Raw genomic sequence first — 110890 nt, 5'->3', positions numbered from 1 at the left:
GCGCACCGCCTACGCCGCCGAGTTGGCGCACTGGGCGCAGCGCCACGCCGGGGAGGCGCTTGCCCCGCTGATCTACGCCACCGCAGCGCCGGAAGCGCTGCAGCAAACGCAACGGCAGTACGGTAGCGCCGCCAGCGAGGCGGTGGAGGCGTTGTTCGCCGAGCTGGCGGTGCAGCTGTGCCAGTTGGGATTCAGCCGCTTTATTGTCGCCGGCGGCGAAACCTCCGGCGTGGTCACGCAGGCGCTGGGCATTCGCGGCTTCCATATCGGCCCCAGCATTTCCCCCGGCGTTCCCTGGGTGCGCGCCAACGACCGGGCCATTTCACTGGCATTGAAGTCAGGCAATTTTGGCGATGAAGCCTTCTTCACGCGCGCGCAAACGGAGTTTCCAGTATGACCATGACCATCGAGCAGCAGGCACGAGAAGAGATGGTGCGCCTGGGCGCTTCGTTTTTCCAACGCGGTTACGCCACCGGCTCTGCCGGCAACCTCTCGCTGCTGCTGCCGGACGGCGCGCTGTTGGCGACACCGACCGGCTCCTGTCTCGGCGAGCTGCAGGCCGATCGCCTGTCTAAAGTGAGCCTGAACGGCGACTGGCTCTCCGGCGACAAGCCGTCGAAAGAGATCAGCTTTCACCGAGCGCTGTATCTGAACAATCCGGAATGCAAAGCGGTGGTGCACTTGCATTGCACCTACCTCACGGCGCTCTCTTGCCTGCAGGGGCTGGACGTCAACAACGCTATCAAACCGTTCACCCCCTATGTGGTGATGCGCGTCGGCAAGGTGCCGGTGGTGCCCTACTACCGCCCCGGCGACGAAAGGCTGGCGCAGGATCTGGCCCGCCTGGCGCCCACCCACCGCGCCTTTTTGCTGGCCAACCACGGGCCGGTGGTGACCGGTAAAGACCTGCGAGCGGCGGCGGACAATGCCGAAGAGATGGAAGATGCGGCGCGGCTGATCTTCACCCTCGGCGATCGTCCTATCCGCTATTTGACCGATGATGAAATTGCCGAATTACGGAGCTGAACCATGCCTAAATTTGCCGCCAATTTATCGATGATGTTTAACGAAGTGCCGTTCCTCGAGCGCTTCGCCGCCGCTGCCGCACAGGGCTTCAGCGCGGTGGAGTTCCTGTTCCCTTACGACTATCCCGCCGAGCTGTTGGCCGAAAAGCTGCGCGAACACGGCCTGCAACAGGTGCTGTTCAACACCGCGCCCGGCGATGCCGTCGCCGGCGAATGGGGGCTGGCGGCGCTGCCGGGCCGCGAGCAGGACGCGCGCGCCGATATCGATCGCGCGCTGGCCTACGCCATCGCCCTTTCCTGCCCCTGCGTGCACCTGATGGCCGGCGTGGTGCCCGCAGGCGCGGATCGACAGCGTTATCTCGACACCTTTATCGCCAATGCGCGCTATGCCGCCGACGCCTTCGCCCCGCACGGCGTCAAGGTGCTGCTCGAAGCGCTCAGCCCGCCGGTCAAGCCCGACTACCTGTTTGCCAGCCAACACCAGGTGGCGGAAGCCGTGGCGGCGATCGGGAGACCGAACGTGTTCATTCAGTTCGACTTTTTCCACGCGCAGTTAGTGGATGGCAATATCAGCGGGCTGCTGGAGACGCTGGCTGGGTGCTACGCGCATATCCAGATAGCCTCCGTGCCGGATCGCCATGAGCCGGACGAGGGCGAACTGAATTATCCGTGGCTGTTCGACAGGCTGGATGCGCTCGGCTATCAGGGTTGGATAGGTTGCGAATACCGGCCGCGCGGCGATACCGCCGCCGGGCTCGGCTGGCTGAAGCCTTACCGCTAACGCCGTCGCCGACACCAGGAAATCGATTTTATAACAATGAAACGCACCCGTATCGCCACGCGGCGATCGCGGTGCCCAACGCTTACCCAACGAAAGGCTTTTTTCATGTCTACCTCTCTGCTGTTGCTGATTGCCGTACTCGGCGTGGTGCTGCTGTTATTGATGGTCATCAAGGCGAAGGTGCAGCCCTTCGTCGCGCTGTTGGTGGTCAGTCTGCTGGTGGCGTTGGCCAGCGGCATTCCGACCGGCGAAGTGATGAAAGTGATGACCGCCGGGATGGGCGGCGTGCTTGGCTCGGTGACCATCATCATCGGCCTGGGGGCGATGCTTGGCCGCATGATCGAACACTCGGGCGGCGCCGAGTCGCTGGCGCAACGCTTCAGCCAGGGGCTGGGGCCGAAACATACCGTCGCCGCACTGACCCTCGCCGCATTCATTCTCGGCATTCCGGTATTCTTCGACGTCGGTTTTATCATTCTGGCGCCGATTATCTATGGCTTCGCCAAGGTCGCCAAAGTGTCGCCGCTGAAGTTCGGCCTGCCGATGGCCGGCGTGATGTTGACGGTACACGTCGCGCTGCCGCCGCACCCCGGCCCGGTCGCCGCCGCCGGTTTGCTCAACGCCGACATCGGTTGGCTGACCATCATCGGCCTCGCGATCTGTATTCCGGTCGGCGCGATCGGCTATTTCGCCGCCAACTACCTCAACCGCAAAACCTATCCGTTATCGATAGAGGTGCTGGAACAACTGCAGCTGGCGGCGCCGGAACCGCGTCCGGAAGGGCAAGCGCCGCTCAGCGATCGCATCAACCCGCCCGGCGCCGGCCTGGTGGCGGCGCTGATCGTCATCCCGATCGCCATCATCATGCTCGGCACCGTCTCCGCTACGCTGTTGCCGGCCGGCTCGGCGCTGCGCGATACGCTGTCGCTGCTGGGCTCACCGGCGGTGGCGCTGATGATCGCCCTGCTGCTGGCCTTCTATTTCCTGGCGCTGCGCCGCGGCTGGAGCCTGCAGCACGCCAGCGACGTGATGGGCGCCGCGCTGCCGACCGCCGCAGTGGTGATCCTGGTGACTGGCGCGGGCGGCGTGTTCGGCAAGGTGCTGGTGGAATCTGGCGTCGGCAAAGCGCTGGCAGAAGTACTGACAGCCATCGGCCTGCCGCTGGTGCCCGCCGCCTTTATCATTTCGCTGGCGCTTCGCGCTTCGCAAGGGTCCGCCACCGTGGCGATCCTGACCACCGGTGGCCTGTTGTCGGAAGCGGTCAGCGGCTTGAATCAGCTACAGCTGGTGCTGGTGACGCTGGCGACCTGTTTCGGCGGACTGGGGCTTTCCCACGTCAACGACTCCGGTTTTTGGATCGTCACGCGCTATCTGGGGCTGTCGGTGGCCGATGGCCTGAAGACCTGGACGGTGCTGACCACCTTGCTCGGCCTGAGCGGCTTTCTGCTCACCTGGCTGTTGTGGCTGGCAGTGTGATTTCTCTGGCATACTGAATGCCATTGTTTTTCATCGCCTTTCACCCTGTGCAGGAGCAGCAACATGACCGTAATCAACACCGCGCCAACGCTTGTCACCGAACGCCTGCGGCTGGACGCGCACACGCTGGACGACTTCGACTCGCTGGCCGCTCTGTGGGCCGATCCGCTGGTGGTACGCTATATCGGCGGCACGCCGCGCAACCGGGAAGACTCCTGGGGGCGCCTGATGCGCTACGTCGGCCACTGGGCGCTGTTGGGGTACGGGTATTGGGCGGTGCGTGACAAACAGAGCGGCGAGTATCTCGGCAGCATCGGCTTCTCCAACTTCCTGCGCGACATCACCCCGGCGCTCGACGCGCCGGAAATGGGCTGGACGCTGGTGAGCTCGGCGCACGGCAAAGGCTACGCCACCGAGGCTTTGCGGGCGGCGCTGGCCTGGGGTAAGACGCACCTGCCGGGCGAGAAAACCGTCTGCATCATCTCGCCGGAAAACCAGGCCTCGCTGGCGCTGGCGAATAAAGTCGGCTTTAGCGAAAGCCACCGCAGCGAGTATCACCAGAGCCCGATCGTCGTGCTGCATTGCCCACTCTAAAACCTAACCGCGTTGCATCGCCAACGCCGTCTGAATGAAGTTGTCCCGCAGCGCGTCGGTGCGTTGCGGGTCCCAGGCGATGCCGACCTGCCACTCCGTTTCCTCGCCGCTCAGCGGCAGAATGTCGATGCCGGCCGGCGCGATATGCGTGATGCTGTGCGGCAACAGCGCGACGCCGACGCCGGCGGCGACCAGCGCCAGCAGCGTCTGGATATCGCCGGCCTGCTGCACCACGGTCGGCGTCAACCGGTGAGCGGCGATAAACCGCAGCGACTGATCGCTCAGCCCACGCCCACGTTTAGGGGTCAACTGCAGCAGCGGCAGCTGATTGAAACGCGCCATCAGATCGTCGGCGCACAGCGCCAGCGCACCCGGCGCAGCCAGCACCAACCGGTCACTCAGCATTGCCACGCCGCACAGCGGCGTATTGACCGGCAAACGCACGAAGCCCGCCTGCAACTCCCCCTGTAACAGCAGCTGATACTGCCGTTCCGACGGGATATCCTCCAGGCCGATCGCCACCTCGGGAAAACGCCGGCGAAAGGCGGCTACCAACTGCGGCGCCAGATGAAAGCTGGAAAGGCCAAACCCCAACGCCAGCCGCCCCGCCTCCCCGAGTGCCACCCGCCGGGCGCGCCGCTGAAACTGCTGGTACTGTTCCACCAGCGCCTGCGCCTCCGGGTAGAGCCGCTGGCCGCCGGCGGTGAGCACCGCCCCCTGTCGGCCACGCTCGAACAGCCGAACGCCGAGCTGGGTTTCCAGCGCCTGAATCTGCTTGCTCAGCGCCGGTTGGCTGATGTACAGCCGGCTCGCCGCCTGCCGATAGTTGCCCTGTTCGGCCAGCGCCACCAGGGCGCGCAGTTGTTTTATATCCATTCCATTAGGTTATCGAATAGGGAATTTAATTGATTATACAGTAATCAATCTACCTGCTGTAATCAACGCAGACCCTAACCGGAGAGATACCATGACCATCTCATTGCGCGCCGCCACGGTGCAATTCCAGCATCGCGCCAACGATAAGAATTACAACCTGTCGACCATTGAGCGCTTTATCGCTCAGGCGGCCGAGCAGCAGGTACAGCTGCTGGCCTTCCCAGAAATGTGCATCACCGGCTACTGGCACGTGCGCCATCTTTCCGACGCCGAAGTGCGGGCGCTGGCGGAACCGATCGCCGCCAGCCCTTCGCTGGCGCGTATTCGCCCACTGGCGGAGCGTTACAACATGGCGATCGGCGTCGGGCTGATCGAGCTGGGCGACGACGGCCGTTGCTACAACGCCTACGCCGTATGCCTGCCGGACGGCGCGCTGCATGTGCACCGTAAACTGCACGCCTTCGAACACCCGGCTATCGCCAGCGGCGATCGCTATACGGTGTTCGACACCCCCTGGGGCGTGCGCGTAGGCGTATTGATCTGCTGGGACAACAATCTGGTGGAGAATGTGCGTGCAACGGCGCTGATGGGCGCGGAAGTGCTGATGGCCCCGCACCAGACCGGCGGCACTCATTCGCGCAGCCCGCACGGCATGAAGCCGATCCCACAGGCGCTGTGGCAGCGGCGGGCGGAAGATCCGCAGGCAATAGAAGCCGCCTTTCGCGGTGAGCACGGCCGCGGCTGGCTGATGCGCTGGCTGCCCTCGCGCGCTCACGACAACGGGCTGTTTTTGCTGTTCAGCAACGGCGTGGGCCGCGATGACGATGAGGTACGCACCGGCAATGCGATGATCCTCGATCCCTACGGCCGCATCGTGGCGGAGACCTGGGCGGCGGAAGATCGGATGGTCAGCGCCGATCTCGACCTGGCGCTGATCCCGCTCAGCACCGGCCGCCGCTGGATTTATGGACGCCGCCCCGAGCTGTACGGTTCACTAACCGAACCGCAAGGCTATGAGCGCGATGCCCGCAGCGCGCGCTTTTCGACGCAGCCGACGGGGCGCGGCGGCTAATGACAGATAAAAAAAATCCGCCCGAAGGCGGATTTTTTATCCGCGCAGCAACCTGTGCCGCGCATTCACGCCCGCAGGCATGAAGAAATCTTAGAAGCGGTAGCCTACGCCAACGTTCCAGCTGCCAACGTCCACGCTGCGGATGCGGCTCTGCTCGTAGCCAACGTCCAGGGCAACGTTTTCGATTGGGTTGAACTGCAGACCGGCACCGTAGGTGAAGCCGTAGTCGCTGTTGCCACCTTTGTTACCGCCAGCCTGGGCGTTGTCGATGTTTTTGCCGTAGCCAACACCGATCACACCGTAGATGCTCGCCCAGTCGTTGAAGCGGTAAGCTGGACCTGCGGTGATGGAATCGTACTGAGATTTCTTGTAGAAACCGTTTTCAGAACGATTTTTTTCCAGGTGGGTGAAAGAGCCGATCACACCCAGTGGGTTGTTGTCGAACTCGTAACGGTATTTCAGGTTGAAACCGTCGGCCTTGTTAGCAACGCCTTGGAGATCACCCTGCGCATAGCCAGCGGATACGGTGCTCTGACCAGCGAATGCGGTACCTGCGCTAACTGCTAATACGCAAGCTGCTACTGCGGAAAGACATGCAATTTTTTTCATAACCACCTCAAACGCGTTTTATTATTAAGTACATCCATTTGTTCATGCTTTGAAAATATAACAAAAATTAGCGTGAAACTCTGCCTTGAAATGAGTGTCTAATGCTTTATATCGTGTAACAGAAGATTTCAAGAACAGTGTATCTGCTTCTTTTCGCTCTATTTTCGGCCGTATTCTACGGCTTTCTGTGACAAAAATCACCAATTTAATATCCAGATAATTCTTAAGAAAAAGCGCACTTTTTGACCAAATTCGCCACATCTCATCCGAGGATCGGCGGATTTCACCGCGATGCGCGCTTTTCTCAGACAGATTTTCGCCATTTCATTTACACTGCTCGCATCCCCGTTTCGACCGTTTTCTCAAGGCTGAGGAACGGCGCAAAAAAGGCCCGTTAAGGATGTCGTTATCTACTTCCGGCAGAGCGCCCTCCGCGCTGCTGCCCATCTGTCTGTTAATCATCGCCATGGTGTCTATCCAAAGCGGTGCCTCGTTGGCCAAAAGCCTGTTCCCGATCGTGGGCGCAGAAGGCATTACGACGTTGCGTCTTTTCATCGGCACCCTGATTCTGTTCATTATCTTCCGCCCGTGGCGTATGCGCATCGTCGCCGGCAGCCGCTTGCCGCTGCTGATTTACGGCCTGTCGCTCGGCGCGATGAACTACCTGTTCTACCTGTCGCTGCGCACCGTGCCGCTCGGCATCGCCGTAGCGCTGGAGTTTACCGGCCCGTTGGCGGTGGCCATGTTCTCTTCGCGGCGGCCGATAGACTTCCTCTGGGTGGCATTGGCGATCGCCGGGCTGTGGTTCCTGTTGCCGCTCGGCCACGGCGTGGGCGGGATCGATCCGTTCGGTGCCGCCTGTGCGCTCGGCGCCGGCGCCTGCTGGGCGGTCTATATCATTTTCGGCCAAAAGGCCGGCGGCGATCACGGCCCCGGCACGGTGGCGCTCGGTTCCTTGATCGCCGCGCTGGTGTTCTGCCCGATCGGCGCCTGGCAAACCGGCAGCGTGCTGTTCAACCTCGATATTCTGCCGGTGGCGCTGGCGGTGGCGATCCTCTCCACCGCGCTGCCTTATTCGCTGGAGATCATCGCGCTGCCCAAAATTCCGGCGCGCACCTTCGGCACCTTAATGAGCCTGGAACCGGCGATGGCGGCGCTGTCCGGCATGCTGTTCCTCGGCGAACACCTGAGCGGCGTGCAATGGTTGGCGCTGGCGGCGATTATCGCCGCCTCCATGGGCTCCGCCCTGACCATTCGCCCCAAGCCGCGCCTCGAAAGCCTTTCCTGATCGCCTGACTCGCCTGCCGACCGCAACGCCGGAATGCAGGCGGGTTAACTGTTTTCCTCGTGACAAATCGGCATACTTCCCCTTAGCCTGTATCGCAGGCTCTTTGGACTTTCGCTCACATGGAGAATAACAGTGATTCACAACAGCCTGTTCAACCCACGCTTCGGCCGCGGACTCGCGCCGGCGCTGGTTTCAACCCTGACCGAGTTGCGCCGATGCGACCTGCCCGAACTGGCGCTGGGCCATCACCCGATCGACGGCGACAACATCTTTATGGACGTGATGACGCTGACCACCGTGCCTACGGCGGAAAAGCGCGCCGAAATGCATCAGGAGTACATCGCGCTGCATCTGCTGATCAGCGGCGAAGAACGCATCGAATACGGCCTGGCGGGCGACTGGCATCGCGAACATCCGCACGCAGAAAATAGCGACCTTCTGCTGCTGGATATCAAACGCCACCCGCAAACGCTGCACATGACGCACGGCATGTTCGCGATCTTTTTCCAGATGGAACCGCACAAGACCGGCTGCCTGTGGCAGCGCCCGCAGCAAATCAAGAAAGCGGTGGTGAGGATCCATCACCGTCTGCTGCTGTGAACCTGCGGCAGCGTCCGTAGAAAATCGGCGGCCTGGCGGGGAGAGCGCAAGCGCTTGAAACGGCGCCCTACATCGGTACGGGCCATCTCCGCCAGGTATTTTCGCCGGTTCTTCGAGTAAGTGCGGATCGTCCACAGCACGATCGACTCGCGGCTAAAGAAAGAACGGCGGAAACTTTCCCGATTGCCGGTGCCCGGCCACAGCTCGCTTTTGCTGGCCGCGCGACGGCACGCACGGCGCACGGCCTGCCACAGCGTGCGGCAGAAACCGTAGTCCAGCCACAGGATATAATCGACCTCGCGCCACTTGAGCGGTTGCGTGCGGCTGTAGTTGCCGTCCAGCACCCAGCCTCCTCCCGCTTCGGCCAGCGCCTGCTCAAGCCGCGCCAGGAACGCGTCATCGGGCGTCCCCTGCCACTCAGGCCGCCAATAGAGTCTGTCCATCTCGATATAGGGAACGTCAAGGCGTTCCGCCAGTTGACGCGCCAGGGTGCTTTTACCGCTGCCGCTGGTGCCGACGACGTTAATTTTCATCACTCGCCAATAAAGACTGGGGATAATTCTCTTACTTTAGCCGTATCTATTACGGCTATCAATCTGAATAGGCTTGGAATTAACACCACGATAACAAAGTGGATATTTATCCGGAGCAGTATGCCTGTAGAAAATAAGATAACAGGGATAAATCGTCACTGATCTAAATAATAACCAAAAAAAAAATCGCAATAAAATTCATCAAATTACACAAAAACAAAAATCAAATAAAAATAGTGCCATTAGGCCACTCCTATTTGTGCAATAGCCATTTTCGTGCGGCAAAAATAAATACCCCTGCTATAATTGATCCCGTAACGAAATAGGACAACGACTAATCAAGAGGATATCTGATATGAGTACCGCTAAACTGGTGAAAACGAAATCTTCTGATCTGCTGTATACCCGTAACGATCTGGACGAAAAAGTTAAACTGGCCGCCATCAAGGCGCTGAACCATCAGGTCGTGCAATTCATCGATCTTTCGTTGATCACCAAACAGGCGCACTGGAACATGCGCGGCGCGAATTTCATCGCGGTCCATGAAATGCTGGACGGCTTCCGCACCGCCATCATCGAGCATCAGGACACCTTCGCCGAACGCGTGGTGCAACTGGGCGGCGTGGCACTGGGCACCGTACAGGTGGTCAACGATCGGACACCGCTGAAAAGCTATCCGACCAATATCCACAGCGTGCAAGAGCATCTGAAGGCGCTGGCCGATCGCTACGGCGCGGTCGCGAATGACATCCGCAAAGCCATTACCGAAGTGGAAGATGAAGACACCGCCGATATGTTCACCGCCGCCTCGCGCGATCTGGACAAGTTCCTGTGGTTCATCGAATCCAACATCGAATAACGCGAAAGCGTTGCAGCGCGCCCGTCGTTCCGGGCAGAACAGGCTGGGCTTTGCCCGGCCTGTTTTCTTTTGCGCGACCGTTGCATTGTACAAAAAACGCCCCATATTAAACGGTGAGGTTCCTTTGTCAGGAGGTAACGATGGCCAGTGGCTGGGCGGCGGACGGCGCCGTACAGGATCAGATTGATTCCACCGTCGACGATGCGGTGCAGCGCGCGCGTGAAGCGCTCGGGCACGGCGAGAGCGAACGCTATTGCCAGGAATGCGGGGAACCGATCCCCGAGGCGCGCCGCCAGGCATTAACGGGCGTGCGTTTTTGCCTCGCCTGCCAGGCCGAACAAGACAAAAAACACGCGGCCGCCAGCCTGTACAACCGGCGCGGCAGCAAAGACAGCCAGTTGCGCTAGCATTATCTGCTCCCCCTTTTCTCCCTTCGCGGCCCCGCGTGCACCGTCAGTGCATCATGAAAGTTAGAGTTAGTTATCAATATTGAAGCAAAAACGTTAAAGAACGGTTGTTTCACAGCCAAAATTTGGTTAATGATAGCCCCGTGCACCAAGATAATTCTTACGCACCATTTCGGTGCCTCATTGTGGTGCACAACCATAACAATTCGCCTTTCCGGCACAACATCACGCAATAACTCTTTGTTTTTATGGTAGTTGAAAACATGGCACGATTTTTTCATGGCACCAACTGCAATATAAAAAATGGGTAATCCGCAACCTGTACAGGAATTCCTCTCATGAAGTCGATTTTTAAAGTCTCCCTGGCCGCACTCTCTCTGGCCTTTGCCGTAAGTTCCCACGCAGCAGACAAACTGGTGGTTGCCACCGACACCGCTTTCGTTCCTTTTGAGTTCAAACAAGGCGACAAATACGTCGGCTTCGACATCGATTTGTGGGCCGCCGTCGCCAAAGAGCTGAAGCTGGACTACACCCTGAAACCGATGGACTTCGGCGGCATCATTCCGGCGCTGCAGACCAAAAACGTCGATCTGGCGCTGGCCGGCATCACCATCACCGATGAGCGCAAGAAAGCCATCGATTTCTCTGACGGCTACTACAAGAGCGGCCTGCTGGTGATGGTCAACGCCGACAACAACAGCGTGAAAAGCATCGACGATCTGAACGGCAAAGTGGTGGCGGTGAAGAGCGGCACCGGCTCGGTGGATTACGCCAAGCAGCACATCAAAACCAAGGATCTGCGCCAGTTCCCTAACATCGACAACGCCTACATGGAGCTGGGCACCAAGCGCGCCGATGCGGTGCTGCACGACACGCCAAACATCCTATACTTCATTAAGACGGCCGGCGCCGGCAAGTTCAAAACCGTAGGCGATTCGCTGGAAGCGCAGCAGTATGGCATCGCCTTCCCTAAAGGCAGCGACGAGCTGCGCGAGAAGGTGAACGGCGCGCTGAAAACCCTGCGCGAGAACGGCACCTATAACGAGATCTACAAGAAGTGGTTCGGCACCGAACCTAAGTAAGCTGTGAATTTGGCAAGTTATTAACTTAAGCACAGGGGGCGCTTACCCCCTGCGCTTCGTTGTATCTGATACCCACGTTTGGGATCACCGGGAGAAATATCATGCAGTTCGACTGGAGCGCCATCTGGCCCGCCATTCCTATCTTGTTAGAGGGCGCCAAAATGACCCTGTGGATTTCGGTCCTCGGTCTGATTGGTGGCCTGATCATCGGCCTCGTCGCCGGCTTTGCCCGCACCTACGGCGGTTGGATCGCCAACCACATCGCGTTGGTGTTTATCGAGGTGATCCGCGGCACGCCGATCGTGGTGCAGGTGATGTTCATCTACTTCGCCCTGCCGATGGCATTTAGCGACTTGCGCATCGATCCGTTCACCGCGGCGGTGGTGACCATCATGATCAACTCCGGCGCCTACATCGCGGAAATCACCCGCGGCGCGGTGCTGTCGATTCATAACGGTTTCCGCGAAGCTGGCTTGGCGCTCGGCCTGTCGCGCCGCGAAACCATCCGCTACGTCATTATGCCGCTGGCGCTGCGCCGCATGCTGCCGCCGTTGGGCAACCAGTGGATCATCAGCATCAAAGACACCTCGCTGTTCATCGTGATCGGCGTGGCGGAGCTGACCCGTCAGGGTCAGGAAATTATTGCCGGTAACTTCCGCGCGCTGGAAATCTGGAGCGCCGTGGCGGTTATCTATCTGATTATTACCCTGGTGCTGAGCTTCGTGCTGCGTCGTCTGGAAAGAAGGATGAAAATCCTGTGATTGAATTTAAAAACGTCTCCAAGCATTTTGGCCAAACCCAGGTGCTGCACAACATCGATTTGAAGATCGACAAAGGCGAAGTGGTGGTGATCATCGGGCCGTCCGGCTCAGGCAAATCCACCCTGCTGCGCTGCATCAACAAGCTGGAAGAGGTCACTAGCGGCGATCTGATCGTCGACGGCCTGAAAGCCAACGATCCGAAAGTGGACGATCGGTTGATCCGCCAGGAAGCCGGCATGGTGTTCCAGCAGTTCTACCTGTTCCCGCACCTGACGGCGCTGGAAAACGTCGCTTTTGGCCCGATCCGCGTACGCGGCGCGAAGAAGTCCGATGCGGAAAAGCTGGCGCGCGAACTGCTGGCCAAGGTCGGTCTGGCGGAGCGTGCCCACCACTACCCGTCCGAACTGTCGGGCGGGCAGCAGCAGCGCGTGGCGATTGCGCGCGCGCTGGCGGTGAAGCCGAAAATGATGCTGTTCGACGAGCCGACCTCCGCGCTCGATCCGGAATTGCGCCACGAAGTGCTGAAGGTGATGCAGGATCTGGCCGAGGAAGGGATGACGATGGTCATCGTCACCCATGAAGTCGGCTTTGCCGAAAAAGTGGCGTCGCGCCTGATCTTTATCGATAAAGGCCGGATTGCCGAAGACGGCAACCCGCACGACCTGATCAACCATCCGCCAAGCCCGCGTCTGCAGGAGTTCCTGCAGCACGTGTCCTGATCCTGGCGGTTTAACGGCGGGCGCGCCACGCGCCCGCCGCTTTCATTCCGCACGCGTTCCCACGCCCCATCGCGTTTCCTTTCCTACTATATTCATTGTTTTCATCGTATTGCTCTGACATCCGCCGATCACAGAACGCCAAAGAGAGGAACAATGCCGCCAAACGCATACTCCCGACGAGGTTCTCATCTGCGAGAACACCTGCTTTCCCTGCTGCTGTTGCTGACCCTAGGCGTCTTCGCACCACCGGCGCTGGCGCAAAACGCGCCGCCGGCGCCCGCCGACAAAAGCGAGCAGCAGAAGGCCGCCTATGCCGCGCTGGCCGATCTGCTGCAAGACGACCAAGCGCGCGCGGAACTCATCAACCACCTGAAACAGGCCGCCGGCGACGCCCCCGCCGCCGCCCCGGCAACGCCGGAGGAATCAACGCCGGCCACGCTGAGCGACAGCCTGAACTCGCTGGCGCAGGAAGGCATCGGCACCTTTAACCAGAAGCTCGGCGCGCTGCAAAAGCTGATCGACTCCGGCCCGAAGCGCGTTTTCAATCCCGCCGGCTTTTTCCGCGCGCTGGGCTACTTTCTGCTGACGGTGGCGGTCACCTTTGCGCTGTTCCACCTGATCCGGCGGCTGATCGCGCCGCTGTACAAACGCATGGGCAGTTGGGGGCACAACGCCCGGCTGCAGCGCGGCCCGTGGTATAAACGCCCCGCCGCCATTCTCGGCGCTTTCGCCGTCGATCTGCTGGTACTGCTGCTGGCGCTGGCGGCTGGCAACCTGTTCGCCCGCCACGTCCACGCCGACAGCGCCACCATTCTGCGGCTGCAGACCCTGTTTCTCAGCGCCTTCGCGGTGATTGAGTTTTTCAAAGCGGTGCTGCGACTGATTTTCGCCCCCAACTTCGACTACCTGCGCCCCTTCCCCTTCAGCGACCAGAGCGCGCGCTACTGGAACACGCGCCTCGCCTGGCTCAGCGGGCTGATCGGCTACGGCCTGATGGTGGTGGTGCCTGTGGTGGCGGTACAAATAAGCTACCCGGCCGCCGCCGCCGTCAACCTGGTGGTGATGCTGGCGCTGACGCTGTACGCCATTTGGCTGATCCTGCACAACCGCAAGCCGATACAGCAACAAATCAATCTGCTGGCCGAGCGGTCGATGGCGTTTTTCAGCGTGATCCTGCGCGGCCTGGGGCATATCTGGCATCTGCTGGCGATCGCCTATTTTCTGGTGTTGTTCGTGCTGTCCCAGTTCGACATCGGCAACAGCCTGCGCTTTATGATGAGCGCCACGGTGAAAAGCCTGCTGGTGGTCGGCGTCGGCGCCCTGCTGTCCGGCATGCTGACCCGCTGGATTTTCCGCCGCATTTCGCTGCCAACCGACGTCAATCTGCGCTATCCGATGCTCGAGCGGCGCATCAACTCCTATATCCCCAACGGGTTGAAGATACTGCGGGTGATGGTGGTGCTGGCGGTGACGCTGTTCCTGCTCGACGCCTGGCACCTGATTAATCTGTACCAGTGGGCGGGCAGCGAAAATGGCCAGCGGACGCTCGGCGGGCTGGTGCATATCCTGCTGATCCTGCTGATCGCCGTCTTCAGTTGGACGCTGATGGCCAGCATCATCGAGCACCGCCTGGCGCTGGAACTGAGCAATGGCGTGCGGCCGAGCGCGCGCGAACGCACGCTGCTGACGCTGTTTCGCAACGTGCTGGCTATCGTTATCAGCACCATTACCGTGATGATCGTGCTGTCGCAGGTGGGGTTGAACATCGCGCCGCTGCTGGCGGGCGCCGGCGCGCTGGGGCTGGCTATCAGCTTCGGCGCCCAGACGCTGGTGAAAGACGTGATCACCGGCGTGTTCATCCAGTTCGAAAACGGCATGAACACCGGCGAATACGTCACCGTCAGCGGCATCACCGGCACCGTGGAACGCATGACCATCCGCTCGATCGGCCTGCGCGACGATTACGGCGTCTACCACATCGTGCCGTACTCCTCGATCACTACGCTGGCCAACTATGCGCGCGAATTCGGGGTATACCGCGCCAACTATACTGTCAGCCGCGACGAGGATATCGATCGGGTCAATGAGGTGCTGCATCAGGCCATCGCGGCGCTGAAGCAAGATGAACAGGTGAAGCATTTCCTGATTGGCGAGCCGGTCTTCAACGGCGTGGTGGCGCTGGGCGACCGCTCGTTCACCACCCGCGTGACGGTGCGCACGCAGGCGCTGAAACAGTGGGTGGTGCAGTACGCCCTCGATCGGCTGGTGAAAATTCATTTCGATCGGGCCGGCATCGGCATGCCTCAGCAGGCGATGCAGATCTCCCGCGCGCCGCAGCTGCACGAAGAACAGGCGCCGCCCGCTGCTCCCGGCGGTTAGCGCCCGCAGGGCTGAGCGGCCAGGAAGGCCGCCACGTCCTGTCGGTAGGCGTCGTATTGCACCGAGCGCGGGGCAAACAGACCCACCACGTTGATCAGCCACGGATGGCGGGCGAACAGCGGTTTGATCATCACATGATCGGCTTCATCGATGCGCGTCACCGTCAGCAGCGAGGCCGGGATCGTCTGCCGATACACGCGCTCGGTTTCGTCCGCGTCCACGTTGACGTCGCGCCCGCCCAGGATCAGGTGCACCGGCGTAGTGAAATACCGCAATCCCGCCGTCGCGTCGCTGGCCATGTTAGCGCGGATAAAGCGCCAGCGGTCGGCGCTCAATGCAGCGGCGGCGCCATACTCGCGGCGGTACTGCGCGTAGCCGTCCGGTTGCTCGAGCAGCGTCTGGATATGGCGCCAATGCGCCTCGCGCGCCTGGATTTGCGCTTCATCGTCCCCCGCCGCCGCCATCGCCGCCCGGGTGTTATAGCGCCCCTGCCGCAGCCAGTTGATCGCCGGCGCCAGCGCCAGCGTGAAGGCGATGTCGGGGCGCAAACGCGCCACCTCCGGCATCACCCATCCCGCCTGGCTGGTGCCCCACAGCCCCACGCAGCGCGCATCAAAGCGCCCGTCCCGCCGTGCCCAGTCGATGATATCAGCGGTTTCCCGCGCGCGATCCGCCATGGTCTGATGCAGCCAGTTGCCGCCGGAGCCGCCAACGCCCGGCTTATCGAAGGATAAAACCGCGTAGCCCTGCTGCGCCATCGCCTCCCAAATGCCGTAATAGCCTTCGTCGCGGCTGGCGTTGGCCGGCCCATCGCCGTGCACGAACACCACGACGCCGGGCTTGATCGGCGCATGCTGCGGCAACACCAGCGTGCCGGTCAGCCGGTTGCCGCCGGCGGTCACCGTGACCGGTTCAGTGACAAAACGAAAGTCGTTGACGTAAATGACCCACCCGAGCGCCAGCAGGAGCAGCGCCACGCAGCACAGTCCTATTTTGCGCACGTCGCCTCCCCGCAGCGTCTCTCCATCAACACCCAGTCGGCCTGACCGAACAGCCATCCCAACGAAGCGTAATGCTCTTCGCGCCGCACCTGAAAACCGCAGCGCCGGTACAGGCGCTGCGCATCCACGTTGCGCCGGCTGACGTGCAGGCTCAGACGCCGGCCCGCGCCTTGTTCAGCAGCATAGTCGTTCATCCACTGCAGCAGCCGCTTGCCCACCCCTTTGCCACGCTGACTCTCGGCCACCGCCAGGTAGGAGAGATACAGCTCATCGGCCGCCGGGGTGTGCTGCAACACCGCCATTTGCAGATACATGCGCCAAACGTTCAGCCAGCCATAGCGGCGGCACAGCCGCCAAATCGGCAAGGTGCACGGACGCCGCCCGGCGTTATTCTCGCCAGCGGCCGCATTGAGGGCAAAGGCCGCCACCACCTGTTCATCCTGCTTCACCACAAAGCTGCGCTCCCGGCTGCCGCTTTGCTTCCAACACCATAGCCGATAGAACAAACGCCACTGAAGGCGGGCGCTCAGACGGCGTGCGCGCTGAAACTTGTCGCAGAACGCGGCGTAGATCAGCGCCGCCGTTTGCCGGCGGTCAGCATCCCGGTACGGCTCAATGTGCAGCATATCCACCTCGACTAGGGATGCCGGTAGAGCAGCTGTTCCAACAGCCGCACCGGCGTGGTCTCCTCCGGCGCAGGCGACGTAAAGATCGCCTGCCGCCAGGCCTGACTTTCGATCACGTCCAGCACCAGCTGCGCGAGCGGCAACGGCGCTATCGCCGGTGCGATCTCACCGGTTTGCTGCGCCTCGGCGATAACCGTCGCCAGCGCCTCAATCAGCTGCCGCTGGTTGGCGCTGAACGGCTCGGCCAACGCCGGGTTGCGTGCCACCTCCGCCACGATCTCCGCCGACAGCTGCACATTGGCCGGTTCGGCGACAAAGGCGTGATAGGCGGTAAAAAAGGCCGACAGCGCCTGTTTCGGCCGCGTTCTGTCGGCCCGCAGCCCGGCGGCAAACTCGGCGAATACGCCGTTTTCCAGCAGCGCAATTTCGCCGATCAACGCCTCCTTGCCGGTAAAGTGGTTATAGAGGTTGCCGACGCTGACGCCCGCCGCCTGCGCGATATCCCGCATACTGGTCTGGTGAAATCCCCTGTGGGTAAAGCTGTGCAGCGCGGCCTCGACAATCTTTTCTCGGTTTCCCATCGGCAACTCCCGAAACGGTGAAGGGGGCGCCTGGCGCCATCGAATAAACATTAATGAATGAACGTTCGTTCATATTTAAGGATAGCATAGGCCGGTAAAATTGAACCGCGGCTCAACGGCGTGTGAATCGGTGGGAAGATAAAAACGCCGCCCTCATTTTCGGCGGGCGGCGCGATGAAAACTCAGTGCAGCGCGTCGCCCTGCTTCACCGACGTAAACGCCTGCATCAGTTTCACGACGTCGTGCATGCCGATGTTGACCTGATTGATCACTTCCCCGGCATCGTGGGTCAGCGCCACGCCGCCGCCGGCCTGCTCTACGCAGGTCGCCATGCCGGCAATCGCCGCCGCCACGCCTTGCTGGATGGACTTGGTCATGCGTTCGATCTCGGTCGCCGCCTTGCGCGACTGTTCCGCCAGCGTGCGCACTTCATTGGCCACCACGGCAAAACCGCGCCCGTGCTCACCGGCGTGGGCGGCTTCGATGGAGGCGTTAATCGCCAGCAGGTTGGTTTGGGAGGCGATTTTACGAATGGCTTCGACGATGGTGCCGATCTGCTGAGAACACTTACCGAGCTCGGTGACCACGTCCGAGGTTTCGCGCGCCGCCGCTTCGACCTGCTGCATGCCTTTCACCGCCTGCTGCACGATGATCGCGCCCTGCGCCGCCTGCCGATCGGTATCGAGCGACAGATGATGCGCGTTACGCACCATCTCTTCTTCGTGCTGCTGCTGTTGCATCAGCCGGGTGATGTCCTGGGCAATCTTCACCACTTTCACCACCTGGCCTTCGTTGTCGAGGATCGGGTTGTAGCTGGCCTCCAGCCATACCCGTTCGCCGCGCCGGTTGAGGCGCTCAAAACGCCCGGTAATGAACTCGCCGCGCGCCAAGCGCTGCCAGTGCCGCCGATAATCGTCGGAATTGGCGAACGCCGGCGGGCACAGCACCGCATGCGACTGCCCGCACGCCTCTTCCAGCCGATAGCCCATCAGCGCCAGCATATTGTCGTTGGCGCTGACAATGGTGCCCTGCGGCGAGAAAGCGATCATCGCCATCGAGCGATTCAGCGCCGCCAGCAGGCTGCGGTGTTCCTGCGCCTGGGTCACACGCTCGGTCACTTCGCTGGCGATCTTGACGATTTCCACCACCTTACCCTGTTTATTCAGCACCGGCGCGTAGGTGCCCTGCAGCCATAGCGCCTCGCCGTTTTTCGCGATGCGTTTTATGGTGTCCGTGATGGGTTGGCCCTTATTCAGCGTCTCCCAATGTTTGCGGTACTGCGGGCTGGCGACATAGTTCGGATCGCAGAAAATACGGTGATGCCGGCCAATCACGTCATCGCGTTGAAATCCCAGCGTGCTGAGGAAAAGATCGTTGGCGCGCAATACCGTGCCGTCCGGCGAGAATACGATCATGGGAACGGCGTGTTCTATCGCGCTCAACTCGGCGCCTTTGTGGGTAGTTAACTGACTGAATCGTAACAGCATAAGGTGTAATCCTTGTGGCAGATGATGGCGCTTTTCTTATTTTTGCCTGGCCACATACCGCGCCCACACGCAGACGTGCCATCGCGGAAGGAACGGGCAGCGCCGTTCCTTCTGGTTATTGCTATTAACCGGATTAAATTTATTTATTCAGTAAAGTAATTATTAGAATTTAAATAAACCAACAGCCTAAGATTTTTATTATTAAACCCGTATTGAGAATAACGTAAGTGATGAAAATTGAAAGGTAAAATGCGGATTTTTGTCGGCGCCGGCAGGATAACCGGCGCCGGGGAGATTAACGCCAGCGTTCGGCTGCCCAGGCGGCTTGTTGCTCGGCGTCGTGGAAGGTCCAGGCGACGAAGCGGCTGATCTTCTGCCCTTGCGCCATCTCGATGGTGCGTACCTCGGCCGCGCCCGCCACGTTCAACGCATGGTAGATGGCCGGCAGCGTGGTGTTTTTCGAAATGAGCGAGGTAAACCACAGGCAGTTGTTGGCCTTGCCGACGCTCTCTTCCACCATCTTGCGCACGAAGGCTCCTTCGCCGCCTTCGCACCACAGCTCGTTGTTCTTGCCGCCGAAGTTTTGCACCGGCTTGTCGGCCACTTCCCCTTTGCCCAGTTTATGCAGCTTGCGGCGGGTGCTGGCGCGCGCTTCCTGCTCGGACGAATGGAACGGCGGATTGCACAGGGTGGCATCGAATTTCTCGGCCGCGCCGATGATGCCGCTAAAAATCAGCTCAGGCTGTTTTTGCAGCCGCAGACGCACGCTGTTGCGCAGCGTCGGGTTCATCTCGACGATCATCTTGGCCGCGTTGAGCGACACAGGATCGATTTCAGACCCGGTGAAACGCCAGCCGTATTCGCGCAGGCCGACAATCGGATAGATGCAGTTGGCGCCGACGCCGACGTCGAGGATCGCCACGCCCTTGCCGCGCGGGATCTCACCGCCGTTGCTGGTCGCCAGCAGATCCGCCAGGTGGTGCAGATAGTCGGCGCGGCCGGGGATCGGCGGGCACAGGTAGTCCGCCGGAATATCCCAGTGTTCGATGCCGTAAAAGTGTTGCAGCAACGCACGGTTGAGCATTTTCACCGCCGCCGGATCGGCGAAGTCCACCGAGACATCGCCCCAGGCGTTCGGTTTCACGAACGGCGCCAGCGCCGGGCAACTGGCGATCAGCGCCGGAAAGTCGTAGCGCGAACGATGACGGTTACGCGGATGCAGGCCGCTTTTCTGCTGCGGGAAGGTTTTCTTTTTTTCCACCGTGACGGGCTCTCTTGAAGGTATTTCCGGCGCGTAAGATAACACATCCGGCCCGGAATGGCGCAGCGGCGGGAAACCCGGCACAATGAAAGCTTCATCGATTGCCACAGGGTCCCCCATGAGCCGTGAATCTCGTTATTATTATGAACCCGCCGCCGGCCACGGCCTGCCGCACGATCCGCTGAACGCCATCGTCGGCCCGCGCCCCATCGGCTGGATTTCTTCCCGCAGCGCCGCCGGCTTGCGCAATCTGGCGCCCTACAGCTTTTTCAACTGCTTCAACTATCGTCCACCCATCATCGGTTTCGCCAGCACCGGCTGGAAAGACAGCGTGGCGAATATCGTGGAAACCGGCGAGTTCGTTTGGAACCTCGCGACGCGCCCGCTGGCGGAAGCGATGAACAACAGTTCCATCAACCTGCCGCGCGGTGAGGACGAGTTTGCCTTCGCCGGCGTCACGCCGCTGCCCGGGCGCCGGGTCAAAGCCGAGCGCGTGGCCGAAAGCCCGGTGAACTTCGAATGCCGGCTGACCCAGTACATTCAGTTGCAAACCGCCGCCGGGGAACAGGTGGAAACCTGGCTGGTATTGGGCGAGGTGGTGGCGGTACACCTCGATCCGGCGCTGCTGGACGAACACGGCGTCTACCAAACCGCCGCCGCCGAACCGATCCTGCGTGCCGGCGGCCCGACCGCCTACTATGGCATTTCCGAACAGCACCGTTTCGATCTGGCGCGCCCGACGCGCTGATCGTCTCCCCCGTTTAGGTAGAAGATGAACGGGGGAATAAATAATCAAAAAATCTGAAAGAAACCATCAACACTCTCCGATTTCATCCCGCCTGTCACTGCGCAATAATCTTCCCATCGAAAGGCAACCCCCTTTCTCCCTAATTCACTTTGACAGGAATAACGAACATGAAAACCATCAAAACTTTTGCTGCTGCTATCGCCCTGGCCACCGTTTCTTTCACCACTTTCGCCGCTGAGCACGTTAGCGCCCAGGATGCCGCCCAATTCGAAAAAGCCGGCGTGATCGTCGCCAGTGGCTCAACCGACCTGAGCAGCCTGACCTCTCAGCTGGCCGCCAAAGCCGACGCGGCAGGCGCCAAGGCCTTCACCATCACCTCCACCAGCGGCAACAACCTGATGCACGCCACCGCGGTTATCTACAAATAATCACCGCCCCAGACGTCAAAAAGCCCGCCGGCTATCACCCCGGCGGGCTTTTTTTATGTTCAAGTGCATTAGCGCCGAATGGGTACGACAGCGAGTTTCTTACCGTCTGCTTTGTCAGCAACCCACGCGTAAACGAACCGGATAATGCTGCCGGAAATAGGTATAAACCCCGTATTTAATGGGGTTTGCAGGGGGGATGAGCACACATTTTTTTACCACCCCATTGCTGGACTAACGGGAGAGGATGATTATCATGTTACGCAGACTACAGATGCAGAGAGCGTTGTATGCAACATATCATTGAAGGTTTCCTCAGTTTCCAGAAAGAGATTTTCCCGCAGCGTAAGGAACTCTTTCGCAGCCTGGCCTCCAGCCAAAATCCTAAAGCGCTGTTTATCTCCTGTTCTGACAGCCGCCTGGTGCCCGAGCTGGTGACTCAGCAAGAGCCTGGGCAACTGTTCGTTATCCGCAACGCCGGTAACATCGTCCCTTCCTTTGGCCCGGAGCCGGGTGGGGTTTCTGCGACGATCGAATACGCGGTGGTGGCACTGGGCGTGACTGATATCGTGATTTGTGGCCACTCGAACTGCGGCGCCATGAAGGCTATCGCGTCCTGCCAATGTCTCGACCCTATGCCTGCGGTAGCCCACTGGCTGCACTACGCGGATGCGGCCAAAGCGGTGGTCGAGAAGAAAACCTGGAATAGCGAAACAGACAAAGTTAACGCTATGGTGGAAGAGAACGTTATCGCCCAGCTAAATAATATCAAAACCCACCCTTCTGTTGCGGTGGGTCTGCGTAACAGCGGGCTGCGCCTGCACGGCTGGGTGTACGACATCGAAAGCGGCGAGATTCGTACGCTGGATAGAAACACCAAGAGCTTCGTGTCCCTGGCCGATAATCCCGACGTCTATTTCGAATAAAATAACGCCCGGTTTTAACCCTTAAATAAAATCCACGCTGCCGCGTGGATTTTATTGTCAGCCTTAAACCAAACGCGCCTCTATCGCCGCGGCGAAGTCGCGGCACATCCGTTCGTCACCGTCGGCGTTGTCCGCCAATACCGTCTCGCCGTCTACCACCCGAATGTGCGCCTCCAAATCGAAATCCGCCGGCGGCTGCGGGCGCGTGGCGGCGGCGGCCATCGTCTGCTGCGCCTCATGCCACGCCTGTGCCACCGTCTGGTTACAGGCCTGCGCCAGAGAGTCCGGGTTGAACCCTTCGCCGGTCAGGCTGCGCAGCGTGTCGTCATGGCTGACGCTGTTGCCCGGCAACCAATAGTGTTGCGCCAGATCCGGGCCGATGGCCGGATTGTCCGTCAGGTAACCGTCGCGCTGCAGGAAGAACTGGCGGGTTTGTTCCACCGCCATCATCGCCAGCAGATAGCCCTGGTAAGAGCAGGCGGACTCCAGCGACAGCAGGTGCGGGATCGCCAGCGTCGGGCGCGGGCTGCCGCTGATGCCGAGGATCTTTTGCTCGACCTCGCGCGCCAGCGCGGTGATGGCTTCCGGCGTGCGCTGCTCGTCATCCCACTGATACAGCGCCCACTCGAAGTACGGCACCAGCAGGATATGGCGTTCGTTGAACGCGCGCATCGGCTGGCGCGCCGCGATGCCGGCTTCGATCAGCGCATCGGGCACCGCTTCACCGGCGGCGTTTTTCGCATAGCGTTTCAGCCAGTCGGCGTCGTCCAGCAGGCTGTCGCAGAACATCGACTGGGTTTCGGCATAGGCCATCGAGGTCGGCGGGAACTCCTGCGAGAAGCACGGCGCATTCTGGCGAATGTTGGCGAAATGCGCCGCGTGGCCGCCTTCGTGGAACAGGGTGTTGAGCCCGTAAGCGCCGCTGCCCACCTGCTCCGGCTGCGCCAGGCTGGTGAAGTTGATGCGCGCCGGCACCCATTCCCCCTGGCGCACAAACGGCGGTATCGGGCCGTGCATAAAGCCGTTCTCATATTTGCCTTTGCGCACCAACAGATCGAGGTTCATCTCGGCGCCGCCAAAGCCAATGTGCAGACGTTTGAAGCTGTCGATCCAGCGTTCCAGCGAACGAGAGAACGGGAAGTAAGGATCCAGTTGGCGGGTGACGTCGCCGGCGCTGGCGAAGCGCACGTTCCACGGCTCCAGCGCCTGGCTACCCTTGTCGGCCGCCAGCTGCTGCAGGCTGCGCGCGTTGGCCTCGCGGGTTTCCCGCTCGAAACGATCCAGAATGGCGAACAGCTGCTCCGGCGTCATGCGCTCGGTTTTGTTCACCTTGTAGTCGAAATAGTTGCGATAGCCCATCTGGCGCGCAAAACGGTTGCGCAAGCCGATCAGCTCCGGCAGGCCGTTATGCAGCAGCCATTGCTCCAGATCGCGCAGCGCCTGCTGCGAGCTGCGGCGGTAGTCTTCGTTCGGGTTGGTCGCCTGGTTGGTCAACAGCTCGCCGAGCGAGGCCGCCACCCGCCGGCCCTCGGCGTTCAGGTGCGTGACCTGGTAGCCCTTGCGGCGCGAGTAGAGATCGGATTCGGCGTGAATGATCTGATCCAACAGCGCCTGCGCCTGCGGATCTTCGATGGCGTTGCAGTCGAAGAAACGCAGCCAACCTTGCAGGCCGTGGATCAGCGCATCGCGCTGCGCCTCCTGCGGCAGCGCTTCCAATCCGGCCAGCAGATTGCGGATCTCCGCCAGACGACGCGGTTCGGCGATAAAGCGCTTATAGGCGCTTTCCGCGGCGGAAAAGCGCGCCGACAGGTCTTCACCGCCGGTGCCCATGTAGTTTTGCCAGAACAGCTCTTCTTTGGCGCGGTGTACGTCGAGGTAATCCTGGTTCAATTGATTGAAGTAATCGAGAGCCTGTTGCATAACCGTCCTTCTCAGCCGATGAGGAAATATCCCAGTATAGTCGCGCTCAGGCCTGATGCAGGCGCTGCAGCCCCTGTTCCAGCGTCTCGCTCTCGCCGGCGGCCACCAGGCAACAGGCGATCTGCCGCTGGATGGCCTGCGGGATCGCCACCTCGCCCGCCAGGCAGCGCTCGGTCCAGCGCGCGGTAGTTTCCGCGTCTTTCGCCGCCGGCAACGTCGGCGTTTCATCCTGCAAGGTGCGCTCCAGCAACACGCGCTGTTCGCCGCCGGCAATATAATGAATCTGCGGGCAGCGCAGCGGGTTGGCGTAGGCTTCGCCTTCGGTGCCGTGCATCAACAGCCCGCGGGCGCCGATCTGGCGGAAAAACGACGCTACCCGGCCGACATACTCCGGGTGTGAGACGCTGGCGAGGCGCAGCGCATCCTGTTCGCCGAACGGCGTCGCCAGCTTGGCCAGCGTATGCGCGCTGTTGCGCACCCCCATGCGCCAACGCAACCCGAGCTGCCGCGCCAGCGGCGCCGACAGCGCAGAAACCGGCATGAATACCGCCTCGCCGTTATCGAGACGCTGCTGGGCGTGAACGGCCTGTTCCGACCACGGCAGCCCCAGGGCGCGGAAAATCTCGGCGCTGGTCACGCGGGTACTGTCGTCCAGCACGCCGTGCACCACCACCGGCAGGCCCACTTTCGCGAGCAGCAGCGCCAGCAGCGGCGTCAGGTTGGCCTGCTTGCGCGCGCCGTTGTAGCTCGGCAGCACCACCGGCAATGGCCGCCCCTGCGGCGCCTGCAGCGGCAACACCTGCTGCTGCATCGCCTGGTAGAAGCCCAGCATCTCCTCTTCGGCCTCACCCTTGATGCGCAGCGCGATCAGAATGCCGCCCAGCTCCAGCTCGGGGACCGCCCCGGCCAGCATCGCCTGATACAGCTCAAAAGCGGTCTGCCGGTCCAGGTCGCGCGCATGATTTTTGCCGCGGCCTATTTCTTTGATAATTTTGGTGTAATCCATCCGAAGGTTCCCCTTGCTCACTCTTCGGTTAGCATACCCTATCCGCGCCGCCGCTCAACCTCCGCCGCCAGCCGCCGCTGCGTTTCATCGCCATCGCGCAGCCCGGCGATCACCCCATCGACATCGTCGGCGCTGCGGTTTTGGCTCATCTTCCATTTGCCTTCGCGCCGGGTGACGGCGATCTCGATACCGACGATGCCGTTAAGCTGCGCGGCGATGTAGTTGGCCGGCGCGTCGTTGAGCCGCCAGGGCGCCGGGCGGCGCCCTTCCTGTTGTACCGTCAGGTCGATCAGCTGGCGGCGCAGCCAGGCCGGGTCGTCCATCACCGTCGGCACGCCATACAGCTGCACCACGCTGTAATTCCAGGTCGGCACCACTTTGCCGGTCTGGCGCTTGCTCGGGTACCAGCCGGGCGACACATAACCTTCCAAACCCTGAAAAATCACCAGGCATTCCGCCGCGTGCTGCAGCCGCCGCCAGTGCTCGTTGGCGCGCGACAGGTGCGCCCGCAGCCGGATCTGCCCCTGTTCGACATCGGCCAGAAACGGCAGCGGATCGGCCGTCAATCCCTGCTCGCCGTGGCTGACCAATAGCCCCAGCGGGTGGGCGCGCACCAGCGCCAGTTGGGCATCCAGATCGTCTTCGCGAAATGCGGCGGGTTGAAACATCAGTGTGGCTCCTTACGCTCTCTCATGATGACGACAGTAAAGCACCCGCCGGCGGCCTACTTAAGATCCGCTTTCTGACTATTTCGCGTGATCCGGTTTAACAAGATCAGGGCAATGCCCATCGCCAACAGATTAAATACCATGGCGCCGGCAAAGGCCTGCGCATAGCGTTCCGCCGCGCCGCCGTTCGCCAGCAGCGGCACGAAGCCGACGCCGCTGACCACGATGCCCAGCGCGCCTCCCACCTGCTGCACGGTGGCGACCAAGCCCGCCGCCATGCCCGCCTGCCGCTCCGGCGCCAAACCGAGCACCAGATTCAGCAGCGGCGTCATGCTCAGCGCCTGGCCGAATCCCAGCACCACTAACCCCGGCAGCAGCCGCAGCGGATGCGCCAGCGCCGCGCCCCACAGCGCCTGGGCCATCAACAGCGCCAACCCGGCGGCGTAAATCGCCACGCCCACGCTCAGTACGCCGTTGCCCCAACGCAGCGCCAGCCGAGGCGCGAGCATCGACGCCAGCATAAAGGCCGCGCTGGCCGGGGCGAACAGGCTGCCCGCTTGAAAAGGCGTCAGCCCCGCCCCCGCCTGCAGCAGCAGCGCGAAGCACAAGAAAAACGAGGAGGCGGTGGCATAAATCGCCAGCACCACCGCCATGCCCGGCGTGAAGCCTGCCTGGCATAACAGCGCCGGATCGAGCACCGCATCACCGCCGCGCCGCGCCAGACGGCGCTCCCAACGCAGGAAGCCCCACAGCGTCACCATCGCCAACGCCAGCATCGGCGCTATCCACCACGGCCAGCCGCGCGCCGGCCCCTCCAGCAGCGGCATCAGCAACAGCGACAGGCCGGTCGCCGCCAGCCACAGGCCAACGCCGTCCAGCCGCTGCGCCTGCGCCACCCGCGATTCGGGAATGCGCCGCGCCGCCCACAGCGCCAATGCACCGATCGGCAAATTGATGAGAAATATCATGCGCCAGCCGCTGCCGAACAGGTTGGCCTCGATGATAAATCCGCCGAGGATCTGGCCGAAGATCGCCGCCAGCCCCAGCGTCATGCCCAGCCAGGCGAAGGCGCGCCGCCGCTGTTGCGGCGCATACAGCACCCGCATCAAGGCGTAAATTTGCGGAAACAGCAACGCCGCCGTCGCCCCCTGCAGGATACGCGCGGCGATCAACAGGTTGAGCGATCCCGCCAACCCGCACAGCAGGGAGCTCAGCGTGAATCCCAGCATGCCTAGGCTGAACAGACGCCGACGCCCGAAGCGATCCCCCAGGCGCCCACCGGCGATCAGCAGCACCCCGAACGCCAGCTCATAGCCGGCGACGATCAGACCGACACCGGCGAAATCGGCAGCGAACTGCCGCTGGATCACCGGCGCCGCCACGTTGACCACAAACAGATCGAACACCGTGACGAAGCCGCCCAACAGCAGTACCGGCAGGCCGGGCAGCGCTCGCCGCTCACGAGATAATGAATATTCCATACCACCTCCAGAGATTATGATGGTCGCAGTATGGAACAGGGTTTAAACTGTTACTATATAGCCATTTATACTATTACTGACAGCAACAGGACGGCCGACATGCCCCCACGCACCCTCGAGCGCACCCGCCACGAACTGGCGGATTTTCTACGTCAAAAGCGAGAACAGCTGTCGCCGGAGGCGGTCGGTTTGCCGAGCGGCAGCCGCCGCCGCACGCCGGGGTTGCGGCGCGAGGAGGTCGCGGCGCTGGCCGGCGTCGGCCTCACCTGGTACACCTGGCTGGAACAAGGCAGGGAAATCAATGCGTCGGTGGCATTTTTGGAAAACCTGGCGCGGGTGCTGCAGCTCGACGCCGCCGGCCGCTACCACCTGTTTTTATTGGCGCATCAGCGGCCGCCGGTGCCGGTCGGCCATCAGTGGTGCCAGGTCTCGCCGCTGGTGCGGCGGCTGCTGGACGACCTTGTGCTGCGGCCGGCCTACGTCATGAACCTGAGTTGGGACATCATCGCCTGGAACCCGGCGGCGCAGCGACTGTTCGCCATCGGCGAACGCCCGGCGGAAGAGCGCAACATGTTGTGGATGCTGTTTGCCGATCCGCAGCTCAATGAACGCCTGTTGGAGTGGGAGGCGCAGGCACCGCAAATCCTGGCCAGCTTCCGCCGCGACTATGCCCGCGCGCCGGAGGATGAGGTAATGCGCCAACGGGTACAGGCGCTGGAGCGGTTATCGCCGCCGTTCCGCCGGCTCTGGCGGCAGCACGATATCCACGGGCGCTGCCAGGGGCGGCGCAGCTTCACCCTCCCGGAAATCGGCCCGGTCACCTTTGACCACGCCTCTTTCATCGTCGACGAAGAGAATCACCTGCGGCTGGTGATGTACAGCGCGCTGCCGGACGAACCGGCCAGCGCGGCGTTTGAAGCGCTGCTGCGCGAGGGTTAGCGGCGGCTGTCGAAAATGAGCTTGCAGGCCAGCCCGGCGAACACCCCGCTCAGCAGGTAGTTCGGCCAGCGGGCGCTGAAGCGGCGGCCGGCGAAGCGGCTTTTCATGCCGCTGACCGCCAGGATCACCCCGCCGTTAATCAGCAACCCCACCAGATTCAGCACCGTCGCCAGCGCCAGCATCTGCACCACCACCGAGCCTGAACGCGGATCGATAAACTGCGGGAACAGCGCCAGCACGAACAGCGCCATTTTCGGGTTGAGGATGTTGGTGAACAGCCCCTGGCGGAAGATGCGCGCCGTCGGCACCGCCTGCAATCCGGCAGAAGCCTGCAAACTGCTGCCGGATCGCAGCGTTTTCCACGCCAGATAGAGCAGATAGGCGGCGCCCAGCATTCTCACCGCGTCGTAGGCCAGCGGCACGGCGACGAACAGTTGCGACAACCCCAGCGCCGCCGCCAACGCGTGGCAATACGTGCCGAGCTGAATGCCCGCCAGCGAAGCGAAACCGGCGCGCCGCCCCTGGCTGACGCTGCGCGAAGCGATCAGCAGCATATCCGGGCCGGGGGTCAGCGCCAGCGCCACGCAGGCACCGGAAAACAACAACAGCGTTGCGGCATCAATCATGAATCACCTGATAAGAAGATGGACGGGAATGGAGCGTCCATCATAGCGACGCCGACGTGGCTTGTCAGCGTCGCTCGCGTCAGATCACCCACAGATCGAGGTATTCGTTGACCGGCATCTGCGCCAGCCGCTGCCGGTCCAGCGACACCTCGAGAATGCGCTGCTGCTGCAGGGCCGGGAACTGGCGCGCCAGGTTGGTTTTGAACTTCTCGATCAGCAGTGGGATGCCCTCTTCGCGCCGCCGCGCATGGCCGATAGGGTACTCCACCGCCACCTCATCCAGGCGGCTGCCATCAGCGAACTCTACCGTCAGCGCATTGGCGATCGATCGTTTTTCCGGATCGTGATAATCGCGGGTGAAGGCGGGATCTTCATGGCAATGGATCTTGCCGCGCAATGCGTCGATGTGCGGATCCTCGGCCACCCGATCCTCGTAGTCCCCCGCCGTCAGCCGGCCGAACAGCAGCGGGATCGCCACCATATACTGAATGCAGTGATCGCGATCCGCCGGGTTATCCAGCGGCCCCTGCTTGTCGATAATGCGCAGGCAGGCCTCGTGGGTGCGGATGCTCACCCTGGCGATGTCGGCGGCGGTTTTGCCGGCGGCCTGCATCTGGCGGTGCAGCGTCATGGCCGCCTCCACGGCGGTCTGGGCATGGAACTCCGCCGGGAACGAAATTTTAAACAGCACGTTCTCCATCACGTACGCGCCGTACGGCCGCTGGAAGCGGAAGGGTTTGCCGTTGAATGAAACGTCGTAAAACCCCCAGGTCGGCGCCGTCAGCGCCGAGGGATAGCCCATTTCGCCGGTGGCGGCCATCAGCGCCAGCCGCACCGCGCGGGCGGTCGCATCCCCCGCCGCCCAGGATTTGCGGGTGCCGGCGTTCGGCGCGTGGCGATAGGTACGCAGCGACTGCCCGTCCACCCACGCCAGCGACACCGCGTTCAGGATCTCCGCCCGGCTCAGGCCGAGCAGCTGCGCCACCACCGCGGTGGACGCCACCTTCACCAGCAGCACGTGATCCAACCCCACCCGGTTGAAGGCATTTTCCAGCGCCAGGCAGCCCTGGATCTCATGCGCCTTGATCATGGCGATCAACACCTGCCGCATGGTCAGCGGCGCCTTGCCCGCCGCCACCGCCTGGCGCGAGAGCCAGTCGGCCACCGCCAGGATCCCGCCCAGGTTGTCCGACGGGTGGCCCCACTCCGCCGCCAGCCAGGTGTCATTGAAGTCGAGCCAGCGAATCATGGCGCCGATATTGAACGCCGCCTGCACCGGATCCAACTGGAAGCGGGTGCCCGGCACCCGGCTGCCGTTCAGCACCTCGGCGCCCGGCACCACCGGCCCCATCAGTTTCTTGCAGGCCGGATAGCTCAGCGCCTCCAGCCCGCAGCCGAGGGTATCGAGCAGGCAATAGTGGGCGGTGCGGTACGCCGCCGGGGTATCGACGGCCTCTTTCATCACATAATCGACGATATCGATCATTTCGCGATCGAACGGCGGACGGCGGGTATTGGCAGACTCAAGCATCATGATTCCCGAAGACTCCATAGTGAATAACAATCGGCGCTCAGCGCTGATCCAGCGGTACGAACGCCCGCGCTTCCGGCCCGGTATAGTTGGCGGACGGGCGAATGATTTTGTTGTCCTGCCGTTGCTCGATGATGTGCGCCGACCAGCCGCTCACCCGCGCCATAACAAACAGCGGCGTGAACATTTCGGTGGGCACCCCCAGTTGGTGATAAGACACCGCCGAGAACCAGTCGAGGTTGGGGAACATGTTTTTGGTGTCGCGCATGACGCTTTCCAGCCGATCGGCGATGTCATACAGCTTCATCGCGCCCGCCTCCTGCGACAGGCGCAACGCGATCTCTTTGATCACCTGATGGCGCGGATCGGAGACGGTGTACACCGGGTGCCCGAAGCCAATCACCACCTCTTTGTTGTCGATGCGGCGGCGAATGTCGGCTTCCGCTTCGTCCGGCGTTTCATAACGTTGCTGGATCTCCAGCGACACCTCGTTGGCGCCGCCGTGTTTCGGCCCGCGCAGCGCGCCAATGGCGCCGACAATCGCCGAATAGACGTCGGATCCGGTGCCGGCGATCACCCGGCCGGCGAAGGTCGAGGCGTTGAACTCATGCTCGGCGTACAGGATCAAGGAAGCGTGCATCGCCTGTTCCCAGCTGGCGGAAGGCGTTTCGCCGTGCAACAGGTGCAGAAAGTGGCCGCCGATGGAATCGTCGTCGGTCTCCGGCTGAATGCGCTCGCCGTTGTGGCTGTAGTGATACCAATACAGCAGCATCGATCCCAGCGACGCCAGCAGCCGGTCGGCGATGTCGCGCGCGCCGGCCGCGCCGTGCTGCTCTTTTTCCGGCAGCGTGCAGCCAAGGGCCGAGACGCCGGTGCGCATCACGTCCATCGGGTGAGACGCCGCAGGCAGCGCCTCCAACACCGTGCGCACGCTGGCCGGCAGGCCGCGCAGCGCTTTGAGACGGTGTTTATAGGCCTGCAGCTCGTCGCGGTTGGGCAACTTGCCGTGGATCAGCAGGTGGGCGACCTCTTCAAACTCGCAGTGGCGCGCAAGATCGAGAATGTCGTAACCGCGGTAGTGCAGATCGTTGCCGCTGCGCCCTACGGAGCACAGCGCGGTATTCCCGGCGGGTACGCCGGATAACGCCACGGATTTTTTCGGCTTAACGCCAGTCGGGCTTTGCGGGGGGATCGCTTGGCTCATACTGTCCTCATTTGGCTTCTGCGTGAATGGCGCCTATTCGTCGCGCTGGCGAGCGAACAGGGCGTCGAGTTTCTCTTCGAACAAATAGTAGTTGATGCTTTCGTACAGCTCGTTGCGGGTCTGCATGGTGTCGATGACGCTTTTCTGCGTGCCCTCCTCGCGCAGGGCGCGGTATACCCGCTCCGCCGCGCGGTTCATCGCCCGGAAGGCCGACAGCGGATACAGCGCCATATCCACCCGAGCGCTGCGCAGCTCGTCGATGGTAAACAGCGGCGTCGCGCCGAATTCGGTGATGTTGGCGAGGATCGGCACCTGCGTCGCTTCGGCGAAACGGCGATACATGCCCAATTCGGTGATCGCTTCCGGGAACAGCATGTCGGCCCCAGCCGCCACATAAGCCTGAGCGCGCTCGATGGCCGCCTCCAGCCCCTCCACCGCCAGCGCATCGGTGCGCGCCATGATCACGAAGTCCGGATCGCTGCGCGCATCCACCGCCGCCTTGATGCGATCCACCATCTCTTCGGTGGAGACGATGGCCTTATTGGGGCGATGGCCGCAGCGCTTGGCGCCGACCTGATCTTCGATATGCAGCGCCGCCGCCCCGGCCTTGCTCACCGAGCGCACCGTGCGGGCGACGTTGAACGCCGAAGCGCCGAAACCGCTGTCGACATCCACCAGCAGCGGCAGCGGGCAAACGTCGGTGATGCGGCGAATGTCGGTCAGCACATCGTCCAGGGTCGAAATGCCCAAATCCGGCAGCCCCAACGAACCGGCCGCCACGCCGCCGCCGGAAAGGTAGATGGCCTGGAACCCGGCCCGCTGGGCCAGCAGCGCATGGTTGGCGTTGATCGCGCCGGCGATTTGCAGAGGTTTTTCTTTACTCAGGGCCTGACGAAAGGCGAGCCCGGGTGAGCGCAGCGTCATGACGTTCTCTCCGATTAGCTAGATGAAACAGACAGAGCAAAGGGCGGGCCAGGTTGTACTTCGGTGAGGAGAAAAATTAAAAACGTTAAAAATAAGTGAGTTAAAAAATCTGCAGCGCCATTGGCCAGGCAAAGGAATAAAAAACGTTTCAGTTAACGTTTCAATTGCTGTTGCACGTAGCGAATTTGAAACATAGCTGAAACCGGGCTACACCTAATGCAGTCTCTTCCATTCGGTAACCCGCCATGAGCGATCACATTACGCCGGACAAACCGGTGATCTGGACCGTCTCCATCACCCGCCTGTTCGATCTGTTCCGGGACATCAGCCTCGAGTTCGACCATCTGGCGACCATCACCCCGATCCGCCTCGGCTTTGAGGAGGCGGTGCAGCACATCCGCGCTCGCCTGGCTACCGAGCCTTGCGACGCCATCATCGCCGCCGGCTCCAACGGCGCCTACCTGAAAAGCCGCCTGTCGGTGCCGGTCATTTTGGTCAAGCCCGGCGGCTTCGACCTGCTGCAGGCGCTGAGCAAGGCGCGCAGAACCGCCGATCGGATCGGCGTCATCACCTATAAAACCCCCCTGCCCGCGCTGCTGGAGTTCCAGCAGACCTTCGATCTGCCGCTGGAGCAGCGCAGTTACGTCACCGAAGAGGACGCCCGCGGCCAGATCGCCGAGCTGAAAGCCGTCGGCATTCAGGCCGTGGTCGGCGCCGGCCTCATCAGCGATCTGGCGGAAGAGGCCGGGCTCACCGCCATTTTTCTCTATTCCGCCGCCACCCTGCGCGCCGCCTTCAGCGATGCGCTGGACGTAACGCGCCTGATGCTGGGCGGCGGCAAACGCGGCGGTGACTACGCCGCGCGCAATACCCTGCAGCCGCGCTACGGGCTGGGCGATTTGCAGGGCGAGTCCCCGCAGATGGAGCAGGCGCGGCGCACCATCATGCTGTACGCCCGCTCGCCGGCCGCGGTATTAATTGAAGGAGAAACCGGCACCGGCAAGGAGCTGGCGGCGCAGGCGATCCACCGGGAATACTTTTCCCGACGCGGCGCACCGTCCAGGGGCGCGACGCCGCCGTTCGTCGCCATCAACTGCGGCGCCATCACCGAATCGCTGCTGGAGGCGGAGCTGTTCGGCTATGAGGAAGGCGCCTTTACCGGCTCACGGCGCGGCGGCCGACGTGGGCTGCTGGAAACCGCCAACGGCGGCACCCTGTTTCTGGATGAGATCGGCGAAATGCCGCTGCACCTGCAAACCCGGTTGTTGCGCGCGCTGGAAGAGAAAACTGTCACCCGGGTGGGTGGGCAACAGCCGGTAACGGTCGACTTTCGCGTCATCAGCGCCACCCACAGCCACCTGGAGCAGGCGATTCAACGGGGCGACTTTCGCGCCGATCTGTTCTACCGCCTGAGCGCCCTGCGGCTGCAGCTGCCGCCGCTGCGGGCGCGCGGCGACGATATCGCGATGTTGGCGGAACACTTTCTGAAACGGTCACTGGCGGCGCTCGACGTGCCGCTGACGGAGCCGCTGCGCGCCGCCCTGGCCGGCTGTTACGCCGCGCTGAGTCATTACGCCTGGCCCGGCAACCTGCGCGAACTGCGCAACATGATGGAGCGGGTGGCGCTGATGCTGAGCACCGGCGCCGCGCCGAGCGGCGAGACGCTGCGCTGGCTGTTGCCGGAGCTGGCGGCGGCCACACCGCCCGAGACGCCGGTAGCGCCCGTCTCCGCTCATGAGGCGCTGGCGCGGTGCGGGGGCGACCACGCCGCCGCCGCCCGGTTGCTCGGGATCAGCCGCACCACGTTATGGCGCCGGCTGAAAAAAACGAACTGAGCATCAGCCGGCGCGCCGGCCGTCTGAGGCCGGCAGCAGCCGCGCTCGCCGCTCGCCCAGCAGGTTCATGCCCGCCGCCGCCAGCAGAATGATCGCCGCGCCCAGCAGCTGCCATGCAGACAGCCGGTGGCCAAACGCCAGGCGATCCACCAGCATGGCGGCGATCGGGTAGATGAACGACAGCGAACCGATCAGGTTAGTCGGCAGCTTCTGCAGGGCGCCGTACATCAACACATACATCAGGCCGGTGTGCAGCACGCCGAGCGTCGCCAGCATTCCCCACTGCCCAGCGCTGGCCGAAACGTGGAAATCCACCAGCGGCAACAGCATCACTGCCCCCACCGCCACCTGGATCAGCGCGATAAGATGCGGCGGCGTGCCCTTCAGCCGCTTGGCCGCCAGCGCCATCAGGGCGTAGAAAAACGCCGCCCCGAGCGCCAGCGCGATGCCCGCCAGATAATGACTCTGTTCCCCCGCCTGCCGCGGCTGCGCCAGCACCACCAGCATCATGCCGCCGAACGCCAGCCCCAGCCACAGCAGTTTGCGGGCGGTCAGCCGCTCCCCCAGAAACAGCGCCCCCAGCCCCACCAGCATAAACGGCTGGGTGTTGTACACCGCCGTGGCGATGGAGATAGACGCATAGGAGTAGGCGGCAAACAGCAGCAGCCAGTTGATCACCAGCGCGACGCCGCCGGCGATCGCCAGCAGCAGCGTGGCGCGCGTCAACGCATCGCGCCGCAGTTGCCCCAGCGCGCCGCACACCGCCAGCAGCACCAGCGCCCCCACCGCGCAGCGCCAAAACACCACGTTGATAACCGGCTGGCCGGACATCAACACAAACCAGCCGATAGAGCCGGAAATCAACATCGCCGCCGCCATCTCCAGCGATCCGCGTTTTATCTCTGCATTCATTTTGCGTTCCTCCAAACTTGCCCAGAGGCATAGCTTGCGGCTTCACGGCACTGCTTTCCATAGCATAAAGAAGGCAGATATGCTTAACTGCCTTTTTCTCGTAGCTATAACAAATAAAATACCTAATGGAGGCGTTATGGATGATATCGATCGCCAAATCCTGACCATTCTGGCGGAAGATGCGCGTGCATCGTTGAAGACGCTGAGCGCGCAGGTGGGGCTGTCGTCGCCGAGCACCTCGGAAAGGCTGCGGCGGCTGGAGGAAAACGGCGTGATCCAGGGCTATACCCTGAACGTCAATCTGCAGGCGGTGGGCTACGCCTTCGAGTCGCTGGTGCGCATCAAGCCGCTGCCGGGCATGCTGAAAAAGGTCGAACAGCTGATTCAGGCGATCCCGGAAGTGGTCGAATGCGATAAGGTGACCGGTGAAGACTGCTTTATCGTACGGCTGGTGGCGCATTCGATGGAGCAGCTCGATCACACCCTCGATCGGCTGGCCGAACACGCACAGAGCAACACCTCGATCGTGAAAACCACGCCGGTTAAACGCCGCCTGCCGCCGCTGCTCTGATTAACGCCGCCGCTTGCGGGCAAACGGGTTGCCGCGCTTCTTCTCTTTTTTGGCCGCGTCGGCGGCGGATTTCAGCGCCGCCAGATGCGCCTTGTCGGCCTCCGGCACCGCGCGCTGTTCGATCGGGAACACCGGCAGCGACGCCAACAGCCGCGAACCGTAGTTTTTGGTCAACAGCCGACGATCGTAGATCACGATCTCGCCGTAGCATTGGTTGCTGCGGATCAGGCGACCGACCTGCTGGATCAGGTTGAACGAGGCGCTCGGCAGGCTCTGCACTTCGAAAGGATAGCGCTTCAGCGATTTCAGCCACTCGCCTTCGGTAATGATCACCGGGCTGTCGATCGGCGGGAACGCAATTTTGTGAATGTGTACCTGGGTCAGCAGCTCGCCTTTCAGATCCAACCCTTCGGCGAACGATTGCAGCCCCACCAGCACGCTGGCGACGCCCTTCTCCACCCGCTTGCGGTGTTCTTCCACCAGCCGGTAGCGCGGCTGGTCGCCCTGCACCAGCAGCATCAGCCGCAGATCGGTCACGTAGCTGAGGAAAGTCTGCATCGCCCGGTGGCTGCTGAACAGGATCAGCATGCCTTTGTGTTTGCCGCTCGCCTGCTCGGCGCGGAAACATCGCGCCATCTCCTCAAGGTGCTCCGCCTCGTTGGCGAGCGCCGGTTCGTAGCGCATCTGCGGAATGACAATCTTGCCCTGTTCGACATGATTGAACGGCGAAGAGAGCGTTTCGAAGCGATCGCCGGCCTTCTCGCTCAACCCGCTCATCTCCTGCAAACGCGCGAAGCTGTTCAGCGAACGCAGCGTGGCCGAGGTGACCACCACGTGCGGCACCTTGCGCCACAGCAGCTTCTCCAGCTGGTCGCTGACGCGGATGCCGACGCAGTGCAGGTAGAGATGGGTAACGTTATCGCGCAGCTCGCGCGTGACCCATTTGGAGATCGGCGCGTTGGACGACTTGTCGAGCGCCGCCAGCCGCCACAGCTTGCTCATCGCTTCCAGATAGCCCAGCGTGCGGCTCATCTGAATGATCGACCGGTGCAGGCGCACGATGTCATGCTTGCCGGTCTGCTCGGTGAGATCGTTAAGCACGAACTCCGCCAGCCCGCGCAGCGCATCGGTCAGTTTGAACAGCCGCGCGCAACTCTCCACCATCTCCGCCGGCAGCTCGCCCATTTCAAAACGGTGCTCGGCCGCCACGCTGTCGCCGGGCAGGTAGGCACTGACCTGATGCTCGAAGATCTGCACCAGCTCACGCAGCTCCTCGCAATGGTTCTTCAGCCGCTCGCTGTTGGCCAGCCCCGGCGGATTCTTCGGCCGGTATTGGGTCATGCACTGCTCGACCTGGCGCACGATCATGTCCAACTGCAGGTTGGTCGAGAGCGCGGTGATTTCCCCGTCGATCTCCAGCGCATCGCGCGCCACCTCCGGCAAATGGTGGCCTTCGTCCAGCACCAGCAGCAGCTCTTTCGGGTTCGGCAGCACCGATTCCGTCTCCAGCGCCGCCATCACCAGGGCGTGGTTGGCCACCACCACGTCGGCGCTCTCGATCTCTTTGCGGGCGATATAGAACGGGCATTCACGGATGTAATGGCAGTTGCGCCCCAGGCAGTTGGCCTTGTCGGTGCTCAGCTTGGCCCACAGCGGATCGTCGATGCTCTGTTGATAGTGATCGCGCAGCCCGTCCCACTCGAAGCGGGCCAACGCCTTGGCCAGTTTCTGGCACAGCGCCTGCTCTTCGCCGCTGGACGGCGCCAGTTCGTCGTCGAGGAACAGCGTCAGATCGCCCTGTTGACTGACGTCGGTGCTCATCGCCGCCAGGTTGCGCGGGCAGACGTAACGCCCGCGGCCAAAGGCGCCGGTAAATTTCAGATCGGGGATAATCTTCTTCAGCAGCGGCAAATCTTTGCTGTAGATCTGGTCCTGCAGCGCCACGTTGGCGGTGCTGACCACCAGCGGCTTGCTCTCCGCCCGCCCGACGGCGATGCCCGGGATCAGGTAAGACAGCGTTTTGCCGACGCCGGTCGGCGCCTCGATCGCCAGATGGCGCGGGTAGTCACCGGCCAGCGTCTTCGCCACCTCGGCGATCATCTGGCGCTGGGGCGCGCGGGAAATAAAATCCGGTATTTGCTGCTGCAGGGCTTTGTACCACTGGCCAATCTGATCTTTAACTGCGGAGGAGAGCGCCATTCAACTCTTATCTAAACGAAATGATGGCGCTATTGTCCCACAGACCGCTCGCGGCGTCAGCCCGAGTTACGTCTGCGGATCGATCATCGAGGCGCGCCCGGCGCTGAACGACCACTCGTCCAACTGGGTGGTGGTGATCACCACCATCACATCCTCGGGGCGCAGCCGCAGGTTTTCCGCCAGCAGCGCCGCCAGCCGCCCGTAGAAGCGCCGCTTGGTGTCGGTGTCGCGCGGCCGCCCGGCGGTGATGTAAAACAACACGAAATCCGCGCTGCGCGGCCCGCCAAGATAGTCGCGATCGTAGACAAGCTCACCGGGGCGGTATTGATCGATCACCTGAAATTTATCCGTCGGCGGCACCTCAAAGGCCTCCACCAGCGCCTGATGCAGGCTGTCGGACAAGGTTTGCAGATAGTCGGCGGACTTGCCCTGATGCAGAGCGATGCGGCTAAACGGCATGATTGGCCTCCTGTTCCAGCTCGCGTAGGCGCGCCACGGCCGATGCCGCCGCGGGCCAGCCGGCGTAGAACGCCAGATGGGTGATAAGCTCGGCCAATTGCTGACGCGTCACGCCGTTGCGCTGCGCCAGCTGCAGGTGAAACGGCAGCTGTTCCACGCGGTTGAGCGCCACCAGCGCGGCGACGGTAATCAGGCTGCGCTCGCGCGGGCTCAGCGCCGGCCGCTGCCAAATATCGTCAAACAAAACGCGGTCGCTGAGCTGCGCCAGCTTGGGGGCAATATCGCCGAACGCCTGTTGTCCGGCCTGGGATTCTGATGGCATCACACTCTCCTGTCAGTTGCGGATAGCCTTACGCTACCCGCCGCCGCAGCGAGTGAAAATCGGGATTTTCGGCAGTCTCGGTTCAGAAAAACGGGAGGGTTCCCCGCCGGGCGGCGGGGAGATTTCAGGACTCCAGCGGGGCAACGCCGTCGAACTGCGCGCTCAGCAGCGCATTCAGCGCCGGCCGCTGCTCCACCCGTTCAGCGATGGCGTACAGCCGCGGACAGTGTTGCCGGAACCACGCGCGGCCCGGCCGCCAGTGGCACATCACCGCCACGTACAGATCCAACGCGCTGAAGCTCTTGCCGAGAAACCACGGGCCCGCTGCGCCGGCGGCGGCGTTCAGCTGCTGCAATAAACGCTCGCGATAATCCATTACCGCGTTTTTCAGCTGTTCCGCCCCCGCCGCCTGCGGCTGCCAGCGCTGCGGATGGTCGGCATAGGTGAAGGTGGGGTAAATCTCCGCGTTGATGAACAGCAGCCAGCGCAGAAAACGCGGCAACAGCGGCGAACCGCCGGGCGGCGCCAGCTCGGCGTGCGGTGCGCGATCGTGCAGCAACAAAATAATCGCCGCACTCTCCGTCATCACTTCATCATTGGGCAACACTAAGGTGGGCACCTGGCCCAGCGGGTTCAGCGCCAGCAGGCGATCGCGCTCCGGGCCGTCCTGCGTGTAGTCCACTTCCTCATAGCCCCAGGGGAAAGCCGTCAACGCCAACGCGGCGGCCACGATCGTCGAACCGCAGCCCTGCGTACCGAACAAAGTATAAGTATCGTGCATGATTCCTCCCGCAGTGGAACAAGGTATCGGTAACTGTAGACCAGCCGCCGACCGTCGGTTGAAGAAAAAATTCACCCTTTGCGCGACTTTTTTAATCGTTCGACATGAAAATGAATTTTTTGTCATAAATAGATCACATTACTACGGTAAAAATTCTCCGCCGCCAACAATCAGGCGGCACAGTGAAACAGCAATGCAACTGATGATAAGCGTCTTTCAATCGAATAAAGCAGGGTAACTCATGAAACGTAATCTTCTGGCCGTTATTATTCCGGCACTTTTACTTGCGCAAGCGGCACAGGCAGCAGAAATCTACAATAAAGACGGCAACAAGCTCGATTTTTACGGCCGTGTAAAAGCCCTGCATTATTTCTCCGATGATGCCGGCAACGACGGTGATAAAACTTACGTGCGTATCGGCTTTAAAGGCGCGACTCAGATTAATGATATGCTGACCGGCTACGGCCAGTGGGAATATCAGATCGCCGCCAACCATACTGAATCCGACGGCACTAAAGACACCAAAACGCGTCTGGGCTTCGCCGGTCTGAAATATAAGGACCTCGGCTCCTTCGACTACGGCCGCAACTACGGCATCATTTACGACGTCGGCGCCTGGACGGATATGATCCCTGAATTCGGCGACGATGCTTATATCAAGACCGACAACTTCATGAACGGCCGCACCAACGGTGTCGCCACCTACCGTAATAACAACTTCTTCGGTCTGGTTGACGGCCTGAAATTTGCCGTGCAGTACCAGGGCAAGAACGAAAACGACGGCCGCTCCGCCAGCAAGGCGAACGGCGACGGTTGGGGCCTATCCTCCAGCTACGAAATCATCGACGGCCTGAGCGTAGGCGCCGCCTATGCCTCTTCCAACCGCACCGCCACGCAAAAGGCGGGCACCTTCGGCAAAGGCGACAAGGCCGATATCTGGGCCGGTGGTCTGAAATACGACAACAACAACGTCTACCTGGCCGCGACTTATTCGCAGAGCCGCAATATTGCGCCTATTTCCGGCACCGCCACCATCAATAACAACTCGACTTCCGTTAGCGGCTTCGCCAATAAAGCGGAAGGGATTGAATTGGTCGCGCAATATCAGTTCGACTTCGGTCTGCGCCCATCGCTGGGTTACGTTCAGCAGAAAGGCAAAGATATTGAAGGCATCGGCGATGTCGATCTGGTGAAATATTTCGACGTGGCGGCGACCTATTACTTCAACAAAAACATGTCCACTTATGTCGAATATAAAATTAACCAACTCGATGACGACAACAAGCTGGGCCTGAAAAACGACGACGTCGTTGTTCTCGCTCTGACCTACCAGTTCTGATGTGATGAATGAATAACCACCACTGCAAACTTTAGCGTCACTTGATACCCAGAGTTTTATTTCGCCGGGCGGCTGCGTCCGGCTTTTTTGTTTTTATTTTCCCGCCAACGAATGCCCCCGCTTGCCTTGCAAAACAAACGGATCTACATGTATAGCTTTCCCCCGAGCGGAATCAGCCATGCATAACGACGGACGCTTCGACTTCCACCACGCCCTGCGCTACAGCAGCGACGAGCTGGCAAACATCCTCAACCACTGTTTTGAAAACTACATGGTGCGCTTCGTGCTCGACGGGCCGACCTTCGCCGCCCGCTTCGGTGCCGAAGATCTCAGCCTGAACGACAGCCTGATCGTCACCCATCGCCAGGAACCAGTGGCGGTGGCGCTGATCGCCCGCCGCGGCCGGCACAGCCGGGTGGCGGCCTTTTCCGTGCGCCCGGAGATGCGCGGCCAGGGGCTGGGCAAGGCGTTGATGCAGCGCCTGGTGGCGGATGCCCGCCAACGCGGCGACCGTCGGCTGTCGCTGGAAGTGATCGAAGGCAACGAAGCCGCGCTGGCACTGTATCATCGCGCCGGGCTGCGCATCGTGCGCACCCTGACCGGCCATCAGGCACCAGCGGAAGTGCCGCCTGGCACGGCGGTGCTGCAGGCGGTCGATCCGCTGACCGTCAGCCATCGCCTGACGGCGGAAGGCGCCACCGACCTGCCCTGGCTGATCGCCCCCGAATCGCTGTTCAAGCTGCCGGGCAAACCGCAAGCCTATACGCTCAATCGTCAAGCCTACGCCGTGGTGATGCCCGGCGCCGAGCACTGCTGGCTACGCCTGATCTACGTGCCGCCGCAGCACCGCGGCCAGGGGCATGCCCGCGCCTTGCTGGCCGCCCTGCAAGCGCAATTCGCCCCTTTGCCGCTGGCCGCCAACGTCTTTGTGCCCGAGGTGGCCGCCCCCTTCTTTACGCATCTTGGCTGGCGGCAGGATCCCCTGCGCCAGTTCGAGATGGATATGTTGCTGGACAGCCCACAAGACTAAAACCAAGAGAGATAACGATGGCAGGAAAACAGGCAAGGAAACTCACCCTCGGCGCGGCGGTTGGCGTCGCGCTGCTGACGTTGGCCGGCTGCGCGCAGCCGCCGCACACCGACGCTCAGGCCCAGCAGCGGCTGGCGGATCAGTCAGTGCTGGCGGTGAACTGGTTCCAACAGTCCGGCGAATACCAAGCGCTGGCGCATCAGGCGTTCAACAGCGCGCAGCGCGCCTTCGATCAGGCTAAGGCCGCGCCGGGCCGTAAAAAGGCGGTGGTGGTCGATCTGGATGAAACCATGCTGGATAACAGCGCCTACTCCGGCTGGCAGGCGCAGCAGGGCCAGCCGTACGACGGCGCCACCTGGGCCCAATGGACGCAGGCCGAACAGGCCGGCGCGGTACCGGGCGCGGTGTCATTCGCCCGCTACGTCAACGCCCATCAGGGCACGATGTTCTACGTGTCGAACCGCAAGCAGAGCGAATACGCCGCCACGGTGGCCAACATGCAGAAGCTCGGTTTCACCGGCATGTCGGAAAAGACCGTGCTGCTCAGCACCGACACCTCCAATAAGCAGGCGCGCTTCGACGCCATCAAACAAGCCGGCTATGACATCGTGGTGTACGCGGGCGACAACCTGAACGATTTCGGCGCCGCGACTTACCACCAGGACAATGCGCAGCGCCGGGCGTTCGTCAGTGAGAACCAGGGTAAGTTCGGCACCGAATTCATCGTGCTGCCCAACCCGCTGTACGGCGATTGGGAAAGCGGCCTGACCCGCGACTACAACAAGCTGACGCCGCAGCAGAAGCTGCAGGTGCGCCAACAGGCGATCAAAGCCTGGCGCGGGCGCTGATTCAGGAATAGGGAGAAATGCCCCATATAACCTAATATTTTATCAAAAAGGGATTAACGGAGCATGCCGCCGAACCAATGGGGATATTGGCTCGGCGGCGAGAAAATGAGAAAATGCAGGCGTTAAAAAATAGACAAAGCAGATTGCAAATCATTAACTCGTCGCGCCGTCGACGTTAGCGTAACTTTTTGGCCAAAAAACAGACAAATCTATGAACGATATAGAAAAAAACTACCGTCCCTATGATATAAGTTAGGCGCTCCGTCGCTGTCTCATAGTGAAAGAAAAAATAGATGCATAAAGCAAACATCACAATAAGCAGCAGCTGAAACAACACGTCGTATAAGAACTTCATGCCTCTCTTGAACACGCCAGTGTCTTTCATTGTGCTTTGAACTCCAGAATGTCCAGTATCTTCATAAACGCCCCCTCGCCATAACGGTTACGGACGCTCAAAGCGTCGATAAAAGGTTTCATATACGGCTTAAGCAGGAAGTAAAGAAAATCCAGGTTTCCCGCCCGCCGTAATTTGTAATACACCGGGGCGTTCTCTCGCTCTAACTCAAAGGTCTTGTAGATACAATGTTCGACCAGCCCCCCACTCGTCAGGAAAAACCCCATCGAACCGGCAGAAAATTTCGACAGGAACGAGGCACCGCCTGCCGCTATGACCTGATTAGCTATAGTCGCAGCGACGACACCACTGGTGAGCAGTCTGCCAGCTACCGATGAACCTATACCTCCATAAACCCTGTCTTGCATATCTTTGGGGATATAATCTGTGAACGCGTTAATAACTATGCGGATTGCTCGTAAGATTTGATGACGATTGAATATTCCAGAGCGGATAGCACTAATGAGACGGATACGTTCCGTCTGCAAACGCCAACGATTGCCCGTATCAAAAACGCTCAGCGCTAAATATCCCAAATCAATCGGTATCGATACCGCCCCTTGAGCCAATCCAACAACGCTTCCCGGTGAAACAAGCACTTTCACTATCCTTTCAGCAATATCAGAGTAGTTCATCCTTTAACCCTCTCGATTTTAACCGCCCGGAAAACGCAGCGGCATCTATTCTTTGATTTAACCTGGCCGTAACATAACCAACAAGACAAGGATCTTCAATGTCAAATGGCTATTAGGGACTTGCAACATTATTACAGAACTTTCTCGAAACAGACCGCCTGCAGGTTACCTTGGTAACGGCCATAGTTTTCGCGTAGCCGATACCCCTGAGCCAGATAAAACTTGATGGCACGCAGGTTCACTCTTCGAGTTTCCAGCCACAGTTGGCGATACCCCAACCATCGAGCCTGTTGTTCCAGAGCATGTAATAATTTACGACCAATACCATTGCCAGGCTCGCGTACATACATACGTTTTAACTCCGCAACGCCAGAAGTTAATCGACGCAGCGCCCCACAAGCTACGGCTTCATCAGCAGCATTGCGTACCAACATAAAACAACCTCCATCCGCTTCTATAGAAGCAGGATCAAACGAGGATGTACCGCTATCGCCGGTGATCTCAGCGAGTTGCACCGACAATTCCGCCATCAGTGCCAACGCGTCTGAGCTATCGACTTCGCTTAATAGTATTCGAAGCCTCACAGCAGTTTGTACATATAGCAGGTGGCCTCCAGCGCCCCGCCGTCGCTGGCGCGGGCGTATTGTGGGATGTCGCCCGCCGCTTCGAACCCCAATTGGCGGTACAACCCCTGCGCCGCGCTGCCGCTCAGGGTATCCAGCACCAGCAGGCTGCGGCGATGACGCGCCGCCAGCGCCTGCACTTCCTGCATCAACAGCCGCGCGACGCCCTGCCGCCGCGCCTGCGGGTGCACCATCAGTTTGACCACTTCCGCCCGGTGGCGGCCATTGTCCGGCATCGCCAACAGCAGCTGCACGGTGCCGACCGGCCGACCGTTCGCGAGGGCCACCAGCATCGCGCGCTCTCCCCGCGCCAGGGCCGGCAGCAGCCCCTGCCAAAACGCCCGCGCCTGATCCACCGTAAAGGGCATGACAAAACCGATGCTGGCGCCGTGCGCCACGCTGGCGTGCAGCATCTCGGCCAAGTCGTCCATGGCGTTTTGCGCCGCGTCGGCGCCCCACTGTTGCAATTCAATCATGGCTATGGCCTGCAGATAACGAGCGTGTAATGGGCCGGCTCATCGCCGGGAACATGGAAACGGGAAGCACCGAACAGGCGGTAGCGCAGACAATCGCCGGGCGACAGCCGGAAAACGCGCCCTTCCAGCGTCAGCTCCAGTTGCCCGGACAGCAGCCAGAGGTGATGCTCCAGCGCCGGAATCGACGGCAGGTCGTAATCGATCTGCGCGCCGGCATCGAGCCGGGCTTCGATAAACTCGGCCTTATACAGCGCGGCAGGCGGGGAAACGGAGCGACGGTGAAAACCGCTGGCGCGATCGATCCACACCGGCTGTTGCGGTGGCCGCAGCAGCTCCGGCGGTTCGTCTTCGATTTCGCTCAGCAGGCGCGACATGGTCAACCCGTAGGCGGCGCACAGCCGGTTCAGCAGCGACGCCGTCGGGCTGGTTTCGGCGCGCTCCACCCGCGAGAGCGTCGCCCGGCTCAGGCCGGTGCGCTGCGCCAGCGCCTCCAGCGACCACCCCTGCTGTTGGCGCAAATCCGCCAACCGCTGCGCCAACTTCTGGTCGGCCGTCTCCAAACCGTTATCCATCGCTCACACTCCGTTATAAATCCCATATAAGAGAAATAATCTCAAAATAGAGATATGGCAAGCGAATTTTAAAAAATGCCGCGCAGCGCGATAAATATCAGCAGGCTCAGCAACACCACCGCCAGCATGTTGCGCAGAAAGAACGCCAATATCACCGCAAACACCGCCCCCCACAGGTAAGGATTATCCGGCGCGGCGCGCAGCTGGTCGCCGCTGAAGGCGACAATCGGCCCGCAAATTGCCGTCAGTACCGCCGGCACGGAAAAGCTCAGCAGGGTTTTGACGCGCGGCGATAACCGCAGCGGCAATCCCGGCGCCAAAAAGCAGTAGCGGTTGAAGAACACCACCAGCCCCATCAAGACTATCGTCAGCCAGATCATCGGCGCCCCCCGCTGCACAGCAGCCCGACCAGCATCGCCGCCACGGTGGCGATCACCAGTGCGCCCGGCGTCTGGAAATGGTGCAACACGATGGAAAGCAGCAGCGCGGTCAGCACGCAGGCCAACACCGGCAGGCTGCGCACCAGCGGCACCACGATGGCGATAAAGGTGGCGACGATGGAAAAATCCAGCCCATAACCGTCCAGATCCCCGGCGCTGCCGGTGGCTACGATGCCGAGCAGCGTGGAGAGAAACCAGCACAGGTAAAAGGTCAGCCCGGCGCCCAGCGCATACCAGCGGTCGAAACGCGCCGGCGCCTGTTCGCCGGTCAGCGCGAACAGCTCATCGGTGAGCAAGAATCCCAGCGCCAGCCGCCAGCGTAACGGCAGCGGCGCAATGCGCTCCCGCAGCCGCAGCGCATAGAGAAAATGCTGGGCGGTGACGAAAAAGGTCGACAGCAGGATCGCCAGCAGCCCGGCGCCGCCCTTGATCATGCCCATCGCCACCAGCTGCGCCGCCCCGGCGAACACGATGGCCGACATGCCCAGCCCCTGCGCCGGCGTCAGGCCGTTTTGCAGGGCCATCGAGCCCGCCAGTATGCCCCACGGCACCACCGCCAGGCACAGCGGCAAGATCGCCACTCCCCCCTGCAGCGCGGGGCGCAGGCGGGCAGACGGCGGCGTGATGAGGGGGATTGAATCAGTCATGGGCTTCTCCTTCGGTTGAAGAAGCCAGCTTACGGCGCAGGCGCACACGGGTATTGCACCCGATTGCCCGACTATTTCAGCGATTTGACGTAGTCGCCCGGCGTGATGCCCATCGACTTGCGAAAATGGCGGTGGAAATGGCTTTGATCGTGAAAACCGCAGCTCAGCGCGCTGTCCAGCACGCTGCTGCCGGCCTTCAGCATGCCGCGCGCCTTGCGCAGCCGCGCCTGAATTTGATAGGCGTGCGGCGGCAAACCGGTGGCCTGCTGAAACTGCCGCAGCAGGTAATAAGGGCTGAGCGCCACCCGCTCCGCCAGCTCCAGCAGCGAAATGTCCGCCTCGGGGAAATCGTCGAGAAAGGCTTTCACCCGCGCTACCTGGCTTTGCGCCCGGCTCTGCGGCGTGGGATCGATGCGGCTTTTACCGTGCCGCAGCATCAGCCAGGTCAGCGCCGAGAACACCATGGTCTCTTTCATCAGCCGGTTCTCATCGCTGCGCAGCAGGCTGAACGCCATCCGCAGCTGGCCGGCCAGGCCGACGTCGTGCACCACCGGGTTGGGGAAATAAGGCGTCGCGCCGGCGCCGGTTTTCAGATCGCGCGACAAAAAGGCCAGCAGCTCCGGCGTCGGGTACATCGCCTGATACGACCATCCCTCTTCGGTGGCGGAACTGCCGGTGTGGATGTCGTCGGCGTTGACCAGAATGATGCTGCCCAGCGGCGCCACGTGTTCGCCGCCGGTGCGGTAGAAGCGCTGGGCACCGTCATCGATGACGCCCACGCAGAAGCCTTCATGGCTGTGGCGCGAGAAGGTTTGGCGGCGGTAGGTGGCCTGCAGCACTTCCAGCCCGCCGAGATCGTCGACGTGCATGAAATGGGCCTGTTCCCGGGATGCTTTGCGCGCTATGCCTTCCGCCTTCATCTTGCCTACCTCCGCTGAATGAGCGCCATTCTAGCACTCGCGCGAGGGCGGGTTTTGTACAAAATTGCCCGTCTCGGCGCCCGGCGGCGCGATCGCCGCGCAGCGCCAGGCGCTGAATACCGCCAGCAGCGGCGCCAGCGCGAACGCCAGGAACAGCCAACGCGCCGCCGACGCTGCGCCCGCCGCGCCGCCCGGATCGTTCAGCCCCGCCAGATTGGCGATCATCCCGGCCAGCGCCGCACCGAATGCGGTGGCGAACAGCTGCACCGTGGTAATCGAAGCGCCGGCGATGTCTTTGTCCGCTTCGGGCGCCACCTGCAAAATGCGCGTCAGCAGGTGCGGCCAGCCGAAGCCGATGCCGAATCCCACCAGCAACAGCGCAATGACGATCGGCGCCAGCGCCTGCCAATGGCCGCCGGACGGCACCGGCATCAGGATCGCCAGCGCCAGCAGCCCCACCAGCACAAACAGCGGCCCGCTGACGATCGCCCGGCGAATGCCTGCCCCACGCCAACCCGAGCTGAGGATCTCGGACAGCGTCCAGCCGGCGGCCATGGCGGCGGCGATATAGCCGGAGATCAGCGGCGACTGGCCGTGCAGCAGTTGCAGGAAATAAGGCACGAAGATCTCGCTGGTCATGCCGATCACCAGCAACGCGGTCGTGATGTAGAGCGCGGCCAGCGATGAGCCGCGCCGCAGCGCGCCGTGCGGCAACAGGCGGGCCCTCGAGTGCGCTTCACGCTTCAGCAACCAGGTCATCAGCAGCAGCGAGAGCGCGATGCCCGCCAGGTTGATCCAGGCGCTGTGCGCCAGGCTGCCGGCGGACACCACCAGCACCGCCACGGTCAGCAACAGCAGCTGCGCGGTCGGCAACGGCGCAGCCGCCTGCTGCGCTTTGCCCTTGGGCAGGATCAGGAAGGTAAACGCGGCGTACAGCGCCATGATCGGCAGCAGAATGCCGAAGGCCCAGCGCCAGGCGTTCAGCTCGGCGAAAATACCGCCTACCGCCGGCCCCACCAGGGTGGCGATGCCCCACATCGCCGAGATGAGCGCCATGGCGCGCGGCCACAATCGCTGCTCGAACACCAGGTTGATCATCGCGTAGGAGAGCGCAAAGATCAGGCCGCCGCCGAAGCCCTGCACCGTGCGGCCGATCAGCATTACCGGCATGCTCGGCGCCAGCGCGCACAGCGCCGCCCCGGCGATGAAAAACAGCGAAGCCACCAGATAGGCGCTGCGCGCGCCGTAGCCGCTGAGCAGCCGGGCCGACAGCGCGGAACCGAGGATCGACGCCACCACGAACAGCGTGGTGTTCCAGGCGTAGAGATCCAGCCCGCCGATATCCTGCACCACCGAGGGCAGAATGGTGGTGGCGACCAGAATATTGATGGCATGCAGCGCTACGCCGAGCGAAAGCGCGATCGCACTGGCCGCATTTTTGCCGGAGAAAAGGTCGCTCCAGCGGCTATCGTCATGGGTTATCACGGTTGTCGTCCTGTTTTCAGAGGAATGGCATTGAGTTGATCATAAGATTGCGTTAAATTTAACAAGAGTTATCTTGGAATAAGTTAGGGCGAGGCGGAGAAATATGTCAAGAATAAACTTGGAAAATAGCGGCAGCACCGCACAATCGGTCAGTGACCGCTTGCTGACGCTATTGAAAACCCGCGGCCCGCAGCAAGCTTCTGACGCAGGAAAGGTGCTCGGCACCACCGGTGAGGCGGCCCGCCAGCAGTTCGTCAAGCTGGCGAAAGAGGGGCTGGTCGAAGCGGTGGCGGAAACGCGCGGCGTGGGCCGCCCGGTGCAGCTGTGGCATTTGACCTCGGCCGGCAACGCACGCTTTCCCGACACCCATGCGGATCTGACGGTGCAGCTGCTGCGCACCGTGCGCGACAAGCTGGGCGAACAGGCGCTCGACGTGCTGATCGAGACCCGCGAGCAGGAAAACCGCATCAACTACAAGCAGGCGATGATCGGCGCCACCGATCTGCGCGAACGCGTGGCGCGGCTCACCGAAATCCGCTGCCGCGAAGGGTATATGGCCGAATGGCGCCAGGAGGAGGACGGCGCCTATCTGCTGGTGGAAAATCACTGCCCGATCTGCGCCGCCGCCACCGTCTGCCAGGGCTTCTGCCGGGCGGAGCTGAGCATCTTTACCGAAGTACTGCAGGCACAGGTGGAGCGCGCCGAACACATTCTGGCCGGCTCGCGCCGCTGCGCCTACCGCATTTCGCTCCTGTAACACCGGTTTTTGCCCACGTTTTCAACCGGTACAGATTATTCTGCTTGTGCACCCCGCACCTTCCCTTCTAAGGTTGAATTAACGAACATTCAGGCAAACGGCGGGCCTCGCGTCCGCTCTGGCAAATCCGTCGGCGCTAAGCGCGCAGCGGCAGAGTAACCCCACGGGAGTTGAACGATGAAGAAGCCGCATGCCGGATTCTGGCTGGCGACGCTGGGACTGGGCGTTTGCTGGCTGCTGGCGCTGCTGACTCGCGATCGGCTCAATGGCATACTGCTGGCCGGCGCGGCGCTGGCGCTGATCTTTACCCCTGCCGCCCGCCGCAAAGGCGCGGCCCTGGCGGCCCTGGGCGGCATCGGCATGGATGGGCTGTGGAGCTACAGCGGCGTGCTGCACTACAGCGGGGAACACGGCCTGCCGCTCTGGGCCCTCGCACTGTGGATCGGCTTCGGCTGTTGGTGGTATTGGCTGCTGGACGTGGTCAGAGCGGCCCCCTGGCCGCTGGCGGTGCTGGGCGCCGCCGTCGGCCCCTTCGCCTACGCCGTGTCCTGGAAGCTGGACGTGTTGCTGCCCGGCGTGCCGCCGGAGTTCATGCTGCTGCTGCTGGCCATCGGCTGGTCGATTTACCTGCCGGCCGTCAGCTGGCTGCAGTGGAAACGACGGGACAGCTGAACGGCGGCCGGGAAAAATAATGCCGAAAGCCATTGCTTATCCGCTGCCCGATCGGGTTTACTGAGCATTCTAATAATAATCATCCCTGCAAAACACAATCCCTATGCTTAGCCAACCAAGCCGTCGCGTCCTGCCGTTGATCGGGGCGTTGTTCACGTTATATATCGTTTGGGGTTCCACCTATTTCGTCATTCGCCTCGGCGTCGCGCAATGGCCGCCGCTGATGATGGCCGGCATTCGCTTTCTGACCGCCGGCATCGCGCTGTTCAGCTTCCTGGCCTGGCGCGGCCATGCGCTGCCGACGCCGAAGCAGTGGCTGGCCGCCGGCGCCATTGGCATTCTGCTGCTGGCGGTAGGCAACGGCCTGGTGACGGTGGCGGAACACCAAGATGTGCCGTCCGGCATCGCCGCGGTGATGGTGGCGACGGTGCCGCTGTTCACCCTCTGCTTCAGCCTGCTGTGGGGCATGCGCAATTCCAAACTGGAATGGGCCGGCATCGCGCTCGGGCTGGTGGGCATCGTGCTGCTCAACACCGGCAACAACCTGGTGGGCAACCCGACCGGCGCGCTGCTCATTTTGCTGGCGTCGGCCAGCTGGGCCTTCGGGTCGGTATTGGGATCGCGCATCTCGCTGCCGGCCGGGCCGATGGCCGGCGCGGCGGAGATGCTGGTCGCCGGCGTGGTGTTATTGGTCGCCAGCCAACTGAGCGGCGAGCACCTGACGCAGATGCCGAGCACCAGCGGCTTTCTGGCGCTGGGGTATCTGATCGTCTTCGGCTCGATGCTGGCGATCAGCGCCTATATGTTTTTGTTGAAGAACGTGCGCCCAGCGGTCGCCACCAGCTACGCCTACGTCAACCCGGTGGTGGCGGTGCTGCTCGGCATCGGCTTTGCCGGCGAATCGCTGGCGCCGCGCGAGTGGCTGGCGCTGGCGATCATCGTGGCGGCGGTGGTACTGGTGACGCTGGGGAAATACCTGTTCGCCCGCCCGGCCCGCGTGCAGGCCATCGACAGTGAACGGTAGCGATCGCAAAGGGCGGTCTGCGGGTCGCCGTTAAAAACGATTCTTGTTTCACCCGGCGAAGGGGCTATAATTCCCGCTGTTCCAAGCAACCTGCGAAATTATTCCTATGCTGAAAAAAGCGTTCGTCATCGTCATCGCCCTGTGCGCCTTTGGTTCTCTGGGCGGCGTATTCCTCGCCGGGCTGAACATCTACACCCGTTCCACCACCCCGCACGAAGAAAGCGCGCCTGCCGGGGATGCCGCCGCCACGCCGGCGCAAACCGAAACCCTTCAGGCCAAGTGATCGTCCATCCAACGCTGGCAGCGCTGCTGTAAAAAGCGCTGCAGCTGCCTGACGCGTTCCGACACCTGCGAGCGATGCGGGCAGACCAGATTGATCGGCACCGCGTCGCTGCGCCATTCCGGCAACAGTTGCACCAGCCGCCCGGCGCGAATATCCGCCGCCACGTCGATCGCCGACTTGCGCACCACGCCGTGGCCGGCCAGCGCCCAGCGCCGCGCCACCTCACCGTCATCGGTAAAATAGCTGCCGTTCAGCGGCACTTCGACCAGCTCCTCACCGCGCCATAGCCGCCATTCCACCTGCCGTTTGCCGCTGGGCTGATACACCAGAATGCTGTGCCGGGCCAGATCGGCCGGCGTTTGCGGCACGCCATGCCGCCGCAGGTAATCCGGGCTGGCGCAAATCAGCCGCCGGTGCTGCGGCAAGATCGGCAGCGCCACCAGCGAAGAGTCGGCCAACGGCCCGAAACGCAACGCCACGTCCACCGGTTCGCGGAACAGATCGGCCTGCCGATCGTTGATCAGGAGCTGCAGCTGAATATGCGGATGCTGTTGCCGGAATTCGTCCAGCCAGCCCAAGAGCAGATTACGGCCGAAATCCGACGGCGCGGAAATCTGCAGCACCCCAGACAGCCCCTGATGCTTTTCGCGGATCGCCTGCTCCCCTTCGGCCAACGCACCCAGCGCCAGGCGCGCGCTGTCGAGATAGCGGGCGCCCTCCTCCGTCAACCGCAGGCTGCGGGTGGAACGCACCAGCAGCCGCGCGCCCAGCTGCTGCTCCAGCCTTTTTACCGCAATGCTGGCCGCCGCCGGCGTCATATCCAGCGCGCGCGCCGCGGCGGAAAAACTGCCGCCGTCCACCGTGCGGACAAACACCTCGAGATCGGCAAATGAGGTCATGTATTTCCCTTCTTGGAGAGCCGGATTCACGGCGTATTGGATTGACGATAAAACGCCCAATTGTTATGATTAGATCATAACAAATGGAGCTTTGATCAATGGATGAACACAACGGACTGGACTACATCCTTAGCCTGCATGGCACGCGGATCAATCGTGAAGATGGCTATTGGTGGAAAATCGAGGCCTGGACGGTGACCCAAACCGCCTTTATCCCTCACGGCATCCGTTACAATTTGACCCTGCACGATAACCACAATACCCGGGTTTTTGGCATAGACAACGCGCATGCCATTAAAACCCCTCGTAAAGGAAAATTTTCAGGCCGCGTCGTTTACGATCATCAACATGATTCCCCGACGGACAAAGGCTCACCCTACGAGTTTTATTCCGCCTATCAGTTGGTGGAGGATTTTTTTACCCGGATAGATGAAGTCATACGCAAGAGAGAAAATCGAGGTTGATGATGAAAGCACTGATTGGCGTGATGCCTGAAGAACTGATTCGCAAGCGCATACTGGCGATCGCGAAAGGGGAATACCAGCCTCAGGAACGTGAACCCAAAGTCTGGTTCACGTCGATGATTGCGCTGGCCCAGGTGCTCAGCAACGAGAATATCGCCCTGCTGCGTCTTATCGACACCGCTCGCCCCGAGACCATCAGCCAACTGGCCGAACTGTCTGGCCGCCAGGTCAGCAACCTGTCGACCACGCTGAAAACACTGAACGGGCACGGCCTGGTGGCACTGGAAAAACAGGGGCGTTCGGTAAAACCCCGGGCGCTGTTTACCGACTTCGAAATTATCGTGGATCAGAAGTTAAATGCCCGCTTTAGCGCCGCGTGATCTTTAAAATTCATTAACAAGTGTTTGTCAGTAAGGCCGATTGTTAGGTCATTTTCAATCAGGAAAGATAGATCCCGTTGAAACTTACCCTAAAAGAGGCCTTAACATGACGATTCCCGATTCCCCACTGAAACGACAAAAACTGGTGATCCTGGGCGGCACCAGCGGCATTGGCGCCGCGGTGGCCTACGCAGCGGCGGCACGCGGCGCTGAAGTGGTGCTGGCTTCGCGCCGCCTGCCCCACGCCGGGGAGAAAAACGACGCGCTGCGCCTGATGCAGGCCGACCTGACCGATGAAGCGTCGCTGCGCGCGCTGTTTGCCGCCGTCGGCGATTTCGATCATCTGGTGGTCACCGCCGGGCCGCTGGTGGAGGCCAAGCCGCTGGCGGAGACCGCCTTTGAACAGGCGCAGACCGACTTCAACGTCAAATTCTGGGGAAGCTTGCGCGCGGTGCAGGCTGCGCTGCCGACGCTGTCGCCGCAGGGCTCCATCACCCTGACTTCCGGCCAGCTGTCGCGTAAATACCTCGGCGGTCAGCTGGTCAAAACCGCCATCAACGCCGCACTGGAAGCGGCCGGCAAGCAGCTGGCGAAGGAGCTGGCACCGCGGCGGGTGAACGTGGTCAGCCCCGGCATCACCGCCACCGAAGCCTACGACGGCATGAGCGCCGCGCAGCGTCAGGCGCTGTTCAAACGGGTTGGCGGCAGCCTGCCGGTCGGCAGGGTCGGCCAGGCGGCCGACGTCGCGGCGGGTTACCTGCTGGCGATGGAGAACGGCTTCGTGACCGGCAGCGTGATCGACATCGACGGCGGTGGCCTGTTGTAACGGCAGCTAGAGCGCCGTTACACCCTGCGCGGCGGCCTGCTGTTCCAGCACGGTGATAATCTGGTAGGCCGAACGCGGCACCAGGCTGAAATCGCCGATCAGCAGGCGGTCGCTGACCGCCTCATCCAGCATCGCCCGGGCGCCGGCGCGCAGGATTTCCACCTGTTCCGGCGGCGTGCCTGCCGCTGTGATCAGCGGCAGTCCGGGCACCGCCGCCGTGCGGCCGATGATTTTCAGCCCCTCCAGCGCCTGCGGCTGCGCGCGGCGCAGCAGTTCCATGCTGATCGAATCGATGGCGGCGATATCCGCCTGCCCGCTGCGGATCAGCTTCAGCGACTGATAATGCGCGCCGGAAGCGATAGCCGTACCAAAGAATTTCCCGTCCTGCGCCAGCGGCGCGATCAGCGCGCGCAGGCCATTGTAGCCGGACTGGGAATCGGTGCTGTTATAGGCCACCGTCCGACCGCGAAAATCCGCCAGCCGTTCGCCGGGATCGCCCGCGCGCACCACCAGCCAGCTGCGGTAATTCGGCCCGTCGCACCCTTCAACCCGGTAATGGTAGGTGCCGATCAGCTGCACCTGCGACAGGGTGCTGACCAACGGATAACCGCAGGTTTGGCTGAGCAACAGATCGTCGCGCCGCCAGTGCTGCGCCAGATCGTCCGGCCAGCTGAGCCGTTCCGGCGCCGCCGGCAACCCCAGCCGCAGCAGCTTGCCACGCAATACCTGCCAGAAGGATTCGGCCTGCTCCCGGCCAACGCCGTACATCGGTAGAGACACCTGCATCATTTCCCCCTTACCCCGCCGGAGTGGTCGCCAGCGTCTGCTGGCGCCAGGCGGTGAGATAACGCACCCAACGTTCGAACAGCATATCGGTGATAATAGCCAACAACGCCACCACCGCCGCGCCCTGGATCACATAGGCGGTGTTAAACCCGCTCAGGCCGATGATGATCGGCGAGCCGAGGGTCTTGGTGCCGACGGTGGAAGCGATGGCCGCCGTGCCGATGTTGATGATCACCGACGTGCGGATCCCGGCGACGATCACCGGCGCCGCCAGCGGCAATTCGACCCGCCACAGAATTTGCCAGGCGCTCATCCCCACGCCGCGGGCAATCTCGCGCGTGGCGGGCGGCACCGATTCGATGCCCGCCAGCGTGCCCTGCAGGATCGGCAGCAGGCCGTACAGCACGAGCGCAATGATCGCCGGCTGTTCGCTGAAGCCCATCACCGGCACCGCTACCGCCAGCACCGCCACCGGCGGGAAGGTCTGCCCCACCGCCACCACCGTTTCCACCAGCGAACGAAACTCCCGGCCGCTGCGCCGGGTGACGGCCACGCCGGCCGCCACGCCGAGAGCCACCGCGATCAGGCTGGAGATCGCCACCAGCGACAGGTGCGCCCCCACCAGCGCGATAAAGCTGTCCTGCTGATAAATGGGCCGCTCCAGATCGGGGAACCAGGCGGCGAACAGGCCGCGCAGATGATCCATGCCGAACACCAGCGCCAACAGCAGCGCCAGCGTCCAGGGCAGCGGATCGCGCAGCAGGCGCCAGACGCGCCCGCTCATGACAGCGCCTGCCCGGCGATCAGATCGTTGAAGTGCAACACCCCCAACGCTTCACCCCGTTCATCCACCACCGGCAGGCAGTCGCTGCCGCGCGCCACAAACACCGACAGCGCCTCGCGCAGGCTCATGGCGGCGGCGATCGGCTCGCCCTCGGCGGCGCCGGGTCGCACCCGCTCCGCCACCGTCCCCAGCGACAGCAGCTTGATGCCGCGATCGCTGCGCCCGAAGAAATCCCGCACGAAGTCGTTGGCCGGCGCGGTCAGCAGCGCCAGCGGCGTGCCCTGTTGCACCACCCGCCCCTGATCGAGCAGCACCAGGCGGTCCGCCAAGCCCAGCGCTTCATCGATGTCGTGCGTCACCAGCACGATGGTGCGGCCGGAGAGCTGATGAATGCGCGCGATCTCCGCCTGTAGCGCCGCACGGGTGACCGGATCCAGCGCGCCGAACGGTTCGTCCATCAGCAACACCTCGGGATCGGCGGCCAATGCACGCGCTACCCCGACCCGCTGCTGCTGCCCGCCGGACAGCTGGTGCGGATAACGGCGACGAAACAGATCCGGCTCCAGATGCAACAGCTCCAACAGTTCGGTCACCCGATCGCGAATGCGCGCGCGCGGCCATTTCAGCAGCTGCGGCACGGTGGCGATGTTCTCCTCCACCGTCCAGTGCGGGAACAGGCCGATCGACTGGATCGCATAGCCCATGCGCCGCCGCAGATCCTGCGGTTTGAACGACTGGATCTCTTCGCCGGCAAAGAGAATCTTGCCCCGATCGTGTTCGATCAGGCGATTGATCATTTTTAACGTCGTGGACTTGCCGGAACCCGAGGTGCCGATCAACACGGTGAATTCGCCCTCGGCGATGTGCAGCGTGAGATCGTCGACCGCCGGCTTGCCCTGAAAAATTTTACTGACTTGCTCAAAGTGAATCATCGGCGCGATACGTCCAGGATTGAAACCCAAAATTTAAACAGCGAATCGACGATGACCGCCATCATGACCACCGGGATCACCCCCAGCAGAACCAGATCCAGCGCGCTGCTGAGCAGCCCCTGGAACACGATGGCGCCAAAGCCGCCAGCGCCGATCAGCGCCGCCACCACCGCCATGCCGACGGTTTGCACCGCCAGGATACGCACGCCGGTCAGGAACAGCGGCAGCGCCAACGGCAGCTGCACGCGCAGGAAGATCTGCCCGCGCGTCAGCCCCATGCCGGTGGCGGATTCGATCACCCCGGCCGGCACGCTTTGCAGCCCCGCCACCACGCTGCGCACCAGCGGCAACAGCGCGTACAGCACCAGCGCCACGATCGCCGGCGCCATGCCGATGCCGCTGACGCCGTGCTCCGCCAGCCAGGGCACCGCCGTCGCTAACCCCGCCAATGGCGCGATCAGCAGGCCGAACAGCGCGATGGACGGCACGGTCTGGATAATGTTCAGCGCGGAGAAAATCGGCCGTTGCCAGCGCTCGGAGCGAAAACACAGCACCCCGAGCGGCACGCCGATCGCCAGCGCCGGCGCCATCGTCGCCAGCAGAATCGTCAGGTGCTGCAGCAGCGCGGCGTCAAACACCTCCTGGCGATTGTGGTACTCCTTCAGCAGCGACAGCTGATCGAGCTGATGCCCGAACAGCAGCAGCGCCGGCGGCACCAGCACCAGCGCGTTGCCCAGCATGCGCCACAGGTGCGACGCGGTGATGCGCGCCATGGCGTCGGCGGCGATCAGCAGGCTCAGCGCCATCGTCAGCCAGCATCCGCTGCCCCAGGAGGTGCGCGCCAGGCGCGATCCCTCTTGCGCCAGGCGTTCGGCGGCCTGCCCGCTGATCCAGAAAGCCAGCGTCAGCACCCCACAGGCGGCCAGCGCCGCCAGCAGCGCCCGCCACCGCGTCGGCGGCAACAGGCTGAGGATCGCCAACGCCGCCAGCGGCAACAGCAGCCACAGCGCCGGGCCGTGCAGCAGGGAGAACAAGGAGAGACTTTTGCCCGACAACAGGCGATTGGGGGCATAACTGAGGAACGGCAGGCCGAAAGCGGCCAGCAGCAACAGCATGAACAGCGTCAACAAGACGCGATGTTTTACGACGATAGTCAAAGAAACGCTCCGGCTCCCTCGGTTTACCCCCTCTCCCGACGGCAGAGGGGGCACCTCGGCATTATCCCTTAACAAACCCTTTCTCTTTCAGGTAAGCGGCCGCCACCTGTTTGGCGTCCTGGCCTTCCACGGCGATCTGCGCATTGAGTTTTTGCAGCGTCGGCCCGTCCAGCGAGGCGAACACCGGCTTGAGCAGCTCAGGCAGATTGGCGTGCGCCTTCAGCGCCGCTTCACGCACGATCGGCGCTGGCGCGTAGATCGGCTGTACGCCTTTCGGGTCCGCCAGCGTCTGCAACCCCAGCGCCGCCACCGGGCCATCGGTGCCGTAGGCCATCGCCGCGTTGACGCCGGAGGTCTGCTCCGCCGCCGCCTTGATGGTCACCGCCGTGTCACCGCCGGCCAACGACAGCAGTTGGTCCTGATTCAGTTTGAAGCCATAGGCATTCTGGAACGCCGGCAGCGCATCCGGCCGCTCGATAAATTCCGCCGAGGCCGCCAGCTTGAACTTGCCGCCGCCGTTGATCCACTTGCCGAGATCCGACAGCGTCTTCAGATGGTTGGCCTCCGCCACGTCCTGACGAATGGCGATGGTCCAGGTGTTGTTGGCCGGCGCCGCATCCAGCCAGACGATTTTGTTTTTGTCGTAGTCGAGCTTTTTCACCTTCTCGAAGCCGGCCTGGGCGTTCTTCCACGCCGGATCTTTCTCATCGGAGAAGAAAAACGCGCCGTTGCCGGTGTATTCCGGGTAGATGTCGATCTCGCCGGAGGTGATGGCGCCGCGCAGCACTTTGGTGGTGCCGAGCTGCAGCTTGTTGGTGGTCTTGATGCCGTTGGCTTCCAGCACCTGCACGATGAGGTTGCCGAGCAGCGAACCTTCGGTATCGATCTTGGAGCCGACGCGCACCGAGTCGGCCGCCTGCGCCAGACCGCCGGTGGCCAGCAGGGCCAGTGCGACGGCAAAGGAACGTCCGCGTGATAAGGTGATTGCCATACTTTTCCTCTGGTTATATGTTTTCCGGCTCATGGGCCGGTTAGGTTGGAAAATCCTGAGAAACGCGCTTCCAGCGCGCAATAAATTTTTCCGTCGGCAGAGCATCGCCTTCCCCCTGCGGTTCATCGGCGCGCAATGGATGCACGCCAACGTCGATCGGCGTCAGGGCGTAATCGCGCAGCCACTCGCCATAGCCTTGCGCGACAAATCCCTGACTGCGCCGCTGATACGCCTCACGCTCCGCCAGATAGACTTCGCGCAAACCATACCAGGGCAGGCCGGGCAGATCGTGATGCACTAAATGGTAGTTCAGATTGAGAAACAGTAGCCGCCACGGCCAGCCCGCCTCATTAATAATAGAACGTGCCTGCGGTGCGTCCACGGCGCGATGCTCAAAAAACGATCTTACCTTGGTCAGCGCCAGCGCCGGGTAGCTGATGACCAGCAGGTAAAACGCCGTGCCGATACCCTGCGCCTGCAGCCAGTTCAGCAACATCGCCAACAGCGACAGGTGTACCAACCACCTCGCCCAGGCGCGCCACTCCCCGGCGGCAAGCGCTTTCACCGCCCCGGCCAGGGTCGCGGCGATATCCAGCGCCGGGCCGAGAAGCACCCGGCCGATCAGCGTATTGCGCACGGCAGCCAGCAGCGGCAACAGGCGGGGATAGCGCCGCCACTGCGCGGCGCTGAAGTAATAGCTTTCGGGATCTTCGTACGGATCGGTCAGGTGGTCGTTGCGGTGGTGGCGCAGATGCGAATCGCGATACAGCCCGTAGGGATACCACACCGCCAGCGGCAACAGGCCGAACAGCTGATTGACGCGCGGCCAGCGCGTCGGATGGCCGTGGATCAGCTCGTGTTGCAACGACAGGTACCAGGTGGTCAGGAGGATCAACAGCGGCGCGCCAAGCCACGGGCCCAGCGTTTGCCATCCCATCGCCACGCCGAACCAGCCGCCGTACACCGCCGCCATGATCCCCCAGGTGGGCAATTCCATTCGCCAATACCGGCGCCGATAAAGCTGCCTGATTCGTTCGCGCTGTTCGGGGTGCAAATAGTGGGCGTGGGACATGCTGCGGCTCGCGGTAAGAGATTTTCTCCCAGTATCCGTGAGCCGTAGCGGCGTTCAAAATAACGAAAATGGCAAAGCTAAGTGAAAATTCAGCGGGTTGCGTACTCGTAAAAGCGAAAAAACGGGCCGCGGAGGCGGTAATATCAGTCAGTTAAACCTGACTGGCATTTTTTATCCCATCTTTGTGTGTTTCGTGTAGCCTGAATTGCCGTAAATGTTCCGCATTTCTCTGTTACTACAATGAACGGCAATTGGAGGGGCCGAAGGCGCGGCCCCTCCACCCGCGCCTTCGCTTAACACCGTCTGTCCGCTGTGCGGATACCCTCGCCGCGTCTGCATTGTCGGGCGGGTCGGCTGCGACAAACGTCCCTGTTAGTCTCGCCTCAACCGGCTTTCCCTGGCCGGTTGCCCCTGACAACGCCGTCTTGCTCGGCAGCCGGTGATGCACACTAAAGGTCAACACCCAAGCAGGCAGCTACCGCGCTATCTGTCCGTTATGAGTTTATGGCAGAGAAGAGGAATTGGAGATGAGCACGGTATTGGACGCCCTTGAAGACGCCGAACGCAGGCATAGCGCATTAGGAGAAACCGCCATGGACGGCGGTTTCAGGTGAGACAGGCAGGGACGCCTGTCGCAACCGGCCTCAATGCGCTATGGCGGAGGGAGGGGAGTTGGCAAAGCCAACCGTCTGATAGGGCAAAGGCGCGGGTTGCCAGGGGCCGCGCCTTCGGCCCCTGGCTCGGTCGAGGTGCAGGAGCCTCATGATGCACCTCTCATTTATCGACCGAAAACGTCACGAGTACTTCAAAAAAAACGCTAACAGACAAGCATTAACCGCGCAGGCGGCCCGTCCTTTACCTCCCTTCAGGGAACGAAATCGAGCACCACGGCGTTGAACAGCGCGTACTCAGTGGCGGTGGCCATCGGCGGAAACTGCGCGTGCTGCACCGCCGCGCTGGCCGCTGCGCACAGTGGCGCGTCGCCTCTTACGATCTTGCTGCTCGCCAGCTTGCCGTCCGGCCGCAGACGAATGCTGATGGTGCAGCGTTGGCCGCGCGCGCGTTCAGGCAAACGCAGCTCGCGGCTCACCGCGTTATGCACCCGCACCGGATAGCTGAGCGGTGCCGTGGCCTGCGTCTCGGCCTGCGGCTCCGGCAACGGGATGCCGGCCTGACGCCCGGTGCTGCAGCCGCTCAGCAACAACAACGCCAACAGGCCTAGTGTTTTTTTCATTCCCGATGTCCTTATTGGGGGATTTATCCTTATCGAGCGGCCCTCACTGCGCCGCCGGGTAAGCCTCGCCGTCATCCGCGAAACGCTGCAGCCGCTCACGCCACCACTTGGCCGCCAGACCGCTGGCGCTTTCCCGCCAGCCGAAATAGGCAACGTCGCTGCAGCGTTCAGATTCCACGCGTTTCGCCACCAGTTCCCCGCTGTTCAGGTAAGGTTCCGCCAGAGAACGCGGCAGATAGCCGCAGCCCAGCCCGGCCAATTGCGCCTGCAGCTTGGCGTCGAAGCCGAAGACCGTCAGCGTATCCTGTTCTTCCAGCAGGTTCAGGCTCTGCGGCGCGTTGACCCGCGAGGTGTCGCGCACCACCACCGCCCGGTGCTGACGGATTTCGTCCTTCGGCAACGGTTCCTGCAGCGCCGCCAGCGGATGCTTCGGCGCGACGGCGAACACGTAATCCAGCTGCCCCAGCCGGCTGAACGCATAGCCCACCCGCGACGGCGGCTCGCAGATGGCGCCGATGATAATGTCGGCGCAGCCATAAACCAGCGATTCCCAGGAACCGGCCAGCACCTCGTGGCTGAAACGCAGCCGGGTATGATGATGCTGCCGATAGAACTCGTCGATCAGCGGCAATAGGCGGGCGAACGGGAAGGAAGCGTCGATCCCGAGCGTGATCTCGCTTTCCCAGCCGTTCTCCACGTAGCGCGCCTGCTGCTCCAGATCCTGCGCCGCTCGCAGCAGCACCCGGCCTTTTTCCAGCATCAGCTTGCCGGTATCGGTGAACTTCGCCCGGTGGCCGGAGCGGTCCAGCAGGGTGATGTCGAGATCGTTCTCCAGCTTCTGCACCATATAGCTCAGCGCCGAAGGGGTTTTAAACAGTGCGGCGGCCGCGGCGGCGAAAGATCCGTGCCGGTCCAGCGCGTCCAAAATCAGCAACGCTTCCAGGTTTAATCTCATGCTTTCTCCCGTGTATAAAAAAACTCAACAAGTCGGCAAAAATTCTGCGGTATCTTTGAAATCGCCCTCTGCCTACCATGGGTTTTATCGGCGTTACACTCATCAGATGTTCAACCGAGATATCACTGGGAAGGTAAATTATGTCCAAGTTTCAACTGCTTGATAAAGACAACTCCGCACTGATTTTTATCGACCATCAACCGCAAATGGCCTTCGGCGTGGCTAATATTGATCGTCAGCAACTGAAAAACAACGTTGTTGGCTTGGCGAAGGCAGGCAAGATTTTCAACGTCCCTACCCTTTTCACCTCAGTCGAAACCGAAAGCTTCAGCGGCTATATCTGGCCGGAACTGCTGGCGGTACACCCTGAAATCACCCCGATTGAACGCACCTCGATGAACTCCTGGGAAGACGCGGCCTTCGTTAAAGCCGTGGAAGCCACCGGCCGCAAAAAGCTGGTGATCTCCGCGCTGTGGACCGAAGTGTGCCTGACCTTCCCTGCGCTGATGGCGCTGGAAGCCGGCTATGAAGTGTATGTGGTGACCGACACCTCTGGCGGCACCTCCGTCGATGCGCACGAGCGTTCGATCGAGCGCATGGTGCAGGCCGGCGCCGTGCCGGTGACCTGGCAGCAGGTGCTGCTGGAGTACCAGCGCGACTGGGCGCGCAAAGACACCTACGACGCGGTGATGGCGCTGGTGCGCGAACACAGCGGCGCGTACGGCATGGGCGTCGACTACGCTTACACCATGGTGCACCACGCACCGGCTCGCACGGTGAAATAATCCCTTGCCCCGGCCCTGCGCCGGGGTATTTTCAGGAGTCGGTTTTATGGCCCATCCGCAGCATGTCACGCTGGTGATCACCCACCGTTTGGCGCCGGGGAACGAGCAGGCCTATGAGGCCTGGCTGAACCGCATCATGCCCGACGCCGCGGGCTTCACCGGCCATTTGGGCGTCAACGTCATCCGCCCTTCCGGCGACGAACAGGCCTATACGGTGTTGGTCCGCTTCGACAACCTCGACAACCTGTACCGCTGGATCCACTCGCCGCTGCGCAAGCAATACATCGAAGAAGTCACCCCGCTGCTGCTGGAGAGCGACCATATCGAGATCCGCCCAGGCGCGGAGTTCTGGTTTACCCCACCCAACCCCGGCGTGCGCCAGCCGCCCCAGTGGAAGCAGTTCATCATCACCCTGCTGGTGATTTTCCCTTCCACCAATCTGGTGCCCTGGTTTTGGGGGTTGGTGCTGCCGCAGTTGGACGGCACGCTGCTCGGCCATTTTCTCAATGACGCCACCGTGGTCGCCCTGGTGGTGTACCTGTGGATGCCTATCGTGACTCGCGTTTTTCATCAATGGCTGACCCGCCGCTAGGCGGTTCGCCGGGAGAATGTTATGAACCACCACGCTTCATTGATCATCACCAACGGCAAGTTTCACACCGTCGATCGCCAAAATCCCACCGCACAGGCGGTCGCCATCCGCGACGGCAAGTTTCTGGCGGTCGGCAGCGAAAGCGAAGTCATGCAGCACGCCGGGCCGGAAACCCAGGTGATCGATCTGCACGGCCACACCGCCATTCCGGGCCTGAACGACTCGCACCTGCACCTGATCCGCGGCGGCCTGAACTATAACCTGGAGCTGCGCTGGGAAGGCGTACCTTCGCTGGCCGACGCCCTGCGCATGTTGAAAGAACAGGCGCTGCGCACGCCGAACCCGCAGTGGGTACGGGTAGTCGGCGGCTGGACCGAATTCCAGTTCGCCGAGCGCCGCATGCCGACGCTGGACGAGATCAACCAGGCGGCGCCGGACACGCCGGTGTTCATTCTGCACCTCTACGATCGCGCGCTGCTCAACCGCGCGGCGCTGAAGGTGGTCGGCTACACCAAAGACACGCCGAACCCGCCCGGCGGCGAGATCCAGCGCGACGCCAACGGCAACCCGACCGGCATGCTGATCGCCAAGCCCAACGCCATGATCCTCTACGCCACGCTGGCGAAAGGGCCGAAGCTGCCGCTGGAGCAGCAGGTCAACTCCACCCGCCAGTTTATGCGCGAGCTGAACCGTCTGGGCCTCACCAGCGCCATCGACGCCGGCGGCGGCTTCCAGAACTACCCGGAGGATTATCAGGTGATCGCCGAGCTGCACGAGAAAAAGCAGCTGACCCTCCGCATCGCCTATAACCTGTTCACCCAGCGGCCGAAGCAGGAGCTGGAAGACTTCGAGCTGTGGACCGACATGCTCAAGCCGGGCCAGGGCACCGACTTCTATCGCCACAACGGCGCCGGCGAGATGCTGGTGTTCTCCGCCGCCGATTTCGAAGACTTCCTGCAGCCGCGCCCGGATCTGCCGCCGGGCACCGAAGACGAGCTGGAACGGGTGGTGCGCCATCTGGTCGAGCACCGCTGGCCGTTCCGCCTGCACGCCACCTATGACGAATCCATCAGCCGCATGTTGGACGTGTTCGAGAAGGTGAACCGCGACATTCCGTTCAACGGGCTGCACTGGCTGTTCGATCACGCCGAAACCATTACCGAGCGCAATATCGAGCGGGTCAAGGCATTGGGCGGCGGCATTGCGGTGCAGCACCGCATGGCGTTCCAGGGCGAATATTTCGCCGACCGCTACGGCATCGGAGCCACCAAACATACGCCGCCGGTGGCGAAAATGCTGGCGGCCGAACTGCCGGTCGGACTGGGCACCGACGCCACCCGCGTCGCCAGCTACAACCCGTGGACGGCGCTGTACTGGCTGGTTTCCGGCCGCACCGTCGGCGGCATGGCGATGTACGACGACAGCGCCCGCCTGGATCGCGAAACGGCGCTGATGCTGTGGACGCAAGGCAGCGCCTGGTTCTCCACCGAACAGGGCAAGAAAGGCCAGATCAAGGTCGGCCAGTTGGCGGATGTGGCGGTGCTGTCGCAGGACTATTTCAGCGTGCCAGAAGAGCAGATCAAAGGCATCGAGTCGGTGATGACGGTGGTGGACGGCAAGGTGGTCTACGCCGCCGGCAGCTTCTCGCCGCTGGCGCCGCCGCCGCTGCCGGTGCTGCCGGAGTGGTCGCCGGTCACCCAGGTGCCGGGCCACTACCGCTCCGCGCCGCCGTCGGCGGCGGCCAAAGTCGGCGTACTGAGCCAGGCGCACCAATGCTGCGGCCCGTGCGGTGTACACGCGCATCAGCATGACATTGCGCGCCGCTCCAGCATCCCGGTGTCGGACGAGAATGCCTTCTGGGGCGCGTTCGGCTGTTCGTGCTTCTCATTCTAAGTTGCCAGGTCAGCAACTTATTATGTAACTAGCTTAATAAGATATTAAGTTAGCAACATAGCAAACTAATGGCGCTGTCCACGGGAGAGCGCCATTTCATTTTCAATCGCGGTTGATCTCCAGCCAGCGCCGCTGCTCGGCGGAGGCGGCTATCGCATCCAGCACGCAAGACACCTTCCAGCCTTCTTCAAAGTCCGGCCACATGCGATCGCCCGCGGCGATGCCATTGACCAGATCGCGGATCTCCACCGTCTTCTGATCGTTAAAGCCGATGCCGTGCCCGGCGCTGATGCAGAACGCCGCGTAGTCCGGGTGCTTCGGCCCTACCAACAGCGTTTTGAACCCTTGCCGCTCCGCCGGCTCATCGTGCCGATACAGCTTCAGCTCCGCCATCCGTTCCTGGGTATAGCTCAGCGTGCCCTTGGTGCCGGTGACCACATAGGTCAGCCCCATCTTGCGCCCGCAGGCAATGCGCGAGGTTTCGATAGTGCCCATCGCCCCGCCAGCGAAACGCAGCAGCGCGCTGGCCTGATCTTCGTTTTCCACCGGCAGCAGGCGCGCCGGGTCTTGCGGATCCGGACGCTGTTTGATCACGGTCTGCATATCGCCGGAAACCGCCACGATATCGCCCACCAGGTAGTGGGCCATATTGACGATGTGCGCCGCCAGATCCCCCAGCGCACCCAGCCCGGCGCTGGCGCGACGGCAATGCCAGTCAATCGGCGTGCGCGGGTCAGCCAGATAATCCTCATTGTGGGTGCCGTAAAAATGCACCACTTCGCCGATTTCGCCGTTGGCGATGATCTCGCGCGCCAGCTGGCTGGTCGGGTTCTTCATGTAGTTGAAACCGACCAGCGTTTTTACGCCCTTGGCGCGGGCGGCCTGCACCATCTCCGCCGCGTCGGCGGCGTCCAGCGCCAGCGGCTTTTCCGAATACACGTGCTTGCCGTGGCGTATCGCCTCCAGCGCCATCTCTTTGTGCAAGAAGTTGGGCGCGCAGATGTCCACCACGTCGATCGCCGGATCGGCCACCAGCTGCCGCCAATCGCCGGTCGAACGCGCAAAACCGAACTCGGTGGCGCGCTGCGCCGCCAGCTCGGGCGTCACTTCCGCCAGCATCTCCAGCACCAGCTCCCCTTTCAGAGGAAAGACCGTGGCGGCCTGCGCATAGGCGATAGCGTGACAACGCCCGATATAACCGGTGCCGATTAACCCAACGCGTACCTGTTTCATCATTTTCTCCCGTGATCGACATCCTGCATAGAACAAGGCGCTGCTTAATGAAACGCGCCGGTTGATAACGGGTTTATATGGAATATAAATTTCAATAACAAGCGCACGGAAAAATAAAGTTCATATTCGTGATGCCGTTCATGAAACGTTGACGGGATGATGCAACGGGGAAAGTCCGGACACGGGGGTCGTATCCGGACGAGATAAAATGAATCGTTTATTTCATATCAAGGTAAACCGTTGGCGCCGTGCTGCACGTAGCCGGGGCGTTGCAGCAGGCGCTGCTGATAGGCCGCCAGCGCCGCATAATTCGGCCGCTCGAACGGCGTCATCAGCCAGCGGTTTAGTGACAGCCCCAGCACCACGTCCGCCAGCGTAAAGGCGGCGCCGGCGGCATAAGGGCCGTGCTGCGCCAGATGCCTGTCCAGCAACCCCATCAGCCGGTTCCACTCGCACTCGGCGGCGGCCAGGCTGGCAGCATCCTGATAATCCGCATGCCCACGCACCCGAGACATGAACACATAGCGCCACGCGCCGTTCAGATCGGTGGCCTGCCAGTCCATCCACATCTCCACCGCCGCGCGCGCGCCGGGTTCCTGCGGCAGCAGATCGCGGCGCCCTTCTCGCCCCACCAGATAGCGGCAGATGGTGTTCGACTCCCACAGCACCCGCTCGCCGTCGATCAGCACCGGCACCAGGCCGTTGGGATTCAGCGCCAGAAACGCCGGCTCCTGCGTGGAGCGAAAGCCGCTGCCCCAGTCCTCCCGCGCCAACGGCAGCCCCAGTTCCTGGCAGGTCCACAACACCTTGCGCACGTTGATCGATGAAGCCTTGCCCAAGACTCTCAGCATCGGTTTTCCTTATTCTTTCCAGAACGGTTTATAGCCTTCACGCAGCGCTTCCGCACGCGACAAACCAATATCGATCAGCCGTGCATCGTCCAGCAATAATAATTCTTTTCGCGTCCTATAACGTTGCAGATACAGACGCCAGCGTGGCCAACCTACCGAACGCCGCGACGGCGTACCAGAAAACAGAGCCATGTTGTTATTCTCCCTGATGTTTTCGCGTTGCACTCATCATGCTCGCCGGGAGAAAAACAATACAGATTCACGCTGGCGCTATTTTTTTCATACAGCTGCGCCAAAAAACCCGCTGAATGGTTTACTTTGAAAGCATCTGTACCGGTTTTTGAATCCTTTATCACGATGAGAGGCTTCTGTATGACACGCTACGCGACGCTGGCCGCCATTCTCAGCCAACGCATTCAGCAAGGGCTGTATCCGGCCGGCCATCGCCTACCTTCGGTGCGCGCACTCAGCCAAGAGCACGGCGTCAGCATCAGCACGGTGCAGCAAGCCTACCGGCTGCTCGAGGAACAGCGCCTGGTGGAAGCGCGGCCGAAGTCGGGCTACTTCGTGCATACGCGGCGCGCGCAGGCCGAGCTACCCGCCATGACGGCGCCGGTGCAGCGGCCGGTGGACATTTCACAATGGGAGCAGGTGCTGGAGCTGGTGCGCAGCCGGCCGCGCGAAGGCCTGATCCAGCTGGGGCGCGGCATGCCGGATATCGCCGAGCCGACGATGAAACCGCTGATCGTCGCCCTGCGCAACGCCGCCCGCCACGGCGACCTGCGCAGCCTGTATTACGACAGCATTCAGGGCGTGGCCGCGCTGCGCGAGCAGGTTGCCCGCCTGCTGCTGGATTCCGGCTGCCAAATCGGCCCCGATCAGTTGCTGATCACCACCGGCTGCCAGGAAGCGATCTCCGCCGGGCTGCGCGCCGTTTGCCAACCCGGCGACATCGTGGCGGTCGATTCGCCCTGCTTCCACGGCACCATGCAGACACTGAAAGGGCTGGGTATCAAGGCGCTGGAAATCCCCACCGATCCGCTCACCGGCGTCAGCCTGGCGGCGCTGGAGATGGCGCTGGAACAGTGGCCGGTCAAAGCCATTTTGCTGACGCCCAACTGCAATAATCCGCTGGGCTACATCATGCCAGACGCCCACAAACAGCGGCTGCTGACGCTGGCGCAGCGCCACGACGCGGCGATCATCGAAGACGACGTTTACGGCGACATCGCCTATCACTACCCGCGGCCGCGCACCATCAAGTCGTTCGACGACGACGGCCGCGTGCTGCTGTGCAGCTCGTTTTCCAAAACGCTGGCGCCGGGGCTGCGCGTGGGCTGGATCGCGCCCGGTCGCTACCTGGAGCGGGTGCTGCACATGAAATTCATCGGCTCCGGCGCCACCGCCACCCAGCCGCAGCTGGCGATCGCCGAATTTATCCGCGGCGGGCACTATCTGCAGCACCTGCGGCGCATGCGCGCCCGCTACCAGCAGAACCGCGATCGCATGACCGACCTTATCCTGAAGCACTTCCCGGCCGGCACCCGCGTCAGCCGGCCGCGCGGCGGCTTTATGCTGTGGATCGAACTGGACGAAGCGTTCGACACCCTGCGGCTGAACCGCCACCTTGAGCCGCAAGGCGTACAAATCGCCGTCGGCAGCATTTTTTCCGCCGCCGGTAAATACCGTAACTGCCTGCGCATCAACTATGCGCCGACGCTGACGGCGGAGATCGAACAGGCGGTGCAGCGGGTCGGCGCCACCATCCAGCGGCTGATGCCAAGCGGCGTGCTGCAACCTCAGCCGGACTGAAGCAAAAACTCCGCCACCCGGCGGCGCAGATGTTCGATGCCCTGCGGATGGTGAATAAACTGCGCCACTGGCATCATTTGCCAGCGCTGGCCTTCATCGCCGAAGCGAATGGCGGCGATCTGCGCCGGGGCGATCTCGCCGGCCATAAACCAGGTCGGCGGGGAGCCGGGCAAAATGCCGTCGTAACGCCGCCGCCAGATAACCTGGCATTCGGCGATCGCCACGCCGAATTCTTCCTGCGTCTCCCGCTGCACGCACTGCAGCGGCGTTTCGCCGTTTTCCCGCCCGCCGCCGGGCAGATCCCACAGGCCGGGCCACGGAATGCCCGGCTTGTCGTCCCGTTGGTAAACCAGCAAGCGATCGTCGCACAGCAGCGCGATCTTGGCCCCGCCAAACGCCTCGTCCGTCATGTTTTCTCCGCCCCTTGCCCATCCTCTTTGACTGAACATCATACTTCATCCCCGCGCGGCCTGGTGTATAGTGAAAATCCGTTTTCACAACAGGCGAACAATAACGATGAACTCTCCGTTTCTGGTGACCCCTCAATGGCTTGCGCAACATATCAACGATGAAAATCTGGTGGTGATCGACGTCCGGATGTCGCCGGTCGGGCTGACGCCGAAGAAAGACATGCTTGCCGAGTTCGAACGCGGCCATATTCCCGGCGCGGTCTATTTCGATATCGACGAGGTGGCGGACAAAAACACCGCGCTGCCGCACATGCTGCCGACGGCGGCGGAGTTTGGCGCGGCGGTGGGCAAGTTGGGCATCAGCGAACGCGACACCCTGGTGATTTACGATGAGGGCAACCAGTTCTCCGCGCCGCGCGGCTGGTGGACCTTCCGCAATTTCGGCGCCCGGCATGTTTACGTGCTGGACGAAGGGCTGAACGGCTGGACCGCGCTGGGCCAGGCGCTGGCAACCGGCCCGGCGCAGCCTGAGCCGCAGACGTTCAACGCCCGGTTCAATGCCGACGCGGTGGTGGATATGCAGCAAGTGGAACAGGCGTTAGGCACGCCGGTGCAAATTCTCGACGCGCGCGCCGCGCCGCGCTTTTATGCCGAAGCGCCTGAGCCGCGCCCCGGCCTGCACCGCGGCCATATTCCCGGCAGCATCAACATTCCGTACGGCGAGCTGCTGGAAAACGGCCGCTTCAAATCGCTGGAGGCGCTGCGCCAAACCTTCAGCGACAAGGGTGTGGACATCAACGGGCCGATCATCACCAGCTGCGGCTCCGGCGTGACGGCGGCGGTGCTGGCGTTCGGCCTGCTGTCGCTCGGCGCGCCGCAGGTCAAGCTGTATGACGGCGCCTGGAGCGAATGGGGCCAGCTGAGCGGCAAGCAGCCTATCGCCAAAGATTAGGTTTCGATCCGCTCGACCACGATCTGCGCCAGCCGCTGCACGGCGGCGGAAGGCTGATCCTCGGCGCGGTGCAGCACCACGCCAAGCTGGCCGAGAGCGGGCAGCAGATCGGGCGCCAGCGGCGCCAGGCCGGGCGGTAAACCCGCCGCCGTGCGCACCGTAACGCCCAATCCGGCGTTCACCGCCGCCCACACGCCGTTCAGGCTGCGGCTGGTAAAGGCGATGCGCCAGGGAATGCCGGCGCGATCCAGCGCCTGCGTCGCCGCGCTGCGCATCAGGCAAGGCGCGTCGAACATCACCAGCGAAAGCGGCTCATCCCCTTCTCGCCACGGCGCCAGCGCGAAGCCGGGCGACGCTATCCAGTGCAGCTGTCGCTGCCCCAGCGCCTGATGAAACGGCGTGCTCAAGCCGCCATCCCACGCCAGCGACAGATCCAACTGGCCTTTCAGCACCCAGTCGATCAGCTCGGCATTGCGGGCAATGCGCGCCTCAATGCGCACCTTCGGATTGGCGCGCGCGAAGCTGCCCAATACCTGCGGCAGAAACGTCTCGCCGAAGTCCTCCTGCAGCCCCAGCCGCACCGTGCCCTGCAGATCCAACCCGCGCACCGCGGCGGCGGCTTCGTCATTGAGCTCCAGCAGGCGGCGCGCGTAGCCGAGCAGGGTTTCCCCCGCCTCGGTCATCACCATGCCGCGCCCGGCCTTGCGCAGGATCGGCGCGCCGACCTGCTGTTCCAGCTTTTTCAAATGGGCGCTGACCGCCGACGTCGAGCGCCCTAACCGTTCAGCGGCCTTGGCGAAGCTGCCCAGTTCGACGCCGGTAACGAAGCTGCGTAAATCCTCGAGATCGAACGTGATTCGCCCCATGCTGACCATCCTGATTTTCTGAACCATCAATCAAAATAATACCGATTTTACTGATAAAGATGGCGTGTCACGCTCTCCAGGTCAATGTCTTTCCGGAGAATCCTTATGCTCGCGATGCAATACCGTTTCACCCTGCCCGCCGATTACGACATGGCGATCGTCCGCCGCCGCATCGCCGATTTCGGCCATCGGCTCGACGCCTGCCCACAGCTGATCGTCAAAGCCTATCTGTACGCGCAGCGCAGCGAAGGGAGCGCCGAGAATCTCTATGCTCCCTTCTACCTGTGGAACAGCAGCGCCGGCATGAGCGACTTCCTGACCGGCGAAGGTTTCAGGGGCCTCAGCCAGGCATTCGGCTGGCCGCGCGTCAATCATTGGCTGCCGTGGCTGGCGCATTTCGATCGTCCTCATCTGACCGAGGCCGCCTGGGCGACCTGCCAGGAACGGGCCATCATCCCCTACAGCGATCTGCCTGCGCTGCGTCGGCAACAGCAGGCGGCGCCCGGCGCGCTGGCCTCCATCGTGGCATTCGATCCCGCCGAGTGGCGGTTAGTGCGGCTGGATTTATGGCGTGAACCGCCGCAGTCCCCCGCACAAAACGGCCAGCTGTTCCGCGTCGGCCATCTGTCCGTCCCCTTTGACCACACTGCGCCGCGGGTTGACAGTCAAACTTGATATTGATAATCATTATCAACACTAAACATTCATTTGCGGTTCGCGGGATGCGGGCCGCTCTCCGGGGTCAACCGCCATGCCGTCATCACCGATCACACCTTACGCCACCACCTGCTGCATCGTGGGGGGCGGCCCCGCCGGGCTGATGCTCGGCTATCTGCTGGCGCGGGCGGGGATCGACGTGACGGTGCTGGAGAAGCACGCCGACTTCCTGCGCGATTTTCGCGGTGACACCATTCACCCGTCGACGCTGGAAGTCATGCACCAGCTGGGGCTGCTCGATGAACTGCTGACGCTGCCGCACCAGCGCGCCGAATCCCTGCACGCCGAAGTCGCCGGGCGCGACATCAAGCTCGCGGATTTCACCCGCCTGCCGACGCGCTGCAAATTTATCGCCTTTATGCCGCAGTGGGAGTTCCTCAACTTTTTGGCGCAGCAGGCCGCCGCATTCCCCCATTTCAGGCTGCTCACCTCGACGCAGGTTCATGAGCTGCTCTACGACCGCGGCCAGGTATGCGGCGTGCTGGCCGACACGCCGGAAGGGCCGATCCGCGTGCGTAGCCAGCTGGTGATCGGCACCGACGGCCGCAACTCGGTGGTGCGTGAGCAGGCGGCGCTCAGCAGCCGCTCCTTCGGCGCCCCGCGCGACGTATTGTGGATGAAGCTCAGCAAGCAGCCGGGCGATCCGGCCTGGTCGATGGGCCATACCGGGCCGAAGCAGAACTTCATCATGATCGATCGCGGCGACTACTGGCAGTGCGGCTACTCGATCGATAAAGGCAGCTTCGACGCGATCCGCCGCAGCGGCCTGGAGAAATTTTTGCTGCACCTCGCCGAGGTGGCGCCATTCCAGGACGATCGCCTGCAGGAGATCGTCGAGTGGGATCAGGTGAAGCTGCTGAGCATCCGCATCGATCGTCTGGATCGCTGGGCCAAACCGGGGGTGCTGTGCATCGGCGACGCCGCGCACGCCATGTCGCCGATCGGCGGCGTGGGCGTCAACCTGGCGATTCAGGACGCGGTGGCCGCCGCCAACGCCCTGATCCCGCCGCTGCGCCAGCATCGGCTGCAGCTGAAGCATCTGCTGAGCGTGCAGCGCCGGCGCGAATTCCCCACCCGGGCCATCCAGTTTTTGCAGATCAAAATGAGCCAGCGCAAGCCGGGCGAACGCCGCGCAGCGGGCGGTTCGCGCCTGATCGCCCGCGTCGGCAACAGCCGCTGGCTGCCGCGCCTGTTCGGCCGCATCATCGGCCTGGGTTTTCGCCGTGAAACGCCGCGACATCTTGAAAATTAACCCGCTATACTCATCGGTTCCCGCTTCGATGAGGTTCATTCATGTTCACCGTCCGTCAGGCATTGCTGGAAGATTTAACCCAGGTGCGCGATATCGGCATCCGCACCTATCGCGCGCACTTCGGTGAGCTGTGGCGCTACCCGCACGAGCTGGAGGCCTTTCTGGCCGAGGATTTTTCCGTCTCCGCGCTGGAACGGACGCTGCGCGATCCCGACGTGTGCTGGCTGTTGGCCTATGAGAATGACGCCCTGGTCGGCTATGCGCGGCTCAACGTCGACAGCCTGCTGGCGCCAACACAAACCCGCGGCGCAGAGCTGCAGAAAATCTATTTCCTGCCGGGCCATGCCGGCAACGGCTATGGCCAGCGCCTGTTCGAACAGGTGCAGCAGCGGGCCATCGAGCGCCGGCAGAAGACGCTGTGGCTGGAGGTGCTGCAACGCAACACCGGCGCCCAACGCTTTTATCAGCGCCAGGGATTGAGCATTTGTGGCGAGACCTGCTACACCAGCGCCCAGGGCTCGATAGGCATCTGGTATATGAGCAAGGCACTGTAACCGCGCCCCGCTCCGCCGTCGTTTAGCGCGGCTCCCGCTGCAGCATCAGGAACAGCAAGGCAAACGCATTGGGCGCCAGGTAGATCAGCGCCCCCAGCTGCACCGCCAGCGGATCCTTCTTGGCCTGCCAGGCCATAAACCAGTCGCCGGCGACCACCATAAAGCCGACGCCCCACACCGCGATCGCGCAAAGCGCCCCCAGCATCGCCCAGGCCTTGCCTTTGGCGAAGGCGGCGTAAGGACCTTTCAATCGCCCAAGCATCAGCGCCACGCCTACGGCCGCGAATAGGCCGGCCAGCGTTTCCAGCGTGGTGATGACAGCCAACCCCAACATGCAGGCCCAGTCGGCGCTGATCGCGCGCCACATCAGCCCCGGCGTTTGATAGGTATCCTGCATGGCGAGCAGCGGCCCCACCGCATTGCGCGCAGTGCCGGCGAAATCCGCCGTATTGTTCAACAGGCTGAACAGCCCCCACAGGGCCGGAAACAGGGACAGGACGATGCAACCGAGGCGTGACACAGTGATTTCGTTCATGATTATCCTTAATGAATAAACGGGTAACTCCCGCCCTCATGACGGGACCGCTATTGAGATCCTGATAGTTTGACGTGCACAATGTAAGAACTAATCTTACAATGACGCAGCATAACCGAAAGTGAGGAGGAACAATGGGCAGAACATTAACGGTAGATCTGGGTGACGAACTGCGTAGTTTCGTCGAAGACCTGGTGGCCAGCGGTGATTACCGCACGCCCAGTGAAGTCATCCGCGAATCGGTGCGCACCTTGCGCGAACGTACCGCCACCTCAAAGCTGGAAGAGCTTAGGCGCCTGATCGCCGAAGGAGAGAACAGCGGCGAAGCTGTCGAATGGGATCGTGATGTGTTCATGGAAAGAATACGGGGCAAAGCAAAAGGATGCGCAGAAAAGTAACCGTTCGTCCAAAAGCGTTGGACGATATGGAAGAGATCTATTTTTACGGGTTGGCGCGCTTTGGCTTATAGGTGGCCGAAGATTATCTGCGCCGCCTGCATCAGGCTTTCGATAACCTTAGCCACCACCAACTCGGCAGAAACATCGATGCTATCGGCCCCGGCCTATGGGTATTGCCCGTCGCCAACCACCTGATTTATTTTCGTCAGCACAGGCGGGAGGTGAATATCATCAGAGTGCTGCATCATTCCCGCGATCCGCTCAGTCAATCCTTTTTCAGCTGATCCAACGTCAAATCGCCACCAGCCCGCGTACGCCGTCCTGTTCCATGGCGCTGCCGGCGCCGCGCTGCACGATGCTGCCACGCGACATCACCAGATAGCTGTCCGCCAGATCGGCGGCAAAGTCATAGAACTGTTCCACCAGCAGGATCGCCATATCGCCCTTCGCCGCCAGCTGCTTGATCACCGCGCCGATCTCCTTGATCACCGAAGGCTGGATCCCTTCCGTCGGCTCGTCGAGGATCAGCAGTTGCGGCCGGCAGGCCAGCGCCCGGCCGATCGCCAACTGCTGCTGTTGCCCGCCGGAGAGATCGCCGCCGCGCCGATCCTTCATTTGCCGCAGCACCGGAAACAAGTCATAGATCGGATCCGGCACCGTGCGCGCAGCGGCGCCGGAAAAGCGCGCCAGCCCCATCAGCAGATTTTCCTCCACCGTCAGGCGCGGGAAAATCTCCCGACCCTGCGGCACATAGGCGATGCCCGCCTGCACCCGCTGATGCGGTTTTTTACCGGTGATGGTTTCGCCCTGCCAACGGACGCTGCCGCTGCGCGCCGGGACCAGCCCCATCAGGCATTTCAGCAGCGTGGTCTTGCCCACGCCGTTGCGCCCCAGCAGGCAGGTCACCTCGCCGATGCGCGCCTCGAACGACAGGCCGCGCAGAATGTGGCTGCCGCCGTAATACTGATTCAATTCCTCTACCTGCAGCATCGTTACGCCTCCTCAGCGCCCCAGATATACCTCAATCACCCGTTCATCGGCCTGCACCTGCGCCAGCGATCCTTCCGCCAGCACCTGCCCCTGGTGCAGCACCGTCACGCGATCGGCGATGGTTTCCACAAACCCCATATCGTGCTCCACCACCATCAGCGAATGCTTACCCGCCAGCTCGCGGAACAGTTCGGCGGTGTAGTCGGTTTCGGCGTCGGTCATGCCGGCCGCCGGCTCGTCGAGCAGCAGCAGGTGCGGCTCCTGCACCAGCAGCATGCCGATCTCGAGAAACTGTTTCTGCCCGTGGGACAGTAACCCGGCGGGCCGGTGGCGCTCATGCCCCAGCCGCAGGGTCTTCAGCATCTCGTCGATGCGGTCGCGCTGCTCGCTGCTTAACCGAGCGCGCAAGCAGGCCCACACCGACTTGCGGGTTTTCTGCGCGATCTCCAGATTCTCGAATACCGTTAGCGCCTCGAACACCGTCGGTTTTTGAAACTTGCGGCCGATGCCGGCGTGGGCGATCTGCATCGGCGCCAGCCGGGTCAGATCGACGGTCTGATCGTAAAACACCCTGCCGCTGTCCGGCCGGGTCTTGCCGGTGATCACATCCATCAGCGTGGTCTTGCCGGCGCCGTTGGGGCCGATCACGCAGCGCAGTTCGCCGACGCCAATGCGCAGCGACAGATCGGTCAGCGCGCGAAAACCGTCGAAGCTGACGTTGACGCTATCGAGCTGCAGCACCGGATCGGTTTGCTGCCGGTATTTATCCGCCGGCAGCGGGTGGGTAAACAGCTCGTCGGTCACTTGCATCGCTTTCATGAGGTTTTCCTCCGGCGCAGCAGGCCGATCACCCCTTTGGGCAGAAACAGCGTGACGACAATAAACATCAGACCGAGGAAGAACTGCCAGTATTCGGGAATGGCCATGGTGAACCAGCTCTTGGCGCCGTTGACGATGCCGGCGCCGAGCAGCGGCCCCACCAGCGTGCCGCGCCCGCCGAGCGCCACCCAGATGGCGGCCTCGATCGAGTTGGTCGGCGACATTTCGCCGGGGTTGATGATGCCGACCTGCGGCACATAGAGCGCGCCGGCCAGCCCGCACAGCACCGCCGACAGCGTCCAGACGAACAGCTTGAAGCCCTTCGGATCGTAGCCGCAGAAGGTCAGTCGGTTTTCCGCATCGCGCACCGCGGTCAGCACCCGGCCGAACTTGCTGCGCGCCAGCGCAAAGCCGATGACCAGGCTGGCGGCCAGCAGCAGTACCGTCGCCAGAAACAGCGCCACCCGCGTGCCGGGGGCGGTGATGGGAAAGCCGAGCAGCGTGGTGAAACCGGTAAAACCGTTATTGCCGCCGAAGCCGGTCTCGTTGCGAAAGAACAGCAGCATGCCGGCATAGGTCAGCGCCTGGGTCATGATCGAGAAATACACCCCTTTAATTTTCGAGCGAAAGGCGAAGTAGCCGAACAGGAAGGCCAGCAGGCCCGGCACCAGCACGATCAGGCACAGCGCCCAGGCGAAATGCTGGGTGCCGCTCCAGAACCACGGCAGCTCATTCCAGGAGAGGAACGCCATAAACGCCGGCAGCCCGTCGCCTGCCGCCTGCCGCATCAGGTACATGCCCATGGCGTAGCCGCCGAGCGCGAAGAACAGCCCGTGGCCGAGCGACAGCAGCCCGGCATAGCCCCACACCAGATCGAGCGCCACCGCCACCACCGCGTAGCACAGGATCTTGCCCGCCAGCGTCAGGGTATAGGTGGACACCGCCAGCGGATGATCCGCCGGCAACAGCGTCAAGAACGGCATCACCAGCAGCGCCAGCAACGCCAGCGCGCCGATGCTTAACGCCAGCCGGGGCGCTTTCTGCACGCCGGTTACGGTCAATGGTTGGCTCATCAGTCAATCACCCTGCCCTTGAGGGCGAACAGCCCCTGCGGGCGCTTTTGAATAAACAGAACGATCAGCACCAGGATCAGGATCTTGCCCAATACGGCGCCGATCTGCGGCTCGAGGATCTTGTTGACGATGCCGAGGCCGAAGGCCGCCGCCACCGTCCCCGCCAGCTGGCCGACGCCGCCGAGCACCACCACCAGGAACGAATCGATGATGTAACCTTGCCCCAGCTCCGGCCCGACGTTGCCCAACTGCGACAGCGCCACCCCGCCGAGTCCGGCGATGCCGGATCCCAGCCCGAAGGCCAGCATGTCCACCCGCCCGGTGGGCACGCCGCAGCAGGCCGCCATCGCGCGGTTTTGCGTCACCGCACGCACGTTCATACCGAGCCGGGTCTTGTTCAGCAGCAGCCAGGTCATCGCCAGCACCAAGAGCACGAACGCGATCACCGCGATGCGGTTCCACGGCAGCACCAGGTTCGGCAACAGCTGCACGCCACCCGACAGCCACGCCGGGTTGGCGACCTCGACGTTCTGCGCGCCGAACAGCACCCGCACCAGTTGGATCAACACCAGGCTGATGCCCCAGGTGGCCAGCAGGGTTTCCAGCGGCCGGCCATACAGGTGGCGGATCACCGTGCGCTCAAGCAGCATGCCGATCCCGGCGGTGATGGCGAACGCTACCGGCAGCGCCGCCAGCGGATAGAGCGCCAGCCAGTGCGGCGCAAACTGCTGAAACAGCCCCTGCACCAGGTAGGCGGAATAGGCGCCGAGCATCAGCATTTCGCCGTGCGCCATATTGATGACGCCGAGCAGGCCGTAAGTGATCGCCAGCCCGAGCGCCGCCAGCAGCAGGATCGAACCGAGCGACAGGCCGCTGAACGCCTGGCCGAGCAGATCGCCGATCATCAGGCGATGCTGCACCTGCTGCAGGCTGCGTTGCGCCTCGGCGCGCACCGCGGCGTCCGGTTCATTGGCCACGTCGGTCAACGCTTGCAGCCGCGCGCGGGTGTCCGGCTCGCCCGATTCGCCCAACAGCCGCACCGCATTGAAACGCACCTGCGGATTGCCGTCGGCCAACTGCAGGTTAGCCAGCGCCAGGCTCAGCGCGTCGCGAACCTGTGGGTCTGTTTCCCGCGCCAGCTGCCGGGCCAACAGCGGCAGCTGCTCGCCGTTCGCTTCGCGCTGCAGCGCGCTCGCCGCCTGCAGCCGCACCGCCGCGTCCGCGCTGACCAGCCGCTGCGCCGACAATGCGTTGGCGATCAGAATACGTAGCCGGTTGTTCAGCCACACCTTCTTCGGTTCGCCAACCGGGGCCGCCTCGCCCTCGAGCGGCAGATAGCGATCGCCCTGGCGGATAAAGGCGCGCTTCGCCCCGTCGATCGCCACGGTTTCCTGCTGCAGCCCCTGCAGCAGCGGCAGGCGCGCGGCGTCCGGCTCGGCCGCCCAGGCCTGCAGCAGTTTGGCCTGCTGCGCACGATTGGCCGCCGCGAACTCATCGGCCGGCCCGGCCTGCGCCAGCAGGGGCCAGGCACACAGCAGCCACAGCCCGACGCGCAAAGAAGATAAAAACGGAGATTGCATCAGCTGCCTCTTCTGTTGGGCCGGCGGGCGTTGGGCCGCGCCGGCGCTGAGTGACGTTACTTGCCGCCTTTCACCGGGTAATCCGGCTTCTTGTCGTTGCCGGCGATATACGGGCTCCACGGCTGCGCGCGCACCGGCGCTTCGGTCTGCCACACCACGTTGAACTGGCCGTTGCCCTCGATCTCGCCGATCATCACCGGCTTGTGCAGGTGGTGGTTGGTCTGGTCCATGGTCAGCGTGAAGCCCGACGGCGCGGCGAAGGTTTGCCCGGCCATCGCCGCGCGCACCTTATCGACGTCGGTAGTACCGGCCTTTTCCACCGCCTGCGCCCACATGTGGAGGCCGACGTAGGTGGCCTCCATCGGATCGTTGGTGACCGCGGTGGCGTAATTCGGCAGGTTGTGCGCCTTGGCGTAGGCTTTCCACTGGCTGACAAACTGTTTGTTGGTCGGGTTATCCAGCGATTCGAAGTAGTTCCAGGCCGCCAGGTTGCCCACCAGCGGTTGGGTGTCGATGCCGCGCAGCTCTTCCTCGCCGACCGAGAAGGCGATCACCGGCACGTCGGTGGCCTTGACGCCCTGGTTGGCGAGTTCTTTGTAGAACGGCACGTTGGAGTCGCCGTTGATGGTGGAGATCACCGCGGTGTTGCCGCCGGCGGCAAACTTCTTGATGTTGGCGACGATGGTCTGGTAATCGCTGTAGCCGAACGGCGTGTAGACCTCTTCGATATCCTTGTCCTGCACGCCTTTGCTGTGCAGGAAGGCGCGCAGGATCTTGTTGGTGGTGCGCGGATAGACGTAATCGGTGCCCAGCAGGAAGAAACGTTTGGCGCCGCCGCCGTCCTCGCTCAGCAGGTATTCCACCGCCGGGATCGCCTGCTGGTTCGGCGCCGCGCCGGTATAGAACACGTTCGGCGACATCTCTTCGCCTTCGTATTGCACCGGGTAGAACAGCAGCCCATTCAGCTCCTCAAACACCGGTAACACCGACTTGCGCGACACCGAGGTCCAGCAGCCGAACACCGCCGCCACCTTGTCCTGGCTCAGCAGCTGGCGCGCCTTCTCGGCGAACAGCGGCCAGTTGGAGGCCGGATCCACCACCACCGGCTCCAGCTTTTTACCGAGCACCCCGCCTTTGGCGTTGATCTCGTCGATGGTCATCAGCGCCACATCCTTCAGCGGCGTTTCGGAAATCGCCATGGTGCCGGAGAGCGAACTCAGAATGCCGACCTTGATGGTATCGGCGGCCTGCGCGCTCCAGGCCAGGCCCAGGCCGACAGCGGCGGCGGACAGCGCAAAAGCTTTGATAAAACGACGACGTTGCATAGTTCAAACTCCTGATGTGTGTGAAATCAAAATCGTTGCGCCGAGCGCGCAGGCTGCTGGGCCCGCGCCTGGTGCAACATGTGCAGCGTTATTTTTCGTACCTCTGCCTTGCTGACGGCGATATGCTCGCCGAGCAGCGCTTGCGCCGCCCCGCTTTGCCGCTGCAGGATCGCCTGCAAAATGGCGGCGTGTTCGCGGTAGGTGGCGTCCACCCGCGCCTGCTGGGTGAAGTCCAGCCGGCGAATGATGCGGATCTTTTCGGTCAGCTCGCGGTGAATGCGCGCCATTTCGCCGTTGCCCGCCGCGGCCACCAACGCCTGATGAAACTGCTCATCGTGCTGCGACACCGCCTGGCCGTCCGCCAGGCGCGGCGCTTCGGTCCAAAAACGGTTCAGCGCCGCCAGCGCGGCCGGCGTTTCCCCGGCCGGCCATTCGCACAGCCGTTTCACCGCCTCTTGTTCCAGCACGATGCGCAGGTCGTACAGCTCTTCGAAGTAGGCGAAGTCGAACGGCCGAACCTGCCAGCCGCTGCGAAACAGCACCTCGACATAGCCTTCGCGCTCGAGCCGAAACAGCGCCTGACGCACCGGCGTGCGGCTGGCCGCCATGCGCTGCGCCACGTCGCTTTCGCTGAAGCGATCGCCCGGCAGCAGGCGAAATTCGAAGATGTCGGCCTTGAGCTGCAGATAAATGCGCTCCGCCAGTCCCTCCGGCCGCGCCTTGTGCTCCCCGTTGGTGATTTGCATCATCGCCTCTCCGTTCAGACCGCTTTTTCCAGCCACAGCAGGGCGTCGCCCGGCCCGACCGGCCGCCCCTGCCGGCAGCTGATACGTTTGACGATCCCGGCGCGCGGCGCGGTGACCGCCAATTCCATCTTCATCGCCTCGACCACGATCAGCGGCTGCCCGGCCGCCACCGCCTGCCCCGGCTCCACCAGGATCTTCCACACGCTGCCGTTCAGATCGGCGCTGACCAAATCGCCGTCGATCGCGTCTTCTTCAACCGGCGGCAACAGCTGCGCCTCGGCCTCGTCGTCATCGCTGCGCCAGCGCGCCACTTCGGCGCTGAACGCCTGCTGCTGGCGATGCTGGAAGTCGGCGATCGCCTCGGCGTTGTCGGCCAGGAAATCGGTGTAGGCAGCGAAGTCGAATTCGCTCTCTTCGATACGCACCTGCATGCGCCCTTCGCGGAACGCTTCGCGCTGCTCGTCCAGTTCTTGCTCGCTGACCGGGTAGAAGCGCACCTGATCGAAGAAGCGCAGCAGCCAGGGCTCACCGGCGGTGAACTGCGGGTTTTTGAGGAATTTGTTCCAGATCGGCAGCGTGCGCCCCACCAGCTGGTAACCGCCCGGCGAATCCATGCCGTAAATGCACATGTACATGCCGCCGATGCCGACCGTTCCTTCGGCGGTGTGGGTGCGCGCCGGGTTGTATTTGGAGCTCAGCAGGCGATGGCGCGGATCGAGCGGCACCGCGCAGGGTGCACCGAGGTAGACGTCCCCCAGCCCGAGGATCAGGTAGCTGGCGTCGAACAGAATGTCGCGCACCTGCTCGCGTTGGCTCAGACCGTTGATGCGCTGAATGAAATCGACGTTGTTCGGCAGCCAGGGCGCCGAGGCACGCACCGTCTGCTGATAGCGATCCACCGCGCCCAGCGTGGCCGAATCCTCGAACGCCATCGGCAGCCAAACGGTGCGCGTCGGCACCTTCAGGCGGCTGACGTCCCCCAGCGCCCGTTCGCGCGCCAGCAGGCGCTGCAGCAGATCGGCCTGGCTAATCTGCCGGCTGTCGTAGCGGATTTGCAGCGAACGCACGCCCGGCGCCAGCTCCGCCACGCCCGGTATCGCCTCCTGCCGCAGCGACTGCATCAGCAGATGAATGCGCAGCCGCAGCGCCAGATCGAGCACGTTTTCGCCGTACTCCATCAGGAGGTAACCGTCCCCCGCCTGGCGATACGCCACCGCCGGGCGCCCTTCCGCCGCCGGCAGCGCCGCCAGCACCGCAGCGGAAACGGTCTCCGCCGGAGCCAGATCCGGCGGCGGCAGGGTGATGGCCTTCACCGCCGCCAGCGCTTCGATGCTGCCCAACTGCGCCTGCTCCAGCGACTGCGCCTGGCGAAAGCCGATCGGATGGAACCGGATGCGGTCGCCCGGCTTCACCTGCCCCACTTTCCACAGCTCGGCCTTGGCGATGGTCACCGGGCAGACGAAGCCGCCGAGGCTGGGCCCGTCGCGGGTCAGGATCACCGGGAAGTCGCCGGTGAAATTGATCGCGCCGATGGCGTACTCGCAGTCGTGCACGTTGGAAGGATGCAAACCGGCTTCGCCGCCGTCCTCTCTCGCCCATTCGGGCTTCGGCCCCGCCAGGCGCACGCCGAGGCGGTTGGAGTTGTAATGCACCTGCCAGTCGGTAGCGAAGAAGGCCTCTATTGATTCAGCGGTGAAAAAGTCCGGCGCGCCGTGCGGACCGTACAGCACGCCGATGTGCCACTGATCGCCGTAGTGCGGGATCAGGCTGTCGTCCATCGCCTGTGGCGCGGCGATCGGCGCCGGCGTGGTGCAAGCAGCCAGCGTCGGTTGAGCGATCGCCAGCATGTCCGCCACGCGCAGGGTGCGCCCGGCGTGGCCGCCGAACTGGCCCAGCGCAAAGGTGGAGCGGCTGCCGAGATACACCGGCACATCAAAGCCGTTGCGTACCGCCAGATAGGTGCGGCAGCCGTGCGTGGCGCGCCCCAGCGTCAGCACCTGCCCGGTCCGCACCGCGATCGGCCGCCAGTAAGCGACCGCTTCGCCGTCCAGGTCGGCCGGGCAGCTGGCACCCGTCAGCGCGATGATGGCGTCGCAATGAAAGCGCAGCGTCGGCCCCTGCAGGGTAAACTCCAGCCCGGCGGCCGCCGGGTGGTTGCCGACGATGCGGTTGGCCAGCCGGAACGCGAAGTCGTCCATCGGGCCGGACGGCGGTACGCCGATGTCCCAATAGCCGAGGCGGCCGGGATAATCCTGCACGCTGCTGTAGGTGCCGGGTTGCAGCACTTCGAGGCAGTGCGGCTGGAAACGCACATCGTCCAGCAGGCGCGTCCAAACGTCGCCGCGCTGAAATTGCGGCGTGGCGATCACCTGTCGCAGATAATCGAGGTTGGTGGCGATACCGTGCAAACGGGTCGCCGCCAGCGCGACGCGCAGTTTTTCCAGCGCCTGCGCGCGGTCAGCGCCGTGCACGATCAGCTTGGCGATCATCGGATCGTAAAACGCCGAGACTTCGCTGCCGGTCGCCACCCACCCGTCGAGGCGCACGTCGGCGGGGAAATGCACTTCAGTCAGCACGCCGGGGCTGGGCTGGAAGTTTTTCAACGGATCTTCGGCGTAGAGGCGCACTTCGATCGCCGCGCCCTGCGGCGCGCGTTGCAGCGCCGCCCAATCCAGCGCGTCGCCCGCCGCCACCTGCAGCATGCCTTCGATCAGATCCAGGCCGGTGACCATCTCGGTGATCGGGTGCTCTACCTGTAAGCGGGTGTTCACTTCCAAGAAGTAAAACTCGTCGCGCGCGGCGTCGTAAATGAATTCCACGGTGCCGGCGCTGCGGTAATTCACCGATTCGCCCAGCGCCACCGCCGCCCGATGCAGCGCCTGGCGGGTTGCCGCCGGCAGGTGCGGCGCCGGGGTTTCTTCCACCACTTTTTGGTTGCGGCGCTGCAGCGAGCAATCGCGCTCGCCGAGCGCTACCACCCGCCCCTGGCCGTTACCGAAAATCTGCACCTCGACGTGGCGCGCGCGATCGACGAAGCGTTCGATAAAGGCGCCGGCGTCGCGGAAGAACTGTTCTCCCAGCCGTTTGACGCTGTCGTAGGCGTCGCGCAGCGCCGCCTCGTCGTCACAGCGCGTCAGGCCGATGCCGCCACCGCCGGCGGTGCTTTTCAGCATCACCGGGTAGCCGATGCGCGCGGCGGCGGTAACCGCCTGCTCAACGCTCTCCAGCAAGCCAGTGCCCGGCGTCATCGGCACTCCGGCCAACGCCGCCAGCTCGCGCGCTCGGTGCTTGAGGCCGAACTCGCGGATCTGCGCCGCCGTCGGGCCGATAAAGGCGATGCCCGCCGCCTCGCAGGCGTCGGCAAACTCGGCGCTCTCGGACAAAAAGCCGTAGCCGGGGTAGATCGCCTGCGCGCCGGTGGCCGCCGCCGCCGCGAGGATTTTGTCGATGCGCAGGTAGCTGTCGGCGGCCTTGTCGCCGCCGAGCGCCACTGCCCTGTCGGCCTCGGTGACGTGCGGCGCATTGCGGTCGGCGTCGGAATAGACCGCTACGCTGGTGACGCCCAGGCGTTTCAGGGTGCGAATGGCGCGGCAGGCGATCTCTCCGCGGTTAGCGATCAGTACGGTAGTAAACATGTTCATGCCCCCTTAACGCCGGCGAGATAGTCACGCCAGCCGCCAAACTCGGTAATATCCGTGGCGCCTTCCAGCGCCCAGGCTTCGCAGATAAACCCCTTCACCCGCCGGCCGTCCGCCAGCAGCAGCGTGCCGATGCCCAAGGGCGACGGGATCTCCGCCACAAACTCGCCGAAACGGGCCAGCGGGATGTCCCACAGCTCAACGCGGATCGCCGCCCCCTGCGCCACGCGCGCCAGACCCGGCTTCGGCGGCTCGGTATCGGCCAGCGCATACAGGCGATAGCAGGGGGCGGTGACGGTTTGCTCCACCCGCACCGCGTCGCGCTGCGTCAGCTGGGCGTTGAGCGGCATGCCGCTGAGGTGAGCGCCCACTACCGCCAGACGCACATGTCCCGCCGACGGCGCCGGCGCGGGCTGCGGCGGCAATGCTCGGCCGATAGCGCCGAGCGGCAAGGCGCATTGCCGTTGCCAGCGCAGGCCAAATGCCGCCAGCGCCCGGTCATGCCAGGCGGGCGCAATCAGGGTAATGCCCGCCGGCAACCCGTCTTCGCGCAGCGGTCCCGGCAGCGCCAGCGCGCTCAGATCGGCCAGGTTGGTGAAATTGGTGTAAGTGCCGAACTGCGAATTGAACAGCACCGGCTCCTGCGCCATCTCCGCCAGGGTGCGAATAGTGGGCGCGGTCGGCACCACCAGCGCGTCGAACGGCGCCAGCCGCTGGGCGATCTGCCGCGCTAATTCGGCACGCAGGTATTCCGCCTTGTAGGCGTCGCAGGCGCTGTAGCTCAGGCCGTTGCCGACGATGCCGCGCACCACCGGATCGATAGCCTGCGGGCTCGCTTCCAGCACCTGCTCAATCGCCACGGTGCGCTCCGCCACCCAGGGGCCGTAATACAGCTGCTCCGCCAGGGTGCGAAACGGCGCGAAATCGAGGGGTTCCAGCGTGGCGCCGCCCGCCTGCAGCTGCGCCAGCGCACGGTGAAACGCCCGCTCAGCCTGAGCGTCACCGAAAAACTCCAGCTGGGCGGGGATGGCGAAACGCGGCGCGGCGGGAATATCCGCCGGCGCGGTATGCGGATCGGGGCGGGAATACGGATCTGCCGCGTCAAAGCCGCTCGCCAGCTCCGCCACCTGCGCGGCATCGGCCACCGTCAGCGCGAAGACCGACACCGTATCGTTCAACCGGCAGGCCGGCACCACGCCGCGGTTGGACAGCCGCCCTTTGGTCGGCTTCAGCCCGACGATGTTGTTGAACCCAGCGGGCACGCGCCCCGAACCGGCGGTGTCGGTGCCCAGCGCGAACGGCACCAGGCCGCGCGCCACCACCGAGGCGGAGCCGGAGCTGGAACCGCCGCTGACGTAGCGGCTGTCGAAGCTGTTGACCACCGCGCCGTAAGGTGAGCGGGTGCCCACCAACCCGGTAGCGAACTGGTCGAGGTTGGTTTTACCGAGTGCGATCGCCCCGGCGGCGCGCAGATGGGCGACCACGGTGGCGTCCGCCGCGGCTTGATAGGTGAACGCCGGGCAGGCGGCGCTGGTCGGCCAGCCGCCGACGTCGATATTGTCTTTGATGGCAAAGGGCACGCCGAACAGCGGCAGGCGGCTGAGATCGCCGGCGACCGCTTCCAGCCGTTGCGCCAGCTGCCGATACTGCTGCTCGCGCTGCGCCGGCGTGGCGAGATACAGCCAGGCGTTATCGTCCGGGTTCAGCCCGGCGATCAGCGTTTCGATCGTCGCGCTGACGCAGGCGAGACGCTCGCCCGCCGGACGGGTTTGATAATGGTGCTGCCATTCACTGAGGGTAAAACCGCACGCTTCAACAGGGTCGCTCATCGGCTGAATTCCATCTGGTACACAAGATGGGATTCAACAGAGCAACCGGCGTGCCAATTTTTAATCTCATGATTTCAATAAATTATAATTAAAACTTATGACGACGAGGGTGAACGGCCTGCACCAGCGGCGCGCAGCGGGAGAACAAAAAGAGTGCAATGGCGGGATGACGAAGCGGAAAAACCGGGGCGACGACACTCGCCGCCCCGGGAGGCCGATGGAGATCAATACGCAATATGTTGCAGGCCAGGTTGCTACCAGTTTTCTAACGTGACCCTTCTCCAGGTATTGGCCGCCGTACAAACATAAAAGAATGCGGCGTCTGCCGACCATTGGCCGACTTTACCGGGGGCGGCGGCCGAAGCGGGGACGGCGACTCTGACACCTATGGGGTCTCCGTTCACGTTTGCTGAATCATAAATATTCAACACTTTTATGTGGCCAGAGGAGAATTGGTTATTCGGCCCACCAATAGGGTAAGCGCCGTTGCCGGCCGGGTAAATGCCATTATCCGCAACCGTTAACTGCTTAGTGTACAACCCGCTCCATTTGAATGAAGGTTGTCCTAAGGCGGTCGCGATATCCTTCTGCGGCGAAAAATCCGCGGGGGAGATGGATACGCCACTGCTGGTCGTATTGTTATTAGCGCCAAGCGTAAACTTAGGTGCAAAACTAATGAAAGAAGCCCCGTCCTGAGCCAGTCTTACGCCTGGTTCAAACCCCTGAAGGCTATTGCCTGGAGAAATGCCGCCAAAGTAATGGTAGTTGGTATTCCCCCCTCTGGCGGCATAGAACAGGTTATCGGATTCACCCTTGATGCCATGAAAAATGGCTGGATAAGCGCCATTGCTGGCCCTGTCCGCCAAGGACCACGGAAGCTGCCTCGGAGCCATATCGGCGATTGCCGCGTTGGCGAATCTTGCCGTATTGCTCATCATGTTATCAAACACAAATGCCGCCGCGATGCCGTTTACCGGCTCTGCCGCCACATTGTAAGTGGTATTACTCACGTTATAGAAACCGCCTCGACATTCAAAGGTGCTTCCATCACTCTGAAGAATGGTTTCACCTTCGCAAGTAAACTGCCCCAGGATGTTATTGGTGTTGGTTCGGGTGAGTTTAATCGCCGTAGCGCCGACGCCGCCGAACAGGTGGATATAACAGAAACCATTGTACCACCGCACCGTGTTGGCGTTTCCTCTCAGCTCCAGCCCCACGCCGGCATCCGTATTTGTGCCACCATCGCCCGGATTGCCGGAGACTTTGATCTGACATTGAATTTCGTGGAACCCCACGCCGTGGAAGGAGCTATCCCCGCCATTGCTCTCCATCAATATGTTGGACAGGCCGCGGTGGAACCGGCAAGAGTGAAAACTTACGAACTCGGTAAACGCACCGGCATAGCCATTCAACAGATGTAGGTTCACAAAAAATTTCATAATCAGCAGTCTTTCATGCCGCATGAAGCAGGAACCATTGATCCGATAGCCGGTGCCCGTATATAACGCACCCTTGGACGGCGTAATCGTCACGTCGCTGATATATCTGTTGGTATGGATCCCGGAACCGCCTTTCGACTCAAAACACGCATGATTATTAGACGTCGGTTTAAAGAAGAATGTCGTACTAATCCAATTTTCACCCTCTATCGCAATGCCTTTATCTCCGGTGTAGTTTTCCCCCCCTAAATTTAACGTATCCGTAATGTAATAGTTGCCAGCAGGAACATAGAGCTTCTTGTAGCCTTGATTAATCGCATAGGCGATAGCCTGTTTAAACGCCTGCGTATCATCCGTTCCAACGCCGGCTGTATCATTCCAATCGCCCTTCGCACCGAACATCTGAGGGGTAATGTGGTCCACGCCTTCATTCGGGAAGGAATATTGAATAAGTCGATTGCCCGTTACCCCAGCAATCGTAGAGAGAATCGGTTTAAAAGCGCAATCCCAGACGTTCTTGCCAATGAGGGTCGTTTCGTCAAATGCCCCGCCTAACTCCAGTGCCCGGGCAGGCGCAGCAAGCTTAATCACATTCCCTTCAATAATAGCGTTTTTCCCATTCAAAAAGCGGATATAACCAAAATCAGAGTCCGTTACCCGATTGCCGGAAAACACCGTGCGGTCGCCATAGAGCTTGATCCACACCTGGCTGCTGGTCCATCCGGAGTTGGTTATTTTGTTGCCGGTCATCACGCAGCTATTGGCGAACAGGGCGACCTTACAGTTATTGATAATATTGCCTGAAAGGGTCGCCTCCGTTGCGGCAATGCCATTGAAGGCCGACGCCGTGGAGGTACCACAGAAATTTAAAAAGTTATCTGCGATAACAGACTCCGCGACAGAAATATCGTTATTTCCGTGATAGTCGATGCCATTCTCAACGGTATCTTCAACGTGATTCCCAATAATTCGTGAATTATTCGTAGGAATTTTGGTGGGGTTATTTACTAAGGAATAGTCTATCTGAATGCCGAACCTTTCGATCGTTTTGATATAGTTATTAGAGATATTAATGTCACTGATTCCACCCAGTGCGATGCCATAGCTGGTATTAACAATATGGTTATTGGCAACGGTCAGGTTAGTGAATGAATGAGGCGTTCCGGTCACCTCGTTATTGAGCGTCACCCCGCCCCCTCTTTGCGTGTGCCCTGCCCCTGCCGGTTTCGCAGGCTTGTGCCCATCGTGAATATGATTGTTCACGATTAAGATGTCATAAGCCTCTCTGTTCACGCCCGTTTTCAGCAGGATCCCGTCGCCCTGGTGATTCGTCAGCTCGTTATTCTGGATCGTGATATGGCGGCCGCCACGAACCGCGATAGGTTCCTCTCCCAGATCTTTAAGTAAATTGTTCTCAAGAGTAACGGACGTACAGTCAGAAAGGCCTAAAGCATCAGTATGCATACTGATGACGCAATTCCTCACCGTGAAGTTTTCACAACGGGTGAAAGCCATGCCGGTACACGCGCGAGTGGCATACCACCAAATAGGATCTGCATCTTTCTGGGTCGCCTTTCTCGTGATCCTCAGATCTTCTACGATAAAATTCGACTGCTCAACGGTATTAAAAATGTTGATTTGAGGCGTATCGTCATCCAGGTGAATTTCACCACCGCCATAAACATGACAGTTGCTGGGGATCTGCAAAGGCTGCCAAGCCGTACCCAGCGTCAATCTATAAACATTCGCCATTCTGACCTGGCGTTTTTTTATCGATTTAGCGGCGTCGATAGCCACTTTAGCGAACATGGCGCTGACAGCCTCTCGATCATCGGCTAGGCCATCGCCTACGGCGCCGAACTGTTCAGGGGTATATTCAACGAATTCGCCGCCGTCATTGACCTGAGCGGCGGCTTTTCCTGCGTTGAACTGCGGATCTTCTTTTGACATTTGAGCCATTGAATTACTCCTCTGGATTTTACGTTTCAATCGACATTGAACGAACCCTGGAAAAGTAACCGGAGGGGCGGCCCGCCCACCATCGATGGCGGATGGCTGAGGGCCTGTACAACAACGGCGGGCGGGAGAGCGGCAATAAAAAAGGCGCAACCTTGCGATTGCGCCCGATGTTCGGTGAACGTTGCGTATTACTCGCCGCGAACGCGCTGCGCCAGCCCTTTGAGGAAGTAGCGCAGCATCTGATCGCCGCATGGGCGGTAGTTCTTGGTGCCTTCTTTGCGGAACAGCGCGCTCAGCTCCGGCTTGGAGATGCGGAAGTCCACCGCGGTGAAGATCTGGTGCATGTCGGTGTCTTTCAGCTCGAACGCCACGCGCAGCTTTTTCAGCACCAGGTTATTGGTGATCGGCAGTTCAACCGCCGGCGCCGGGAACTTATCGTCCTTACCGCGCTTGAAGAACACCAGGCCGTTGAGGAAGTGTGCCATCACTTCGTCCGGGCACTTCTCGTAGCCCGGCTCGCCTTCTTTGATCACGTAAGCGTCCATCGCCGACACCGCCACCTCGAAATCGTCCAGTTTGATAATCTCGACCATTTTGGCGTTGTTAATGCTCAGCATATAGCGCACGCTGCGCAGCACGTCGTTGTTCATCATGGGATTGCATTGCCTTTACTTGTCTAACGGGGACGTGCGCATTGTAAAAAAATGCCCCATACCCAAAATAATTGGAGTTGCATCGCGGCGGCAAATTTGTAAGCCCCCGGAGCATAGTTAACTATGTGACCGGAGCGCGCAAATGCAGCCAACAAAGAGGCAGCTCCAAGTATGACGGGTATGGCCGCACACCTTGAATGTGCGGCAGTATAGGGATCGGCAAGGGGTTTCTCAATCGATTTGGCTTTTTTGCTGATACAGCGGGATGTCTTCGCCGATGATGTACTTGTTGCGCAGCATCGATGAGACCTTGTCCATGATCATCACCACTACCACCAGGATCAGGGTGATGAACATCACCACGTCCCAGTTCCACAGCCGCATGTTCTCCGCGTACACCAGGCCGATGCCGCCGGCGCCGACGAAGCCCAGCACCGCCGCAGAACGGGTGTTGGATTCGATCTGGTACAGGCTGAGCGCCAGGAAGGTGGGGAACGATTGGGTGAAGATGCCGTAGCGGTGCTTCTGCAACCCGTTGGCGCCTACCGCCGTCAGGCCGCGGCTGGGGGACTTGTCCACCGCCTCGTGCCCTTCGGCGTACAGTTTGCCCAACAGACCGACGTCCTGCATCACGATAGCCAACACCCCGGCCAGCGGCCCCATGCCGACGGCGCGCACGAAGATCAGCCCCCAGATCGCCATGTCGATGCCGCGCAGCACGTCCAGCAAGCGGCGCACCAGCACGGAGATCGGCCGCAGCAACGGCGTCGACATCACGTTGCGCGCGGCGAAAAACGACAGCGGCAGCGCGATCAGCGACGCGGTGATGGTGCCGGCGAACACGATGGCGATGGTGATGCCAATCTGCTGGAAATAGTACATGAACGGCCAGTTGGCGAAGTCGTGCCAGACGAACATGCGCAGGAAATAACGCCCCAGCTGCTGGCAACCGTTGATAAACTGCGGCCAGGTAATGCCGAAGACCAGGAAGAAGAACACGTAGTACAGCACGATCGCCAGCGCGATCAGGCCGACGGTGCGCAGGTAGCGCCCCTGCTGCGCGAAGATCGCCGGATGCTGCTGTTTCAACTGGTGCAGCGTTTCCGCCGACGCCGGAGTGCCCGCTATCATTTTGTCCCCTCCACCACGCGCTTGCGCAGCTCGCCCGACACGTAGTCGAGCACGGAAACCACCACGATGATCAACAGCAGCGTCATGCTGACCTGATCGTAGCGGTCGAGTTTAATGTTGGTCATCAGCTCCTGGCCGATGCCGCCCGCCCCCACCAGCCCCAAAATGGTCGACTGACGGAAGTTGATCTCCAGCCGCATGAAGCTGTAGGAGAGAAACACCGGCTTCACCTGCGGCCACAGGCCGAAGCGCATGCGCTGCAGCGGTGTGGCACCACAGGCCGCCAGCCCGCGCACCGGTTTGTTGGAGGCGGTTTCGATCGATTCATAGAACAGCTTGGTCAGGCTGCCGATGGTGTGCAGCGCCAGCGCCAGGAAGCCGGGAATGGCGCCGATGCCGAACGCCATCACGAACATCACCGCCCACGCCAGCTCCGGCATGGTGCGCAAAAACGCCACCAGCGTGCGGATCGCCAGCCGCACCGAGGCCGGGGTATAGGTGTTGCCGGCCGCCAGAAACGCCAGCACGGTCGCCACCAATACCGAGAAAATGGTCGCCGCCAGCGCCAGCTGCAGGGTCTCCCAGATCAGCGGCAGCTGGATGTTCAGGCGGTAACCCCAGTAGGCCAGCGAGCCTTCGGTGCGCCCGTCGGCGAACAGCAGAGGCCAATGCAGCGTCGGAACGGTTTCGGCCAGGTAGTCGAAGAAGTGCGGAATAGACACCCAGACGGTGTGCAGGTTGAACTCGGCGAGGTTGCCGGCGCCCAGGTACAGCACCACCAACCCGAGCGACCACAGCAGCGCTTCGCGCTTTTGCTTGCTGCGGATCCGTTGGTAATAGTGTGCGAAATCGGTATTCAAAAGAGGTCTTCCATCTTTATGGAACAAGGGGTTCAGCATGCTGAACCCCTTCATTCGGACGGCCGAGGCAGCCGGGAATTAACGGTCGCCTTTGGTCAGCTCGCGCTTCATATCGATGATGGTCTGGTATTCCGCCAGGGTGGTGTCGCCGATGTGTTGTTTGCCGCCCATCGCTTTGATAAAGCACTGGTGATCGTCTTTATCCAGCTTCTTGATGGCGGTGACCACTTTGGCCTTGAAGTCGGCCGGCAGCGAGTTGCTCACCAGGATCGGACCGTTCGGGATCAGCGGCGACTGCCAGATGATACGGATCTGCTTCATCAGGTCCGGGTGATCCATGCGGATCATGCGAGTGAACGCGCCGCTGGTGTAGCCGGTGTTGTAGTCGCCGATCATCGACGCCCAGGTCACCGCGCCTTCGAACTGGCCGTTCAGCACGCCGAGGATGTCCTGCTCGTGGCCGCCGGAGAAGGTGACGCTGGAGAAGGTGTTGTTGTATTTGTTGTCGACCGTGCCGCCGAACAGCTTTTTAAACGCCTGGTTCGGGATCAGGAAGCCCGAGGTGGAGTCCGGATCGGCGAAGCCGATGGCCTTGCCCTTCAGGTCTTCCAGTTTCTGGTACGGGCTGCCGGCCTTCACCACCACCACCGAGTGGTAGCCGCGCGACTGGTCGACGTCATCGACCGCGATGCCGACGATGTCCACCGCTTTCGGATCCTTGATGTAGACCGAGGCGAACGACGACGGCGACATGCTCAGCACCAGGTCAATCTTGCCGCCCAGCAGGCCCTGGATCACGCCGGAATAGTCGGACGAGTTGCGCAGCTTGGTATCGACGTTCAGCTCCTTGTCCAGGAACTGCTTCACGCACTGGTTATCGCCGATCTGCTGGGTGGCGTTCTGGCCGCCGAGAATGCCCAGGTTCAGCTCTTTCGGCGCATCCGCTGCGGCAGCATTAAATACCATCATCGCGCCGGCCATCAGGGTGGTCAGACTCAATACTTTTTTCATCAGGTGTGCCTTGTGTGTAAAGGGTAAAGGTCAAAAGTGCTTCAATGGATCTGATTGGCTTCTTCGCCATACAGCTGGTGCAGGATCCGTTCGTTCAGTTGCGAAGGATGCCCGTCAAACACGATCTTCCCGTGGGCGATGCCGATCACCCGCGAGCAATACTCTTTCACCAGTTCGACCGAGTGCAGATTCACCATCACCGCGATGCCGTCTTCGCTGATTTTCTGCAGCGCGTCCATGATGCGGCGGGTGTTTTTCGGATCGAGCGACGCGACCGGCTCATCGGCCAGCAGGATTTGCGGGTTTTGCATCAGCGCGCGGCAGATGGCGACGCGCTGCATCTGGCCGCCGGAGAGGTTCTCGGCGCGCTGCAGCGCATGCGGCAGCATGTTGAGCCACTGCAACAGCTCGATGGCGCGAGCGCGGTCGGCGTCATCGAACAGTTTGAAGAAGGATTTCAGGGTTGAAGTGTGGCTCAGACGGCCCAGCAGCACGTTGGTCATCACGTCCAGCCGCGGCACCAGGCAAAAGTCCTGGAAGATCATGCCGCAGCGCGCGCGCCACTGGCGCATCTGGCGGCCGGCCAGTTGCGCGATATCCTGCGCGATGCCGTCGTCTTCGAAGTGCAGCATCTCGCCGCAGCTGGAAGGAATGGTGCCGTTCAGAGTGTGCAGCAGCGTGGACTTGCCGGCGCCGGAACGGCCGATCACCGCCACGAATTCGCCGGCGTGCAGATCGAAATTGATGTCATCCAGCACGCGCTGCTGCGCTTTGTAGGCCTTGCCGAGTCCCTTTACCGATAATACTTTGCGGGATGCGGCGGCGTGCTGCCCTGGAAAGTCGTGCTGTGCCAATTTTAACAGTGCCTGAGCCATATGATTTCTCTGGTTTCAGTGGCTAATCATTATGGGCACCTATTAACGGATAAGTTTATGACAGTGGGATGATCGTTTTATGGCCGGGGCGTGACGCGTGCCGCCCCGGCGTTCGCCTCACGCCAGGGTGAAGAAGTCCAGCCCCAGCACCGTCTTGACCTGCTGCAGCGTCTGCTGGCTGACCTGATGCGCGCGGCGGGTGCCGTGCTGCAGGATGCGCGTCAGCTCGCCTTTATCGGCGATGAATTCGGTGCGGCGGGTGCGGATCGGCTCAAGCAGGCTCTGCAGGCAATCCTCCAGCAGCCGTTTGATTTTCACGTCCCCCAACCCGCCGCGACGGTAATGCGCCTTCAGCTCCGCTACCAGCGCGGCGTCTTCGCAGAAGGCGTCCAGGTAGGTGAACACCATGTTGCCCTCCACCCGGCCGGGATCGCTGACGTTGAGATGCCCGGGATCGGTGAACATGCTCATCACCGCCTTGTGCACCTCGTCGGCGCCGGCGCCAAGCTGGATGGCGTTGCCGCGCGATTTCGACATCTTGCCCTGCCCGTCCAGCCCCGGCAGACGCCCGACGTTGCTCAACAACGGCTGGCACTCCGTTAATATCGGTTGGCCGACGATGTGGTTGAAACGCCGCACGATCTCATTGGTTTGCTCCAGCATCGGCAGCTGATCCTCGCCGACCGGCACGTGGGTGGCGCCAAAGGCGGTGATGTCCGCCGCCTGGCTGACCGGATAAATCAAAAAACCGGCCGGCAGGCTGCGAGCGAAATCCTTCTCGGCGATTTCGTTTTTCACCGTCGGGTTGCGTTCCAGCCGCGCCACGCTGACCAAGTTGAGGTAGTACATCGTCAGCTCGGCCAACGCCGGCAGCGCCGACTGCAGGCAGATCGTGGTCTTGTGCGGATCGATGCCCACCGCCAGATAATCGGCCACGACGTTAAGCACGTTGGCGCTGATTTTTTGCGGGTTGTTGCCGTTGTCGGTCAGGCCCTGCAGATCCGCCACCATCACCGTTTGGTTATGCTGGTGCTGCAGTTCGACGCGCTGGCGCAGCGAGCCGACGAAGTGGCCTAAATGCAGTGGGCCGGTGGCGCGATCGCCGGTAAGAATGGTGTAACTCATGACAGTGCTCCTGAAGGTCTGTAGACCGCCGGATCAACGCCACAAAAAATAATGCCGCCAAACCGGCGGCATTAAAAAGAGATGTGAATACTCGTGCCGCCTCAGAAGAGGCGCCACCATGACTGATTGTGGGTGGAGTGCATCGATATATTCATGCCATCAAGGTATACCCGCAGCGGCAGCGCGTCAATAGCCCGCCGCCGGCGCGTAAGACGGCGTTACACTCCGACATTTGCGTTCCTGGCCTGGCGCGCTAGGGTAAAACCTTCAACCTGAAAAAGGAGCGCATGATGAAGATCGGATTTGCCGGACTGGGTGGGATGGGCAGCGCCATGGCGGCCAACCTGTTGCAGGCGGGCTTCGCCTTAACGGTATGGAACCGTTCGCCGCAGGCGGCGCAGCCGCTGGTGAGCGCCGGCGCGCGGCAGGCCGAACGGCCGGAACAGCTGGCCGATGCCGACGTGCTGATCACCATGCTGGCCGACGATGCCGCCACGCAACAGGTGGTGGTGGGCAGCGGGTTGCTGCAGCGGATGAAACCGGGCGCGCTGCATATCAATATGGCGACCATCTCGGTCGAACTCGCCAGGCGTTTGACGGCGCTGCATGAGGAACACGGCATCGGCTATCTCGCCGCGCCGGTGCTGGGGCGGGTCGACGTGGCGGCCGCCGGCAAGCTGAATATTCTGGCGGCCGGCGATAGCGGGCTCCTGAAGAAAGCGCAGCCGCTGTTCGATGCCCTCGGCCAGAAAACCTGGCACTTCGGTGCCGATCCGGCGCAGGCCAACGTCGTCAAGATCGCCACCAACTTTACGCTGGCCAGCGCCATTGAAGCGATGGCGGAAGGCAGCGCGCTGGTGCGCAACTACGGCGTGTCCGGCGCCGACTACCTGCAGATGCTGAGCGGCACTGTCTTCGCCGCCCCGGCCTATCAAGGCTATGGCGCGCTGATCGCCGCCGAGAAGTATTCCCCCGCCGGATTCCGGCTGGCGCTGGGGCTGAAGGACGTCGGGCTGGCGCTGGCTGCCGGGGCCGACAGCCATACGCCGATGCCGTTCGCCGGGGTGCTGAAAGACAATTTCCTCGACGCGATGGCGCAAGGGGATGCGGATCTGGACTGGGCCGCGCTGGCCAAAGTGGCGGCGCGGCGGGCGGGCCTGAAATAACGAACGGGGGCGTTAGCCCCCGTTTTTCCGTTCTCAGAACACGATGTCCGCCGCGGGCACGGCGCGGATCGGCACGCCGAAGCTTTCGATATTCGACAACGTCTCGTTATGGTGGGTGCGGATCAGCAGACCGTCGGCATAGGGTTTGTCGTGGCAGGTGTGGGCATCCGCCGCCAGCGTCACCGGATAACCGTGCGCCGCCGCGCTGCGCACCGTGGTGTCGATGCAAAACGGCGTGGAGTAGCCGCAAACCACCAGCTGCGATACGCCGTGGGCGATCAGTAACGCGCCCAGCGAGGTGCGCAGGAACGAGTCCGGCGTGGTTTTATCCACCCGGTGATCGCCGGGCGCCACCTTTAGCGCCGCGAGCACTTGCCAGGCGGCGCTGCCGTGCCGCAGCTCATCGTCCGGCGTGTGGTGCTGAATCACGACAACCGGCACGCCCGCCAAGCGGGCGCGCTCGCTCAGCTGATTGATGCGCGCAACGGTGCCCGCGGCATCCGCCGGCGGCGGCGTAAACAATCCTTCCTGCACATCGATAATCAACAGCGCGGTGGTCATGGCGGCTCCCGAAGAGAAGATAAATAGCGTCAGCACACCGGCTGGCGCGGGCGGAAAATATGGTCGACGCCCTGCTCACGTAGCCGGTTCACCAGATCGTGCCCGCCGTTCGGCGTGGCGTGCGCCAGCTGCCGCTCGGCGGTAAACACCGGGCTGGCCCAGAACAGGTTCACCGGATCGCCGTACTGCTGCGGCAGAGCCAGGTGCGCGCTGTGCGGGTAGAAGGACGACGATAAAATATAACCCTCGTAGCCCAGCGGCGCCACGTCCGACTCCAGCGTATGCCCTTCGCCGATCCAGGTCAGCCGCGCCCACGGCGCGTGCGCGAAACCGGCCAGTGCGCTGGCCATCTGCACCGCGTTGTCTTCGGTCATGTATTGGCTGTCGATGGCGATCGCCATCTCCATGCGGCGATAGCGCGAAGCCTCGTCGTTGAACAGGATCTCCACCCACGGCATCGGCCGGATGCTGACCCCCATGGTGAGGAAGTAATAGATGCCGTCGCGCTCGTGCTGGGTGATGGCCATCGGCGGCCACTTGCCCTGATCGATGGCGTAGTACTTCACCGAAGGGCCAAAATGCGGCTCATAGCGCGCCTGAAAATCGCGCTGCATCTTCGGCCACGGGTTGCCCTCTTCACGCTGCCAGCTGCGCCAGAACTGGCGGGTGCTCTCCGCCTGCGCATACTGGGTGTTGGTCGAGGCCGAGCCGAGCGGATAAGCCAGTGGGCTCTCCTTGATGCAGCTGGCGGAATAGCACACCGAATGGTCGATATACAGACTCCAGCCGGGGATCACCGCCAGCAGTTGGCCGTAATACCACAGGGCCGCGCCGTCGTCGCTTTCGCTCCACACCACCATCAGCCCTTCCGGGTTCAGCGGCGCTTCGCCTTCCAGGTTGCGGCAATACTCCGCCGCCAGCATCGGCGGCTGCCCTTGTTCCAGCGCGGCGCGATCTTCCTGCAGCGGCGCGGCGGCCAGGTTGCGCAGCCAGCAGGCGCGCACCTGATAGCGATCGCTGTAGGCTTCGGCGGGATAGATATAAAAATAGGCTGCCCGGTGATCTTGCTGAACCACCGCAACCAGCGTCTGGTTCTCATTGCTGACTTCAGCAAGTACGTATGACTCGTTCATATCACCTCAATAGGGTCAGGGCGCGGCAGAATCGGCTGCGCGCCAAAAATGGAATGTGGCTTTGCCCCCAAGTGTAAAACGCATTACTGGCCGGATCACCCGTAAAAGTCTCAAAAGCGTCCGTAAACGAAGATAAACAAAGGTTAATTATAGCGGCTGTGACTCATGACGGCTGAGTGATGCGCCGCACCGCGCGCTGATAGGAGCCGTTGCGCATCGACGCGCCCAGCACCTTGCCAAGGCCTGCGGCGCCCATCCGCACCAGCCGCCGCCGCAGCGCACCCGGATGAAAACCGAACTGCCGCTGCGCCCAATCGGGTAACAGATCGATGCCCGCCTGCATCACCACCCCACCGAGCGGGCGCGCCAATACGCTCGGCGCCGGCGCTTTCAGCAGAATGCGCGCCACCTCTTGCGTGCGTTCATCGCAAACCAGCTGGGGCCGCATTGCCTGCAGGTATTCTTCTATCTCCGCGCAGGACTGAGGAATTGCGGTCGCCCCCAGCGCGGCGGCCACGCGCGCCGCTTCGCGGTAGTATTGATCCTGCAAATCGCGGGAAAGATGGGGGTTGCGGTAGCGCAGGTGACTGGCCAGAAAACGGCTGCTCTCCGCGACGTGCACCCAGGTGAGCAGCGCCGGATCGCTGGCGGCATAAGGCGTGCCGTCGCTGCCGACGCCGGTCACCCGCAGATGGATAGCTTTGACTTTGGCGATCAGCCGCTCCGCCTCGGCGGTCGGGCCGAAGGTGGTGACCGACACGAACTGGCTGGTGCGGCGCAGGCGGCCAATCATATCGTCGCGGAAGTTGGAGTGATCCCACACCCCGGCCAGCGCCAGCGGGTGCAGCATCTGCAGCAGCAAGGCACTGACGCCGCCGCACAGCATCGGGGTGAAATCGCGGTGTACCTGCCAGATGACCGACTGCGGGCCAAACAAGCCCGGATCGCCCGGCGGGTTCTCAAAATCGACGCCGCCGAGCGCCAGCCCGGTCAGGCTGAGCACCTGTTTTTCTATCGCTGCGCGTACCGCTTCCATCCTGCTGCCCTCTCGCTCATTCAGCGGCCAGTGTATCACGCGGCGGGCGCCCCATTACGCCCTGCGGCGGTTGAAAGCATTAACTTACTGAATTACAGTTGTTATACCGCTGGCAGAAAGGCGGGCCTATTCGATCCACTGCAGAGGCGCTTTGCAGGGCGTTAACCCACGTTAATTCGGCACTAACCCCACAAAACCTCTATCTAGTTTTTTTCCTCCAACTTAGATAGCAGAGAGTTCGATGATTACCATCAGAGCACGCGCGGCGGAAGACAACGCGCAATTGGCAGATATCTGGCTGCGTTCGGTGCGCGCCACTCACCATTTTTTAACCGAAGACAACATCGCGCAGCTGTTCCCGCTGGTGCTGAACGACTACCTGCCGGCGGTTAACGTCTGGGTGGCCGAAGAGCGGCCGGGGCACCCCTGCGGCTTTATCGGCCTGAACGGCAACAAGGTGGAGATGCTGTTTATCGACGCCGATCAGCGCGGCAAAGGGGTGGGCAAAGCGCTGCTGACCCACGCGGAAACGCTGCACGATGAACTGCAGCTGGACGTGAACGAGCAAAACCCGCAGGCCAGCGGTTTCTATCGCCACTACGGGTTTGTCATCACCGGCCGCTCGCCGCTCGACGGCCAGGGCAACCCGTTCCCGCTGCTGCACATGAAGCTGGATAAACGCTAGCCCTCCCGCCGGCCGCCCTGCGGCCGGTTTTCTCCCCCCTGTTTCACCCGCCGTTTTATATATCAAATCAGAATAAGTAATAGAATTTACATTCTTCCTGTCACTATAAACCCTCGGTAGGATTGCCCGGTATTCACCCGCAACAGAGGTTCCGTCCGCCACTCCCCGCCGGGTTGTGCCCGCCGAAAAGCCGAACGATCCCTGTCCGGCGCACCGAGCTCTGGACGGAATGCTGTGAAGTATCGATAAGGATCCGCTTCGCTATGATCGTTCTTTCGAACGTTTGCAAAACTTTTGACAGCACACAGGGCCGCGTCGTGGCGGTAGACAACGTCAGTCTGGCGGTAGAGGCCGGGCAAATTTACGGCATCATCGGCTACAGCGGCGCCGGCAAAAGCACGCTCATCCGCCTGCTTAACGGCCTGGAAACGCCCACCAGCGGCCGCATTGACGTAGGCGGCTTCGATATCGCCCGCGCCAAAGGCAGCCACCTGCGCCAGGCGCGCCTGAAAATCAGCATGGTATTTCAGCACTTCAACCTGCTGTGGTCGCGCACCGTCAGCCAAAACATCGCTTTTTCCATGCAGATCGCCGGCGTGCCCAAGGCGCAGATTGCGCCGCGCGTGGCGGAACTGATCGCGCTGGTCGGCCTGCAGGGGCGCGAAGACGCCTATCCGTCTCAGCTCAGCGGCGGCCAGAAACAGCGCGTCGGCATCGCCCGCGCGCTGGCCAATAACCCGAGCGTGCTGCTGTGCGACGAGGCCACCTCGGCGCTCGATCCGCAGACCACCGACGCCATTCTCGACCTGCTGCTGGACATCAACCGCCAGCTGAAATTGACCATCGTGCTGATCACCCACGAGATGCACGTGGTGCGCAAAATCTGCCACCGCGTGGCGGTGATGGAAAACGGCCGCATCGTCGAAGAAGGCCCGGTGCTCGACGTGTTCACCCGGCCGCAGCAGCCGATCACCCGGCAGTTCGTCAAACAGGTGTCACAGTATGCGGACACCGAAGAGAGCTTCAACCCGCTGCTCACCGCCCACCTGCCGGGGGCGATTTTCAAGCTGACCTTCGTCGGCGTGCAAACCCATCAGGCGGTGATCTCTGAAGTGATCCGGCGCTATGCCCTGACCGTCAACATTCTGCACGGCAAGATCAGCCACACCCTCAACGGTTCGTTCGGCGAACTGTATATCCACGCCGAAGGCAACGAACAACAAGTCGCCGACATGCTCAACCTGCTGCACGAAAGAGACATCGCCGTCGAGGTTATCCAACATGATTGAATCCCTGTTCCCCCACCTGCGTCTGGATCAACTGTGGGACGCCACCTGGGAAACGCTTTACATGACCGGCATCGCCGGTTTGGCCACGCTGGTGCTGGGCATCGTGCTCGGCGTGCTGCTGTTTTTAACCTCGAAGGGCCAGCTGTGGCAGAACCGGGCGGTCTACTCGCTGATCTCCGTGTTGGTCAACGTCTTCCGCTCCATTCCGTTCATCATTCTTATCGTGCTGCTGATTCCGTTCACCAAGTCGCTGATCGGCACCATTCTCGGCGCGGACGCGGCCCTGCCGGCGCTGATCGTCGGCGCGGCGCCGTTCTACGCCCGGCTGGTGGAGATCGCGTTGCGCGAGGTCGACAAAGGGGTGATCGAAGCGGCGCGCTCGATGGGCGCCAAAAACCGCACCCTGATTTTCCGCGTATTGCTGCCGGAGAGCTCGCCGGCGCTGGTTTCCGGCATCACCGTCACCCTGATCGCGCTGGTGAGCTACACCGCGATGGCCGGGGTGATCGGCGCCGGTGGCCTGGGCAACCTGGCCTATCTGGAGGGGTTCCAACGCAACCACAGTGACGTGACGCTGGTGGCGACGCTGACGATTCTGCTGATCGTTTTCGTCATTCAGTTCATTGGCGACACCCTGACAAGAACGCTCGATAAACGTTAATTAACCAAGGAAAACGATGATGAAAAAGCACCTACTGATGTTGGCTTTCGCCTCTGTCGCCACCCTCGCCTCTTACGGCGCCGCCGCCGCGACCAAGCTGGTGGTCGGCGCCTCCAACGTGCCGCACGCCGAGATCCTCGAACAGGCCAAACCGATACTGGCGAAGGAAGGCATCGATCTGCAGATCAAGCGCTTTCAGGACTACATCCTGCCGAACACCGCGCTGGCCAGCCACGACATCGACGCCAACTACTTCCAGCACGTGCCTTACCTGAACTCGGTGCTGAAAGACCACGCCGACGACAAGAGCTACGACTTCGTCAGCGCCGGCGCGATCCATATTGAGCCCATCGGCATCTACTCGAAGAAGTACAAGAGCCTGAAAGATCTGCCGGAAAACGGCAAAATCATCATGCGCGACGCGGTGGCGGAAGAAGGCCGCATCCTGTCTATTTTTGAACGGGAAGGGGTGATCAAGCTGAAACCGGGGGTGAGCAAGGTGGACGCGCGCATCACCGACGTGGTGGAAAACCCGAAACACCTGAAGTTCCAGGCCAACGTTGAGGGCGCGCTGCTGCCGCAAATGTACAACAACGACGAAGGCGACGCGGTAGTGATCAACGCCAACTACGCCATCGACGCCGGGCTGAATCCGACCAAAGATCCGATCGCGGTCGAAAGCGGCGAAAACAACCCATACGCCAACATCATCACCGTGCACAAGGCCGACGTGAACAAGCCGGAGATTGTGGCGCTGGTGAAGGTGCTGCACTCCAAGCCGATTCAGGACTTTATCCGCGAGAAATACCAGGGCGCGGTGATCCCGGTCAATCAGTAATCGGTTACACGGCCCGGTAAAAGCCGCAATGCCGCTCACTTAAGCCTGAGTGGCATTTTTTTATCCAGCCTCTGGGCGTTCTGTGCAGGGGAATTGCCGTAAATGTCCGCATTTCTCTGTGGCCAATATGAACGGCAATTGGAGGGGCCGCGCCTTCGGCCCCTGGCTCGGTCGAGGAGCGTGAGCCACATGGGGCATCTCACTTTTATCGACCGAAAATGTCACGAACGCCTGCAGAAAAACGCTAACTGATCAGCATTGCGGTAAAAGCCGGGCCGGTTGTTACACCTTATTGCCAATCTGGCTGAGCCGCGGCCACACCAGCATCAACGCCTCCAGCAACCGCAGCAGATCGCTCCGGCTTGCCCCTTCGCGCGCCTGCACCGACATGCCTTCAATGGTGCAAATCACGTATTTCGCCAGCAGTACGGTGTCGGTTTTCGCCAGCAGTTCGCCCTGCTGCACCTTGCGATCGAAGCAGGCTTTCAGCGCCGCTTCCTGCGCATGATGCTTCCTGCGCAGCATCTGGGCGACGTCATCGGACGCCGACGACAGCGCGGCCGAGGCGCACACCATGAAACAGCCTGACGGCGTATCGGGATCGGTAAACACTTCGACGGAAGAGCGCACGTAGGCTTCGACGATCTCGGCCACCGGCAGATCCTGCTCCAACAGTTGGTTGGTGCAGGTGGTGTATTTTTGCAGATAGCGTTCCACCGCCGCGCGGAACATCCCTTCCTTGTTGCCGAACTCCGCATACAGCGTCGGCGCCTTGGCGCCGGTCACTTCCACCAGATCGGCCAGCGAGGTGGCTTCATAGCCGTGCCGCCAGAACAGATCGAGCGCGCTTTCCAACGCCCGATCGCGATCAAATTGTTTCGGTCTGCCGCGGCTTTTTTTGCCGCAGACCGCTTCATTGATGCCCATCGTTCCTCTCCTATCCCGCTCCACGGCAGGGTTAGCACAAATAACTTAACGATCATTATAAAAAAATATTGCGCCCTCGTCGAGAACCGATTAGCATTTAGTTATCGATCGTTAAGATAATTTAGCGAAGCAGATTAACCCCCTCTATTTACCGTTATCGGAAAGGAAATAACATCATGAAAAACTTAAAATTAACCTTAGCAGCTCTCACTCTGGCCAGCGTTTCCTTCGGCAGCTTCGCCGCTGATTTGGTCCAGAACCAACCGGCAGACCAGCAGAAAGTGGGCGTCATCACCGTCAGCGGCGCATCCGATCTGACCTCGCTGGAAAGCAGCCTGGCCGCCAAAGCCGATCAGGCCGGTGCCAAATCCTTCCGCATCATCGGCGCCGGCGGTAACAACCAACTGCATGGCACCGCAGAAATCTATCAATAACAAGGTATTAAACCAGCGGATCGCGAGAAATTCTGCTCCCGACGCCAGGGCGTTAAAAAAAATTAATTAACGAGCATTAAAAAAATACTTGCAATCCGTCAAACCGGCATCTAACATTAAATTATCGATCGTTAATTAATTTAACGACCTTACAAAACTAACATCGTAAAGAACAAAGATAGGAAATAAGACCATGAAAAACCTGAAAATGACCATCGCCGCCATCGCACTGGCTTCCGTCTCCTTCGGCAGCTTCGCCGCCGAACTGGTCAACGCTCAACCGGCCGATCTGCAAAAAGCCGGCGTCGTCACCGTCAGCGGTGCTTCCGACCTGAGCAGCCTGGAAAACAAACTGGCGGCCAAAGCCGACGCAGCCGGCGCCAAATCCTTCCAGATCATCGCAACCACCGGCGACAACAAATTGCACGGTACCGCGATCATCTACAATTAATTGCCACACCGGCAATCGCGCAAAAGGGCGGCTCAGGCCGCCTTTTGTTTGTTTTGATGCCAACGTTCTGTTGTAAGCTGTAGCAACCTTTTCTTGCTGAGCCGAGCAACGCCATGACTCCCCTGCTGTTTCACAAATATCACGGCCTGGGTAACGACTACCTGGTTTGCCACCGTTCGGTCGCCGATCGTCTGAGCCAGGAACAGATCCGCCTGCTGTGCCACCCGCATTACGGCATCGGTTCCGACGGCCTGCTGATCGACAGCGGCGACGCCGTCAATCCCACCCTGCGCATCATCAACCCGGACGGCTCCGAAGCGGAGAAAAGCGGCAACGGCCTGCGTATCTACGCGCGGTATCTGTTCGACAGCGAGCGCGTGGGGCATCAGCCGTTTCTGGTGCATACCGCCGGCGGCGACGTGCGTTGCCAGGTGGCGGAAGACGCGCATCAGATAACCGTGGAGATGGGGCGCGCCAATTTCAGCCCGGCGGCGCTGCCGGCCTTGATCGATCTGCCGGAGGCACTGAACTATCCGCTGCCCCTGATGGAGGAGACGTTAAGCGTTTCGCTGGTGTCGATGGGCAACCCGCACTGCGTGGTGCCGGTGGAAAAACTGGATCTGGCGCAGGTGCATCGGCTCGGACCGCAGATTGAACGCCATCCGCTGTTCCCGAAACGCACCAATGTACAACTGGTGGAAGTGGTCGATCGCCAGACGCTGCGCATCGGCATCTGGGAGCGCGGCGCCGGTTTTACCCTCGCCTCCGGCAGCAGCAGCTGCGCCGCCGCCAGCGTGATGCGCAAGTTGGGACAAGTCGACGATCGGGTTAGCGTGCGGATGCCGGGCGGCGAACTGCAAATCGCCTTCAGCGGCGATTTTCAGGTCAGCATGCGCGGACCGGTGCATAAAATCGCCACCCTGACGCTGGACGAAGATTGTTTTGCCGGCGGCGCGGGGCTGTTTACGGGATCCACCCCAGCAGCCTGAACCACAGATAATCCAACGGCACCAGCAGCGCAAAACTGAGCGCGGCCAACAGCAGGCACAGCTTTAGCCCTTCGCGCGCCGGCACTTTGCCCATCCCCATCGCCACCACGATCGGCGAGGCCTGATACGGCAGCAGCGGCGTGGCGTAACCGATCACCTGGGTCATCAACACCGTCAGCAGCGGCAGACCGCTGCCCGCGGACAGCGCCTGCGCCAGCGGGGTAAACAGCGCCGGCACGCCGTTGGCGGTCACCACGAAATTCAGCAACGCGGTGATCCCCACCAGCGAACCGAATGCGGTGAACGGTTTGCCGTGCAGATCCGGCATCATCGCCAGCAGCGCACCGCCCAGCCGATCGCCAAGCCCCGAGTGGCTGACCAGCGCGGTCAGCCCCAGGATCCCCGCCACGTAGATGCAGGTGCGCACGTTAACCCCGGCGGCGAACTGCTCGCCGTTGAGAAACCCGATACGTGGCAACAGGCAGAAGCAGGCCGCCGCCAACCCGATCCAGGCGGGGGCGATGCCGTGCCAGCTGTCGGTCATCCACAGCAACACCGTGGCACCCAACAGTGCGATCAGCCGCCATTCGGCGGCGCTGAGCGGGGTTTGCGCCGCCTCGGCCGCCACCGGCTGCGGCCGCGCACGGAACAGGCCGCAGATGCACAGCGTCAGCAGCGCGCCTTTGGCGATCCCGAGCACCGGGGCGTGCAACAGCAGGTAGGAAAGATAAGCGAAGTGGCTGCCGTAGGCGCTTTCCGCCGCGCCGCTCATCACCAGATTGGGCACGTTGGCCGGCAGGATGCTGGCGGAGAGCTGGAAGGTGCCGAACCCCACCGCCAGCGCCAAACCGATGCGGCCGCGCGAGCCCTCCACCAAACCGGCGCGATCGGCCAACGCCATGACGATCGGCATCAGCAGCGTAATGCGCCCCATGTTGGAAGGCATGACAAACGCCAGCGCGTAGCTTATCGCCACCACCCCGCCCACCAGGCGGAGCCAGGAGCCGGCCAGGTGCGGCAAGAGCCGGTTGGCCAGGCGATCCGCCAAACCGGTGCTGCGGATGGCGGTGCCCAGCACAAAACCGCTGAGCACCAGCCAGAATGCGGAAGACGCGAAACCGGAAAAGGTCACCGCGGCAGGCGCCAGCTGCAACACCATCACCGCCGCGAAGAACAGCAGCGCGACCAAATACTCCGGCAAGCGGGCGCTGGCCCATAGCGCGATGACCACCAGCGTGACCAGCGCGGACAGCGCCATCGGATCCCCTAGCATAGTTTCCTCCCTGATAAAACGTTGTGATTGTTATCAAACGGTTAACAGGGTGGCACAAGGCGCGGGCGCTAACCTTGAAACCGCTCACATATCGCCGTTCTTCAGATTTTTCAGCATGCACACGTTGCAACCGTGATGGCCGGTGTTGCCGCGCCGTTCCGTCAGCAGCGTGAATCCCAGCGCGTAGTACAACCCGATCGCCTCTTTCAACTGTTCGGTGGTTTCCAGGTAGCAGTAGCGATACCCCGCCGCCCGCGCCGCCTTCAGCGCCTGCACCACCATATAGCGCGCCATACCCAGCCCACGCGCGCCGGGTTTGAAGAACAGCTTCTGCAGCTCGCAATAGCCGGGCTCTTCGCCCGCCAACGGCGCCATGCCGACGCCCCCCACCACCTGCCCGTCCCGCTCCAGCACCCAGTAGTGGCCGCCGTTGTCGCGATACAGGCCGGTCAGCCGATCGAGATCCGGATCGTGCAGGCTGACGCCTTCCATCTTGTCCATGCCGTACTCACGAAACACGTCGCGAATGATCGCCGCCATCGCCGCATCGTCGCGCGCGGCGATCGGCCGCACCCGCAGGTTGGCGTCGCGCTGTTTGCGTGCGCTGCGCAGCGCCGCGGTCATCTTTTTCATCGCCGCGGTGGTGCTCGCCAGCTCATCGTCGTCCAACTGCGCCAGCGCCGCCTGCATAAAACCGTCGGCGTCGCTCTCGATGCCGGCCAGCGCCTTGCCGCCGTTTTTACTCAGCCGATGCAGGTTGTGCCGCTTGTCATCCGGATGATCCACCGTTTCTATCACGCCGGCGGCGACCAGGCTGCGCAGCGCCCGGCTGGCGCTGGCCTTGTCGATGCAAAGCCGGGCCGCCAGCTCGGTGACGCCCAGCGGCTGCTCGCTGACTTCGATCATCAGATGGATCTGCAGCGGCGAAAAGCGCGAGCCGTTGCTCTGCTTGTTCAACATGCCGAATTCTCTGACCAAACTGCGCGCCAATGCTCTGAAATCCCTGATGTTCACGACGTTATGCTCCCCTGTTCTTCCACCTTCACGCTAGGTTGGATGGATTATTGGTTGATAGTGTTACCTAATTTCGAACATAACGATAACGCATAAACAATTGCGAATGAATAACCAACGGGGCACCTGAATATGTCAAAATATTTCACACACAAGAACTTAAAACCAAAAAAACAATCATTTTAAAAATTAAAACCCAAATTAAAATTTAAAATTAAAATAAAAAACCAATTAAAATGAGCGCAAAAACAGCAAACCTTGAAATAGCAAAAAATAAAATAAATATCTATTTGAAAAATAAAATATAAAAATTAAAACGTGAAAACTTGATAGCAACAACTTAACCGCTATCTGGTCAACGTCGGTTACATATTTACGCCTGCCTTCGCACGCCTCCCTGCACCATTGTCCCTTTTGCCAAAAGTAGCCCATGCTTTAACTGCTCCTCTCCTTCTGGCTAACCGGGACGCTGGCTCATGACGAAAAAAACCACCCTGCTGCAATTCTTTCACTGGTACTACCCCGACGGCGGCAAACTGTGGCAGGAGGCCGCCGAGCGCGCCCCGCACCTGGCCGAACTGGGCATCACCGACCTGTGGCTGCCGCCCGCCTGCAAGGGCGCTTCCGGCGGCTACTCCGTCGGCTACGATACATACGATCTGTTCGATCTCGGCGAATTTGACCAGAAAGGCAGCGTGGCCACCAAATACGGCGACAAGGCGGCGCTCGAACACGCCGCCAATACGCTGCGCGAACACGGCGTGGGGGTGCTCTACGACGTGGTGTTCAACCACAAGCTCGGCGCGGACGAGAAAGAACAGGTACACGTGTTCAAGGTGGACGCCAACAACCGCAACGACATCGACGACCAGGGCTTCGACGCGCTGGCCTACACCCGCTTCACCTTTCCCGGCCGCCAGGGCGTGCATTCCGAGTTTATCTGGGATTACACATGCTTCAGCGGCGTCGATTACGTTGAGCAGCCGGACGACAAAGGGGTGTTCAAAATCGCCAACGACTATGGCGACGACGGCTGGAACGATCAGGTCGACGACGAAAAAGGCAACTACGACTATCTGATGGGGGCCGACGTGGAGTTCCGCAATGCCGCCGTGACGGAGGAGCTCAAATACTGGGCGCGCTGGCTGTTGGAAAGCCTGCCGTGCGACGGCTTCCGCCTGGACGCCGCCAAACACATTCCCGCCTGGTTCTTCAAAGAGTGGGCGGATCACGTGCGCGGCAGCGCACAGCGCGACCTGTTTATCGTCGCCGAATACTGGTCGCACGATCTCGGTGCGCTGCAACAATACATCGAGTTGGTGGACGGCAAGGTGATGCTGTTCGACGTGGCGCTGCACCTGAAGTTTCATCAGGCGTCGAAACAGGGAGACGGCTTCGACATGGCGCAGATCTTCACCGATACCCTGACCGCCGCCGATCCGGCCCACGCGGTAACGCTGGTCGCCAACCACGACACCCAGCCGTTGCAGTCGCTGGAAGCGCCGGTGGAACCCTGGTTCAAACCGCTGGCCTACGCGCTGATCCTGCTGCGCGAACAGGGCGTGCCCTGCGTGTTTTACCCCGACCTGTATGGCGCCAGCTACCGCGACAAGGGGCGCGACGGCGGCGAGTACCAGATTGATATGCCGGCGATCCCGGAGCTGGAGAAGCTGATTGCCGCCCGCCAGCGTTTCGCCAACGGCCCGCAAACCGACTACTTCGACGACAGCCACTGCGTTGCCTTCAGCCGCGCCGGCACCGCCGAGGCCCCCGGCTGCGTGGTGGTGCTGACCAACGGCGGCGAGAGCGGCAAGACCGTCGCACTGGGCGCCGATTTGGCGCACACCGCCTGGCGCGATTTCCTCGGCAACCGTCAGGAGGAAATCACCACCGACGACCAGGGCAGTGCCCATTTCCCGGTCAACGCCGGCAGCGTCAGCGTTTGGGTGCCGGCCGCCAGCCTGTGAGCGCCCGCCGCCGCGTAATGATGACGCGGCGGCAAAACTAATGTTTGCCTTTCGGGTCTAACTTACGCTATCAACTGCGCAAGCCATTCACACCGGAGCCTAAATAGGGTACAAGGCTGCATGAAAATTCCAAAACGACTCCAGCCGCTGGTTGATGACGGGTTAATCGACGACGTCATCCGCCGGTTGAAAAGCGGCAAAGAAGCCGACGTGTTTATCGTGCGCTGCGGCGATGAGATCCGCTGCGCCAAAGTGTACAAAGAGGCCGAGAAGCGCAACTTCAAGCAGGCCGTTCACTATCAGGAAGGGCGCAAGGTGCGCAACAGCCGCGACGCGCGCGCCATGAGCAAAGGCTCCAAATTCGGCCGCCAGCAGCAGGAAGAAGCCTGGCAAAACACCGAAGTGGACGCACTGTATCTGCTGGCCAAGGCCGGGGTGCGGGTG

At 61.9% G+C, this 110890-nt stretch carries 115 protein-coding genes (2 of these 115 cut by a window edge); 50 read left to right on the top strand and 65 right to left on the bottom strand.

The genetic code is table 11. The annotated features are described in order from the left end of the window. The 5 genes from otnK to QDT79_RS11560 all read left to right on the top strand — a co-directional run. A protein-coding gene (gene otnK, locus QDT79_RS11580; RefSeq protein WP_149558794.1) for a 3-oxo-tetronate kinase crosses the window boundary here: on the top strand, positions 1–397 show its 3' portion. It extends 863 nt beyond the left edge of the window; the window shows 397 of its 1260 coding nt (coding positions 864–1260); its start codon lies off the left edge, out of view; its stop codon occupies positions 395–397. After that, entirely contained in the window at positions 394–1026 is a 633-nt protein-coding gene (gene otnC / locus QDT79_RS11575) for a 3-oxo-tetronate 4-phosphate decarboxylase (RefSeq protein ID WP_369919460.1), read from the top strand. The genes otnK and otnC overlap by 4 nt, the downstream gene beginning before the upstream one ends. Positions 1027–1029: 3 nt before the next feature. Continuing rightward, positions 1030–1806 (top strand): 2-oxo-tetronate isomerase, encoded by a 777-nt coding sequence (gene otnI, locus QDT79_RS11570; protein ID WP_063988822.1) that lies wholly within the window; start codon positions 1030–1032, stop codon positions 1804–1806. Between the two features lie 105 nt (positions 1807–1911). Continuing rightward, entirely contained in the window at positions 1912–3282 is a 1371-nt protein-coding gene (locus QDT79_RS11565) for a GntP family transporter (protein ID WP_063988821.1), read from the top strand. A 63-nt stretch (positions 3283–3345) separates the two neighbouring features. Beyond that, a complete protein-coding gene (locus QDT79_RS11560) occupies positions 3346–3876 on the top strand; it encodes a GNAT family N-acetyltransferase (protein WP_308316520.1) in 531 nt (176 codons plus the stop codon). 3 nt (positions 3877–3879) lie between these two features. Here the strand turns inward: QDT79_RS11560 and QDT79_RS11555 are convergent, their stop codons facing one another. Continuing rightward, positions 3880–4752, bottom strand: a complete 873-nt coding sequence (locus QDT79_RS11555) for a LysR family transcriptional regulator (protein ID WP_063988819.1) — start codon at positions 4750–4752, stop codon at positions 3880–3882. Positions 4753–4843: 91 nt separating this feature from the next. Here QDT79_RS11555 and QDT79_RS11550 point away from each other — a divergent pair, with 91 nt between their 5' ends. After that, on the top strand, positions 4844–5824 hold the full coding sequence (locus QDT79_RS11550) for a nitrilase family protein (protein WP_063988818.1): 981 nt from the start codon (positions 4844–4846) through the stop codon (positions 5822–5824). Between the two features lie 90 nt (positions 5825–5914). Here QDT79_RS11550 and ompX read toward each other — a convergent pair whose 3' ends face one another. Then, on the bottom strand, positions 5915–6433 hold the full coding sequence (gene ompX / locus QDT79_RS11545) for an outer membrane protein OmpX (protein WP_033637662.1): 519 nt from the start codon (positions 6431–6433) through the stop codon (positions 5915–5917). A gap of 400 nt (positions 6434–6833) precedes the next feature. On the opposite strand from ompX, the gene rhtA reads away from it, so the two are divergent. Together rhtA and nanQ are read left to right on the top strand one after the other, a co-directional pair. After that, positions 6834–7721, top strand: a complete 888-nt coding sequence (rhtA, locus tag QDT79_RS11540) for a threonine/homoserine exporter RhtA (protein ID WP_004939202.1) — start codon at positions 6834–6836, stop codon at positions 7719–7721. 132 nt (positions 7722–7853) lie between these two features. Further along, positions 7854–8321, top strand: a complete 468-nt coding sequence (gene nanQ / locus QDT79_RS11535; RefSeq protein ID WP_063988817.1) for an N-acetylneuraminate anomerase — start codon at positions 7854–7856, stop codon at positions 8319–8321. On the opposite strand, the gene QDT79_RS11530 is transcribed toward nanQ, so the two are convergent. Next, positions 8303–8854 carry an AAA family ATPase gene (locus QDT79_RS11530; protein WP_063988816.1) on the bottom strand — a complete coding sequence of 184 codons (552 nt, stop codon included), beginning with the start codon at positions 8852–8854 and terminating at the stop codon, positions 8303–8305. The two genes, nanQ and QDT79_RS11530, sit on opposite strands and share 19 nt — an antisense overlap. A gap of 355 nt (positions 8855–9209) precedes the next feature. Between QDT79_RS11530 and dps the strand changes: the two genes are divergently transcribed. The 6 genes from dps to ybiO all read left to right on the top strand — a co-directional run bounded on the left by dps (position 9210) and on the right by ybiO (position 15061). After that, positions 9210–9713 (top strand): DNA starvation/stationary phase protection protein Dps, encoded by a 504-nt coding sequence (gene dps, locus QDT79_RS11525; protein WP_004939215.1) that lies wholly within the window; start codon positions 9210–9212, stop codon positions 9711–9713. A gap of 140 nt (positions 9714–9853) precedes the next feature. Further along, complete coding sequence (locus tag QDT79_RS11520; RefSeq protein WP_063988815.1) at positions 9854–10120, top strand: DksA/TraR family C4-type zinc finger protein; 267 nt, start codon at positions 9854–9856, stop codon at positions 10118–10120. Between the two features lie 338 nt (positions 10121–10458). Continuing rightward, on the top strand, positions 10459–11202 hold the full coding sequence (glnH, locus tag QDT79_RS11515; protein ID WP_004939223.1) for a glutamine ABC transporter substrate-binding protein GlnH: 744 nt from the start codon (positions 10459–10461) through the stop codon (positions 11200–11202). 101 nt (positions 11203–11303) lie between these two features. After that, on the top strand, positions 11304–11963 hold the full coding sequence (glnP, locus tag QDT79_RS11510) for a glutamine ABC transporter permease GlnP (RefSeq protein WP_019454487.1): 660 nt from the start codon (positions 11304–11306) through the stop codon (positions 11961–11963). Then, complete coding sequence (gene glnQ, locus QDT79_RS11505) at positions 11960–12682, top strand: glutamine ABC transporter ATP-binding protein GlnQ (protein WP_004939230.1); 723 nt, start codon at positions 11960–11962, stop codon at positions 12680–12682. The genes glnP and glnQ overlap by 4 nt, the downstream gene beginning before the upstream one ends. Positions 12683–12835: 153 nt before the next feature. After that, the gene (gene ybiO / locus QDT79_RS11500; RefSeq protein ID WP_063988814.1) at positions 12836–15061 is read left to right on the top strand and encodes a mechanosensitive channel protein; all 2226 of its coding nucleotides are present in this window, start codon (positions 12836–12838) and stop codon (positions 15059–15061) included. Here ybiO and QDT79_RS11495 read toward each other — a convergent pair. The 5 genes from QDT79_RS11495 to rlmF form a co-directional block, all read right to left on the bottom strand. After that, the gene (locus QDT79_RS11495; RefSeq protein ID WP_107227409.1) at positions 15058–16062 is read right to left on the bottom strand and encodes an alpha/beta hydrolase family protein; all 1005 of its coding nucleotides are present in this window, start codon (positions 16060–16062) and stop codon (positions 15058–15060) included. The two genes, ybiO and QDT79_RS11495, sit on opposite strands and share 4 nt — an antisense overlap. Next, complete coding sequence (locus tag QDT79_RS11490; RefSeq protein WP_107227408.1) at positions 16050–16688, bottom strand: GNAT family N-acetyltransferase; 639 nt, start codon at positions 16686–16688, stop codon at positions 16050–16052. Before QDT79_RS11490 ends, QDT79_RS11495 begins: the two co-directional genes overlap by 13 nt. Before the next feature lie 11 nt (positions 16689–16699). After that, the gene (locus QDT79_RS11485) at positions 16700–17269 is read right to left on the bottom strand and encodes a TetR/AcrR family transcriptional regulator (RefSeq protein ID WP_063988811.1); all 570 of its coding nucleotides are present in this window, start codon (positions 17267–17269) and stop codon (positions 16700–16702) included. A gap of 182 nt (positions 17270–17451) precedes the next feature. Further along, complete coding sequence (locus tag QDT79_RS11480) at positions 17452–18756, bottom strand: methyl-accepting chemotaxis protein (protein WP_063988810.1); 1305 nt, start codon at positions 18754–18756, stop codon at positions 17452–17454. 295 nt (positions 18757–19051) lie between these two features. Continuing rightward, positions 19052–20017 carry a 23S rRNA (adenine(1618)-N(6))-methyltransferase RlmF gene (gene rlmF / locus QDT79_RS11475; RefSeq protein ID WP_308316518.1) on the bottom strand — a complete coding sequence of 322 codons (966 nt, stop codon included), beginning with the start codon at positions 20015–20017 and terminating at the stop codon, positions 19052–19054. Positions 20018–20135: 118 nt separating this feature from the next. Here rlmF and QDT79_RS11470 point away from each other — a divergent pair, with 118 nt between their 5' ends. The 3 genes from QDT79_RS11470 (at position 20136) to QDT79_RS11460 (ending at position 22116) form a co-directional block, all read left to right on the top strand. After that, positions 20136–20765 carry a flavin reductase family protein gene (locus QDT79_RS11470; protein WP_197816393.1) on the top strand — a complete coding sequence of 210 codons (630 nt, stop codon included), beginning with the start codon at positions 20136–20138 and terminating at the stop codon, positions 20763–20765. 167 nt (positions 20766–20932) lie between these two features. After that, positions 20933–21193, top strand: a complete 261-nt coding sequence (bhsA, locus tag QDT79_RS11465; protein ID WP_063988808.1) for a multiple stress resistance protein BhsA — start codon at positions 20933–20935, stop codon at positions 21191–21193. 287 nt (positions 21194–21480) lie between these two features. Further along, the gene (locus tag QDT79_RS11460) at positions 21481–22116 is read left to right on the top strand and encodes a carbonic anhydrase (RefSeq protein WP_004939270.1); all 636 of its coding nucleotides are present in this window, start codon (positions 21481–21483) and stop codon (positions 22114–22116) included. A gap of 63 nt (positions 22117–22179) precedes the next feature. On the opposite strand, the gene QDT79_RS11455 is transcribed toward QDT79_RS11460, so the two are convergent. The 4 genes from QDT79_RS11455 to QDT79_RS11440 are packed head-to-tail and all read right to left on the bottom strand — an operon-like array spanning position 22180 to position 27191. Beyond that, positions 22180–24036 (bottom strand): M3 family metallopeptidase, encoded by a 1857-nt coding sequence (locus tag QDT79_RS11455; protein ID WP_308316517.1) that lies wholly within the window; start codon positions 24034–24036, stop codon positions 22180–22182. 46 nt (positions 24037–24082) lie between these two features. Further along, entirely contained in the window at positions 24083–25042 is a 960-nt protein-coding gene (ybiB, locus tag QDT79_RS11450; RefSeq protein WP_149558805.1) for a DNA-binding protein YbiB, read from the bottom strand. 38 nt (positions 25043–25080) lie between these two features. After that, positions 25081–25710 (bottom strand): FMN-binding negative transcriptional regulator, encoded by a 630-nt coding sequence (locus QDT79_RS11445; RefSeq protein ID WP_308316515.1) that lies wholly within the window; start codon positions 25708–25710, stop codon positions 25081–25083. Between the two features lie 56 nt (positions 25711–25766). Then, on the bottom strand, positions 25767–27191 hold the full coding sequence (locus QDT79_RS11440; RefSeq protein WP_308316514.1) for an MFS transporter: 1425 nt from the start codon (positions 27189–27191) through the stop codon (positions 25767–25769). A 99-nt stretch (positions 27192–27290) separates the two neighbouring features. Between QDT79_RS11440 and QDT79_RS11435 the strand changes: the two genes are divergently transcribed. Then, positions 27291–28130: a helix-turn-helix transcriptional regulator gene (locus QDT79_RS11435; RefSeq protein WP_308316513.1), complete on the top strand. Its 840-nt coding sequence runs from the start codon at positions 27291–27293 to the stop codon at positions 28128–28130. On the opposite strand, the gene QDT79_RS11430 is transcribed toward QDT79_RS11435, so the two are convergent. The 4 genes from QDT79_RS11430 to prpB all read right to left on the bottom strand — a co-directional run bounded on the left by QDT79_RS11430 (position 28127) and on the right by prpB (position 32415). Continuing rightward, positions 28127–28756 carry a LysE family translocator gene (locus QDT79_RS11430; RefSeq protein ID WP_048321374.1) on the bottom strand — a complete coding sequence of 210 codons (630 nt, stop codon included), beginning with the start codon at positions 28754–28756 and terminating at the stop codon, positions 28127–28129. The genes QDT79_RS11435 and QDT79_RS11430 overlap by 4 nt on opposite strands. Before the next feature lie 79 nt (positions 28757–28835). Next, complete coding sequence (locus tag QDT79_RS11425) at positions 28836–30287, bottom strand: bifunctional 2-methylcitrate dehydratase/aconitate hydratase (RefSeq protein ID WP_063988876.1); 1452 nt, start codon at positions 30285–30287, stop codon at positions 28836–28838. A 40-nt stretch (positions 30288–30327) separates the two neighbouring features. After that, a complete protein-coding gene (prpC, locus tag QDT79_RS11420; RefSeq protein WP_063988802.1) occupies positions 30328–31491 on the bottom strand; it encodes a bifunctional 2-methylcitrate synthase/citrate synthase in 1164 nt (387 codons plus the stop codon). 33 nt (positions 31492–31524) lie between these two features. Continuing rightward, complete coding sequence (prpB, locus tag QDT79_RS11415) at positions 31525–32415, bottom strand: methylisocitrate lyase (protein WP_063988801.1); 891 nt, start codon at positions 32413–32415, stop codon at positions 31525–31527. A gap of 245 nt (positions 32416–32660) precedes the next feature. On the opposite strand from prpB, the gene prpR reads away from it, so the two are divergent. Then, positions 32661–34250 (top strand): propionate catabolism operon regulatory protein PrpR, encoded by a 1590-nt coding sequence (gene prpR, locus QDT79_RS11410; protein WP_308316512.1) that lies wholly within the window; start codon positions 32661–32663, stop codon positions 34248–34250. A 3-nt stretch (positions 34251–34253) separates the two neighbouring features. Here the strand turns inward: prpR and QDT79_RS11405 are convergent, their stop codons facing one another. Then, entirely contained in the window at positions 34254–35162 is a 909-nt protein-coding gene (locus tag QDT79_RS11405; RefSeq protein WP_107227397.1) for a DMT family transporter, read from the bottom strand. Positions 35163–35298: 136 nt separating this feature from the next. Between QDT79_RS11405 and QDT79_RS11400 the strand changes: the two genes are divergently transcribed. Then, entirely contained in the window at positions 35299–35733 is a 435-nt protein-coding gene (locus QDT79_RS11400) for an Lrp/AsnC family transcriptional regulator (protein ID WP_063988798.1), read from the top strand. Here QDT79_RS11400 and dinG read toward each other — a convergent pair whose 3' ends face one another. The 4 genes from dinG to QDT79_RS11380 all read right to left on the bottom strand — a co-directional run bounded on the left by dinG (position 35734) and on the right by QDT79_RS11380 (position 39494). Next, positions 35734–37932 carry an ATP-dependent DNA helicase DinG gene (gene dinG / locus QDT79_RS11395; protein WP_308316511.1) on the bottom strand — a complete coding sequence of 733 codons (2199 nt, stop codon included), beginning with the start codon at positions 37930–37932 and terminating at the stop codon, positions 35734–35736. It lies immediately after the preceding gene. 66 nt (positions 37933–37998) lie between these two features. After that, entirely contained in the window at positions 37999–38391 is a 393-nt protein-coding gene (locus tag QDT79_RS11390) for a tautomerase family protein (RefSeq protein ID WP_107227395.1), read from the bottom strand. After that, positions 38381–38713 (bottom strand): carboxymuconolactone decarboxylase family protein, encoded by a 333-nt coding sequence (locus QDT79_RS11385; RefSeq protein WP_049200944.1) that lies wholly within the window; start codon positions 38711–38713, stop codon positions 38381–38383. Before QDT79_RS11385 ends, QDT79_RS11390 begins: the two co-directional genes overlap by 11 nt. A 124-nt stretch (positions 38714–38837) precedes the next feature. Next, complete coding sequence (locus tag QDT79_RS11380) at positions 38838–39494, bottom strand: glutathione S-transferase family protein (protein ID WP_063988796.1); 657 nt, start codon at positions 39492–39494, stop codon at positions 38838–38840. Between the two features lie 241 nt (positions 39495–39735). Here QDT79_RS11380 and ompC point away from each other — a divergent pair, with 241 nt between their 5' ends. The 3 genes from ompC (at position 39736) to QDT79_RS11365 (ending at position 42711) form a co-directional block, all read left to right on the top strand. Continuing rightward, on the top strand, positions 39736–40833 hold the full coding sequence (gene ompC / locus QDT79_RS11375; RefSeq protein ID WP_025302059.1) for a porin OmpC: 1098 nt from the start codon (positions 39736–39738) through the stop codon (positions 40831–40833). Positions 40834–41011: 178 nt separating this feature from the next. Continuing rightward, a complete protein-coding gene (locus tag QDT79_RS11370; RefSeq protein WP_107227393.1) occupies positions 41012–41863 on the top strand; it encodes a GNAT family N-acetyltransferase in 852 nt (283 codons plus the stop codon). Positions 41864–41880: 17 nt separating this feature from the next. Further along, positions 41881–42711, top strand: a complete 831-nt coding sequence (locus QDT79_RS11365) for a 5'-nucleotidase, lipoprotein e(P4) family (RefSeq protein WP_130018421.1) — start codon at positions 41881–41883, stop codon at positions 42709–42711. A gap of 381 nt (positions 42712–43092) precedes the next feature. Here the strand turns inward: QDT79_RS11365 and QDT79_RS11360 are convergent, their stop codons facing one another. The 8 genes from QDT79_RS11360 to QDT79_RS11325 form a co-directional block, all read right to left on the bottom strand. Continuing rightward, positions 43093–43740, bottom strand: a complete 648-nt coding sequence (locus QDT79_RS11360; protein WP_107227391.1) for an Ssp6 family T6SS pore-forming effector — start codon at positions 43738–43740, stop codon at positions 43093–43095. Between the two features lie 131 nt (positions 43741–43871). Then, positions 43872–44270, bottom strand: coding sequence for a GNAT family N-acetyltransferase (locus tag QDT79_RS11355; RefSeq protein ID WP_308316510.1), 399 nt, complete (start codon positions 44268–44270; stop codon positions 43872–43874). 50 nt (positions 44271–44320) lie between these two features. Further along, complete coding sequence (locus tag QDT79_RS11350; RefSeq protein WP_107227390.1) at positions 44321–44839, bottom strand: GNAT family N-acetyltransferase; 519 nt, start codon at positions 44837–44839, stop codon at positions 44321–44323. 2 nt (positions 44840–44841) lie between these two features. Continuing rightward, positions 44842–45411, bottom strand: coding sequence for a helix-turn-helix domain-containing protein (locus QDT79_RS11345; protein ID WP_063988792.1), 570 nt, complete (start codon positions 45409–45411; stop codon positions 44842–44844). 68 nt (positions 45412–45479) lie between these two features. After that, positions 45480–45791: an AzlD domain-containing protein gene (locus QDT79_RS11340; protein WP_038880577.1), complete on the bottom strand. Its 312-nt coding sequence runs from the start codon at positions 45789–45791 to the stop codon at positions 45480–45482. After that, the gene (locus QDT79_RS11335) at positions 45788–46498 is read right to left on the bottom strand and encodes an AzlC family ABC transporter permease (protein ID WP_063988791.1); all 711 of its coding nucleotides are present in this window, start codon (positions 46496–46498) and stop codon (positions 45788–45790) included. Before QDT79_RS11335 ends, QDT79_RS11340 begins: the two co-directional genes overlap by 4 nt. 71 nt (positions 46499–46569) lie before the next feature. After that, positions 46570–47418 carry an AraC family transcriptional regulator gene (locus QDT79_RS11330; protein ID WP_107227389.1) on the bottom strand — a complete coding sequence of 283 codons (849 nt, stop codon included), beginning with the start codon at positions 47416–47418 and terminating at the stop codon, positions 46570–46572. 30 nt (positions 47419–47448) lie between these two features. Next, positions 47449–48903: an MFS transporter gene (locus QDT79_RS11325; RefSeq protein ID WP_308316509.1), complete on the bottom strand. Its 1455-nt coding sequence runs from the start codon at positions 48901–48903 to the stop codon at positions 47449–47451. Positions 48904–49006: 103 nt separating this feature from the next. On the opposite strand from QDT79_RS11325, the gene QDT79_RS11320 reads away from it, so the two are divergent. The 4 genes from QDT79_RS11320 to QDT79_RS11305 all read left to right on the top strand — a co-directional run bounded on the left by QDT79_RS11320 (position 49007) and on the right by QDT79_RS11305 (position 51639). Continuing rightward, the gene (locus tag QDT79_RS11320) at positions 49007–49660 is read left to right on the top strand and encodes a helix-turn-helix transcriptional regulator (RefSeq protein WP_308316508.1); all 654 of its coding nucleotides are present in this window, start codon (positions 49007–49009) and stop codon (positions 49658–49660) included. Positions 49661–49837: 177 nt separating this feature from the next. Further along, positions 49838–50332, top strand: a complete 495-nt coding sequence (locus QDT79_RS11315) for a DUF2878 domain-containing protein (RefSeq protein ID WP_063988788.1) — start codon at positions 49838–49840, stop codon at positions 50330–50332. A 103-nt stretch (positions 50333–50435) separates the two neighbouring features. Further along, complete coding sequence (yedA, locus tag QDT79_RS11310) at positions 50436–51356, top strand: drug/metabolite exporter YedA (protein ID WP_308316507.1); 921 nt, start codon at positions 50436–50438, stop codon at positions 51354–51356. 106 nt (positions 51357–51462) lie between these two features. Continuing rightward, the gene (locus QDT79_RS11305) at positions 51463–51639 is read left to right on the top strand and encodes a YohO family small membrane protein (RefSeq protein WP_016928550.1); all 177 of its coding nucleotides are present in this window, start codon (positions 51463–51465) and stop codon (positions 51637–51639) included. On the opposite strand, the gene QDT79_RS11300 is transcribed toward QDT79_RS11305, so the two are convergent. After that, the gene (locus QDT79_RS11300) at positions 51627–52538 is read right to left on the bottom strand and encodes a LysR family transcriptional regulator (protein WP_063988786.1); all 912 of its coding nucleotides are present in this window, start codon (positions 52536–52538) and stop codon (positions 51627–51629) included. The genes QDT79_RS11305 and QDT79_RS11300 overlap by 13 nt on opposite strands. Before the next feature lie 98 nt (positions 52539–52636). Here QDT79_RS11300 and QDT79_RS11295 point away from each other — a divergent pair, with 98 nt between their 5' ends. From QDT79_RS11295 to QDT79_RS11285, 3 genes are all read left to right on the top strand, one after another. Continuing rightward, complete coding sequence (locus QDT79_RS11295; protein WP_063988785.1) at positions 52637–53002, top strand: toxin-antitoxin system TumE family protein; 366 nt, start codon at positions 52637–52639, stop codon at positions 53000–53002. Further along, positions 53002–53382: an HVO_A0114 family putative DNA-binding protein gene (locus QDT79_RS11290; protein WP_077267519.1), complete on the top strand. Its 381-nt coding sequence runs from the start codon at positions 53002–53004 to the stop codon at positions 53380–53382. Before QDT79_RS11295 ends, QDT79_RS11290 begins: the two co-directional genes overlap by 1 nt. A 106-nt stretch (positions 53383–53488) precedes the next feature. After that, on the top strand, positions 53489–54208 hold the full coding sequence (locus QDT79_RS11285) for an SDR family oxidoreductase (protein WP_063988784.1): 720 nt from the start codon (positions 53489–53491) through the stop codon (positions 54206–54208). A gap of 6 nt (positions 54209–54214) precedes the next feature. Here the strand turns inward: QDT79_RS11285 and QDT79_RS11280 are convergent, their stop codons facing one another. From QDT79_RS11280 to QDT79_RS11245, 8 genes are all read right to left on the bottom strand, one after another. Further along, entirely contained in the window at positions 54215–54976 is a 762-nt protein-coding gene (locus QDT79_RS11280) for a phosphate/phosphite/phosphonate ABC transporter substrate-binding protein (RefSeq protein ID WP_080473363.1), read from the bottom strand. A gap of 28 nt (positions 54977–55004) precedes the next feature. Then, the gene (locus QDT79_RS11275) at positions 55005–55778 is read right to left on the bottom strand and encodes an ABC transporter permease (protein WP_048233049.1); all 774 of its coding nucleotides are present in this window, start codon (positions 55776–55778) and stop codon (positions 55005–55007) included. Then, positions 55775–56710 carry an ABC transporter ATP-binding protein gene (locus tag QDT79_RS11270; RefSeq protein WP_033637623.1) on the bottom strand — a complete coding sequence of 312 codons (936 nt, stop codon included), beginning with the start codon at positions 56708–56710 and terminating at the stop codon, positions 55775–55777. The genes QDT79_RS11275 and QDT79_RS11270 overlap by 4 nt, the downstream gene beginning before the upstream one ends. Further along, the gene (locus tag QDT79_RS11265) at positions 56707–57861 is read right to left on the bottom strand and encodes an ABC transporter permease (RefSeq protein WP_304574453.1); all 1155 of its coding nucleotides are present in this window, start codon (positions 57859–57861) and stop codon (positions 56707–56709) included. The genes QDT79_RS11270 and QDT79_RS11265 overlap by 4 nt, the downstream gene beginning before the upstream one ends. Positions 57862–57928: 67 nt before the next feature. Next, positions 57929–58858, bottom strand: a complete 930-nt coding sequence (gene osmF / locus QDT79_RS11260; protein ID WP_060442279.1) for a glycine betaine ABC transporter substrate-binding protein OsmF — start codon at positions 58856–58858, stop codon at positions 57929–57931. 40 nt (positions 58859–58898) lie between these two features. Then, complete coding sequence (locus tag QDT79_RS11255; protein WP_308316506.1) at positions 58899–59930, bottom strand: fatty acid desaturase; 1032 nt, start codon at positions 59928–59930, stop codon at positions 58899–58901. An 865-nt stretch (positions 59931–60795) separates the two neighbouring features. After that, a complete protein-coding gene (locus tag QDT79_RS11250; RefSeq protein WP_308316505.1) occupies positions 60796–61164 on the bottom strand; it encodes a cell envelope integrity TolA C-terminal domain-containing protein in 369 nt (122 codons plus the stop codon). Between the two features lie 43 nt (positions 61165–61207). Next, entirely contained in the window at positions 61208–62119 is a 912-nt protein-coding gene (locus QDT79_RS11245; protein WP_308316504.1) for a LysR substrate-binding domain-containing protein, read from the bottom strand. A 140-nt stretch (positions 62120–62259) separates the two neighbouring features. Here QDT79_RS11245 and QDT79_RS11240 point away from each other — a divergent pair, with 140 nt between their 5' ends. Genes QDT79_RS11240 through QDT79_RS11230 form a run of 3 tightly spaced genes read left to right on the top strand, consistent with a single transcriptional unit; the run spans position 62260 to position 65389 of the window. Then, positions 62260–62904, top strand: a complete 645-nt coding sequence (locus tag QDT79_RS11240) for a hydrolase (protein ID WP_046686653.1) — start codon at positions 62260–62262, stop codon at positions 62902–62904. A 46-nt stretch (positions 62905–62950) separates the two neighbouring features. Continuing rightward, the gene (locus QDT79_RS11235) at positions 62951–63496 is read left to right on the top strand and encodes an antibiotic biosynthesis monooxygenase (RefSeq protein WP_038880135.1); all 546 of its coding nucleotides are present in this window, start codon (positions 62951–62953) and stop codon (positions 63494–63496) included. A 21-nt stretch (positions 63497–63517) separates the two neighbouring features. Then, positions 63518–65389: an amidohydrolase gene (locus QDT79_RS11230; protein ID WP_308316503.1), complete on the top strand. Its 1872-nt coding sequence runs from the start codon at positions 63518–63520 to the stop codon at positions 65387–65389. Positions 65390–65491: 102 nt separating this feature from the next. Here the strand turns inward: QDT79_RS11230 and QDT79_RS11225 are convergent, their stop codons facing one another. The 3 genes from QDT79_RS11225 to QDT79_RS11215 all read right to left on the bottom strand — a co-directional run bounded on the left by QDT79_RS11225 (position 65492) and on the right by QDT79_RS11215 (position 67665). Then, entirely contained in the window at positions 65492–66622 is a 1131-nt protein-coding gene (locus QDT79_RS11225) for a Gfo/Idh/MocA family protein (RefSeq protein ID WP_063991271.1), read from the bottom strand. 227 nt (positions 66623–66849) lie between these two features. Then, a complete protein-coding gene (locus tag QDT79_RS11220; RefSeq protein ID WP_308316502.1) occupies positions 66850–67473 on the bottom strand; it encodes a glutathione S-transferase family protein in 624 nt (207 codons plus the stop codon). 9 nt (positions 67474–67482) lie between these two features. Next, a complete protein-coding gene (locus tag QDT79_RS11215; RefSeq protein ID WP_308316501.1) occupies positions 67483–67665 on the bottom strand; it encodes a DUF1127 domain-containing protein in 183 nt (60 codons plus the stop codon). Between the two features lie 180 nt (positions 67666–67845). Between QDT79_RS11215 and QDT79_RS11210 the strand changes: the two genes are divergently transcribed. After that, complete coding sequence (locus QDT79_RS11210) at positions 67846–69285, top strand: aminotransferase-like domain-containing protein (RefSeq protein WP_107227377.1); 1440 nt, start codon at positions 67846–67848, stop codon at positions 69283–69285. Here QDT79_RS11210 and QDT79_RS11205 read toward each other — a convergent pair. Further along, entirely contained in the window at positions 69273–69695 is a 423-nt protein-coding gene (locus QDT79_RS11205) for an NUDIX hydrolase (RefSeq protein WP_197816371.1), read from the bottom strand. The two genes, QDT79_RS11210 and QDT79_RS11205, sit on opposite strands and share 13 nt — an antisense overlap. 106 nt (positions 69696–69801) lie before the next feature. On the opposite strand from QDT79_RS11205, the gene sseA reads away from it, so the two are divergent. Continuing rightward, complete coding sequence (sseA, locus tag QDT79_RS11200) at positions 69802–70647, top strand: 3-mercaptopyruvate sulfurtransferase (RefSeq protein ID WP_149558818.1); 846 nt, start codon at positions 69802–69804, stop codon at positions 70645–70647. Here sseA and QDT79_RS11195 read toward each other — a convergent pair. Next, positions 70644–71513 (bottom strand): LysR substrate-binding domain-containing protein, encoded by an 870-nt coding sequence (locus QDT79_RS11195; RefSeq protein WP_107227471.1) that lies wholly within the window; start codon positions 71511–71513, stop codon positions 70644–70646. The genes sseA and QDT79_RS11195 overlap by 4 nt on opposite strands. Positions 71514–71618: 105 nt before the next feature. Between QDT79_RS11195 and QDT79_RS11190 the strand changes: the two genes are divergently transcribed. The 3 genes from QDT79_RS11190 (at position 71619) to QDT79_RS11180 (ending at position 74036) form a co-directional block, all read left to right on the top strand. After that, positions 71619–72188: a DUF4865 family protein gene (locus QDT79_RS11190; RefSeq protein WP_063991264.1), complete on the top strand. Its 570-nt coding sequence runs from the start codon at positions 71619–71621 to the stop codon at positions 72186–72188. 76 nt (positions 72189–72264) lie between these two features. Further along, positions 72265–73482 carry an FAD-dependent oxidoreductase gene (locus QDT79_RS11185; RefSeq protein ID WP_063991263.1) on the top strand — a complete coding sequence of 406 codons (1218 nt, stop codon included), beginning with the start codon at positions 72265–72267 and terminating at the stop codon, positions 73480–73482. A 41-nt stretch (positions 73483–73523) separates the two neighbouring features. Further along, positions 73524–74036 (top strand): GNAT family N-acetyltransferase, encoded by a 513-nt coding sequence (locus QDT79_RS11180; RefSeq protein WP_063991262.1) that lies wholly within the window; start codon positions 73524–73526, stop codon positions 74034–74036. A gap of 22 nt (positions 74037–74058) precedes the next feature. Here the strand turns inward: QDT79_RS11180 and QDT79_RS11175 are convergent, their stop codons facing one another. Beyond that, a complete protein-coding gene (locus QDT79_RS11175) occupies positions 74059–74571 on the bottom strand; it encodes a DUF2165 family protein (protein ID WP_063991261.1) in 513 nt (170 codons plus the stop codon). A gap of 134 nt (positions 74572–74705) precedes the next feature. On the opposite strand from QDT79_RS11175, the gene QDT79_RS11170 reads away from it, so the two are divergent. Continuing rightward, positions 74706–74969 (top strand): type II toxin-antitoxin system ParD family antitoxin, encoded by a 264-nt coding sequence (locus tag QDT79_RS11170; protein WP_033637602.1) that lies wholly within the window; start codon positions 74706–74708, stop codon positions 74967–74969. A 71-nt stretch (positions 74970–75040) separates the two neighbouring features. Further along, positions 75041–75253 carry a type II toxin-antitoxin system RelE/ParE family toxin gene (locus tag QDT79_RS11165; protein WP_233221914.1) on the top strand — a complete coding sequence of 71 codons (213 nt, stop codon included), beginning with the start codon at positions 75041–75043 and terminating at the stop codon, positions 75251–75253. Between the two features lie 7 nt (positions 75254–75260). On the opposite strand, the gene urtE is transcribed toward QDT79_RS11165, so the two are convergent. From urtE to trpS, 15 genes are all read right to left on the bottom strand, one after another. Continuing rightward, entirely contained in the window at positions 75261–75959 is a 699-nt protein-coding gene (gene urtE, locus QDT79_RS11160; RefSeq protein ID WP_063991260.1) for an urea ABC transporter ATP-binding subunit UrtE, read from the bottom strand. A gap of 12 nt (positions 75960–75971) precedes the next feature. Beyond that, a complete protein-coding gene (gene urtD, locus QDT79_RS11155; protein WP_049195077.1) occupies positions 75972–76778 on the bottom strand; it encodes an urea ABC transporter ATP-binding protein UrtD in 807 nt (268 codons plus the stop codon). Then, positions 76775–77851, bottom strand: coding sequence for an urea ABC transporter permease subunit UrtC (gene urtC / locus QDT79_RS11150; RefSeq protein WP_197816363.1), 1077 nt, complete (start codon positions 77849–77851; stop codon positions 76775–76777). The genes urtD and urtC overlap by 4 nt, the downstream gene beginning before the upstream one ends. After that, the gene (gene urtB / locus QDT79_RS11145; protein WP_308316499.1) at positions 77851–79431 is read right to left on the bottom strand and encodes an urea ABC transporter permease subunit UrtB; all 1581 of its coding nucleotides are present in this window, start codon (positions 79429–79431) and stop codon (positions 77851–77853) included. Before urtB ends, urtC begins: the two co-directional genes overlap by 1 nt. Before the next feature lie 56 nt (positions 79432–79487). Beyond that, positions 79488–80756, bottom strand: a complete 1269-nt coding sequence (urtA, locus tag QDT79_RS11140; protein WP_063991257.1) for an urea ABC transporter substrate-binding protein — start codon at positions 80754–80756, stop codon at positions 79488–79490. 26 nt (positions 80757–80782) lie between these two features. Then, the gene (locus QDT79_RS11135) at positions 80783–81502 is read right to left on the bottom strand and encodes a GntR family transcriptional regulator (RefSeq protein ID WP_038880441.1); all 720 of its coding nucleotides are present in this window, start codon (positions 81500–81502) and stop codon (positions 80783–80785) included. 14 nt (positions 81503–81516) lie between these two features. Next, entirely contained in the window at positions 81517–85137 is a 3621-nt protein-coding gene (uca, locus tag QDT79_RS11130; RefSeq protein WP_308316498.1) for an urea carboxylase, read from the bottom strand. A 2-nt stretch (positions 85138–85139) separates the two neighbouring features. Then, positions 85140–86969: an allophanate hydrolase gene (gene atzF / locus QDT79_RS11125; protein ID WP_308316497.1), complete on the bottom strand. Its 1830-nt coding sequence runs from the start codon at positions 86967–86969 to the stop codon at positions 85140–85142. Positions 86970–87223: 254 nt separating this feature from the next. Then, the gene (locus QDT79_RS11120; RefSeq protein WP_308316496.1) at positions 87224–90367 is read right to left on the bottom strand and encodes a right-handed parallel beta-helix repeat-containing protein; all 3144 of its coding nucleotides are present in this window, start codon (positions 90365–90367) and stop codon (positions 87224–87226) included. A 188-nt stretch (positions 90368–90555) separates the two neighbouring features. After that, entirely contained in the window at positions 90556–91020 is a 465-nt protein-coding gene (locus tag QDT79_RS11115) for a YehS family protein (RefSeq protein ID WP_004939471.1), read from the bottom strand. Positions 91021–91251: 231 nt separating this feature from the next. Next, positions 91252–92151 carry a phosphonate ABC transporter, permease protein PhnE gene (phnE, locus tag QDT79_RS11110; protein WP_107227369.1) on the bottom strand — a complete coding sequence of 300 codons (900 nt, stop codon included), beginning with the start codon at positions 92149–92151 and terminating at the stop codon, positions 91252–91254. Next, complete coding sequence (phnE, locus tag QDT79_RS11105) at positions 92148–93011, bottom strand: phosphonate ABC transporter, permease protein PhnE (RefSeq protein ID WP_107227368.1); 864 nt, start codon at positions 93009–93011, stop codon at positions 92148–92150. The genes phnE (QDT79_RS11110) and phnE (QDT79_RS11105) overlap by 4 nt, the downstream gene beginning before the upstream one ends. A gap of 78 nt (positions 93012–93089) precedes the next feature. After that, positions 93090–94022 (bottom strand): phosphonate ABC transporter substrate-binding protein, encoded by a 933-nt coding sequence (gene phnD, locus QDT79_RS11100; RefSeq protein ID WP_025302014.1) that lies wholly within the window; start codon positions 94020–94022, stop codon positions 93090–93092. Positions 94023–94063: 41 nt separating this feature from the next. Next, the gene (phnC, locus tag QDT79_RS11095; RefSeq protein WP_130018399.1) at positions 94064–94897 is read right to left on the bottom strand and encodes a phosphonate ABC transporter ATP-binding protein; all 834 of its coding nucleotides are present in this window, start codon (positions 94895–94897) and stop codon (positions 94064–94066) included. A gap of 117 nt (positions 94898–95014) precedes the next feature. Further along, positions 95015–96022, bottom strand: a complete 1008-nt coding sequence (gene trpS / locus QDT79_RS11090; protein ID WP_308316495.1) for a tryptophan--tRNA ligase — start codon at positions 96020–96022, stop codon at positions 95015–95017. Between the two features lie 290 nt (positions 96023–96312). Here trpS and QDT79_RS11085 point away from each other — a divergent pair, with 290 nt between their 5' ends. Further along, positions 96313–97188: an NAD(P)-dependent oxidoreductase gene (locus QDT79_RS11085; RefSeq protein WP_107227366.1), complete on the top strand. Its 876-nt coding sequence runs from the start codon at positions 96313–96315 to the stop codon at positions 97186–97188. 33 nt (positions 97189–97221) lie between these two features. On the opposite strand, the gene QDT79_RS11080 is transcribed toward QDT79_RS11085, so the two are convergent. The 3 genes from QDT79_RS11080 to QDT79_RS11070 all read right to left on the bottom strand — a co-directional run bounded on the left by QDT79_RS11080 (position 97222) and on the right by QDT79_RS11070 (position 99918). After that, positions 97222–97749, bottom strand: coding sequence for a cysteine hydrolase family protein (locus tag QDT79_RS11080; protein WP_107227365.1), 528 nt, complete (start codon positions 97747–97749; stop codon positions 97222–97224). A gap of 29 nt (positions 97750–97778) precedes the next feature. Further along, positions 97779–98882 (bottom strand): suppressor of fused domain protein, encoded by a 1104-nt coding sequence (locus QDT79_RS11075; protein ID WP_038880072.1) that lies wholly within the window; start codon positions 98880–98882, stop codon positions 97779–97781. Between the two features lie 163 nt (positions 98883–99045). Continuing rightward, entirely contained in the window at positions 99046–99918 is an 873-nt protein-coding gene (locus QDT79_RS11070; RefSeq protein WP_063991250.1) for an oxygenase MpaB family protein, read from the bottom strand. 241 nt (positions 99919–100159) lie between these two features. On the opposite strand from QDT79_RS11070, the gene QDT79_RS11065 reads away from it, so the two are divergent. The 4 genes from QDT79_RS11065 to QDT79_RS11050 all read left to right on the top strand — a co-directional run bounded on the left by QDT79_RS11065 (position 100160) and on the right by QDT79_RS11050 (position 103391). Next, on the top strand, positions 100160–100603 hold the full coding sequence (locus tag QDT79_RS11065; protein ID WP_015377088.1) for an acetyltransferase: 444 nt from the start codon (positions 100160–100162) through the stop codon (positions 100601–100603). Between the two features lie 263 nt (positions 100604–100866). Then, positions 100867–101892, top strand: a complete 1026-nt coding sequence (locus QDT79_RS11060; RefSeq protein WP_063991249.1) for a methionine ABC transporter ATP-binding protein — start codon at positions 100867–100869, stop codon at positions 101890–101892. Then, the gene (locus QDT79_RS11055; RefSeq protein WP_033637581.1) at positions 101885–102553 is read left to right on the top strand and encodes a methionine ABC transporter permease; all 669 of its coding nucleotides are present in this window, start codon (positions 101885–101887) and stop codon (positions 102551–102553) included. The genes QDT79_RS11060 and QDT79_RS11055 overlap by 8 nt, the downstream gene beginning before the upstream one ends. A gap of 19 nt (positions 102554–102572) precedes the next feature. Further along, entirely contained in the window at positions 102573–103391 is an 819-nt protein-coding gene (locus tag QDT79_RS11050; RefSeq protein WP_063991248.1) for a MetQ/NlpA family ABC transporter substrate-binding protein, read from the top strand. 282 nt (positions 103392–103673) lie between these two features. Here QDT79_RS11050 and QDT79_RS11045 read toward each other — a convergent pair whose 3' ends face one another. Continuing rightward, positions 103674–104318: a TetR/AcrR family transcriptional regulator gene (locus tag QDT79_RS11045; RefSeq protein WP_063991247.1), complete on the bottom strand. Its 645-nt coding sequence runs from the start codon at positions 104316–104318 to the stop codon at positions 103674–103676. Between the two features lie 176 nt (positions 104319–104494). Here QDT79_RS11045 and bhsA (QDT79_RS11040) point away from each other — a divergent pair, with 176 nt between their 5' ends. From bhsA (QDT79_RS11040) to dapF, 3 genes are all read left to right on the top strand, one after another. Continuing rightward, positions 104495–104752 (top strand): multiple stress resistance protein BhsA, encoded by a 258-nt coding sequence (gene bhsA, locus QDT79_RS11040; protein ID WP_033637578.1) that lies wholly within the window; start codon positions 104495–104497, stop codon positions 104750–104752. A 193-nt stretch (positions 104753–104945) separates the two neighbouring features. Next, positions 104946–105203: a multiple stress resistance protein BhsA gene (bhsA, locus tag QDT79_RS11035; protein ID WP_004939517.1), complete on the top strand. Its 258-nt coding sequence runs from the start codon at positions 104946–104948 to the stop codon at positions 105201–105203. 113 nt (positions 105204–105316) lie between these two features. Then, positions 105317–106192, top strand: a complete 876-nt coding sequence (gene dapF / locus QDT79_RS11030; protein ID WP_107227364.1) for a diaminopimelate epimerase — start codon at positions 105317–105319, stop codon at positions 106190–106192. On the opposite strand, the gene QDT79_RS11025 is transcribed toward dapF, so the two are convergent. Both QDT79_RS11025 and QDT79_RS11020 read right to left on the bottom strand, forming a co-directional pair. Then, a complete protein-coding gene (locus QDT79_RS11025; RefSeq protein WP_063991244.1) occupies positions 106167–107465 on the bottom strand; it encodes an SLC13 family permease in 1299 nt (432 codons plus the stop codon). The genes dapF and QDT79_RS11025 overlap by 26 nt on opposite strands. A gap of 84 nt (positions 107466–107549) precedes the next feature. Further along, entirely contained in the window at positions 107550–108455 is a 906-nt protein-coding gene (locus tag QDT79_RS11020; protein WP_107227363.1) for a bifunctional helix-turn-helix transcriptional regulator/GNAT family N-acetyltransferase, read from the bottom strand. A 500-nt stretch (positions 108456–108955) separates the two neighbouring features. On the opposite strand from QDT79_RS11020, the gene amyA reads away from it, so the two are divergent. Both amyA and QDT79_RS11010 read left to right on the top strand, forming a co-directional pair. Beyond that, a complete protein-coding gene (gene amyA / locus QDT79_RS11015; protein ID WP_308316494.1) occupies positions 108956–110446 on the top strand; it encodes an alpha-amylase in 1491 nt (496 codons plus the stop codon). Positions 110447–110566: 120 nt separating this feature from the next. Beyond that, positions 110567–110890: the start of a PA4780 family RIO1-like protein kinase gene (locus QDT79_RS11010; protein ID WP_063991241.1), read on the top strand. The gene runs 525 nt beyond the window's last position; the window shows 324 of its 849 coding nt (coding positions 1–324); its start codon is at positions 110567–110569; the stop codon falls past the right edge of the window.

Source organism: Serratia marcescens (assembly GCF_029846115.1).
Taxonomy (GTDB): Bacteria; Pseudomonadota; Gammaproteobacteria; order Enterobacterales; family Enterobacteriaceae; genus Serratia; species Serratia marcescens_L.
Note: the sequence above shows the minus strand (reverse complement) of the source record. Positions and strands in the feature narration are given on the sequence as shown.

Coding starts and splice junctions, on each gene's coding strand:
- otnC (WP_369919460.1), top strand. CDS start 394: ATGACCATGACCATCGAGCAGCAGGCACGAGAAGAGATGGTGCGCCTG.
- otnI (WP_063988822.1), top strand. CDS start 1,030: ATGCCTAAATTTGCCGCCAATTTATCGATGATGTTTAACGAAGTGCCG.
- QDT79_RS11565 (WP_063988821.1), top strand. CDS start 1,912: ATGTCTACCTCTCTGCTGTTGCTGATTGCCGTACTCGGCGTGGTGCTG.
- QDT79_RS11560 (WP_308316520.1), top strand. CDS start 3,346: ATGACCGTAATCAACACCGCGCCAACGCTTGTCACCGAACGCCTGCGG.
- QDT79_RS11555 (WP_063988819.1), bottom strand. CDS start 4,752: ATGGATATAAAACAACTGCGCGCCCTGGTGGCGCTGGCCGAACAGGGC.
- QDT79_RS11550 (WP_063988818.1), top strand. CDS start 4,844: ATGACCATCTCATTGCGCGCCGCCACGGTGCAATTCCAGCATCGCGCC.
- ompX (WP_033637662.1), bottom strand. CDS start 6,433: ATGAAAAAAATTGCATGTCTTTCCGCAGTAGCAGCTTGCGTATTAGCA.
- rhtA (WP_004939202.1), top strand. CDS start 6,834: ATGTCGTTATCTACTTCCGGCAGAGCGCCCTCCGCGCTGCTGCCCATC.
- QDT79_RS11530 (WP_063988816.1), bottom strand. CDS start 8,854: ATGAAAATTAACGTCGTCGGCACCAGCGGCAGCGGTAAAAGCACCCTG.
- dps (WP_004939215.1), top strand. CDS start 9,210: ATGAGTACCGCTAAACTGGTGAAAACGAAATCTTCTGATCTGCTGTAT.
- QDT79_RS11520 (WP_063988815.1), top strand. CDS start 9,854: ATGGCCAGTGGCTGGGCGGCGGACGGCGCCGTACAGGATCAGATTGAT.
- glnH (WP_004939223.1), top strand. CDS start 10,459: ATGAAGTCGATTTTTAAAGTCTCCCTGGCCGCACTCTCTCTGGCCTTT.
- glnP (WP_019454487.1), top strand. CDS start 11,304: ATGCAGTTCGACTGGAGCGCCATCTGGCCCGCCATTCCTATCTTGTTA.
- ybiO (WP_063988814.1), top strand. CDS start 12,836: ATGCCGCCAAACGCATACTCCCGACGAGGTTCTCATCTGCGAGAACAC.
- QDT79_RS11490 (WP_107227408.1), bottom strand. CDS start 16,688: ATGCTGCACATTGAGCCGTACCGGGATGCTGACCGCCGGCAAACGGCG.
- QDT79_RS11485 (WP_063988811.1), bottom strand. CDS start 17,269: ATGGGAAACCGAGAAAAGATTGTCGAGGCCGCGCTGCACAGCTTTACC.
- QDT79_RS11480 (WP_063988810.1), bottom strand. CDS start 18,756: ATGCTGTTACGATTCAGTCAGTTAACTACCCACAAAGGCGCCGAGTTG.
- QDT79_RS11470 (WP_197816393.1), top strand. CDS start 20,136: ATGAGCCGTGAATCTCGTTATTATTATGAACCCGCCGCCGGCCACGGC.
- bhsA (WP_063988808.1), top strand. CDS start 20,933: ATGAAAACCATCAAAACTTTTGCTGCTGCTATCGCCCTGGCCACCGTT.
- QDT79_RS11460 (WP_004939270.1), top strand. CDS start 21,481: ATGCAACATATCATTGAAGGTTTCCTCAGTTTCCAGAAAGAGATTTTC.
- QDT79_RS11455 (WP_308316517.1), bottom strand. CDS start 24,036: ATGCAACAGGCTCTCGATTACTTCAATCAATTGAACCAGGATTACCTC.
- ybiB (WP_149558805.1), bottom strand. CDS start 25,042: ATGGATTACACCAAAATTATCAAAGAAATAGGCCGCGGCAAAAATCAT.
- QDT79_RS11445 (WP_308316515.1), bottom strand. CDS start 25,710: ATGTTTCAACCCGCCGCATTTCGCGAAGACGATCTGGATGCCCAACTG.
- QDT79_RS11440 (WP_308316514.1), bottom strand. CDS start 27,191: ATGGAATATTCATTATCTCGTGAGCGGCGAGCGCTGCCCGGCCTGCCG.
- QDT79_RS11435 (WP_308316513.1), top strand. CDS start 27,291: ATGCCCCCACGCACCCTCGAGCGCACCCGCCACGAACTGGCGGATTTT.
- QDT79_RS11430 (WP_048321374.1), bottom strand. CDS start 28,756: ATGATTGATGCCGCAACGCTGTTGTTGTTTTCCGGTGCCTGCGTGGCG.
- QDT79_RS11425 (WP_063988876.1), bottom strand. CDS start 30,287: ATGCTTGAGTCTGCCAATACCCGCCGTCCGCCGTTCGATCGCGAAATG.
- prpC (WP_063988802.1), bottom strand. CDS start 31,491: ATGAGCCAAGCGATCCCCCCGCAAAGCCCGACTGGCGTTAAGCCGAAA.
- prpB (WP_063988801.1), bottom strand. CDS start 32,415: ATGACGCTGCGCTCACCCGGGCTCGCCTTTCGTCAGGCCCTGAGTAAA.
- prpR (WP_308316512.1), top strand. CDS start 32,661: ATGAGCGATCACATTACGCCGGACAAACCGGTGATCTGGACCGTCTCC.
- QDT79_RS11405 (WP_107227397.1), bottom strand. CDS start 35,162: ATGAATGCAGAGATAAAACGCGGATCGCTGGAGATGGCGGCGGCGATG.
- QDT79_RS11400 (WP_063988798.1), top strand. CDS start 35,299: ATGGATGATATCGATCGCCAAATCCTGACCATTCTGGCGGAAGATGCG.
- dinG (WP_308316511.1), bottom strand. CDS start 37,932: ATGGCGCTCTCCTCCGCAGTTAAAGATCAGATTGGCCAGTGGTACAAA.
- QDT79_RS11390 (WP_107227395.1), bottom strand. CDS start 38,391: ATGCCGTTTAGCCGCATCGCTCTGCATCAGGGCAAGTCCGCCGACTAT.
- QDT79_RS11385 (WP_049200944.1), bottom strand. CDS start 38,713: ATGCCATCAGAATCCCAGGCCGGACAACAGGCGTTCGGCGATATTGCC.
- QDT79_RS11380 (WP_063988796.1), bottom strand. CDS start 39,494: ATGCACGATACTTATACTTTGTTCGGTACGCAGGGCTGCGGTTCGACG.
- ompC (WP_025302059.1), top strand. CDS start 39,736: ATGAAACGTAATCTTCTGGCCGTTATTATTCCGGCACTTTTACTTGCG.
- QDT79_RS11370 (WP_107227393.1), top strand. CDS start 41,012: ATGCATAACGACGGACGCTTCGACTTCCACCACGCCCTGCGCTACAGC.
- QDT79_RS11365 (WP_130018421.1), top strand. CDS start 41,881: ATGGCAGGAAAACAGGCAAGGAAACTCACCCTCGGCGCGGCGGTTGGC.
- QDT79_RS11360 (WP_107227391.1), bottom strand. CDS start 43,740: ATGAACTACTCTGATATTGCTGAAAGGATAGTGAAAGTGCTTGTTTCA.
- QDT79_RS11355 (WP_308316510.1), bottom strand. CDS start 44,270: ATGGCGGAATTGTCGGTGCAACTCGCTGAGATCACCGGCGATAGCGGT.
- QDT79_RS11350 (WP_107227390.1), bottom strand. CDS start 44,839: ATGATTGAATTGCAACAGTGGGGCGCCGACGCGGCGCAAAACGCCATG.
- QDT79_RS11345 (WP_063988792.1), bottom strand. CDS start 45,411: ATGGATAACGGTTTGGAGACGGCCGACCAGAAGTTGGCGCAGCGGTTG.
- QDT79_RS11340 (WP_038880577.1), bottom strand. CDS start 45,791: ATGATCTGGCTGACGATAGTCTTGATGGGGCTGGTGGTGTTCTTCAAC.
- QDT79_RS11335 (WP_063988791.1), bottom strand. CDS start 46,498: ATGACTGATTCAATCCCCCTCATCACGCCGCCGTCTGCCCGCCTGCGC.
- QDT79_RS11330 (WP_107227389.1), bottom strand. CDS start 47,418: ATGAAGGCGGAAGGCATAGCGCGCAAAGCATCCCGGGAACAGGCCCAT.
- QDT79_RS11320 (WP_308316508.1), top strand. CDS start 49,007: ATGTCAAGAATAAACTTGGAAAATAGCGGCAGCACCGCACAATCGGTC.
- QDT79_RS11315 (WP_063988788.1), top strand. CDS start 49,838: ATGAAGAAGCCGCATGCCGGATTCTGGCTGGCGACGCTGGGACTGGGC.
- yedA (WP_308316507.1), top strand. CDS start 50,436: ATGCTTAGCCAACCAAGCCGTCGCGTCCTGCCGTTGATCGGGGCGTTG.
- QDT79_RS11305 (WP_016928550.1), top strand. CDS start 51,463: ATGCTGAAAAAAGCGTTCGTCATCGTCATCGCCCTGTGCGCCTTTGGT.
- QDT79_RS11300 (WP_063988786.1), bottom strand. CDS start 52,538: ATGACCTCATTTGCCGATCTCGAGGTGTTTGTCCGCACGGTGGACGGC.
- QDT79_RS11295 (WP_063988785.1), top strand. CDS start 52,637: ATGGATGAACACAACGGACTGGACTACATCCTTAGCCTGCATGGCACG.
- QDT79_RS11290 (WP_077267519.1), top strand. CDS start 53,002: ATGATGAAAGCACTGATTGGCGTGATGCCTGAAGAACTGATTCGCAAG.
- QDT79_RS11285 (WP_063988784.1), top strand. CDS start 53,489: ATGACGATTCCCGATTCCCCACTGAAACGACAAAAACTGGTGATCCTG.
- QDT79_RS11280 (WP_080473363.1), bottom strand. CDS start 54,976: ATGTACGGCGTTGGCCGGGAGCAGGCCGAATCCTTCTGGCAGGTATTG.
- QDT79_RS11275 (WP_048233049.1), bottom strand. CDS start 55,778: ATGAGCGGGCGCGTCTGGCGCCTGCTGCGCGATCCGCTGCCCTGGACG.
- QDT79_RS11270 (WP_033637623.1), bottom strand. CDS start 56,710: ATGATTCACTTTGAGCAAGTCAGTAAAATTTTTCAGGGCAAGCCGGCG.
- osmF (WP_060442279.1), bottom strand. CDS start 58,858: ATGGCAATCACCTTATCACGCGGACGTTCCTTTGCCGTCGCACTGGCC.
- QDT79_RS11255 (WP_308316506.1), bottom strand. CDS start 59,930: ATGTCCCACGCCCACTATTTGCACCCCGAACAGCGCGAACGAATCAGG.
- QDT79_RS11250 (WP_308316505.1), bottom strand. CDS start 61,164: ATGAAAAAAACACTAGGCCTGTTGGCGTTGTTGTTGCTGAGCGGCTGC.
- QDT79_RS11245 (WP_308316504.1), bottom strand. CDS start 62,119: ATGAGATTAAACCTGGAAGCGTTGCTGATTTTGGACGCGCTGGACCGG.
- QDT79_RS11240 (WP_046686653.1), top strand. CDS start 62,260: ATGTCCAAGTTTCAACTGCTTGATAAAGACAACTCCGCACTGATTTTT.
- QDT79_RS11235 (WP_038880135.1), top strand. CDS start 62,951: ATGGCCCATCCGCAGCATGTCACGCTGGTGATCACCCACCGTTTGGCG.
- QDT79_RS11230 (WP_308316503.1), top strand. CDS start 63,518: ATGAACCACCACGCTTCATTGATCATCACCAACGGCAAGTTTCACACC.
- QDT79_RS11225 (WP_063991271.1), bottom strand. CDS start 66,622: ATGAAACAGGTACGCGTTGGGTTAATCGGCACCGGTTATATCGGGCGT.
- QDT79_RS11220 (WP_308316502.1), bottom strand. CDS start 67,473: ATGCTGAGAGTCTTGGGCAAGGCTTCATCGATCAACGTGCGCAAGGTG.
- QDT79_RS11215 (WP_308316501.1), bottom strand. CDS start 67,665: ATGGCTCTGTTTTCTGGTACGCCGTCGCGGCGTTCGGTAGGTTGGCCA.
- QDT79_RS11210 (WP_107227377.1), top strand. CDS start 67,846: ATGACACGCTACGCGACGCTGGCCGCCATTCTCAGCCAACGCATTCAG.
- QDT79_RS11205 (WP_197816371.1), bottom strand. CDS start 69,695: ATGACGGACGAGGCGTTTGGCGGGGCCAAGATCGCGCTGCTGTGCGAC.
- sseA (WP_149558818.1), top strand. CDS start 69,802: ATGAACTCTCCGTTTCTGGTGACCCCTCAATGGCTTGCGCAACATATC.
- QDT79_RS11195 (WP_107227471.1), bottom strand. CDS start 71,513: ATGGGGCGAATCACGTTCGATCTCGAGGATTTACGCAGCTTCGTTACC.
- QDT79_RS11190 (WP_063991264.1), top strand. CDS start 71,619: ATGCTCGCGATGCAATACCGTTTCACCCTGCCCGCCGATTACGACATG.
- QDT79_RS11185 (WP_063991263.1), top strand. CDS start 72,265: ATGCCGTCATCACCGATCACACCTTACGCCACCACCTGCTGCATCGTG.
- QDT79_RS11180 (WP_063991262.1), top strand. CDS start 73,524: ATGTTCACCGTCCGTCAGGCATTGCTGGAAGATTTAACCCAGGTGCGC.
- QDT79_RS11175 (WP_063991261.1), bottom strand. CDS start 74,571: ATGAACGAAATCACTGTGTCACGCCTCGGTTGCATCGTCCTGTCCCTG.
- QDT79_RS11170 (WP_033637602.1), top strand. CDS start 74,706: ATGGGCAGAACATTAACGGTAGATCTGGGTGACGAACTGCGTAGTTTC.
- urtE (WP_063991260.1), bottom strand. CDS start 75,959: ATGCTGCAGGTAGAGGAATTGAATCAGTATTACGGCGGCAGCCACATT.
- urtD (WP_049195077.1), bottom strand. CDS start 76,778: ATGAAAGCGATGCAAGTGACCGACGAGCTGTTTACCCACCCGCTGCCG.
- urtC (WP_197816363.1), bottom strand. CDS start 77,851: ATGAGCCAACCATTGACCGTAACCGGCGTGCAGAAAGCGCCCCGGCTG.
- urtB (WP_308316499.1), bottom strand. CDS start 79,431: ATGCAATCTCCGTTTTTATCTTCTTTGCGCGTCGGGCTGTGGCTGCTG.
- urtA (WP_063991257.1), bottom strand. CDS start 80,756: ATGCAACGTCGTCGTTTTATCAAAGCTTTTGCGCTGTCCGCCGCCGCT.
- QDT79_RS11135 (WP_038880441.1), bottom strand. CDS start 81,502: ATGCAAATCACCAACGGGGAGCACAAGGCGCGGCCGGAGGGACTGGCG.
- uca (WP_308316498.1), bottom strand. CDS start 85,137: ATGTTTACTACCGTACTGATCGCTAACCGCGGAGAGATCGCCTGCCGC.
- atzF (WP_308316497.1), bottom strand. CDS start 86,969: ATGAGCGACCCTGTTGAAGCGTGCGGTTTTACCCTCAGTGAATGGCAG.
- QDT79_RS11120 (WP_308316496.1), bottom strand. CDS start 90,367: ATGGCTCAAATGTCAAAAGAAGATCCGCAGTTCAACGCAGGAAAAGCC.
- QDT79_RS11115 (WP_004939471.1), bottom strand. CDS start 91,020: ATGATGAACAACGACGTGCTGCGCAGCGTGCGCTATATGCTGAGCATT.
- phnE (WP_107227369.1), bottom strand. CDS start 92,151: ATGATAGCGGGCACTCCGGCGTCGGCGGAAACGCTGCACCAGTTGAAA.
- phnD (WP_025302014.1), bottom strand. CDS start 94,022: ATGAAAAAAGTATTGAGTCTGACCACCCTGATGGCCGGCGCGATGATG.
- phnC (WP_130018399.1), bottom strand. CDS start 94,897: ATGGCTCAGGCACTGTTAAAATTGGCACAGCACGACTTTCCAGGGCAG.
- trpS (WP_308316495.1), bottom strand. CDS start 96,022: ATGAGTTACACCATTCTTACCGGCGATCGCGCCACCGGCCCACTGCAT.
- QDT79_RS11085 (WP_107227366.1), top strand. CDS start 96,313: ATGAAGATCGGATTTGCCGGACTGGGTGGGATGGGCAGCGCCATGGCG.
- QDT79_RS11080 (WP_107227365.1), bottom strand. CDS start 97,749: ATGACCACCGCGCTGTTGATTATCGATGTGCAGGAAGGATTGTTTACG.
- QDT79_RS11075 (WP_038880072.1), bottom strand. CDS start 98,882: ATGAACGAGTCATACGTACTTGCTGAAGTCAGCAATGAGAACCAGACG.
- QDT79_RS11070 (WP_063991250.1), bottom strand. CDS start 99,918: ATGGAAGCGGTACGCGCAGCGATAGAAAAACAGGTGCTCAGCCTGACC.
- QDT79_RS11065 (WP_015377088.1), top strand. CDS start 100,160: ATGATTACCATCAGAGCACGCGCGGCGGAAGACAACGCGCAATTGGCA.
- QDT79_RS11060 (WP_063991249.1), top strand. CDS start 100,867: ATGATCGTTCTTTCGAACGTTTGCAAAACTTTTGACAGCACACAGGGC.
- QDT79_RS11055 (WP_033637581.1), top strand. CDS start 101,885: ATGATTGAATCCCTGTTCCCCCACCTGCGTCTGGATCAACTGTGGGAC.
- QDT79_RS11050 (WP_063991248.1), top strand. CDS start 102,573: ATGAAAAAGCACCTACTGATGTTGGCTTTCGCCTCTGTCGCCACCCTC.
- QDT79_RS11045 (WP_063991247.1), bottom strand. CDS start 104,318: ATGGGCATCAATGAAGCGGTCTGCGGCAAAAAAAGCCGCGGCAGACCG.
- bhsA (WP_033637578.1), top strand. CDS start 104,495: ATGAAAAACTTAAAATTAACCTTAGCAGCTCTCACTCTGGCCAGCGTT.
- bhsA (WP_004939517.1), top strand. CDS start 104,946: ATGAAAAACCTGAAAATGACCATCGCCGCCATCGCACTGGCTTCCGTC.
- dapF (WP_107227364.1), top strand. CDS start 105,317: ATGACTCCCCTGCTGTTTCACAAATATCACGGCCTGGGTAACGACTAC.
- QDT79_RS11025 (WP_063991244.1), bottom strand. CDS start 107,465: ATGCTAGGGGATCCGATGGCGCTGTCCGCGCTGGTCACGCTGGTGGTC.
- amyA (WP_308316494.1), top strand. CDS start 108,956: ATGACGAAAAAAACCACCCTGCTGCAATTCTTTCACTGGTACTACCCC.